Source organism: Maricaulis sp. (assembly GCF_048268525.1).
Lineage (GTDB): Bacteria > Pseudomonadota > Alphaproteobacteria > Caulobacterales > Maricaulaceae > Maricaulis.
In genome coordinates, this window is sequence record NZ_JBLWVH010000006.1 from 1 (window position 1) to 108,081 (window position 108,081).

Here is a 108,081-nt window from a genome sequence, read left to right on the forward strand (position 1 = left end):
TCCCGTCCGGACCGACCGCGACGTCCTGAATCCCGCCCCGGCGGCCGCAGCCCTGACGCGCGCCCCGGGGGCCGACGCCCCGACGCCCTGACAGGCGTCGCCCTGACGCCCGCGGCCCCGGCGGAAACCGTCCGGATACGCGCCGGCCTGACCGTCGTCGCCCCGACGTCCGTGGACCCGGCTCTCACCGACCTGGCGGCCGGCATGACTGGCGGCAATGGCGTGACCGCGACGATCGTCGCGACCGCCGGCGCTGGGAGCGGGCGCAACGGCGCTACAATTTCTATCGCGACCAACGCCGGCACCAGGCCCAGCGCCGCTGGATCCGCCACATGAACCATGGCTGGTCGAACTCGCGCTATTACGGCAGCTGGGGACCGTCGAGCCGCTGGCGCTACAACACGCGCTATTACGACTATGGCTATTCCAACCGCCAGTTCGCCTATTATGACGGCATCTGCCGCTACAATAACAATGGCGACGGCGCCGTGGTCGGAGCCCTGCTGGGCGCCATCATCGGTGGTGCCGCGGCTGGCGATGACAATGTCGGTGCGGGCATCCTGCTCGGCGCGGGCTTCGGCGCCGCCCTGGGCAGCTCGGTCAGCCGTTTCGATGATTGTGACCGCGCCCAGTATCACTACGCGATGAACTATGCCTTCGAGTACGGCGAGCCCTATTACTGGGGCAATCCCTATTCCGGCGTGCGCGGGGCGATCATCATCCGCGAGACCTATTACAATGCCGGCGTCGAATGTCGCTGGGGTGATGCCGAGATCTACATGCCCGACGGCACCTATAATTACGACCGTGTGCGCATGTGCCGGGACGCCTATGGCGACTGGCAGGTCTCGCAATACCAGTAGGCCACTGGCCGAAAGACCGGTGACCCTGTGTGCGTGGGGTCACAAAGGAGAAAGGCCGATCCAGCCGGGTCGGCCTTTTTCTTGCGTATTGTTCATTGTGCCGTTCATGTGCGGCTCATCGACGGCGCGCTAGACCTTGGATCAACACCGGCGATATCCGTCGGGCAGCCCCAAGTCGGAGGTAGAGATGAAACTGCTGACCCCCACGCTTCTCGCCGCAACGGCACTGAGTGTCGCCCTGCCGTCCATGGCCCAGGCCCAGAGCTATCAGGCCCAGAATTATCAGGACTGCGAGTCCGAACGCCAGGGCCGTCAGGTCGCCGGCGCCATCATCGGTGGCCTGCTCGGCGCCGTGATCGGCAATGAACTCGCCGATGACAGCAATAATAACCGCCACAGCCGCGACAGCCATTTTCGTCGCGGTGGACGCGGTGGACATGGCAGCTGGGGCCGCGGTCGTGGCAATCGCTATCAACACCGTGATCGCGGCAATGCCGAGGAAGTCGGCACCATTGCCGGCGCCGGTGTCGGCGCGGTGATCGGGGCCGGCATCGCCGGTGGCGGCGACTGCAACACAGCGCCGGCCAGCCCGCAAAACCCCTATCCGGGCAAGCCAGGCGGCTATTACGACAACAGCGCCTACAACCAGAATGACGCCTACTATGACGACCAGTATCAGGCCGGCTATGACGACAGCGCCTATTACGACGACAGTTACGGCTCGTCCGGCGAGTTGCTGGGTGGCGCCGAACGCGCTGACCAGGCCCGCACCTACAATGCCTCGGCCTATGACGGCCAGTCGCAGAGCAGCGCCAACTATCAGGTAAACTCGGCCACCGGTGCCTGTCACTGGTCGCAGACCCGCCGCATGGACGCCTACGGCCAGACGGTCACCGACCAGGTCTATATGTGTCAGGGCAGCGACGGCATCTGGCGCCCGGCCGACACCTACGGTCAGTAGGTAGCCGCGCCCCCGACAACACGTCACAGGGGATTCAGGTTTGAAGACAACGGCTGGCGGCGATAAGGTATTCCCTGTTGCCGTCGCCGCCTTCGATCGGACTCTCCATGACCGCGTTTACCGAAAAGCCTTCCAGGCCTTCTAAGCCTGCCCGTACGGCCGCGACCGCGTCATCGCGAGCGTTTTCGCTTTTCACCAGACCGCCCTTGCCGATCAAGGCCTTGCCGACCTCGAACTGGGGTTTGATGAGCGCGATCAAATCGCTCGTCGCGGCACTCAGCGCCAGGGGCCGGGCGATGACCTTGAGCAGCGAGATGAAGCTGGCATCGCAGACCACCAGCGAGGGCGGCTCGGAAAACATCTCCGCCGCCAATGACCTGGCATCGGTCGCCTCCAGCGAGGTGACCCGCCGGTCGGCCTGAAGCGAGGCGTGCAGCTGGCCCCGCCCGACATCCACCGCATAGACATGCCGCGCCCCGCGCGACAGCAGGACTTCCGTAAAACCACCCGTCGATGATCCGACATCGAGGCAGACCCGGTCCGCCGGATCCACACCAAACCCGTCCAACCCCGCCACCAGTTTGAGCGCCGCCCGCGACACCCAGGGATGCGCCGCCTCGGCCACGATCTGCGCCCCGTCCGCGATCTTCTGCGACGGCTTGGACACCTTGATCCCGTTCACCGACACCTTCCCCGCCGCAATCGCCGCCTGCGCCCGCGCGCGTGTGTCGAAATGACCGTGTTCGACGAGATAGAGGTCTGCACGCATGGGCGGGGTCCGGTTGGGGTTGGTTGGGAGGCCAGTTTAGCGAGGGCCGCGAGGTGGACCAGTTTGCGCTGCATGAAAGAGAGCCTTCCCCTTGATGGGGAAGGTGGGCCGGCGCGTTGCGCCGGGTCGGATGGGGTGAAACGCGTAGCGTTCCGTCCCCGACCGCCCATCACCCACTCCGTCTGGCCGCTACGCGCCCAGCCACCTCGCCCATCAAGGGCGAGGACCTTGTCTCCTCCCCCTTCCCGGTTTGCCAAGCCCGCTGTCTGTGCTATCGCCTCGCGCACCGCTGCGGCGTGGCCCTTTGCCGGGCAGCGCTGATCACACCACGCGTTTCCACCCTTTGCTGCCTGGCGCAGCCAGACACCGCGCTGACCGCGTCCACAAGCCGGGATGCCCGCGCGAACGAACGGATATCATCATGCGACTGCCCAGCCTCGACCCGGCCATGTTTGACCAGATCCGCCGCACCTGGTTTTTCAACCTGCGTGGTGATGTGCTGGCCGGCATTGTGGTGGCGCTGGCGCTGATCCCGGAAGCGATCGCCTTTTCCATCATCGCCGGGGTCGATCCGCGGGTTGGCCTGTATGCCAGTTTCTCCATCGCGGTGATCATCGCCTTCACCGGCGGTCGTCCGGGCATGATCAGCGCGGCGACTGCGGCGACGGCCGTGCTGATGGTCACCCTGGTGCGCGAGCACGGGCTGCAATACCTGCTCGCCGCGACCGTGGTCGCCGGCCTGCTGCAGATCGGCGCCGGTTTCCTCAAGCTGGGCGACCTGATGCGCTTTGTCTCGCGCTCGGTGATCACCGGCTTCGTCAACGCGCTGGCGATCCTGATCTTCATGGCGCAATTGCCGGAACTGACCAATGTCAGCGCCTTCACCTATGTGCTGGTCGCTGCCGGCCTGGTGATCATTTACGGCTTCCCCTACATCACCAAGGCCATCCCCTCGCCGCTGGTCTGCATCATCGTGCTGACCAGCCTGGCGCTCTTCTTTGGCTGGGACAATGTCCGCACGGTCGGCGACATGGGCGAGCTGCCGACCACCCTGCCGGTCTTCCTGATCCCCGACATCCCGTTCAATCTCGAGACCTTGATGATCATCCTGCCCTACTCGGCCGCCGTTGCCGCCGTCGGTCTGCTGGAATCGCTGATGACGGCCCAGATCGTCGATGATCTCACCGACACGCCCAGCGACCGCAATCGCGAATGTATCGGTCAGGGCGTTGCCAACACCGTGACCGGTTTCTTCGGCGGCATGGCCGGTTGCGCCATGATCGGCCAGTCAGTGATCAATGTGAAATCCGGTGGACGCGGTCGCCTGTCTGCGCTGACCGCCGGCTCGGTGCTGCTGTTCATGATCCTGGTGCTGGGTGACCTGGTCGCGCAAATCCCGATGCCGGCCCTGGTGGCGATCATGATCATGGTCTCGGTCGGCACCTTCTCGTGGAGTTCGATCCGCAATCTGCGGGAGCATCCCAAGAGTTCCAGTTTTGTCATGATCGCGACCGTGATCGGCGTCGTCGCCACCCACAACCTGGCCATTGGCGTCGGTGTCGGTGTCCTGCTCAGCGGCCTGTTCTTCGCCTGGCGGATCTCCCGCGCCTTTTCGGTCACCAGCGAGGTGTCGACTGACGGACGGACCCGCACCTATCGCGTCGATGGCCAGCTCTTTTACGCCTCGACCGAGGACTTCCTGCGTGCCTTCGACTTCAAGGATGCGGTCGACACCGTGATCATTGACCTGGGACAGGCGCATGTCTGGGATCTGTCCAGCGTCGCCGCGGTCGACATGGCCGTGCTGAAATTCCGTCGCGAAGGCGCCGAGGTCCAGCTGCTGGGCATGAACGAGGCCAGCAAGACGCTGGTCGACCGTCTGGGCATTCACGACACGCCCGGCGCACTCGACAAGCTGATGGGCCATTAGGAGCGATTGCCATGACCAAACTCATCCTTCTCGTCGACGGTTCGGCCTATGGCGAAAGCGTCTGTGATCATGCCGCCTGGGTCGCCGCGACCATGGGCGCCGAGATCGAGCTGCTGCATGTACTCGGCCGCCGCGACACGCAGAGCCTGCCGACCAACCTGTCCGGCTCGCTGGGCTTTGGCGCCAAGCACGACCTGCTGGACAAGCTCGCTGCCCATGACGAGGAACGCGCCAAGCTGGTCAAGGAACGCGGCCGCGCCATTCTCGATGCGGCGGCCTCCTATCTCACCGACAAGGGCGTGTCCGAGATCTCCCTTCGCCTGCGTCATGGCGATCTGGTCGAGGCGCTGCAACAGGTGGAAGGCGAGGCCGACCTGATCCTGATCGGCAAGCGCGGCGAGGCTGCCGACTTTGCGGCGGAGCATCTCGGTTCCAACCTGGAACGCATTGTCCGCGCCGCCCACAAGCCGGTCATGGTCGCCTCGCGCAAATACGCCCCGGTGACACGGGCGCTGATTGCCTTTGACGGCGGCGCCAGTGCACGCAAGGCCGTCAGCCACATCGCCGGCGGCCAGCTCTTCAAGGGCATCCCGCTACACCTGCTGACGGTCGGCAAGGACGACGCCAGCCGCGTCGACGGCCTGGAAGCCGCCGCCGAGGACCTGCGCGCGGCCGGCCACACCGTTACCACCGCCATCCGCGCCGGCGACCCGGACAAGGTGATTGTCGACTATGTCGAGGACGAAGCCATCTCGCTCCTGGTCATGGGCGCCTACGGCCATTCGCGCATGCGCAATCTGGTGATCGGCTCGACCACCACCGACATGATCCGCAACTGCCACGTGCCGGTAATGCTGTTCCGGTGACGCTGTTCCGGTAGAGACGTTTGTCATCCCCGTCGGATGTCCGGCGAAAGCCGGACGCAGTACGGGCAACTGTTTTGATCAGGCCTGGAATGGGCGTTGGTCGCGGATGATAGCGTTGAGGGTTATGAGGAGTTTTCGGGCGACGGCGATGAGGGCGAGTTTTTTGGGTTTTCCGGCGTCGAGCAGGCGCTGGTAGACGCGTTTCATCCGGGCATTGAAGCGGCTTGCGATCAGGGCGGCCATGTAGAGCGCGCGCCTGACACGGGATCGTCCGCCCTGGATCCGCCTTTGCCCGCGCACGGTTCCACTGTCGCGGTTATAGGGTGCGAGCCCGGCCAGCGCCGCGATGGCACCGGGTCTGCGGCGTCCCAGTTCGGGCATCAAGGCCAGCACGGTGTGTGTGGTCTGGATACCAACGCCGGGCACGCTGAGCAGGAGTTCGGCCTCGCCGCGCAGGGTGTCGCTTTGCGCGATCTGCCGGGCGATCTCGTCATCCATGGCGGCGATGGCTGTGTCGAGCCAGTCCAGATGGGATTGCAGGCTTTCGTGCACGATAGCATCGGCGTTCTGGCTCTCTTTCAGCCTTGTTCGCTCACAGGCGCGCTGGGCGACGAGCTGGTCGCGACGCCGGCCCAGTTCAACCAGGCGCTCGCGATCCGGCTCGGACCGGGCTTGCGGCGTAGGCGCAAGACGTGAGCCGATCTCGGCCAGAAGCGCCGCGTCGATCCGGTCGGTCTTGGCCAGCTGCCCGGTGGCTTGGGCATAGCGTCGCGCCTGAACCGGGTTGATACGGCTATAGACAAGCCCGGCCGCCTCGAGGGCGTCGCGCAAGACCCGGTCATACTCACCTGTGGCCTCGAAGACGATCAGGCGCGCGGGTGTCACGCTCGCACTCCAGTGCGTGACGGCTTGCGGCGTGTTGGCGATACGGGCAAAGCCCGCGGAAGGGTCAAAAATGTCCAAAAAGGCATTGGACACGTCGATCCCGATGCTCGATGGGTATATGGTCATGAGGTCTGTCCCTGTGATGCGACGTCCGCTGTGAACGGCGTCGTGCAACTGTTCAGACTAAACGCTGGGTACGCGCGAAGGGGCCAAACCCGCTCACGGCTTGCCAAGGCAGCCAGGGACCTAACGGCCTCCTTCGCGCAACCATCTTACACCATCGCAAAACACAGGGACCTAGCTGCCTGCAACATATAGGTCCCGGACTTGCGCCCCGCCTGCGCGGGGCGTCCATCCGGGATGACAAAATATGGGCCGTAAAAGCAAAGCGCGCCGGCGCACACCCCGCCTTACATCACTTGCCGGGAGACAGCCGTATCCGGTTCTTGAGCTCAAGGGGAATCCCGCGAAGCGGCGCCTGCGGCGCCCTTGACCTCAAGAACCGGATACGGCCCGCTGGCTGACAAGTGATGTATGGGTTGATGGGCGCGGCGCGCGGGACAATTGGTGTGTGTCCCTATTTTCCTCCGGTGACGCTGTTCAGATTGAGAGGTCTGTCATCCCCGTTGGATGTCCGGCGAAGGCCGGACGCAAGACGGGGACCTCACTGACGGCAACATACAGGTCCCGGACTTTCGCCCCGCTATCGTGTAACAGTTCCACACACTTCCAAAGACATTCCTATCGGCACTTTGCGCAGCATTTTTAGGCAGGCAAGTTGGCCGTGGCCTCCCGGTTCGAAAGATTTCGCATAACTGTTCCGCGAAAACTTGTTTTTCCCTCATTCATATTTTGTGTATATGTTGTGTATGGGACGAAGAGATGCCAAGGGCCAATATCAATGGTCCGGCCCGGTGAAAGGGAGTTGTCAGATGAGCGGCTTTTTTGTTGCGTTCGTCCATGAGGGCGACGCTGGTAATTATGGAGTGTCCTTCCCGGATGCGCCGGGCGCTATCGCCGTTGGTGGTAGCGTTGGAGAGGCCCTGGAGGCGAGCCGCAAGGCCCTGCGATCCCACATGAACGCTATGGAGGATGAGGGTTTTGCTGTGCCAGTCGCTCGCGAGATTGATGAGGTCCTGGCTGATCCCGAATTCGACGAGGATCGTGCCGAGGCGCTGCTCGTGGCGTCAGTCGCTCCGGCCCCGAAAGTAGGCAAAAGCGTTCGGATCAATATCAGTGTTGATGAGTTTGTTCTGGAACGGATCGACACGGCGGCTGAAAAGTCTGGTCTGACCCGTTCGAAGTTCTTGGTCGAGGGCGCGTTGCGCTACGCTTGAGAGCTAAGCAAACGTTTGCGTAGACGATCGGCCCCGGCGCTGCCGGGGCTTTTTTTTCGCGAAGTGGGGGCGCGGGGCGGGAGGGCTATGCGTCGCCTAATTGCCTTTATACATTGTGTATTCGCCGTCACAGGGCACTCAACAAAAATCGGTGCGAAATCGGTGAGAGGCACCTATTTCACACGTTCAACCGCCTCTACCCAGCAATCAACGCCGCCGCGACGCGCTCCGCAGCCGCATCGTCCTTGCCCATGGCTTCCAGCGCCTTGGCGGCGATGTGGCGGGCGTTGAGGCCGGCGGTTTCGTACATGTCGAAGGGGGCTTCCTGGTCCTGGAAGACATCCGGAAGGGTCAGGGTGCGGACGCGCAGACCGCGATCAAGAGCGCCCTTGTCGGCCAGCATGTGCAGGACGAAGGCGCCAAATCCGCCGACCGCGCCCTCTTCCACCGTGATCAGGACTTCGTGCTCACGCGCCAGGCGCAGGATGAGCTCCTCGTCCAGCGGCTTGGCGAAGCGGGCATCGGCGACGGTGGTCGAGAAACCCTGGGCGGCCAGCGCGTCGGCGGCCTTGAGGCTTTCCTCGAGACGGGTACCGAGAGACAGGATGGCGATGCGCGAGCCTTCGCGGACGATGCGGCCCTTGCCGATCTCCAGCGCCTCGATCACGTCCGGAATGTCCACCCCGGTGCCATTGCCACGCGGATAGCGGAAGGCCGACGGGGTGTCGTCGATCAGCGCCGCGGTTTTCACCATGCGCGAGAGTTCCAGCTCGTCGGCGGCGGCCATCACGACCATGCCTGGCAGGGCACCGAGATAGCCAAGATCGAAACTGCCGGCATGGGTGGCGCCATCGGCACCGACCAGACCGGCCCGGTCGATGGCAAAGCGGACGGGCAGTTTCTGGATCGCCACATCGTGCACGACCTGGTCATAGCCGCGCTGCAGGAAGGTCGAATAGATCGCCGCGAAGGGTTTCATGCCGTCGGCGGCGAGGCCGGCGGCGAAAGTGACAGCGTGCTGTTCGGCAATGCCGACATCGAACATGCGGTCAGGGAAGCGCTGACCGAACAGGTCCAGACCGGTGCCGCCCGGCATGGCCGCCGTGACACCGACAACGCGGCTGTCGGCCTCGGCTTCGCGGATCAGCTGCTGGGCGAAAACCTTGGTATAGGACGGCGCCGCGGCCTTGGATTTTTGTTGCTCGCCGGTGATGACGTTGAACTTGGCGACGCCATGATACTTGTCGTCAGCGGCCTCGGCGGGGGCATAGCCCTTGCCCTTCTGGGTCACGACATGGATCAGGACCGGACCGTTGTCGCCGTCGCGCACATTGCGCAGGACCGGGACCAGCTGGTCGAGATCATGGCCGTCGATCGGGCCGACATAGCGAAAGCCCATCTCCTCGAACAGCGTGCCACCCATGGCCATGCCGCGCATGTATTCCTCGGCCCGGCGCGCCGCCTCCTCGACCCGAAGCGCCTTGGCGACGCCCTTGCCGAGCTTGCGGATGGAACGATAACCCTGCGAGGAGACCAGGCGGGCGAAATAATGGCTCATCGCGCCGACCGGCGGGGCGATCGACATGTCATTATCGTTGAGGATGACAATCAGCCGGCCACCGATATGGCCGGCATTGTTCATCGCCTCATAGGCCATGCCTGCCGACATCGAGCCATCGCCGATGACCGCGATCACATTGCGGTCCTCTTCCTTGAGGTCGCGGCCGACGGCAAAGCCGAGCGCGGCCGAGATCGAGGTCGAAGCGTGGGCGGCACCGAACGGGTCGTACTCGCTCTCCGAACGCTTGGTGAAGCCGGACAGGCCGCCGGCCTGGCGCAGGGTGCGGATGCGGTCGCGGCGACCGGTCAGGATCTTGTGCGGATAGCACTGGTGGCCGACATCCCAGATCAGCGTGTCGGTCGGCGTGTCGAAAACATGGTGCAGGGCGGTCGTCAGCTCGACTACGCCGAGGCCGGCGCCCAGATGTCCGCCGGTGACGGAGACCGCGTCGATGGTCTCGGCCCGCACTTCATCGGCCAGCGTCTTGAGCCGGTCGAGCGGCAGATTCTTGAGATCTGCCGGTGTGTTGACGGTGTCGAGGATCGGGGTTTTCGGTGCCATTGGCATGCGGCCTTTCACGAGCGCCGCGCGAGGATGAAATCGACGGCCTCTCTCAAAACATCTGCCCGCGCACCAAAAGGATCAAGGTGTTCCTTGGCCTGTGCGGCCAAGTGCCGCGAACGGTCACGCGCGCCCTCAATGCCCAGAATGGTGACAAAGGTGGCTTTTCCTTGACCGGCATCCTTGCCGACCGCCTTGCCCGCTTCATCCTCATCGCCCGTGGCATCCAGGAGATCATCGGTGATCTGATAGGCCAAGCCGAGATCGTGGGCAAACCCTTCCAGCGCCCGGCGTACAGGATCGTCGACATCCTTGAGGATGGTGGCGGCTTCCACGGCGTAGGAAATCAGCGCCCCGGTCTTCATCCGGTGCATGCGGGTGACGACGGAAATGTCGAACTGCTCGGTCTCGGCGCGGATATCGATCATCTGCCCGCCCACCATGCCATAGGGTCCGGACGCACGGGACAAGCGCTCGACCAGACGGGCCCGGACACTGCCGCGCTGATGGGTGTCGGGATGGGCGAGGATCTCGTAGGCGATCGACTGCAGGCCGTCGCCGGCGAGGACCGCGGTCGCCTCGTCATAGGCCTTGTGGACAGTCGGACGACCACGCCGCATGTCGTCATCATCCATACAGGGCAGGTCATCATGGATGAGTGAATAGGCGTGGACGCATTCCAGCGCGCAGGCGGCCCGCAGGGCACCGCGCTCGTCGGCATGGACGAGATGACCGGCCTCGATGGTCAGGAACGGGCGCAGGCGCTTGCCCGGCCCCAGGGCCGCATAGCGCATGGCGGAGTTGAGGTGGGCTTCCGGCCCTTCGGCGCGCGGCAGCAATGCATCAAGCGCGACCGTCACGCGGTCGGCATGCTCATTGAGTCGCTGTTCGAAATTCTCCATCGGCCCTGCCTGTCCTGTCCTCTGCGTCGCGTCATCCGGGACGCGAGCCCGCTGCCGCGCCTAGTGCAGCCGCGAGCCATCCGGCACCGTCTGGTCCGGGGCCATCAGCACGATCTCTCCCTTGCCATCAGAAACACCGAGAGTCAGCACTTCTGAGCGCATCGGGCCGATCTGGCGCGGCGGAAAATTCACCACCGCCAGCACCTGCCGGCCGATCAGGGCGTCGGGTGAGTAGTGTGTCGTGATCTGGGCCGAGGATTTTTTCGTCCCCAGATCGCCGCCGAAATCGATCCACAACCGGATCGCCGGCTTGCGGGCCTCGGGAAAGTCTTCGGCCCGCACCACGGTTCCGACCCGGATATCCAGCTTGAGAAAATCCTCGATCGACGCGAGGCCGGACGGGTCGTCCGTCATGCCGGATCGAGCCCGGCGGGTTCGGTTGCCGGCTGGCCATCCTCGCCGCGAACGATCTTCTCGACCTTCAGCTCGGCGCTTTTCAGCTTGCTGTCACAATAGGCCCGAAGCGCGGCGCCGCGCTCATAGATCTCGATCGAGCGCTCCAGTTCGACCTCGCCGGATTCCAGCTGGCGCACGATGCCTTCGAGTTCGGCCAGCGCCGCCTCGAAGCTCAGGGTCGCAATGTCGGCATGCGCTTCGGCGGCCATGATCTCTCTCCGTATCCGGTTCGTGACGATCCCGGTCAGGCCCGGTCACGATCACAATTCGCGGTCACCATAGGAACCCGGCGGCAGGGCCGCAATCGGTGCGTCAGTCGCCGCGATACTCATAGCGGCGCCAGGACCAGTAACTGTCTCCGCCATCGCGGACACAGACCCAGCCGGCGGCCTTGAGGTGCGGCCGCATCATGCGGTTGAACCAACCATGGGCGCAGCACACGACCGGTCCGCTCCCGGCAGCCTCGATCAGCCGGGCGACTGCGCGGGCAGCGCGCGCATCCGCCTCGACGCGGCTTTCCCGGCCGCGCGACTGGCCCAGCCACCAGGTACAGCGGGCAAACACGCCCCAGGTCTTGGCCATGAAGCGACCGGGCCATGGCGGCGGCGGCAGCTCGGCCTCGACGAAATCGTCCTCGATCACCAGCTCACGACCCGGCGCCACCGCCTGGGCGGTCTCGATGGCCCGGCGAAGGGTCGAGGCAAAGATGGTCCGGGCGTCGGCAGCCTGAGCCTTCAAAGGCTCTGGCGCGACCTGCCCCTCGACCAGCGGTGCCGGTTGATAGGTGTTGTCCCACCAGTCCTCATAGCCGCGCCAATCCATCATCGCCTCGCGATTGGCGAGCGGCTGGCCGTGGCGGGCGATGGTGATGTAGCCGCGCCGCGCGGCGCCGGTGGTGTCAATCTCGGTCATGCAATGTCACGGTCACGCGCGGGGGCCAGCGCGGGGCAAGCTCGGCAGCCGGCACGCCCCTTCGCAGCCTGGCACAATTCGGATCTCACGCCTGTGACAGCGCGTCGACAAATGCCGCCGCCGACCGCCCCAGCGCGGGACAGTCGTAGCCACCCTCCAGCACGGAAACAAGACGGGAAGCGCCAAATTCTCGGGCAATGCCAGCCAGCTGAGCGGCGGCCCAGGCATAGTCATTGCTGCGCAGGCCCCAGCCGCCGACCGGATCGTCCGCATGCGCATCAAATCCGGCCGAGACCAGAACCAGTTGCGGGCGCGCCTGGCGCAGGGCTGGCAGGACCTGTTCCTCGAACCGCTGCCGCCATTGCGGACCGGTCACGCCATCGGGCATCGGGCAATTGAGGACATTGCCATTAATGCCGGTCTCGCCCTCCCCGCCCGTCCCCGGATAGAGCGGCGCCTGGTGCAGTGAGGCGAAAAACACCCGCGCCTCGCTCTCGGCCAGGCATTGCGTGCCATTGCCGTGATGGACGTCGATATCGACAATGGCGACCGAGGTCAGGTCATGCACCTCCAGCGCGTGGGCGGCGGCAATGGCGATGGTGTTGAACAGGCAAAATCCCATCGGACGGTCAGGCTCGGCGTGGTGGCCGGGCGGGCGGGCCAGCACGAAAGCCGCGCCTCCGGCCTCGTCCGCGATCACCTGGTCGACTGCCGCGACCGCAGCGCCGACCGCGCCCAGAGCGGCCGTGACCGAGCGATCACAGACCAGCGTGTCCGGGTCGAGCGCCACCCACTGGCCGTCCGGCGCATCGGCACAGGCGGTCAGGACCCGGTCGACATGGGCGGCACTGTGAAAGCGCGCCACATCGGTCATCACACCGGCCGGCGCCTCGCGCCAGTCGCAGCCCGGCAGGGCCAGCAATGCCTCACGCACGGCCTCATAGCGACCGACATGTTCGGGATGACCGGGCGGGACGGCGTGGAGCCGGCTGGCGGGACTGTCGAAGATCGTGGTTTTCATGGCCGCCAGTGTGCGGTGATCACGCTGCGCTGGCCAGTCCCGACACTGCCTGCCTGGCCCATAAATTCAAGCCGCAACGGTGGGCGCGCCCGGACGGGCCGCGCTTGGCAGGAGCACGACGTCTTCCATGAACTGGCTGTAGTCACACAGGATTTCCTCACCCGGATGAATGTCACGGCGGGCCTCGCCATTGCCGTCGGCGCGAAAGTCGATATTCGGCTCGGCGGCATGGTTGAGAAAGCGGGCATGGTCGCCATCGAGCAGATAGCCGTTGAGACTGCGGTCGAAATAGGCGTAGCGCCGCATGTATTGGCGATAGATGTGCGGGCGCTCGGCCAGCTGGGCCTCGGTCAGGATCAGGTCGACAGCCGGGTCGAGCACCCAGACCAGTGTGCCGGCGGGGATGGATTGGGCGGCGAAGACTCCAAGCCCCTCCAAAGGGCTGGGAGCCAGGTAGGTGTCCACGAGAAGCATGAATGGGTCACTCCGGCCGGCCGCGTCGACGGCTGGCGAAGGATCAGCGGCAGCTCATCATCTGAGCCCGGCCGCAGAGTGCGACGCTCCAACTCCCATATTGGCGAATTCTGGAAAAGCGCAAGCGGGATTTTCGTGCCGCAATGCGGCCCGCAGTTGCCGGTCAGAAACCGTAGGGCGAGCCACCCTGGATCCAGGCTATGGCAAAGCCGATGGCCACGCCGGCTATCACCACCACACTGATCCAACCACCCCCTGATCGCGTCCGCATTGCTCCGCCCCTCTCTGTCCTGTTTTGACAAGGCCGACGCTAATGGTGAATCGGATTCATACAATGCCAAAGTTGTGTTGTGCGACAAGGGCTTACACAGGGTGTGACGACCATCACACCCTGTGCAGGGCCGTCGTCAGGGAGCAGTGGCTCCCTCAATGGCGCCGGAGGATTTGCCCCACCAGTGCCGGGTGTTGATCCCTGCGAAGAGCAACCAGAACGCCACAACCCATTCAAACAGGGCGCCCGGAATGAAGAACAACATGACGTGCTCCCTCACGGACGGGAAGAGGATGATCACACCGGCCAGCGTTCCGATCATGAAATAGGTGAACATGCCCCAGGCCGCGAGCCAGCGCGGGATGAAGCGCGCCCGAAAAAACAGGGCAAAATAGAGGACACCGCCAACGGCCATCGGGATCAGCAGCAAATAGATCGTCGACCCGTAGACGTCGCGCAGGAGCGTCACGAGCGCCGACCGCTCCTCACCGGAGAAGCCGGGACTCAGATCGGGATTCACGACCGCGGCAAACGCGGCATATTTGAAGACGATGAAGGTTGCGCCCATGGCGCCTTCGATCAGCCGGCAAAAAGCACCGACCAGGGCCGTGCCCTGGCTCACCGACCTCAGCACGGCATACATGGCGGCGGCAGACACGACGACGAAGATATACATGACCATCTCGGCCAGAAATCCGGTCCGGAACAGGAATTCGTCGCGCTCGAGCGGCGCTTCGCCGCTCAGAAGCGTACTCAGCCCGGGTAGCGGTCCAAAGGTGATGTACACCCCCGCGAGGGTGTAGATGAGATAGGACAAACCAGCCAGCCGTGCCATGCGGCGCGCTGATTGTTCAGAGTGTTGAATTGCAGACATGGCGTGAGCGTCTCCGTCGACCAAGCAGTGAACCAGGCCGGTGCGGTCACCGGCCCCCCGGTCATGCGGGAGGTAGGCCTGCCTGTCGTCCGAATGGGGCCATTCGGACATCGACGCGTGTCAGTGGAGGGCGTTTTCCAGGTCTCGCGGCCCGGCGCTGCGCACCTCGGCCCGATACTGGCTCGGCGGTGCGCCGACATGTTTCTTGAACGCCACGTTGAAGGTCGAACGGGAGTTGAACCCGACCTCGAGGGCAACTTCCAGCGTATTGAGCTCGGTCTCGCTCAAGAGCCGCTTGGCCTCGTCAGCCCGGTGGCTGTTCACAAAGTCAAAGAAATTGACGCCGAGATGCTGGGACAGCGTCTCGGAGATATGGTTCTTGGTGACGCCGGTGATGTCGGACAGCTTGCGCAGCGACAGATCGCTGTCGGCGTAAAGCTTGTCGGCCTCCAGCGCGCCGACCAGCTTGGCGGCGGTCCGGCTCATGCGCTGTTCGGTCAGGATCGGGCGTCTGGCTGACGGATCGGCTGTGCGGGCCTTGTCCTTGGCCTTCCGCTCCAACGGCAGTTCGGGCTGGTGCACACCGAGATAGGCAAAGGCCGCGATGGCAAGGGTTTCCGTGAAGGCCAGGGCAATATTGAAGGCCGGGATGGACGTACCGGTGACCCACAGGACCTGCTTGATGGCGAAAAACGTCCAGGCGCCGGCGAATACCAGCAGGATGGTACGCAGCCAGTCGAGGGATTTGCGTTCGACATTCGCAAACTCTTCCAACATGCGCCGCCTGTGACGCACCTGCAGCCTCAGCGCGGCGACGAGGTAGCAACCGGTGAAGGCCAGGAAGATGACCAGCGACGCAGTGCAGGTGTAGAGCGCGATCCGGAAGTGGTCGGGATTTCGGGTCGCCGGGTCGGCCAGGGCGAGCTTCTGTTCGGCGCTCAGGCTGGCGAAGGGCAGGGTCGCGACAAGGACCAGCACCGGGCCGAGCAGCACCAGCCAGTCAAAGCCGCCAAAACGCGGCTTATCCGTCGACATCAGGGCACGGGCGAAGAAATAGACCGCCGGCCCCAGCACCATCTTGACCGCCAGGTCTGCCCCGACCAGATGCGGCGCATAGCGATAGGCGCCCGTGACAATGACCAGCTGCCCTAGCACATGTGCCAGGAGCGCGATCAGCGCCAGGCAGAAATACAAGGACCGGTCGCCCCGCTGACCACGATTGGTCAGCGCCATGACCAGTGCAAAGCCGATCGATCCGGCGGCGATGGCGTAGGCCATTGTCAGAAAAGTGTCGGTCATCGCATCCGTTTTCCGCCAAATCGGGGCCCGGAGCAATGACCGGGGATTTGTCGCAAGCCCGACTCAGTGCGCCGCCGGGATCGCCATGATCTTCACGCCGGGAGGCGCGGCCGGCTCTTCCGGGACGAAGAAGTCGGGCAGGAGTTCAATCGACGGGTCGTAGGAATACTGGTCGAGATCGCGCTCGCCCTCATCCCACAGAAAGCTGTCATCAATGATGAAATTGCCGGTGAACTCGGCCGCCGGCTTGTTGAGCACGGCATAGGCGGTGTCAGCGAGAATCTCCGGCTTGCGGCAACTCTTCATCGCCTCTTCACCGGCCAAAACGTTGGAGATGGCAGCGGTGGCGACGGCGGTCCGCGGCCAGATCGCATTGGCGCCGATCTTGCCCTTGAACTCTTCGCCCCAACCCAGGATGCACAGGCTCATCTGGTATTTTGCCGAGGTATAGGCGACGTGCGGGCCGAACCACATCCCGCGCATGTCGAGCGGCGGGGCCAGGGCGATGATGTGCGGGTTTTCCGCCTTCATCAGATGCGGCAGGCATTTCTGCGTGGTCAGGAAAGTCCCGCGACCATTGACCTGATGCATCAGGTCATAGCGCTTCATCGGCACATCTCCGGTGCCGCGCGGATAGATGGCCGAGGCGTTGTTGATGACCGCGTCGATACCACCAAAGCGCTCGACCCCGGCCTCAACCGCGGCTTCGACCTGGGCTTCGTCGCGGATGTCACACTTGACCGCGAGCGCCTGTCCGCCCGCATTCTCGATGGCCGTGGCCGCCGTGTGGATTGTGCCTTCAAGGCGCGGATCAACCGTGTCGGACTTGGCCGCGATGATGATATTGGCGCCATCACGGGCGCAGCGCTCGCCAATGGCCAGACCGATACCGCGCGATGCGCCGGTGATGAAGATCGTCTTTCCCTTGAGGCTCATGCGCCCTCTCCCCGATTGAGTGATTTGGGGAGAGACTAGAGCGGTGCCGGAGCCTGCGCCAGACTAGTTGCTGACACGGCCCAGAATGCGCGCCAGCGGGATCATGCCGGGACCACCGCGCGCTCGACTGTCACGCGACATGTCGCGATTGTCGCCAAGCACGAAGACATGGCCCTCCGGCACGGTGACCGGCCAGGTCTGGTCCAGAAACCCATCATCATTCAGCTCGAAAATCTCGTGTGAGGCGCCGCCGGGAAGCGTTTCGCGATATCGGGTCACCTGTTGTGGCCCGCCCCGGGTGACGAGCATCTCCGGGCCGAGTGCGTCACGTTGGACATAATCGCCATTGATGACAAGGCGTCCGCCATCATAGGCGGCTTCGTCACCTGCCACGGTAACCACGCGGCTGACAATCGTCTGTGCCGGGCTCTGTGTCGTGTCCAGGAAAACGATGATATCACCCCGCCGCGGCGCCGGTCCGGCGACCAGCCTGTTCGGATCAAGCCGGGTACCGACCAGCGGCAGGCTGACCGTACTGTAGCCATAGGCCAGCTTGTTGACGATGAAACGCTGTCCGGGCTCGACGGCCGGCATCATGCTCATCGCTTGCATGGAAAACAGGGCCAGGCTGGAGAACAGGCCAATACCGACCAGTCCGCCCAGCCCGATGACCCAGCGCCACATGGCCTAGAGCCCGCCCCAGACCCGACCGGTCGGGCAGTGCAGGCCCTGTTCGCGGCGGCAGCGTTCCAGAGTGAACAACACCGTCTCGGCCCGGCCGACGACATTCTCCAGCGGTACGAAGCCCGGCCCGCCCGGGGCCCGGCTGTCGCTGGAGGCGTCCCGATTGTCGCCCATCACGAAAACGGTTCCCGGTCGCACCGTGACCGGCCCGAAATCGTCGAGGGGATCAACATCGTTCTGCTCATAGATCGGATGATCGCGATCACCCGGCAGGATCTCGGTATAATGACTTACCGTCACCGGCTGGCCGTTACGGTCTTCACGATAGGTGCGAATGTCTTCCAGCATGCGCGGGGCGACCTCGCCATTGATGTAGAGACGGCCTTCGCGCACTTCGATCACGTCGCCGGCCACACCGGTAACGCGCTTGATCAGATTGCGCGGCGGGGTCTGGTTCTCGTCGCGGAACACCACGACATCACCGCGTCGCGGTTGCGACCAGGCGATGCGTCCGTCCCAGCTGTCAGGCAGGACATAGCCCAGCCCCAGCGGCAGCGAATGGACGGAATAGCCATAGGCCCATTTCGACACCAGCACCCGATCGCCGACTTCCAGCGAGGGCTGCATGCTTTCAGAGGGGATGTGGAAGGCGGCAAAGCCGAAGGTCACAAGACCCAGCCACACCGCCACAACACCGCCGATGAACCGGACGGTTTCCATGATTTCATCGGCCGCACGGCCGGCAAGACGCTTCATCAGGGGACTCATTTCAGTTTGACTGCCGTTCCGTAGGCGAGGATTTCCGCCGCGCCTTCCATGACCGATGAGGTGGTCAGGCGGACAGAGATGATGGCGTCGGCGCCGAGCTCTTCGGCATGTTTGGCCATGCGATCGAGCGCCTGCTCGCGCGATTCCGAGAGAAGATTGGTATATTCGGGGACTTCGCCGCCCACCAGATTGCGCAATCCGGCGATGAAATCGCGGCCGAAAAAACGGGCCCGCACGACATTGCCGCGTGCCAGGCCGACCACCTGGTCAATCTCGCGACCCGGAACGGTCTCACCCATGGTGACGATCAGGCTCATGTCTCTTCCCCTTCCAGGACAGGTCCATCCGACTGGCCCCGCCAATAGATCAATGCCACGCCCAGTGCCGGGCATCCGGTCGCCGCCAGCCACCAGAAACTGGCCGGATAGGGCAGATGCCATCCGGTCAGCAATCCGATTGCCATCAGGACCAGAAAGGCCAGCAGGCCTCCCAGCAACAAGACCGGGATCAAGATATCGAGCATTCTGCCTAACATGGGCTGAACAGGACCTGACCTGACTAACACGACACTTCGATACGTCGAATTCGCGCCATAACCAAGAAGCCCGCCTGCCCATGACGGTATTTTAAGCTGGCAGCGTGGCACGCGGGACGCAGGGGATTGCGCCTGACGGCTTCCCGCTTGGACCGCCGCTCCCGGTCTGGCAGGTTGGCCGACAAGGAGATTTGCATCATGTCAGAGACGATCATCGAACCCGGCAGCAGCCACGCTTCAGACCGCGACGACAAGCTGTTCGCCGGGCTGAACTATGTCCTGTTCCTGATCGGCAACATCATCGGCATTTCCAGCATCCTGGCGGTGATCATCGCCTATGCTCGCCGCGAGCGGGCGCCGCACTGGCTGCAATCGCACTACACCTATCAGATCAAGTCATTCTGGACGGCAGTGCTGGGCATCATCGTCTGCACCTTCATGATCATGACCGTGATCCTGCTGCCTTTCGGGTTTATTGGCCTGGCCCTGATCTGGCTGTGGGTCCTCGTCCGCGGCGTGGTCGGCCTGGTCCGCCTGCTCGACGGCCGCGGCCACCCGGACGCCGACGCGATGTGGGTTTGAAACCCTGATCAAGCTAGTCATCCCCGCTGCATGTCCGGCGAAGGTCGGACGCAAGGCGGGGGCAAGCGCTACTTTTCTCAGCCGTGCCTCTACCGCCTCCGCAATTCAAACCCGTTTTTCCCGGCCGCAGCCCCGCAAAAGCGGGGCGGAGAGCCGGGACCGACTGGCCTGTCTGGCAAGCAATGAGTCTCCCGTCGGTCCCGGATGGCGCGGCGCGCCTCCGGGAAAAATGTAGGGGGATGGAAGGCGATTTTTCTCTCCACCATGCAGGGAGGAAAAGATACGCTCCTAAAGCCCGAACCCGACCTCGTCGATCATGTCGGCGCCCATGGTGATGTCGTCGACACGTGAGGGGGCCAGGGTCATCACGGCTTCGGCGTAGAAATTGGCCAGGGCGATGCGCTGGGCGGCGAAGGCCGGGTCGCCGACATTTTCCTTCTGGCGGCGACGGGCCGAGACGGCACCGACACAAAGCAGCCATCCGCCGACCGTTTCACCGGCCAGGGTCAGGAAGGGCGTGGCACCCGCCAGGCGGTCCTTCATGTCGGCTTCGGCCAGCCAGTCGGCCGCCTCCTGCAGGGCTTCCAGACTGTCACGCAGGCGTTCGCCCAGCGGCGGAAGGTCGGGATGCGACGACGTCAGGCAACTCTCGATGGTCTGGTCGATATCGGCATAGAGCTCGTCAAAGGCGGCGCCATCGGCCATGGAGAGCTTGCGGCCGACCAGGTCGATGGCCTGGATCGCATTGGTGCCTTCATAGATCGGGGTGATGCGGGCATCGCGCAGGTGCTGGGCGGCGCCGGTCTCCTCGATGAAACCCATGCCGCCATGGACCTGGATATTGGCCGAGGCGACCTCGACACCGATATCGGTCGACCAGGCCTTGGCAATCGGCGTGAGGAGCTCTTCGCGGCGCTTGGCAGCAGCCTTTTCCTCGTCCTCATCGCCATGATAGGCGAGGTCTGCGGCCACGGCGCAGGACACGCAAATGGCGCGGGCCGCGGCGATCTTGGCCTTCATCAGCGACAGGGTCCGCTTGATGTCGGGATGATGAATGATGGCGTGCGGCGCCGGGCCTTCGGCGTCGATGGCACGCCCCTGCTTGCGGTCGGCCGCATAGGCCAGTGCCTGCTGGTAGGCGCGCTCGGCAATGCCGACGCCCTGGACACCGACATTGAGACGGGCCGAGTTCATCATCGTGAACATGCAGCGCATGCCGGCATTCTCGCCGCCGATCAGCCAGCCCGTCGCGCCGGCATATTCCATGGTGCAGGTCGGCGAGCCGTGAATGCCCATCTTGTGCTCGAGCCCGATCGCCTTGAGTGAATTGGACGACCCGTCAGGCAGGACTTTCGGGACGATGAAGAGCGAGATGCCCTTGGTACCGTCCGGCGATCCCGGCGTGCGCGCCAGCACCAGGTGGATGATGTTCTCGGCGCAGTCGTGGTCGCCCCAGGTGATGAAGATTTTCTGCCCCGAGATCGCCCAGCTGCCATCGGCATTGGGCTCGGCCTTGGTCCGCAGCGCGCCGACATCGGACCCGGCCGACGGCTCGGTCAAATTCATCGTGCCCGACCACTCGCCGGTGATCAGCTTGGGCAGATACATCGCCTTTTGCTCATCCGTGCCGTGCTCGACCAGCGCCTCGATCGCGCCATAGGTCAGCATCGGCCCGAGACCGAAGGACAGGTTGGCGCCCTGGATCATCTCAAGCACCGTCACGCCGAGGGCACGGGGCAGTCCCATCCCGCCATTGTCGGTCGAGAATTGCAGGCCCTGCCAGCCACCTTCGACGAATTGCGCATAGGCCTGCGGGAAGCCGGTCGGCGTGGTCACCTTGTCATCGGCCAGCTTGCAATGCTCGGCGTCGCCGACCTTGTTGAGCGGCGCAAGCACGTTCTCGGCCAGCTTGGCTGCTTCGTCCAGGATCGCAGCCGTCAGGTCCGAGGAGAAATCCGGAAAGGCGCCGGTCGCCTTCAGGCCTTCAACAGCAGCCACTTCTTCCAGTGTGAAACGCATCTCATCGAGCGGGGCGCGATAGGACATGACCAACCTCCTTGTGACTGCCTGTTCGGCATTTCTTGTGCGGGAGCGAACATAGCGTCTCGCCCGCATGAAGCGAATCCGGAAACAGTGAATTGCCCATCCCGGCGCAGGGTGTGGCTTTAACGCGACGGCCATCAGCGTCATATGAGGTATGATGACACGCCTGCCCCGCCTCCTGACCCCGATGGCCTGCCTGTTTCTGGCGGCCTGCCTGACGCCGACGACTGACCCACAGCGCCTGCCCGCCGGGCAATGGTCGCTCGACCCGGCCCATGCGAGCATCACCTGGCAGGTCCGGCACATGGGGCTGAGCTGGTATACGGGCCGCTTTGACGAATTCGACGCGACGCTGGACTTTGATCCGGCTGTGCCGGGCATGGCCCGGATGACGGCGATCATCGACGCCGCCTCCATCTCGACAGGTGATCCGGACTTCGACGCCGTACTGGCCACCGACTGGCTCAACGCCGACCGGCAGCCGCAGATCGTCTTCCGCACGACGCAGATCAACGTGACGGGTGAGGCCACCGGCCAGGTCACGGGTGAGCTGACCCTGAACGGGGTCACCAATCCGGTCACGCTCGATGTGACCTTCAATGGCGGGCTGTCCAATTGGCTCGAAGGCCGACCGGCCATGGGCTTCAGTGCCGACGGAACCCTTGACCGCAATGCGTTCAATGTCGGCAATTTGCCACACAGCATTGTCGGCCCGACTGTGCGTATCCTGATCGAAGCCGAATTCCTGAGAAAGGATGACTGAGATGAGCACCACCACGCGCTATACCGGCGTCGCCATCGCCCTGCACTGGATCATCGCCGCCATGTTGATCGGCATGGTCTTCTACGCTTGGCACATGGAAGATCTCAAACACGCCCTGTTTGCCGGCGAGGACGTGACGCTGGGCGAAGTCCAGTTCGCCTATAACGCCCACAAGACGACCGGGCTGTTGATCCTGTTCCTGTCGCTGGCCCGCCTCGCCTGGCGGCTCACCCATCCGGGACCGGGCCTGCCCGACGGCATGACGAGCTGGGAACGACTGGCCGCGACCGGGACCCATTGGGCTTTCTACGCCATCATGATCGGCATGCCGCTGGGCGGTCTGATCGCTGCCTCGGCCGCCGAACCGCCGACCCTGTTGTTCAACAATCCCGATCTCGTCCTGCCGAAACTGCCGGTGCCGCAGACCGAAGGCTTCCAGGACTTTTCCGGCAGCGTGCACGGTGCTGGCGGCTGGGCGATTTTCGTGCTGACCGGCCTGCATGTGGCCGCCGCCCTTAAGCACCAGTTCATCGACAAGGATGGATTGATGGCCCGAATGATCCCCTTCCTGAAAGGATAGCCCCAATGTTGCGTACGCCCCTGATGGCCCTGACAGCCCTCGCCGCTTTGACCGTTCCGGCCCAGGCCCAGGACTGGTCCGTCGACCATGACGCCTCGTCGGTCGGGTTCGAGACCACCGTGTCCGGCGGCGCGGTATCCGGCGCGTTCGACAGCTGGAGCGCCGAGATCACGCTCGATCCGGCCAATCTCGAAACAGCCCGTATCGAGGCCAGTGTGACGACGGCCAGTGGCTCGACCGGCAATCGCCAGATGGATGACAGCATGTTGTCCAATGCCGGCCTCAACCCGACCGATTTCGAGACGGCGCGCTTTGTCTCAGACGATATCCGCGCCACGGATGACGGCTATGAAGCCCATGGCGTCATGACCATACGCGGTACCGATCGTGAACTGGTGATGCCCTTCACGCTCGACATAGCCGACGGCCGCGCCGTCGCCGATGCCAGCTTCGTCATCGCCCGCACCGAGTTTGGCGTGGGTGGATCGAGCTGGGGCTCGGCCGCTGCGGAAGTGACCCTGCAGCTCCACATCGAGGCCGATGCGGCGAACTGACTTGCGGCTTGGGCTTGCATGACAGGCGAGTTGGGGAGTAGCTCATCGCCATGAGCGCCCCCACGCAACCTGCCTTGAGCAAACCCGCCCCGATCAAGCCGGCCAGCGATCCGGCCGTGATCGAGGAGGCGGCCGCCATCCTCAAGGCCGGCGGCCTCGTCGCCATGCCGACCGAGACCGTCTATGGCCTCGCTGCCGATGCCGGCAATGCCGACGCTGTCGCGCGCCTCTATGCCGCCAAGGGGCGCCCGCGCTTCAACCCGCTGATCGCCCATGTCGCCGGCCCCAACATGGCCTGGCGACTGGCCGGCTGGCCCGATCTGGCCGATCAGCTGGCCGAGACCTTCTGGCCCGGCCCGCTGACCCTGGTCCTGCCCAAGCGCCCGGACGCGCCGATCGCCGACATTGCCAATGCCGGTCTCGACTCAATCGCGCTGCGCGCGCCGCGCCATACCGCCGCCCAGGCCCTGATCCGGGCCTTTGATGGCCCGCTGGTCGCCCCCAGCGCCAACCCGTCCGGTGCCGTCAGCCCGACCACTGCCGCCCATGTCGCGGAAGGCCTCGGCGACCGGATCGACCTCATCCTCGATGGCGGCCCCTGTCCGGTGGGACTGGAATCAACCGTCATCGCCCTCCTGGGCGGCACGCCGACCCTGTTGCGGCCGGGCGGTCTGGCCCGTCGCCAGGTCGAGGCCATTACCGGACGGCTGGCCGATGCCGGCGATGGCGAGGCCCTGCTCGCTCCCGGCATGATGAAAAGCCACTACGCACCCAACGCGGCCATGCGACTGAATGCCGACGCGGCGCAGCCCGGTGAGGTCCTGCTCGGCTTCGGCGCCATCGCCGGGGACCTCAACCTGTCTGCCGCCGGTGATCTGGCCGAGGCCGCAACCGGCCTGTTCGCGGCGCTGCGATCACTCGACGCCCGCGGCGCCAAGCGAATTGCGGTTGCGCCTATTCCCGATGAGGGCTTGGGTGAAGCCATCAATGACCGGCTGCAGCGCGCCGCCGCGCCAAAAGACGACCTGATCTGATCCATCGACCAACCGGACCTGCCCGCCATGCCTGTTACCGAAACCGTCACCGAAAACCCGACACCCGCCGCCCGCGCCCTGCCCGACAGCCTCACCGCCCAGCTCAAGCAGGTCCTCGGTCCCAAGGGCTGGTCGCAGGACGCGCATGAACTGGCCCCGCACATCGCCGATTGGCGTGGCCGCTATCAGGGCGCGACGCCGATCCTCCTCAAGCCGGCCAATACCGAAGAGGTCGCCGCCTGTGTCCGCCTGTGCCACGAGGCCGGGATCGCTATCACACCGCAGGGCGGCAACACCTCCCTGTGCGGCGCTGCGACACCCATGGGCGAGGTCCTGCTGACCCTCAAGCGGATGACCGGCGTGCGCGAAGTCGATGTCGACAACGACTCCATGACCGTCGAGGCCGGTTGCGTGCTGGAGAACCTGCAAACACTCGCCGCCGACAACGACCGTCTCTTCCCGCTATCTTTGGGCTCACAAGGCTCGGCGATGATCGGCGGCCTGATCTCGACCAATGCCGGCGGTGTGCATGTGCTGCGCTATGGCATGACCCGCGAGCTGGTGCTGGGCCTCGAGGCCGTGCTGCCCGACGGCACGATCTGGTCCGGGCTGACGGGCCTCAGGAAGGACAATACCGGTTATGATCTCAAGCAATTGCTGATCGGCGCCGAAGGCACGCTGGGCATCATCACCGCGGCCACGCTGAAACTCTTCCCGCGCCCCTCGCGCCTGGAAGTCGCCTTTTGCGGCCTCGACAGTGTCGACGACGCCGTCAAATTTCTCGGCCTCGCCAAACAGGTCTCCGGCGGTGCCGTCACCGCTTTCGAGATCATGCCGCGCATGGCGCTGGACATGGTGCTTGAACATGTCCCCGGCACCCGCGATCCGCTGACCGGCGCGCATGCCTGGTATGTCGTGTGTGAAATGAGTTTCGGCCGTGCCGAGGGCGCGCGCGAAACCCTGGAACAGGCGCTGGGACAGGGCTTTGAAGCCGGTCTGATCGCCGACGCCGCCATCGCCGAGAATGACAGCCAGATCCATGATTTCTGGCGCCTGCGCGAAACCATCGCCGAGGCCGAACGGGCGCATGGCAAAGCCGTCAAGCACGACATCTCCATCCCGGTCTCGAAAATGCCCGCCTTCATGGCCAAGGCAACCAAGGCCGTCGAATCCGCTTTCCCCGGCGCCCTCGTCATCGCCTTCGGCCATGTCGGCGACGGCAATGTCCACTTCAACGTCGCCGCCCGCGAGACCGGCGCCGACGATGATTTCATCGCCCAGGCCGCCCCGCTCTCGCGCCTGGTCTACGACCTCGTCGACAGCTTCGGCGGCTCGATCTCGGCCGAGCACGGTATCGGCATATTGAAACGCGCCGAACTGGCCAGCCGCAAACCGGTTGATGTCGCTGTGATGCGCGCCATCAAGACGGCGCTGGACCCGAAGGGGATCATGAATCCGCGGGTCTTGCTGTAGCGAATGCTTGGGGCTGGCCCTACGGGGATCGGTCGAGCCGCCGGTTGTTCGGCCATGACGCCGGCGTTCCTGCGCAGGGCGGTCCATAGATCGCTTGTCAGCCAGCAGGCCGTATCCGCTTCTTCAGCTCAAGGGTGAAGCCGCGCAGCGGCCGCGTCGCGGCCCTTGACCTGAAGAAGCGGATACGGCGATCTCTCGGCAAGCGAATTATGGATGAGTGTGCGCCAGGCGCGGAGGGTAAGGGAGACGAATGGTGCCTAGCCCGATTATTCATCAGCCACTGCCCGACAGCCGCTCCAGATAATCCCGTCCGAAATCAACCTTCAGCGCCGCCCAGAGCGGCAGATGGTCAGACATCTGATGGGTCCGCCAATAGGTCTTGTAATAGAGTGATTTATTGCCGCGCGGCTTGCCGGACGAGGTGGTGCCATAGGCGTCACCCATGTCGGGAATATAGGTCGCCTCATCCTCCGGGCGGTAGACATGGTCATAGAAGTTGAAAGCCCCGGACGCCAGGATCTGGTCCTTGCGCAGGTTTGGCGTCATGAAGGCCATCTGGTCGAAAAAGCGCTCTTTCTTGCCGACATTGGTGACCTGCTGCAGGCCTTCGGGAATGACGAAGCCGGCTTCGGTCAGGGCCTCGAAGGTGACATCGCCGGGATCAAAAATGTTGAAATCTCCCAGCAGGATCAGATTTTCGGCCCAGGCATGATCTTCCTTGGCGCGCGCCGCCATGGACCGGGCGATCGCCCTGATTTCCGCCTCGCGCTTGGGATCATCAGCCTTGCTCTGCCCGTAGACGATATGGACCGTCGACAGCATGAATTTGAACCAGCCGGTTTCGAAGCCGACCAGATAGGGCGTCCGCGCCAATTGTTTTGACGACGTATAGACCAGCTTGCGGTTTTCATCGCGCGTTTCGATCGGCGGCATCACGACCTCGCCGGCCAGACCGCCAAAGCGCACCTTGCGACTGTCATAGAGGAAGGCCATGCGCTCCTTATTGCCCTCCGAGCCGCCGGTGACATCGGTCACCAGGTATTTCCACCAACGCCCGAGCAGCTGGCGCAGTTTTTCCAGGGGCGCGGTATCGCGGCGGACCTCCTGGATAGCGACCAGATCGAAGCGTGAAATGATCTCGGCGATATAGTGATAGGGCTCCACCCCGCGCAGCCCGTAGGCGGCACTGTCGAACTCGCGGATATTCCAGGTCGCCAGCAATAGCGTGTCATCGACTGTCTTTGGGGGGATATCCCCGGTCAGCGCATCACCCAGCCGGACCAGATTGGCCGCCACCCGGCGCTGGACCGGATCTGACCGGTCGAGATCATAAAAGAAGGACATGCCGGTCTCCTTTGTGTCGCCACTGCAGGGTACAACCAAAGCGGGCGCACCACCACTGGCAACGCGCCCGGTCGGGCCCTATCTTTACGACCAAGGAGATTGCCCATGCTGATTCTGCTCTCGCCCGCCAAGAACATGAATTTCGATGCCGTCGGGCGCGACCTGCCGGCGACGACGCCGGACCTGATCGACGAGACGCGGATCCTGTCGAAGACGACGCGTCAGCTGACGGCGCCCAAGATCAAGGCGATGATGAAGGTCAATGATGATCTCGCCCGCCTCAATCGCGAACGCTTCCAGGCCTTCGACGCCGACCAGCCGGGTGTGAAACAGGCCGCCTTCGCCTTCAATGGCGAGGTCTACCGCGGCCTTGAGGCACACACGCTCTCGGCCGAGGATCTCGACTGGGCGCAAAGCCATCTGCGCATCCTCTCGGGCATGTATGGCGCCCTGAAACCGCTCGACGCCATCCACCCCTATCGCCTGGAAATGGGCCGCAAGCTGCACACGCGGCGCGGCGAAAGCCTGTATGATTTCTGGGGCGACAGGATCGCCAGGGAACTCAACAGCCTGCAGGCCGATGACGCCGAGCCGGTCATCCTCAACCTGGCGTCCAACGAGTATTTCAAGGCCGTCGACAGGAAGGCGCTGAAGGGCCGTGTGGTCACCGCCACCTTCAAGGAAGAAAAAGACGGCCAGCTGCGCGCCCTCATGGTCTTCGCCAAAAAGGCCCGCGGCATGATGGCCCGCTGGGCCATCGAAAACCGCATCACCGACCCGGCCGAGCTGGTGAAGTTCGACCTCGGCGGCTACCGGTTTGAGGCGGAGGGTTCGAGCGAAGGGGATTTGCTGTTCACCCGGCCGCAGCCGGCAGCGGCCGGGAAGAAGGCGGCTTAGCGGGCTATTCCACGCGCCTGCAAGATATGATACAACCCAAGGGCCGCTGGGGACGGGGCTAGCCGTCCCCTTTGGCCGCCCTTTAGGCGAGAGAGAGCCGGATCAACAGGGTCCACCCGCCGATCCGTCTTCTCCTCACCCAAAGGACGAGAGAGAGTTTCGGCAACCGAAACATATCTCCCTCCTTGGATTGCGCCGGCCCTGGTGGCCGGCGTTTTCATATTGGCATGCATACAACTTACAAGTGTTCCGAATATTAGCGCACCTAAACCGTCATCCCACGGTGAGCGCACAGCGGGCATCCGGGGGCCCTCGGCTAGCCGACGGGGCTTACGATCACCAGCTTCCCCGTTTCACCCGGCGGCCCCAGCGCTGAGGTCCCCCGGATCGCGGCGCGCCGCGACCGTGGGATGACGGTGGATGGAGGGCGTTCTCATGGGGAAGAAAGCACCACACCCTTGACCTCCCCGCCCCCTTCCCGTCTCTTGCGGCGAGCGCAAACTTGATAGGTGGTTCATGTCTTCCATTCGCACTGATCTCACGGGCCAGGTGGCCATTGTTACCGGCTCGACGAGCGGGATTGGCGCGGCGATGGCCGAGGCTCTGGCGGCAAATGGCTGTCACATCATTCTCAACGGGCTGGGTGACGCGGCGGAGATCGAGAGCCTGCGAGCCAAGATCGCGGCGGAACATGGTGTCGAGGTGCGCTACCATCCGGCCAACATGCTCAAGCCGGACGAGATTGCCGACATGGTCGCCTCGGCGGAGCGTGAATTCGGGCGGCTGGACATATTGCTGTCCAATGCCGGCATCCAGCATGTCTCGCCGGTCGAGGATTTCCCGGCTGACAAGTGGGACGCCATCATCGCCATCAATCTGACCTCGGTCTTCCATGCCGCGAAAGCCGCGATCCCGGTCATGAAGCGTCAGGGAAAGGGCCGGATCGTCAATCTCGCCTCGGCGCACGGGCTGGTCGCCTCACCGTTCAAGTCGGCCTATGTGGCGGCCAAGCATGGCGTGATGGGGTTCACCAAGACGCTGGGTCTGGAGCTGGCCGAGGATGGCATCACCTGCAATGCGATCTGCCCGGGTTATGTGAAGACGCCGCTGGTGGAAAACCAGATCGCCGACACGGCCAAGGCGCGCGGGATCACCGAGGATGAAGTCGTGCGCGATGTCATGCTGGCGGCGCAGCCGACCAAGAAATTCGTCACCTATGAGCAGCTCGCCGGCGCTTTGCTCTATCTTGTCTCCGACGCCGGGGCCAATATGAATGGCTCCTGGATCAGCGTAGACGGCGGATGGACAGCCAAGTGAACGATAACGAAGCCATTCTCAAGATTGACTATAACGAGATACCGGTCACCGACATGGAGGCCGCGAAGGCCTTTTATGCCGGCGCTTTCGGCTGGAGCTTCATCGATTTCGGACCAACCTATGCCGCTTTCGAGAATGCCGGTCTGGACGGGGGCCTGCGCCTCGAGGACAAGGCCTGGCCGACCGGCTGCCTGATCATCCTCAAGGCCAAGGACATCCTGGCCGCCGAAGTGCGGGTCGAAGAGGCCGGCGGAACAATCATCAAACGCGAAGACTTTCCCGGTGGTCGCCGTTTCCATTTCACCGATCCCAGCGGCAATGAGCTGGCCCTCTGGTCACCCAATGGCAAATATGATCCCGCCGCTGCCATGGACGCCGCCAACGATCCGGACGAATGAGCACGGACGAGGGTGACGCCCCGCGCCGCCAGCCTGTGCCCGGCGCCGGCATGGTTGTGTTTCGCGGCGATGAGGTGCTGCTGATCAAGCGCGGCAAACCGCCCTATGAGGGACAATGGTCGCTGCCCGGCGGCAAGATCGAATATGGCGAAACTGCCGCCGAAGCCGCCTCACGCGAACTGGCCGAGGAAACCGGCACCACGGCGCGCATTGTCGGCCTGATCGATGTCATCGACAGTATCGGCCTGCGCGAAGCGGGACAGCCGGGCGACTGGCACTATTTGCTGGTCGATTTTGCCGGCGTCTGGACGGGCGGCGAACCGGTCGCGGCGGATGATGTTACCGAGGCCGCCTTCCTCCCCTATGACGAGGCCATCGCGCGGACCCAATGGGACCGGACCCGCGATGTGATCGGGCGGGCCCGCGAGATCGTCGCCGCCTTGAGCGCGCCACAATCCGTGCCATGATGCGCGCCATGCGCGCGCTCATCTCCCTGTCTGTACTGGTGACCCTTCTGGCGGCTCCGGCCGTGGCCCAGAAGCCGCGCAGCTTTGCCCGCCCGGAACCGGTTGCTGTGGCGGAGACCAGCGAAGCCGCCCGTATCCAGCCCGGCCAGGACGACGCCATCAGTGACGAGATCCGCGAGGAACTCGATCTCGAACGCACCCTGCCCTATCTGGCCTATACGCTGGGCGAACTGCATTATCTGGCCTTTGCCTGCGGCGGTCCGGACGACCAGCAATGGCGCGAACAGATGGTCGAACTTCTGGCCATGGAGGCCGCCGATGATCGCCGCTGGCGCGATCGTCTGATCGAGGGTTTCAATGATGGCTATCGCGCCCAGCAACGCTATCGCACGCGCTGCGGTCTGGAAGCCGACGCCGAACGCCGTGCGCTGGCCCACCGGGGCCGGGACCTGTCGGAAATGATGCGCGCGGCCTATTTCGACTAAGCGTCGGCCAGCATCGGCCACAGGCCGCCTCACCACCTTGTTCGTCTGCCAGGACTGTTCCAGCGTCTCACGTCACTGGGCGATGTAGCGGACCGCACTGCGCTGACCGTGCATGTCACCTTGACTACTCTCGATGTAACGCGTAGGTAACATCACATCAATCATCGAGGGAGACGATCATGGCAGACATCAACAAGCTGATCCGACAGCGCGACCGGACCCTGGGTCTGGCAGCCCTCTCCTTTTTGCTGTGGCAGGGCGCCCAGCTGGCCCAGGACATTGCTCTCGAGCTGGGCTGGAGCGACGCACCGCAGAACCTGTTCATCCTGATCCCCCTGCTGGTCGGCGCGATCGGCTGGGCGGCGGCATCCGTCCTGTTTCTCCTCTATGCCAGCAAGGTCAGCCGCACCAGGACCCAGTCAGTGATCCAGGACGAGCTGTTCTGCCACAACCAGCGCATCGCCATCCGCACCGGCTTCATGGTGCTGATCGGGGCCATTTCGCTGTTGCTGGCGGCTGATCTTCTCATCGATTTCTCGGCCACGATCGCCATTCGGGCGTTGCTCATCATCGGTATTTTCACGCCGCTGGCGACCTTCGTCCTGCTGGGTCGCGGCGACGACGGCGATGAGGAGGAGGCGGCGTGAGCCCCTCCGCCCTCGGCAACCGGCTGAAGGAGATGCGGGCCCGCCATGGTCTGACCCAGGCCCAGCTGGCCGAAGCGGTCGGGGTCACGCGCAAGTCGATCAACACCGTGGAAAACCGCGTCTTCATCCCTTCAACCGTGCTGGCCCTGAAGCTGGCCGCCGCGCTGAAAGTCAGTGTCGAGGAGCTGTTCTACCTGGATGATGACCGAGCCTGATGAAGGGCGATCCTGCCGGTCGCGGGATTGGCTCCACACCCGTCCCGTTCCCAATGTCATGAACTCGCGTTAAGGATGGGGCGCGGGATGCATGAGGGGACAAGATGTCGGATCGCAGGTCACAACTGGAATCATTGAGTATCGATCGCGATGATGGCGACAGCTCCGGCGGTGGTGTGTCGATAGTCACCACGCTGGTAATCGCCCTGTTCTTCGCCGCAGTTTCGGCTGGTGCGACCTGGTATTTCACCCGCAGCGCCGCGCCTGAACCGCAACCGGTTGCCGCCGTCGAGACGCCCGCTCCCGCCGAAGTCCCGGCCGAAACCGCTGCCACGCCGGCCCGCGCCGCGCCGCGCAGCTCCGGCCTCGTGGCCACCGGCTATGTCGTCGCCCGCCGACAGGCGACCGTGTCGGCCGAGATCACCGGCCGGATCTCCGAGCTGCTGGTCGAGGAAGGCGCCCGCGTCGAGGAAGGCCAGGTACTGGCCCGCCTTGACGACACGCGCGCCCGCATCCAGCTCGAGCTGTTGCTTGCCCAGCGCAATGCCGCTTCGGCCCGCCCGCATGCACTGATTGCCCAGCTGGCCGAAGCCCAGCGGGTGCTGGAACGGGCGACCACCCTGGCCGAACGCGATATCGGCTCACAGGCCGCGGTCACCGCCGCCCGCACACAATTTGAAAGCCTGACCGCCCAGATCGAAGCGTCGCGCGCCGACTATCAGGCCGTCGCCGCCCAGGTCCGCGCCCAGGAGGACCTGATCGACCGCCACATCGTGCGCGCGCCCTTCGCCGGCATTGTCATCGCCAAGAACGCCCAGGTCGGCGAAATCCTGTCTCCGGCCTCGGCCGGTGGCGGCTTCACGCGAACCGGTGTCGCCACGCTGGTGGACATGGAATCGCTGGAGATCGAGGTCGATGTGAACGAGGGCCAGATCGGCCGGGTCACGCCGGGCCAGCGGGTCGAAGCCCGCCTCGACGCCTATCCGGACTGGCGCATCCCGGCCCATGTCGAGGCCATCATCCCGACCGCCGACCGCGCCCGCGCCACAATCACCGTCCGCGTCGCCTTTGACGAGCGCGACGGCCGCATCCTTCCGGACATGGCGTCACGCGTCATTTTCGTCGAGTAGAAGCACTTTGATTTACAAAGCAGCTGATTTGCTGCACGCTTGAACGAACCTGCCGACGCCCAAGTCAACGCCCAACAGGCGCGAGTCGGCCAGCCTGAACGAGGAACTGCCGATGACATCGCTCTACACCCTCACCGACCTGTCCAAACGCTACACCCGGGGCAAGGAGTCGATCACCATCTTCGAAGAGCTGACCATGTCGATCCCGCAGGGTGACTTCATGGCCATCATGGGTCCGTCCGGCTCGGGCAAGACGACCCTTCTCAACCTTCTGGGCGGCATTGACCGGCCCTCCTCCGGCTCGGTGGACTGCGAAGGCGTGCGGGTCGACAAGCTGTCGGAGGGCAAGCTGGCCAAGTGGCGCTCGCAGAATGTCGGCTTCATCTTCCAGTTCTACAATCTCATGCCGACGCTGACCGCGGCGCAGAATGTCGAACTGCCCCTTCTGCTCACCAGCCTGTCCGGCAAGGCGCGCAAGGAACGCGTCGCCACGGCGCTGGACATTGTCGGCCTGGCCGATCGGAAGGGGCACCGGCCGCGTCAGCTCTCCGGCGGTCAGCAACAGCGCGTCGCCATCGCCCGCGCGATTGTCGCCGACCCGAAAGTCCTGCTCTGCGACGAGCCGACCGGTGACCTCGACCGCAAATCGGCCGATGAGATCCTGGAAACCCTGCAACTGCTCAACAAGGAACTCGGCAAGACCATCGTCATGGTCACGCACGACCCCTCAGCGGCCAAATATGCCCGCCGCGAACTGCATCTCGACAAGGGCCGCTTTGTCGAACAGGCGCAGGAGCCGGCCCAATGAATGATCTCACGCTGATCCGGAAGAATCTCTTCCGCAAAAAGCTGAGGGCGATCCTGCTGACCCTGTCGATCCTGATCGCCTTTTTGATCTTCGGAGTCCTGGGCGCCTTCTATTCTGTCTGGACTTCTGGCGGCGCGCTGGCTGCCGACAATCGCCTTGTCACCGTCAACCGGATCAACTTCACGGTCTCCATGCCCTTCGCCTACTGGACCCGTGTTTCTGCCATCGAAGGGGTCGACAATGTCGCCCACGCCAGCTGGTTCGGCGGCTATTTCCAGGAGCAGACGCAACAGGTCCAGACCTTTGCCGTCGACCCGGAGACCTATCTGGCGGCCTACCCGGAACTGACCATGCCGGCCGAACAGCGGCAGGCCTTCCTGGACACGCGGGATTGCCTGCTGGTCGGAGCTGACCTGGCAGGCCAGTATGGCTGGTCGGTCGGTGACACCATCCCGCTCCTCTCCAATATCTGGCAGAAGACCGATGGAACGGCGAGCTGGACCTTCAATATCTGCGCCATTTTCGACGCCGAAGACGACAAGGTTCCCGCGAACTACGCCCTGTTCCACTACGACTATTACAACGAGGCCCTGGCCTTCAACACAGACCAGGTCGGCTGGCTGATCATCAATACGACGGACGCATCCCTGAACGACCAGGTCTCGCGCGCCGTCGATGACATGTTCGCCAACTCGCCGTCCGAAACCGAAACGACAACCGAGGCCGCCTTCAACGAGGCCTTCGCCAACCAGTTCGGCAATATCGCCCTGATCCTGCTATTCGTGGTCGGCTCGGCCTTCACCACCATCCTGATCATTGTCGGCTTCACCATGGTGACCGCAATCAATGAGCGGACCGGCGAAATCGCCGTGATGAAAACACTCGGCTTCCCGGCTCCGCGCATCTTCCGCATGGTGCTGGCGGAATCCGTCATGCTCAGCCTGGTCGGCGGCCTGCTCGGCCTTGGCCTGGCCAATCTGATGATCACCGGTGTTGCCGACGCCGCAGCAGCCTTCCTGCCCGGCCTCGCCCTGTCTGCCCCGGTATTCTGGGTCGGCGTCGGTCTGGCTGTCCTGCTGGGTCTGCTCACCGGGATTGTTCCCGCCATCAATGCACAGCGGGTGAAAATTATCACCGCGCTCGGCAAGCAATAGGAGAGCGTCATGCTGAAGCAAATTGGCGCCGTCACCGTGCTGAACCTGCGCTCCATCCCCCAGCGGGCCGGACTGTCGCTGGCGACCATTGTCTCGATTGCCCTGGTTACCGGTGTGCTGCTCGGTTTCCTCGCGATGTCGAATGGTTTCAGGGCCACGCTGCAGGGTACCGGATCGGAGAGTGTCGCGGTCATGCTGCGGGCCGGGTCGCAAGCCGAACTCAACTCGGGCCTCGCCTCCAGCCAGGTCCGCCTGGTCGAGGAAGCGCCCGGTGTCGCCCGCGATGCCGATGGTGTACCGCTGGTTTCCGGCGAGCTCTTCGTCATCGTTGATGGCATCAAGCGGTCCTCGCAGACCGAGGCCAACCTGCCCCTGCGCGGCGTCGGCGAACAGGCGCTGCGCCTGCGTCAGGGCTTTGAGATGGTGGAAGGCCGCATGTTCGAGACGGGCACCAATGAACTGGTGGTCGGCGAAGCCGTGCTGCGGGAGTTCTCCGGTTTCGATCTCGGCGAGACGATCCGCCTTGGCCCCAATGAATGGGTCATCGTGGGTATCTTCTCGACCGGTGGCTCGGTCTTCGACAGCGAAATCTGGGCCGATATCGCGGGCATCCAGAACCTCTATAATCGCGGCACCGGCGTCCAGTCGATCCGCGCCCGCCTGACCTCACCCGAGGCCATTGAAGAGCTGCGCGCCTTTGAGGAGAACGAGCCGCGCCTCAATCTCGACATCCAGAGCGAGACCGACTTTTTCGCCGGTCAGGCCGGCGGCACGGCGGTGCTGATCGAATTCATCGGCTGGCCGCTGGCGATCGTGATGGCCATCGGTGCTCTCGCCGGGGCGTGGAACACCATGTATTCCTCGGTCGATACCCGCATGCGCGAGATCGCCACCCTGCGCGCAATCGGCTTTTCCGGCTTTGCCGCTGCCGTCGGCACGATGGTTGAATCGCTCGTCCTGGCCGCCATCGGCGGGCTGGTCGGCGCCGGCGCAGTCTATCTCCTGTTCAACGGAATATCCGCGTCGACACTGGGATCAGGCTTCACCCAGGTAGTGTTCTCCTTTGCCGTGACCGGCGGCTCGGTGATCGCCGGCATGGTGATGGCCATCATCATCGGCTTCCTCGGCGGCCTCGTCCCGGCCATCCGCTCGGCCTATGTGCCGCTGCTGACGGTTCACAGGAGCGAGTAGGATCTCTTTCCTCCCCGGCCCGCCGGGAAGGGGGACCGCATGGCGGTGGAGGGGAGCCGCGCAAATGCGCGGCTGATACTCAGATTATCGCGAACGCCCCCGGCGCGCTGCGCCGGCCCCTTCGACCCGATGCTGCGCATCGGCCCACTTCCCCAACAATGTCGGGGAAGAAAACCTATCCGTACCAGTCATCTTCCGCCGCGCGGAGTTTTTCCTCGTCCTTGTGGGGCGGCAGGATTTCCATCTTCACATGGCGGCGACGATTGGTGGAGATGACGAAGAAGCGCTTGTCGGGATAATCCAGTTTCGCCTCGAGCATGGCCGAGGTGATCAGGTCGACATTTTTCAGATCATCATCCGACATGCCGAAGGAGTGCGGCAGGTCGCGACCATATTGTTCCAGGCCCTGCTCGACACACTGACGGATGGCGCGGCGCTTGAGACCGGCTGTGGTCAGGTGCGGACCCAGCTCCTCGCGGATTTCCGGGTTGGAGCAGGGATAGACGGCGAGATAGTTCGGCTCTTCGGGCAGGTGCCCGGCATCGACGATCAGCTTCAGTGCCGCCTTGATGATCTCGCGCGAATGCTGGCGCGCCGTGACGATGGCCACCGGGCGTCGCTTGAGCACCGCGTATTTGAAAATCTCCCAGGACGGGCCGCGCCAATTGGCGCTGTCGAGCGCCCGTTTGACGTCGCGCAGCAGGTATTCCTCGCCATTACGGTCCTTGCCGTCGGCGAATTCGCGATAGGCGCGAGCCGGCGGGTCGGCCCAGTCTTCCCACAGGCCGGGCACGCCGAGATAGGCCTTGATGTCCTCATACTCGTGCTGGCGCATGGCCCGCTCCTCACCGGTCATGGTGTTGAGCAGATGGATACGGGTCGGCAAATGGAGAATGTTTTCGTCGATATCGAAGAAATAGAAGCTCTGGCGTTCCACGGGCAGTCCTTGTGCGGCGTCGGCAGGCGACAGGCGCCACCGGATGCCCGCCCGCTTACAGACCCGGGCGGCGCAACTCAATAGGCGGCGTAGGATTTCTCTTCGACGATGTTGGAGCCCAACAGGAGATTGATCTCCTTTTTCAACGCCGCGCGCTTGTCATTGGTGACATAGACGGCGCGGGCCAGACGGATGAATTCCGGACCGAAATCACCGGCCCGCTCACAATCGCGGATGTCATCCTCGATCACCCAGAGCTCTTCATTGACCGCCTGCAGCGCGGCGTCGAGACGGGTCAGCTCGTCACTGGCCGGCACGTCTTTCGCCAACGTCTCGTTGAGAATGCCCAGCTCGGTGCGGACATTTTTCAGCTTGGCCTCGTCCTCGATGCGTTCGGACTTGATGCGCAGGATGGTGATCTTGTCGATCAGCTCGCCCGGGGCGATGGCGGTGAGGATGGTCGTGGTCATGTCGTTAGCCCTTCTGGCGCGTGGGGTCGTTGAAATCTGGCGGGATTGTCGTGACTTGGCGCCCAATAATCCAGCGTTTCATCATCAGTCCTGGCCGCAAAGCTCAGCGCTCGGGCGGCGTCCAGTCGCTGCCATCGGTTTTGCGCCGGGCCAGCCGCAGGGCCAGACCGAGGGCGGCACCGACCCCTATGGCCACGGTCAGGTCGACAAAAACGGTCAGCAGCAGGGTGATGAGCAGCAGGACCCGATCACCGACCGGCGCCCGCAAATACTCTGGCCAGCGATGCGGTTCACTCATATTCCAGGCCGTGACCATCAACAGGGCGGCCAGCGCCGGCATGGCCAGATAGCCGGCCGCCGGTGCCGCGAACAACATGATCACCAAGAGGGCCAGCGCGTGTACCAGGCCGGCCACCGGCGTCTGGCCGCCGGCGCGGATATTGGTCGCGGTCCGGGCTATCGCACCGGTCGCCGGCAGGCCGCCGAAAAAGGCCGAGCCGATATTGGCGATGCCCTGGGCTGTCAGCTCGGCATTGGGCCGGTGTTTGCCGTCAATCATCCGGTCGGCCACCATCGCCGAGAGCAGGGACTCAACCCCGGCCAGGAAGGCGATGATGATGGCCGAGGGCAAAAGCTCGACGATGCGGTCGAACGAGATGTCCGGCAGGGACGGCATGGGCAGTCCGGTCGGCAAGTCCCCGAAACGGGACTGGATGGTGTCGACGGGCAGGTTCAAGGCGACGACCAGCGCCGAAGCGGCGGCCAGTCCGACGATCAGGCCGGGAAAGCGCGGTGCCAACCGCCGCAGGACCAGGATGCAGATCAGCGCCACCACGGCCACGCCGAGGGCGGACAGGTTGAGCGTGTCGGTCGCGCCCGCCAGCATCGGCACGGTCTCGATGAAATCGGCCGGCAGATGATCGAGCCGGAGACCGAAAAAGTCCTTGATCTGACTGGTGGCGATAATGATGGCGATGCCGATAGTGAAGCCATTGACTACCGCTTCGGGGACATGGGCAATCAGCCGCCCGGCCCGGAAATAGCCGGCCACGATCAGGATCAGCCCGGCCATCAGCGTCGCCAGAACCAGACCGTCATAGCCGTGCTCGGCAATGATCGAGAAGACCACAACGATAAACGCGCCGGTCGGCCCGCCGATCTGGACGCGACTGCCACCAAAGGCCGAGATCAGGAAACCGGCAACCACTGCCGTGACCAGCCCGGTCGACGGGTCGGCCCCCGAGGCGATCGCAATCGCCAGGCTCAAGGGCAGCGCGACCATGGCGACGGTCAGACCGGCCAGCAAGTCGGCCATGAACTGACCGGCATCATAGGATTGCAGGGTTGTCAGTATCTTGGGCAGGCGCATGCGGCCCTGTTACCACCCGCCCGCCGGCTTCGCCACTGCGCCACAGCGCCGCAAGCGATCAGTCGTGTGGCAGGGCTTCCATGAAGCGCACCGGCTTGCCCTTGCCCTCGGCCACAAGCTCGCCATCGCGCATCACCGAGCGGCCGCGAATGATCGTGCCAACCGGCCAGCCGGTGACCGACATGACGTCAAACGGCGTCCAGCCGGATTTCGACGCCGACCAGGCATCGGTGATGGTCTCGGTCCGCTTCATGTCGACCAGGGTGAAATCGGCATCCCAACCGACTGCCATGCGGCCCTTGCCGGCAATGCCGAAAATGCGCTGGGCGCCAGCCGAGGTCAGGTCGACAAAGCGTTCAATGGTGAGCCGGCCGGCGTTTACGTGGTCGAGCATGACCGGGACCAGCGTCTGCACGCCGGGCATGCCGGACGGGCTTTGCGGATAGGGTTTGGCTTTTTCCTCCAGCGTGTGCGGCGCGTGGTCCGATCCGATCACGTCGACAATGCCGCGCTGGATGCCGCGCCACAGGCCGGCCCGATGGCGGGCGTCGCGCATGGGCGGGTTCATCTGGGCCCGGCCCTTGATGCGCTCATAAATCTCCGGACCTTCCAGGGTGAGATGCTGGGGCGTCGCCTCGACCGAGGCGATGTCGCGATGCTCGGCCAGGAAATCCATTTCCTCGGCGGTGGAGATATGCAGGACATGGATGCGCTTGCCGGTCTTGCGGGCGAGGCGGACCAGGCGCTTGGTCGACATGATGGCGGCCTCGGCATCGCGCACATGCGGATGGCTGGTCCAGTCGCCCTCAACGGCCAGTTCGCGACGCTCGGCGAGGCGGTATTCGTCTTCGGAATGGAAGGCCGCGCGGCGCTTGATCGCGCGCAGGACGCGTTCCACGCCCTCATCATCCGCCACCAGCAGCGAGCCGGTCGAGGCGCCCATGAAGACTTTCACACCGCAACAGCCGAGCATGCGCTCCATTTCGGGCAATATGTCGGCATTTTCATTGGTCGCGCCGGCGTAGAAGGCGTGGTCGCAATGCATGCGGTTTTGCGCCCGGGCCAGCTTGTCGGTCAGCATGTCCGGCACGGTGGTGGTGGGATTGGTGTTCGGCATTTCGAACACCGCCGTGACGCCGCCCATCACCGCACACAGCGAGCCCGATTGCAGATCTTCCTTCCACTCCATCCCCGGCTCGCGGAAATGGACCTGGGTGTCGATTACACCCGGCAGGACCATCAGGCCGGAACAGTCGACCACCTCGCCGGCCGAGGCCTGCGACAGGTCGCCGATCGCCGCGGTCTTGCCGTCAGTGATGCCGATATCGGCATGGCCGCGCCCGTCATGATTGACGATCTCGCCGCCCTTGAGGATCACATCGAATGTCTGGCTCATGATCTTGTAGTCCTCTCGTAAAGCGCCTTGGCGGCATCATACACGCTATCGACGCTCAGGTCCGCCAGCAGGCTGGTCGAGGCCTTGCGACGGTCGTCATGGGCGCTGTCGATTTCCTCGAAGGTCGCCGGGCCGCGCACCGCATCGGTATGCGCGCCCCAGGGCGCATAGCAGCGATCATCGGACGGGCCGAACAGGCCCAGCGTCGGAGCCCCCACAGCCGCCGACATGTGCATCAGCCCGCTATCATTGCCGACATAGAGGCGGCAGCGTTCCAGGCAGGCGGCGGTCTCGGGCAGGCCGAGGCCCAGAAGGTCGATGAACTCGATCTCCGGCAGAGCGTCGAAAATAGGCTGGGCATAGAGCTCGTCACCCGGCCCCCCCAGCATCACCACCGGCGCGCCCGGCATCACCCCGTCCGGCCCGGTGAAGCGGAGGATGAATTCGGCAAACTTCTCCGCCGGCCAGACCTTGAAGATCCACGAGGCTGACGGGCAGATCGCCAGATAGGGCCCCTTTCCCGGCACGCGTGTCGCCGCTTCGGCGCGCACGGCGTCGGACAGGTGGAGCTTGGGGTCAGGCGCCGGGGCGAGCTTCAGCACGCTGGCGGCTTCCCCAACCTTGGGCACCGGAACGGCGCTCTGCTGGAGGATGCGGCGCTCCCTGGCGCGCAGGAACCAGGCGGTACCGGAACAGCGCAGATCGACGACCAGATCCCATTTCACATCAACGGTTTCGCGCCACAAATCCCACCAGTGCATCCCGGCCTTCTTCTTGCGCATCACGATGATGCGCTCGAGCCGCGGCGTCTCGGTGAACAGGGAGGCCGCCAGCGGGCCGCAGGCAATCGTGAAATGCGCCTCGGGGCGGGTACGCACGAGATGGTCGAGCACGCCGGAATTGATGATGGCGTCACCGATCCGGGTCGATGTGATGAAGAGGACGCGTTGCATGGGGACCGCAGATAGCGCGACGCGAAGGGCTTGGCCAGAGACGGACGCAATGCCATATCGGAGCCATGAACCAGCCCGCCTCCCTGCCCTTCGCCCTGCCCGACCGCCAGATCATCTCGGTCGCCGGCCCCGATGCCCGCGACCTGCTGCAACGCCTGATCACCGCCGATGTGCTGACATTGTCGGCCGGCACTTGTCGGCCCGGCGCCCTGCTGACCCCGCAGGGCAAGATCCTGGTCGATTTCATGATGTTTGCCGACGGCGACACGGTCTGGCTGGACGTTCCGGCAAGTGCGGCCGACGGCCTTTTGAAGCGGCTGACAATGTTCAAACTGCGGGCCAGGGCCGAGATCGTCCTCAACACCGATATCCTCGCCCTGTGGTCGACCACGCCCTTCCCGGGCAGTTGTGAGGACCCGCGCCTGGGCGGACGGGTCCATCGCGGTCTGGGCGAGGCGGCCAGCGAAACGCGCGCCATCGACATGATCGAGATCGAGGCCGGCATCCCGGCCTTCGGCCGCGATTATGGCGAGGCGGATGTCTTCCCCACCGACGTCAATCTGGACGCATTCGGCGGTGTCGGCTGGAAGAAGGGCTGTTTCATCGGCCAGGAAGTCGTCTCCCGCATGAAACGCCGCGGCACCATCCGCAAGCGGTCCCTGCCCGCCACATTCGCCGCCGAAGCTCCGCCGCCCGGCACCGCCGTCATGGCCGGACCGACCACGGTCGGCGCGATTTCCTCGGCCAGCGGACACCACGCCGTCATCCTCGCCCGCCTCGACCGCCTGCGCGCCGCCGAGCATTATTGCGAAGCCGATGGCCAGGAAGCCAATATCGTCGTTCCGGACGAGTTCTGGGCCGATCTGGAAGCCGCGCCGAAGGTCTAAATCTGGCGGAACAGGCCCTTCCCCAGACCCCGGGTCAGGTCGCGCCGGGGCGCAGCGACAATCCAGCGGGTCTCGTCCGGGCGAGGACCTGAATGCGCGCCTGCACTGTCCTGCCGCAGCCATGGAAGGGCGGCAGAACGGGTCTGTACTCAGGCTCCCGAATAAACCCTTAGATAGCGCCGGAACCCCGTCTATCTATAAGTATAATTTCAACAATTCGACCGACATTAACCTTTCGTTAGCCAGCCCGGACGCTAGTGGTTTCAAATAAATACAGACACTTAACGCAAGGTGGCATCCATGTTCGGTTCTACTCGCAGAGACTCGTCAAATTCCGAGGCCATCATGTCGGCCCTGGACACATCGATGGCCATCATCGAATTCCGGCCCGACGGCCACATCCTGACGGCCAACCGGAATTTCCTGGCCCTGACCGGATACCGACTGGACGAGATCAAGGGCCAGCATCACCGCATCTTCGTGGCGCCGGACGAGACGGCGCGCCCCGCCTACCAGGCATTCTGGGACAAGCTGGCCGCCGGTGAATACGTCTCGGACGAGTTCAAGCGCTTCGGCAAGGACGGCTCCGAGGTCTGGATTCGCGCCACCTATAATCCGGTTTTCGCGGCTGACGGGTCAGTGCGCAAGGTAATCAAGTTCGCAACCGATGTGACCGACGAAAAGACGCGCCACTTTATCCAGCAAGGCAAGTTGGAAGCGATCGGCCGGACCCAGGCAGTCATCGACTTCGAGTTGGACGGCACAATCATCAGCGCCAATCCCGCCTTCCTGTCGACGATGGGCTATGAAGAGTCCGAAATCATCGGCCAGAAACACGCCATGTTTGTCGAACCCCAGACACGGGAGAGCGACGAGTATCGCGCCCTGTGGGCCAAGCTGAATGCCGGCGAGTTCGTCTCCGACCAGTTTCGCCGTGTCGGCAAGGGCGGCAAGACGATCTGGATCCTGGGCAGCTACAATCCGATCTTCGATCCGACCGGCAAGATCCTGAGAGTGGTAAAGTTCGCCACCGACATCACCGCCGATGTCGAACGCCGCCAGATGCGCGAAAGCGCCATGCAGGAGGTCGAACGCGACATCACCGGCATCGCCGCCAGTGTGACACAGTCAACCAGTCGATCGACCGAGATGTCGGCAACCAGCCAGCAGGCCAGCATGGGCGTGCAGGAAATCGCTGCCGGTATCGAGGAGTTGGCCGCTGCCGCCAGCGAGATCACCCAGCAATTGGGCCGCGTCACCGAAGTCACCGCCAATGCGGTGGAAACTGCGCGTGTGACCAATGAGATCATCAGTGGCCTGTCGGAAAGTGCCAAGTCCATCGGCGATGTGGTCGCCCTGATCAACGGCATTTCGGAACAAACCAACCTGCTCGCCCTCAACGCCACCATTGAAGCGGCCCGGGCCGGTGAAGCCGGCAAGGGCTTCGCTGTTGTCGCCTCGGAGGTCAAGGAACTGGCCAATCAGGCAGCGTCGGCGACCGGCAAGATCTCGGACCAGATCGAGACCATGCGCAACTCGACCGCCCAAGCGGTCAGCGCTATCGACCAGATCAGCACCACAATCAGCGAGATCGATGAGGTCACCACCTCGGTCGCCGGGGCCACCGAAGAGCAGACGTCGGTGACATCTGAGTTGTCAGCGAGCATGCAGCATGTCGCGTCCGGGGTCGCCTCGATCAATGACGGGATCGCCGAATTCGCCGAGACCAGCCGTTCCATCGACAGCGCGACCCGCAATCTCCAGACCGCCGCCTCGGCGCTGGTCTGATACCGGGGAAAACACGGAGCTGGCCCCTGAGCTCCCACCGCCAGCAACGCTAGCCAGCCGTCGGCGTAACAAGCTCGGGAATGCGTTCCCGCAGGAAGCCTGCAAGAGCTTCGACTGCGGGCGGCAGGCCTCTCCGGGAGGGCATGACGAGGCTGAGCCGGGCATCCCCTGCGGTCCAGTCCGGTAGCAACGGCACAAGCCGGCCTGCGTCAACGAGGTCGCGGCAGACATAGTCCGGCAGCGCGACAATCCCCAGCCCGTCGGCCGCCGCGTGTTTCAGGGTGACCATGTCATCGCTGCAAAGCCGTGGCTCGAACGGAATTGTGATCTGGGGCTCTTGCTTGCTGCTGAGCGTCCAATGCCCGACTTCCGGGCGCCAGCCCAGCTTCAACCCGACATGCCCCGCAAGCGCCTCCGGCCGAGACGGGGTGCCAGTCTGCTCCAGATAGGCGTGCCCCGCGAACAAGCGCCATGTCACCGTGGCAAGGCGGCTTTGAACCAGGCTTGAATCCGGCAGCGGATCGATATGGCCCCGGATCGCCATGTCAAATCCGGACTCGACAAGGCCGACCGTTCGATTGGTGACCTGCTGGATGATACGAACCTTTGGATTGTCCGACAGGAAGTCCGCGACAGCTTCGCACAGGGCGAATTGGGCGACGCCGACAGAGCACGACAGACGCACCGTGCCGGACAGCGTATTCGCCTGACGGCGAACGGCCGATTCAGCGGCCTCGATTTCATCCAGGGCCATCCGCGCGTGTCGATAGAAGGCTTCGCCGGCATCGGTGACAATAAACTGGCGGGAGGTTCGCTGGATCAATCGCGTGCCCAGACGGTCCTCCAGCTGTTGCACATGCCGGCTCAGCCTCGACTTCGGAACATTGAGCGCCCGCCCGGCCGGGGCAAACCCGCGCTTCTCCACGACGTGGACGAAATAGTAGTAGTCATTCAGATCCATGATCCGGGCCCTTCTTCGTTCCGATTATAGAACGATTGTTTCCATTATTGCCACTTTTTGTCGGCATCGTTCCGCTGATATCTCCATTTGCAACAGATGGAGACCAACATGCCAACACAAGCCTTGGATAATGACGAGCGGATCGGACTCGACATTTCCCGACCCGTACGTGGGCGCCCACTTGTCATCGGTGACGGATTTGAGGCCCTTAGCTTCAAGCAGGATCGCTTCGACGGGCTGATGGATCCGCTGGTCATGGTGGATCATTTCGTGATGACCGAGCCGACCTTCGGCGCTCACCCCCATGCCGGCATGTCTGCGGTGTCAATTCTGTTCGAGGACAGTGAAGGACAATTCCACAATCGCGATTCGCTCGGGAATGATTTCGAGATCGCGCCCGGGGACCTCTACTGGCTCAAGGCAGGCCGGGGTGCGGTCCATGACGAGGCGCCAAGACCGGGGGCCAGGATCCATGCCTTGCAGGTCTTCGTGAACCTGCCTGCCAAGCACAAGGCGGACGCGCCGGCCTCTCTTCATGTTCCTGCCGCCGAAATGCCGGTGATCACCGGCGACAGGCACCGTGTACGTGTGGTGCTGGGGCAGAGCGATGGTGTCATCGGGGCATCCTCGCCGGCGCTGCCCCTGACGATCCTCGACATCCACCTGCAAGCTGGCGGGGCGTTCACGCAACACGGCAAGACACGGCAGGCGTCATGGCTGCTGGTGGTTGATGGTAAGGCGCGCCTCCAGGCGGGCGAGACCTGGGCCATCCTGGACAAGGGCACCGCCATCGCGCTTCGAAGCCATGCCGATGCACCCTCGGTACGCGTTCAAAGTGACGCCGGTGCGCATCTCGTTCTTCTGCAAGGCGAGCCTGTGCGCGAGACCTTCGTGCAACAGGGCCCATTCGTGATGAGCACCGCCAAGGAAATCGAGGCCGTGCAGGCGGCCTACGCGGCCGGCCAGCTTGGCGCCATCGACTGAAATCCCACCCTGCCAATTTCGGCACTTTCAACGGCTTCAACCAAAAGGAGAACGCCATGACCCATATCCTGAACCCTGAACCCCTCACGGCGGAGAATGCCGCGCTTGTACTGGTCGACCATCAGGTCGGTCTGATGACGGGCGTCCGCGACTACTCCGTCGCCGAGCTCAAACACAATGTGGTGGGTCTCGCGAAAGCCGCCAAGGCTCTCGGATTACCGATCATTACCACCACGACTTCGGCGGATACGCTCTGGGGCCCGGCCTTTCCCGAGCTGACAGCGGCGCTGCCAGACCAGGATTTCATTGATCGCACCACGGTCAATGCATGGGATGATCCCCGTGTCGAAGCCGCGATCCGGGCGACCGGCCGCAAGAAACTCATCTTTGCAGGCGTTTCACTCGAGGTTTGCGCAGCATTTCCCGCCATGCGAGCCGTGCGCGAAGGGTTCGAAGCCTATGTCGCCGTTGATGCCAGCGGGACGTTCAACATGACCAAACGAGAGACGGGGCTCATGCGCCTCGTGCAAAGCGGCGTCGTGGTGGCGGACGGTGCCAGCCTGATGGTCGAGATCCTGGCCGACAACGCCGCGTCGCAAGCCGGTCAGGTCTATCAAGGTCTCGACATGGACTGGGCGAATCTCGTCGGTCAGGTCCGCGCAAGTTCAGCCGCGTAAGGCCCAATCCGACTGTCACAACGGCTCGACGTGGTGGGTATTCAATGTGCCTGCCCGCCACGTCTGCTTCTCCCCGCCATGGAGTTTCCAATGACCCAATCCTCCCCGGTTGGCCAGGCGCCACCCCGCCATAAAGTCGCGTTTCTCACTTTCGTCGGTCTACTGACGCCGGTGTATTTCATTCCAGAGGCGCTTTTCCGGCTTCTGCCAGGCGAAAAACTGCTTGTGACGATCCTCGCCGTCGCCCTCATCGTCCCTTTGATGATGTATGCAATCATGCCCGTTCTCATGCGTGTCTTCGACGGCTGGATGAAACGGTAGCGCCGTCGGCCCGGCAGGACGGCCGCCTCCTGCCACAACGCTGGCAACAATCCCTGAGAATGCGGCTTGGCAGGCTGGTCCGAACAGGCTGCACTGGTTCGGATCATCGAAGGACCCATCCATGAACCAGCGCTGCGCCTGGGTGAATACGCCCGATCCGATCTATGCCGCCTATCACGACACCGAATGGGGCGTGCCGGAGTATGACAGCCGCGCCTTGTGGGAAAAGCTGATGCTGGACGGTTTCCAGGCCGGCCTCGCCTGGATCACGATCCTGCGCAAGCGCGACACGATGCGCCTCGCCTTTGACGAATTCGACCCCGATCGGATCGCTGCCTATACCGATGCCGATCGCGAACGCCTGCTGGCCGATCCCGGTATCATCCGCTCGAAATCCAAGATCGACGCTGCCATCGGCAATGCGAAAGCCTATATCGCCATGCGCGAAAACGGCGAGGATTTCGCGGATTATCTCTGGGCCTTTGTCGGCGGCGAGCCGATCCAGAACAGCTATGCCAGCCTGTCAGACGTGCCGACAAAGACGGCGCTGTCAGAGACGATCTCGAAAGACCTCAAGAAGCGCGGCTTCAAGTTTGTCGGGCCGACGATTGTCTACGCCTTCATGGAAGCGGTCGGCATGGTCAATGATCATGAAACCGGATGCCCCCGGCATGACGCGGTGAAAGCGTTGGTGCGGTAGGAAATCACCCTCATTTTCCCGGACGAAGACCCGGGAAAAATGGTGAGTGAATGGGCGCCCGCGCACACCCCACCTTAAATCCCTTGCCGAGAGAAAGCCGTATCCGCTTCTGGAGCTCAAGGGTGAAACCGCGAAGCGGCGGCTGCGCCGCCCTTGACCTCAAGAAGCGGATACGGCCTGCTGGCTGACAAGAGGTTTAAGGATTGCTCCGCGCCAGGCGCTTGAACGACAGCCCCTTGCCCACACGCCCCCAACCGCTAAACTCCCCCCATGCGCCGGCTGGGGAGCCCGCATTGGAGCGTGTCATGCGTATCATCCTGATTTGTCTGCCTGCCAGCCTTCTCACCGGCTGCGCCTGGCTGAGCGAAGGTCGAGACCCCAATCTGCCCTCTGCTGCCGAGATGGGGGCCGGCGAGTGCCGTCCCGCCGGTCCGCACGACCCTGCCGCGCCCGGTGAATGGGTCTGCGATGACGGCGATGGCGATGTCGAAATGCGCCCGCGTCACCGCGTCGAAAACCCGCAATAATGGCGTAAAACTCCCTACCCGGCCGCCAGCGCCTTGGCGTGATGGCGCAGATGATCCTCGATGAAGCTGGCGATGAACCAGTAGGAATGGTCATAGCCGGGATGGCGGCGGACGGTTACGGACTGGCCGGCCTCCCTGCAGGCCGCCTCGAACAGCTCCGGGCGCAATTGCCCGTCGAGGAATTGATCGGCCTCGCCCTGGTCGATCAGGATCATCTGGTCGGTCGGCTGCCGTTTGACCAGCTCGCAGGCATCATGTTCGCCCCAGGCGGGGCATTCATCACCGAGATAGGCCGCAAACGCCTTTTGTCCCCAAGGGACTTTCGTCGGTGCCACGATAGGGGCGAAGGCAGAGACCGAGGCAAAGCGGCCGGGCAGGCGGAAATTGAGCGTCAGCGCGCCATGGCCACCCATGGAATGACCCATGATGCCCTGACGCTCCAGATCGGCAGGAAACTGCGAGCCGATCAGGGCTGGCAATTCATGGGCGATATAGGTTTCCATCGAAAAATGCGGCGTCCAGGGCTGTTCGGTGGCATCGAGATAGAAGCCGGCGCCCTGCCCCAGATCATATCCCTCATCATCGGCCACATCCTCGCCGCGCGGTGAGGTGTCGGGCGCGACCACCATCAGGCCGAGCTCGCTGGCGACGCGCTGGAGGCCGGATTTCTCCATCACATTCGACCAGTTGCAGGTCAGACCCGACAGGAACCAGACGACCGGCACCGGACCCTTTTTGGCCTGGGGCGGCGTATAGACCGCAAAACGCATCGGCCCGTTGCAGGCCTCGCTGCCATGGTCATGGACGGACAAGGTGCCGCCAAAGGAAGTCCAGCTGGAGATGGGGGTGATGGGGGTGAGGGTCACGGGGATGGCTCCGGATTGATGGGAATGTCGCCGAGATAGACGCTTCTCCAGCGATTGTCCCCGGCGATACACGCCAGAAGTCGCTTGTCAGCCGTCAGCAGATCATGGCCGAGCCGGCGCGCGAGGCTGAGATAGAAACAGTCATAGGCGGGATGGTCGAGCTCGACGGCCAAGGCCGCCGCCTCCGACGCCAACTCGACCATCGGCGTCAGGCGTACCAGGCGCGGAAGGCGGTTGACCGCGGCTCCGCAGTCCGCTGCGGACAGGTCGCCGCGGCGAGCATATTTGCACAGGGCGTTGGATTGCTCGGCGACGATAAGGCTGGGCGCGTGGAAGTCAAAACGGTCCAGCGTCGCGACAGCCTGCTCGGTCAGAACATCGTTGACGAACCACTTCACCACAACCGACGCATCGACGACGACGGGTTTCACCGGTCCCGGTCCTCACGAATAATGTCAGTCGCATCCTTGAAAGCCGGTCGTGAGCGTTCGCGCATACCCTTGGCAAAATCGACAAAGCCTTCGCGGTCTGCCAACGCCGTTTCGGCCAGCACCTCGCGCAGGAATTGCTCCAACGACTTATCGTCCCGCGCCGCCATGCGCTTGAGATTGGCGACGACCGCGTCGTCGAGATTGCGAATGATGACCTGGCCCATCGGCGCCTCCTGATAGCGCGATGATATCATGATGGGGCGAGGTGGTGAATGGATGGAGTTTGGAACCTCATCCATCGCGCGAGCGAGCTCCCAACACTCCGTCATCCCACGGTTACCGCGCTCATCCTGCCGCGCCACCTGGCGCGCAAGGAACCATAGTTCGCTTGTCAGCCAGCGAACTCTCGGCAAGCGGTTTATGGCGGGGTGTGCGCCGGGGCGCGAATGGCGAAACGTCAAGTTTGTCATCCCTGATGGACGCCCGGCGAAGGCCGGGCGAAAGTCAGGGACCTATATGATTGCCGCCACATAGGTCCCGGATCTGCGTCCCGCTTTCGCGGGACATCCGTCCGGGATGACAACGGTGTGGGTGAGTAAGGCTAATACTCCACCACAGCCCGGATGCTCTCGCCGGCATGCATCAGGTCAAACCCCTTGTTGATGTCTTCCAGCTTGAGCTTGTGGGTGATCAGGCTGTCGATATCGATGCGGCCTTCCATGTACATGTCGACGATCTTGGGCACGTCGGTGCGGCCCCTGGCGCCGCCGAAGGCGGAGCCGCGCCAGACGCGGCCGGTGACCAGCTGGAAGGGGCGGGTCTGGATCTCGGCACCGGCGGGAGCGACGCCGATGATGATGCTCTCGCCCCAGCCCTTGTGGCAGCATTCCAGTGCCGCGCGCATAACCTCGACATTGCCGATGCATTCAAAGGAATAATCCGCCCCGCCGCCGGTCAGCTCGACCAGATGGCCGACCAGGTCCTTGTGGTCCTTGGGATTGACGAAATCGGTCATGCCGAACTGGCGGGCGATGGCCTGTTTGGCCGGGTTCATGTCGACGCCGACGATCTGTTTCGCGCCGATCAGTTTGAGGCCCTGGATGACATTGAGACCGATCCCGCCCAGGCCGAAGACAACAGCGGTGGAATTGGGCTCGACCTTGGCGGTAAACATGACCGCGCCAATGCCGGTCGTCACGCCGCAGCCGATATAGCAAATCTTGTCGAAGGGCGCGTCCTGGCGGACCTTGGCGAGCGAGACCTCCGGCAGGACGGTGAAGTTCGAGAAGGTCGAACAGCCCATATAGTGCAGGATTTTCTCGCCCTTGTAGGAAAAGCGCGAGGTGCCGTCCGGCATCACGCCCTGGCCTTGGGTCGCGCGGACTTTCTGGCACAGATTGGTCTTGGGATTGAGGCAGTATTCGCACTCCCGGCACTCGGCCGTGTAGAGCGGAATGACATGATCGCCGACCTTGAGGTCTTTCACGCCCGGCCCGACCTCGCGGACAATGCCGGCGCCCTCATGGCCCAGAATGGCCGGGAAGGCGCCTTCCGGATCGGCACCGGAGCGGGTGAATTCATCGGTGTGACAGATCCCGGTCGCCTTGATCTCGACCAGGACCTCGCCGGCCTTCGGGCCTTCCAGGTCTACTTCGACAATCTCCAGCGGCTTGCCCGCTTCAAAGGCGACGGCGGCGCGTGTCTTCATGGATCAATCTCCCCGAACCAATGGCTTGAAACCAAGGTCTCGCATTGCTCTGCCCCGGCGTCAAAGCCTCGCGTGACAGGCATGCGCAGCTGTGCAGGTGACGGGCCTTGGTGCAGCCACTAAGTTGCGCGCCCTGACATACCCGTTTCGGAGTGAAGTATATGAGCGCGGTAATCCGGTCGACCGGCCTTTGGACGCCAGACGAGTCCATCTCCAACGACGAACTCGTGGCCTGCTACAACGCCTATGTTGAGCACTTCAACGCCGAGCATGCCGACGCCATCGAGCGCGGCGCGGTCGAGGCGAAAAACCCGTCCTCCTCCGGCTTCATCGAGAAAGCCTCGGGCATCAAGTCGCGCTATACGATCGACAAGAAAGGCGTGCTGGACATTGCCCGCATGCGCCCGCGCGCCGAACCGCGCCCCAATGAAGCGCTGTCGCTGATGGCCGAAGCCGGTGTCGCCGCTGCCAAGGAAGCGCTGGAAGCGGCAGGCCGCGACGCCGCCGATGTTGACGCCGTAATCTGCTCGGCCACCTCGATGCAACGCACCTACCCTTCGATGGCGATCGAGATCCAGGACGCGCTGGGCATTGAAGGCTTCGGCTTTGACATGACCGTCGCCTGCTCCTCGGGAACCTTCGGCATCATCAATGCGGTCAACATGATCGAGACCGGCATGGCCAAGTCGGTCCTCGTCGTGACGCCGGAGATCACCACCCCGCAGCTCAATTTCCGCGATCGCGACAGCCATTTCATCTTCGGTGATGTCGCCGTGGCCATGCTGATCGAGCATGAGGACGTCGCCGGTGGCGAGGGCTGGAAGATCATCGGCCGCAATCTGATGACCAAGTTCTCCAACAATATCCGCTCGAATTTCGGCTTCCTGAACGCGTCGGAAGAGCCCGCGCCGGAGTTTGAGGATCGCTATTTCGTGCAAGAGGGCCGCAAGGTCTTCAAGGAAGTCTGCCCGATGGTCGCCGAGATGATCCTCACCGACATGGGCAATTTCGGTCTCGAGCCGGCCGACATGAAACGCCTCTGGCTGCACCAGGCCAATATCAACATGAACATGATGGTGGCCAAGAAGGTCCTCGGCCGCGAATTCACCGAGGAAGAGGCACCGATCATTCTCGACGAGTTCGCCAATACCGCCGGTGCCGGCTCCCTGGTCGCCTTCCACCGCCACCATGACGGTTTCGAAGCCGGCGAGAAGGGGCTGATCTGCTCCTTCGGGGCGGGCTATTCGGCCGGTACGGTGTTCGTCGAGAAGCTCTAGCGGCGACCGCTCAGGGCCAGGGCCAGTCTGAACACCGAGAAACTGACGCCCGTCACCGCGCTGGCGACGAGCAGGATCGTCATGTCCGGCTGGTAGAGATAAAAGGTCGCCAGCGGTGCGCCGAAGAGTTTCGGCATGAGGTCCACAAAGACCCAGGCCATGGCCAGGGTGGAGAACACCGGGAAGACCAGGCTGAACCAGCCGGCAATGCCGGATTTGGCTCGCAGACCGGCCCGCCCCATCCAAGCCAGCACGATCCCCGCAACGAAGAGGACGGGCAGGACCAGCACCATCACATAGAGGCTCTGCGTCCCGAGATGCGGGCCGGCGCTTTCAGGCGTTTCTCCAAGCGCAAATGCGCTCATGCCTGCCAGAATGTCGCCGGTCACGCCAAATCCCATGCCGCTATTGGCATTCACGAGCACCACCCCGCCCCTTTGCTGCGAGCGTGACAGGATGGCCAGGGTCTCGACCCCGGGGGTGAGCCCGGTGTGGTAGGCGGCATCAGCCTCGGCATCGATGAACCAGCCAAACCCGTAAAACGGTGAGGCGGCGCTGGCCGGACGCATCATCATCACCTTGTGGTCCGCGGTGATCAGGTCATCCTCGCCATTGGTCATCATCGCCAGATACAGAGCCATGTCGGCTGCGCTGGCGACGATACCGCCTGCCGGTGCCATGCCGCCTGACGCCCCGCCCTGCACGGGAACCGGGCGCCGGGCGCCAAACCAGGGTGTATGGCCGATTGCCATGCTGTCACCGGCCGCGCGCCCGCCGACAGAACTGTCATCCATGCCGAGCGGGGCGAGGATTTCGGTTTCGACATAGGCGGCAAAGTCACGCTCGCTGACCGCTTCAATCACCGCACCGAGGATCAGGTAATTGGCGTTGGAATACTGCCAGGCTGTGCCGGCTTCCCGGGCCGGCGAGGTCTCGGCCAGCTGGCTCACATTCCCGGCGAGCGTATTGTCCTGGTCGGCCCGACCGGTCTGGAAACTGTTTCCCTGCACGGTGGACCAGCCACTGGTATGGCTCAGCAATTGCCGGATCGTGACCGCCCCACCGGGCTGGCCGGCGAAGCCTTCGAGATAGTCCGCAACAGCATTGTCCAGATCGACCTCGCCCGCTTCCACCAGCTGCATGATGGCGAGCGCGGTGAAGCTTTTGGAGACCGAGCCCAGCGCGAAGGGTGTGTCACTGCTGACAGGCAGGCCACTGCCCGCGATGCGCTCGCCGCGCGACCCCACACGCAGATCGCCATTGTCGAGGATCGCCCAGGCCAGACCGGGCGCGGATGCGGCCGGCATGGCTTCGTCCAGATACGCATCAATCGCCAAGGATTGGGTATTCGCCTGCGCCAGAGCGGGCATGGTCAGGCCGGACATGACCAACAACGAAAACAGAAGTCGTACCAGATAGCGCCGCATGTCTTGCCCCCGTCCTGTCCCAGTCCTGTCCCCGTCCTGTCCCGCCAACACGCGTGCTCGCGCCTATGCACGGTCCCTGCCTCGCGGTTCGTGGTCCAGAAATATCAGGCATCAACAGCCACCACCAGCGGTCGCTGCGAAACAGGTCAGGCGGCGTGCTCGACGCACAGCAGGTTGCCGTCCTCGACGGTCAGGCCTTCCTGCAGCAGATTGCAGAAACCACCCTGACCCTCCTCGCGACCCGGCCTGTGATGGCGACAGGTGTGGCAGACACCGAAGGGGCGCCCATTCCGCTCCCGGATCAACCTGTCGAGAAGCTCGCCCAGCCCTGCGTCGAGACCGCGACGGCTGTCTTCCTTCAGGGCATCCATATGCGATGATATCCGCAGCAGGGGGTCATCCTTCAACACAGCCCGCGCTTGTGACGAGAGATCCAGTGTGACGCGGCGCCGGTCGGTCGCATCGGCGTGTTTGACCACAAACCCCTTGGCTTCCAGCGCGTTGATCGTCTGCGACACGGTCCCCTTGGTCAGGTTGAGATAGCTGGTCACGGCCGAGGGCGATCGGGAAAACCGGTTGGCGGCGGCCAGATAACGCACGACATCCCACTGCACCGGCTTCAGCCCGTGGGCATGAGCCTCGTTGTGGATCAGGCGGCTCAGCCGCTCGAGCAGGCGAGCGGAATGTGTGGGTGTCATCATGCCCTCACTGTATCGACTCAATACTACCCTTGCAATCGCCGGCGTGCCCGCCTAGATACGAAACCGTATCGACTCGATACTATTTTCTGTCAGGAGACTCCCATGCCGCATATTCCCCCCTTCGACCCCGCCAACGCCACCGGCGAACGCAAAGAGCTGATGGATGCCGTGCGCAGCCAGTTCGGCGCGGTGATCAACATGTTCGGAACCGTGGCCCATTCGCCGGCGGCCCTGAAGTCAATGCTGGGCAGTTTCGGCGCTCTCGGGACCGGTCGCATCGGTGCCCGGCTGGGTGAGCAGATCGCTGTTGCCATCGCCAACCGCAATGGCTGTGAATACTGCCTGTCAGCCCACACGGTCTTGGGCAAAAACGCGGGTTTGACGGCCGCGCAGATGGACGACGCCCGCAAGGGGCGGGCCGATGACGCTCGCACCCAGGCAGCGCTCGATTTCGCCCTCGCCGTCGTGGAGCAACGCGGGCATGTCGATCCGTCGGCGCTGGCTGAATTGCGCGCCGCCGGCTTCGATGACGAAGAGATTGTCGAGATCGTCGCTCACATCGCGCTCAACCTGTTCACCAACTACGTCAATGTCGTGTTCGACGTGGAAGTCGACTTCCCCAGCGTCAAACCCGTCAGCGCCAGCTAGGCCAGCCGGCCCGCCGGCTCCGGCTGGCGGGCCGCCCTTCAAGAGCGAAAATCATGAACCTGAAAAAAGCCCCGGAACTCATCACGACCGAATCGGTCAATGGCGGTGACGTGCCGCCCTCACTGGCAAGCCTCTCGGGACGCGTCATCCTGCTCGAATGCTTTCAGATGCTGTGCCCGGGCTGTGTTTCACATGCCCTGCCGCAAGCCCGGCGGGCCGACCTCGCCTTTCGCAAACAAGGGCTAGTCGTGCTCGGCCTGCACAGCGTGTTCGAGCACCACGAAGCCCAGGGACATCGCGCCGCGCTGGCTGCCTTCATGCATGAAAACCGGATCACCTTCCCGGTCGGCATCGATGCCCCGGCCACGTCCGGAATTATCCCGCAGACCATGACCCGCTATGGCATGCAGGGCACCCCGACCAGCATTCTGATCGACGCCGGCGGACATGTTCGGCTGCAACGCTTCGGGTCCATCACCGACCTGGAACTCGGTGCTGCAATCGGCAGCCTGCTGAACGAGGCCGGCCAACCCGGCGCATCGACCAAACCCTGACAGCTTCTGTCACCCCGCCGCGCCATCCTGCCTTTCAACACAGGAGAGACATCATGCGGCGCCATTCGATATTCGAATATGCATCCAATACCCTCGACGCAGTCGTCTGGGTCGGTTTCGTCGTCGTGCTGAGCGGGCTGTAGCCCGCACACACAGGCAAATACACGCCATACAATTTTGAAAACCTAGATAAAAAGAGGCCCGGCCCGCCAACCCCTGCGAACAGGGGCGACGGGCCGGGCCAAGTATACGTCACAGGCCGGGGAGGACAGGCCAGGACGAAAGATGTGTGTCGGCTAAGGGTTAGCCGCCAAATTCAACCAACGGACTCACCGTGCAGCGTGGTGTCGAGGCCGGAAATCTCGCCTTCCTCGTCGACGCGCATGGGCATGATCTTGGATTGCACGAAAAGTATGACAGTTGTGACCACGCCGCAGTAGATCGCGGCGGCCAATGCCCCCCAGGTCTGGGTCCAGACCTGCATCACATTGCCCTCGAAGGCGCCCGCCGTGCCGCCGATCGCTTCGGAGGCAAAGACACCGGTCAGGATGGCGCCGACAAGCCCGCCCACACCGTGCAGGCCGAAAGCGTCGAGCGTGTCGTCGACCTTGAGCACCTTCTTCAGCGCGGTGACGCCCCAATAGGCCCCGAAGGCGCCGCCGGCCCCGATGATGAAGGCCGACCAGGTCGGCACGAAGCCGGCCGCAGGCGTGATGGCGACGAGGCCGGCAATGGCACCGGATGCGGCGCCAAGGACACTGGCCTTGCCGCGCAGGATCCACTCCAGGCCGATCCAGACCAGCACCGCACTGGCGGCCGCAATCTGCGTGGTGACGAAAGCATGCGCCGCAGCGCCATCGGCGGCCAGCGCCGAGCCGCCATTGAAGCCGAACCAGCCGACCCACAGCAGGCCCGCACCGATCACGGTCAGGACCAGATTGTCGGGCGCCAGGTTGGAGCCGGGATAGCCCTTGCGGGGGCCGAGGAATTTGGCCAGCACCAGTCCGGCCACACCGGCATTGATATGCACGACCGCACCGCCGGCAAAGTCGAGCACGCCGGCCTCGCCAAGGAAGCCGCCACCCCACACCCAGTGACAGATCGGGGCATAGACCAGGATCAGCCAGGCGGCGCCAAAGACCATGAAGGCCGAGAATTTGATCCGCTCGACCGCCGCACCGGCAATGATCGCGACGGTGATGATGGCAAAGGTGAGTTGGAACATCAGGAAGAGGTTTTCCGGCAAGTCACCGGACATCGTGTCGGGCATGATCCCGGACAGGCCAAGCCGTCCGAGGCCACCGACGAAACCATTGGCCACGCCGCCATCGGAGAAAGCCAGGGAATAGCCGACCAGCGCCCACAAGACGGTCACGACCGCAGCCGCTCCGAGGCTTTGCATCAGGGTGGACAGGACATTCTTGCGTCGGACCATGCCGCCGTAGAACAGCGCCAGTCCGGGCAATGTCATCAACAGGACGAGGGCGGTGGATGTCAGGATCCAGGCGTTATTGCCACTATCCATGGGGCTCTCCCGAAACAGCGCGTGTTGTTTGTTGCGATTGCGAAGAGCTAGGCCGGGGAATCGCCGGGAGTCGACTTTGCAGCGATGATTTGCCGTGATTGTCAGCAGCGCGCCGCGAAATTGTGCACGCCTGCCCGTTTTCGAGGCGGTCGCGCATCATCCTTGCAATGTCAGCGTGGATTGATCGATGGCGATCATGCTTTAGGCTGGTCACATCAAGGACAAGAACAGAGTCCAACGCCGTGAAAAACAGCCTCATCCGATCGACGGGATACTGGGTCCCCGACAATGTCATCACGAATGACGAGCTCGTCGCCAGCTACAATGCCTGGGCGACCCGCTTCAACACCGAGCACGCGGCCGCCATCGCCAGCGGCGAAGCCGAGGAAGTCCCGCTCTCCTCCAGCGAGTTCATCAAGGGCGCCTCCGGCATCGAACGCCGGCATGTCTATGAGAAAAGCGGAATTCTCGACATCGACGCGATGACTCCCCGGATTCCGCCGCGCGGTATTGACGAGGTGTCGACACAGGCCGAATTCGCCCTCAAATCGGTTCGCATCGCGCTGGACAAGGCCGGTTATGACGGCTCGGACATTGACGGCGTCATCGTCGCCTCCTCGGCCCAGCAACGCAATTTCCCGGCTGTCGCCTGCGAAATCCAGGAGGCCATAGGGTCGACCGGTTTCTCCTTCGACATGACCATGGCCTGCGCTTCAGCGCTGTATGGCCTGCATTTGGCCAATGGCATGATCAGGTCCGGCCAGGCCAGACGCATCCTCGTCTGCTCACCGGAAATGATGACCTGCATCAATGTTCATTCGCGGCGCGAGGTGCATTTCATTTTCGGTGACGCGTCGGCGGCAATGATTGTCGAGGCCGATGACGGCAAGTCGGGTGGCTGGGACGTGATCGGCACCCATGCCGAGAACAAGTGGTCCTCGGCCCTGCGCTCGGATTATGGCTTCATCAATATCGCCGAACGCACCGTTGATCCCGATTTCGCGCCGCATCTCGACCAGGACGGTCACCGTGTTTTCAAGGATGTGGTCGGCTTTGCCCCGCAAGTGGCCCGCCGGATGATGGAACAGATCGAGCTCGCCCCGGCAGACGTGCGCCGCACCTGGCTGCACCAGGCCAATATCCGCATGGTCGACATGATCGCCAAACGCATCCTCGAGCGCGACCGCACCGAGGACAATGCGCCGGCCATCCTGCACGAATACGGCAACACCTCCTCGTCCTCGGTGGTGATGAATTTCGAGATGCACTCCGACGACATGGCCGTCGGCGACACCGGCGTGATGTGCGCCTTTGGTGCCGGCTATGGTGTCGGCGCTGCTGCCGTGAGGAAACGCGCATGAAAACCTGGCTCAGCCTGATTTCGATCGCCGCCCTGGCGGCTTGTTCACCCGCTGTCGATGACGACATTTCGACGCCGGACACGACGGCGCCTGATACGCAGGCTGATACAGTCGAGACCAGTGAGGAAGAGGCCAGTGAGGAAGAGGCTGCTGCGCCTCCGGGCACGGACATCCATCTGTTCGCCCTCGACTGGTCCGGCGAAGCGCCCGTGCTCGGTGCATCGCTGGGCGGGATCACGCGGCCCGGCTATGACAATCAGCCCTTCTTTACCCCTGATGGGGGCCTCCTCTACACGGCCGACGATGAGACCGGTGAAACCGATATCTGGCGACTCGACCTGGCCAGCGGCGAAACCACGCCTGTGACGCAGACGCCGGGCGAGAGCGAGTATTCGCCGCGCATCGCGCCGGATGGCCGTCTCAGCTATATCTTCCAGCCACCGGGCGGCTATGCCGGCAACGCCTATCTGGCCAATCCCGACAATACCGACCGCCAGCCCGCCGAAGCGCTGGCTCCGGTCGGCTATTACGGTTTTTCCGGTGACATGAGTGCCGTCGCGGTCTTCCACCTCGGCGAGCCGATGACGCTGCAGCTGATCGACCGCACGACAACGCCCGAGACCGTCACCCATATCGCCGACAATCCTGGCCGCAGCTTCTTCCGCGCCGGTCGCGGCCCGGCAATCTATGTCACCCTGGCCGACGACGCTGGTATCCACACGGTGCACGCGCTCAACACCCAGACCGGCGAATTGCGCGAAATGTTCGCCCTGCCCGGCACCAGCCAGGATTTCGCGGTGGCCGTCCTGCCGGACGACCGCATCACCTTCATCGCCGTCCATGACAACCGCCTCGTCTGGCGGGCCTGGGGTGGTTGGGAGCCGATTGGCGCCATTGACTGGCTGACCGGCGTCACCCGCCTGGCCATCAGCCCGGACCTGTCGACGCTGGCGATCGTGGCGGAGGAGTAGGCGAAAACAGGTAGTTTATCCCCGCCGCGCACGCCCTTTCCTTCTCCCTTGGGAGAAGGTGTCCGCAGGCCGGATGAGGGGGATTCCTTCTGCACTCACAGGGGCTTACCCCTCACCCTGGCCCTCTCCCAAGGGAGAGGGAAAGCGGCTCGCCGCACAAAATCCGGAAAACTTATCCCCACCCCCTCCACCCCGGGCGATAATACCCGTGGTTTTCGGGATGGGAGGCACGGGCCCTGTCACTTGTGCCCGGAAACGAGCGGAGCCTGTCCGCGTGTCGGGGATGACATCCCGATGCTCCGGCAGGGCGTGCGACCGGGTCGCGGGGCACTAGACGACCGACCCCATCTACCTGGCGCATTGGAATCGGGGGCGAGAGCGTCCGGGAAAACTCCGCAAGCGGGATGCCGAGGACACCACGGACACCGCAGCCCAGCCACACGGACACCCCGGTGCCCGCCGGCATCCCGCTTCCTCCCACCTCCGCCGCAATCGCGTGCGGAGACGAGACGCCGTGGACGCAACCGAGGGAGATACACCAAACCCGGCGCCGCGCGCAGGGCGACCCTTGAAGCGCTTGTCAGCCAGCAGGCCGCATCCGCTTCTTCAGCTCAAGGGTGAAACCGCAACGCGGCGCGTACGCGCCCTTGACCTGAAGAAGCGGATACGGCGACGTCTCGGCAAGCGGTTTACGGTGGAGTTTGCGTGGTGCGCGGGGGTAGAAGGGCGCTAGTGAAAACGGCACGTGTCCCCGTTTATTCGAGGAACAGGCGCAACGCCGCTCACGGCTTTTGTGGCGGGGACTTTGGTCCCTCGAGCGCCTGCAGCTCGGCCTCAAGCTGGTCACGCTGGCCCCGCATGGCCTCGATTTGCCGGTTCTCTTCCTCAATGCGCCGGTTTTCTGCGCGGATCCTGGCATTCTCCGCCTCGATCGCCGGGTTCGGCCGGGACGCGCTGCCTCCGGACCGGCCCTGACCGGCCGGATCGGCCGTCGGCCCGCCATCACGATCCGTGACGCCGCTGCCCGCCAGCCCTTGCGGCCCGCCCGTACGCCCACCACGACCTCGTCCTACCGGGTCGGCGGCGCTGCCGGTATCGGAATCGGTCACGCCCGCTCCGCGGCCCCGCCCGACCGGATCGGCCCGGGCCCCGGTGTCAGAATCCGTTACGGCAGCCTGGGTGAGGCGGCCATTTGCGGCAGACGCGCTTCCGACGACGAGCGTGGACCCGACGACACCCCCGACAACCTGTTCCAGGAAAGATCGACGGCTGACCGGTGTCTTGCGGGCCATAGCGGCCTCCTTGCCTTGGCGTCCCGGCAAGGTTAGGCGCGAACCTCGGGGCCAGCAAGACACGCCGCCTGAACGGCGAGGTCGAGCACCATGTCGCTCAAGCGTCGCGAGACCCCATGCAGGGGATGATCAATCGAGGGCGCCACCGGGAAAGGCCGGGACGCCGTCGTTGACGCTCTCAAAGAGAGGGACCAGACAAGCCGAACACATGACGAGGCAGTCCCGACGGATGAAACACCTCTAGCTCGCCTGGAGGATCTGACGCATCACATCGTACACATTCTTGCGCCGCGAGGCGCCGACCCAAATGCCGCCAAGGAAAAAGGCGAATATCGCAATGGTGGCCAGCCAGCCAAACAGGTCGACACTGTCAAAAGCCCAGGCAATCGCCATGGCGATCGGAATGCCCAGAAAAAGCCCGGCGAAAAAGCCCACAACAACCCAGTTCAAGAGTGCGCCGCCCCGTTTCCGGACCGCACGTTCATACGCTCTTTGAAACTCTGTGGGGCCAACGGCGGCCAGTGGATCATCGGGGTCGGTTCGCTGCAAACGTTCGTGCATCGCCATCGCGTCCATCAAAGAGTCGCGATTTCTCTGGGCAAGAAAAAAGGCAGGAATTGACATGACAAGAAAGAAAAGTACGACACCCCAAAGCATTGCTATCCCCTCTGGTGATCCATGCCGCCTTATGTAATCGCTGGGCTCAAGTCGATGTCAAGCTAGCGACGCCTTCGACAATCGACACATCCATACGTCCTATCTTGGTGTCGCTGAGCCGCTACGAATGGGCTTCGGATGACCGGCTTGGGCAGGGATTCAAGCGACGCATGGGTGCCCTCAAGCCATCTGGCGCCCTTAAGCCAAGGCGCATGGAAGCACCCCTTCGGCATCGCCCGGTGCCAGCACGCCCCTATGGATTGAATGGCACTGCCAGGGCTCTGCCTCATCGACAAGCCGAAGAAGGGCTGCGAGCATCGACTCGTCAACGCAGACCCCGACGTTCGCCAAGCCCTGGGTGATGCGGGCGCTAAGCCGCCACAGCCTCGGTCACGCGATAGGTCAAATCATCGCCATCGGCTTCGTGGATGGTGAGGTATTCGCCGACCCGCATCATGTGATCGCCGAGCCGGAAGACCGGCTCGTCGGGGCCCTCATCCTCTTCGTCATAGCGGAAGAACCAGTGCGACCCGCGGTGGCTGAGCCAGCCATCGGCCTTGTCATCGGGGTCGGGCGAAAAGCGGTCGACCGTGCAGGCCGCCTTGTTAGCGCGCCAGAGTTCGAGATCCAGCTTGCCGTCCTTGTCCAGCGGCGCCACCACGACATAGCCGTGCGCATCATCGCCCTCGGGGAAACCGGCCTTGGGGTTGCGGCCGAGCCGCAGGACCACACGTGTCAGACTCATGTTTTATCTCCCTCATTTTGATAGGGACATTTCGCGCCCTATTTACGCCCGGGTCAATCAAAAGCGGTGCGGCATGGCGGCACAGCAGCTGTGAACAAGGCGATGGCGGGATTGGTCCCGGCGGCGCTTCTCTGCTATCTCCCCTGCCCGCAAGATGCTGACGAGATGGATGACATGCCCGCTGCTGCCAAGACGACCAAAGCCAAAGAAGCCCCGCGTGCCTGGCAGCGGATGATTTCCGGACGGCGACTGGACCTGCTGGATCCGTCGCCGTTTGACGTCGAGATCGAGGACATTGCCCACGGCCTGGCGCGGGTGGCGCGCTGGAACGGGCAGACCGCCGGCGATCACGCCTTCTCGGTCGCCGAGCACTCGGTGGTGGTGCTGGAGATTCTCGAATTTCTCTATCCCGGCATCGAGGACAAATGGCGCGTCGCGGCCCTGCTGCATGATGCTTCGGAATACGTCATCGGTGACATGATCAGCCCGTTCAAGGCGGCGCTGGGCGTCAATTACCGCGAGTTCGAGGACCGGCTCGAGGCGGCGATCCAGCTGCGCTTCGGCCTGCCGGCGAAACTGCCGGCCGAGGTCAAACGCAAGATCAAGCGGGCCGATGTGATCTGTGCCTATTTCGAGGCCACCCAGATCGCCGGTTTCAGCCATGGCGAATCCGTGAAATTCTTCGGTCGTCCCCCGGCCGGACTGGAGATCGCCATCAAGCCGCTGCCCGTCAAACAGGCCCAGATCCTGTTCCTGGATCGCTTCGAGACCGTGTTGGCGGCCTTCGAGGCTGGCCGGAAGTGACAACAGGCCTCGCCCTCTCCGTCGGCCTCAATGCGGTCATCCTGGCGGTCGATGGTGATGTGCCGCAAGTCCTGATCGTACCGCAGCCGGGCGGCGGTGAAGCCCTGCCCTTCGGTCCCTTCGACCCGACCGAGCACCGCACGCTTGAGATCGGGCTGAGGCGCTGGGTCGACGAGCAGGCCCGCTTCCAGCTCGGCTATGTCGAACAGCTCTACACGTTCGGCGATCGTGGGCGCGAGGCGCCGGTCGCGGCGATGACCGGCTCGGAAGACGACCGCATCATCTCGATCGGCTATCTGGCGCTGACGCCCAATGTCTCCGATCCGCCCGAAGGCGGCGGCCAGTGGCGGGGCTGGTATCGCTTCTTCCCGTGGGAAGACTGGCGCGACGGTCGTCCCGACATCATCGACAGCCAGATCCTGCCGCGCCTGTCGGCCTGGGCGGACGAAGCTGGCGGACCGGGTCGCCGCGCCTCCTGTCATGACCGGATCAAACAGTGTTTCGGCCTCAATCCCGGCGGCTGGCAGGAAGGCCGGGCGCTGGATCGCTATGAACTGCTCTACGAAGCCGGCCTGGTCGAGGAAGCAGCCCGTGACGGCCAGACCGAGCCGAATCTGGTGGCGCCGGGCCTGGGACAGGCGATGGCGTCGGACCATCGCCGCATCCTGGCCACCGCCATTTCCCGCCTGCGCGGCAAGATCAAATACCGCCCGGTGGTGTTCGAGCTGATGGACGAAGTCTTCACCCTGTCGGCGCTGCAACAGGTGGTCGAAGCGGTCGTCGGCTATCGCCTGCACAAGCAGAATTTCCGCCGCGCCCTGGACCGCACCGGTTTCGTTGATGGCACCGGCAAGGTGGAAAGCGCCACCGGTGGCCGGCCAGCCGAGCTGTTCCGCTATCGCCGCGAAGCGCTCGCCGGCCTGCCCTCGCTGGGCCTGTCGACGCCGCGCTTGCGTGACGGCTGAGCGACCATGCCGGGCCGCGACACACATAACGCCGCGCTGCGTCCCTTTGAGTACACACCGCCGCCCGTCGGGCCGTTGCCGGTCCTCCATCGCGACGACCACATCCTGGTCATCGACAAGCCGTCCGGCCTGCTCACCGTGCCCGGCAACCGGCCGGAACGGGCGGATTGTCTGGAGGCGCGGGCCCGGGACGACTTCCCGACAGCTCGCATCATCCACCGGCTCGACATGGACACATCCGGCGTCATCGTGCTGGCGCTGACGGCGCACGCCCAGGCGCATATCGGCAAACAGTTCGAAAAACGGATGACGTCCAAATCCTATATCGCGATCGTCCAGGGTGAGATGGCCGGGACCACCGGGCGCGTTGACCAGCCCATCATCACCGACTGGCCCAACCGTCCACGCCAGATGATCTGTCATGAGCGGGGCCGCAATGCCGTGACCGACTGGGAGGTTCTGGAGATCACCGACGGTGTCACCCGGGTCCGCCTCAGCCCGCTGACCGGACGCAGTCACCAGCTGCGCGTCCACATGCTGCATCTGGGCCATCCAATCCTGGGCGACAATCTCTACGCGCCACCCGAGGCACTGGCCGCCAGCGACCGCCTGTGCCTGCACGCGCAGCAACTGGGATTTCGCCATCCCGATGGCGGTGCCCCGGTCAGCTTTGACAGCCCGGCGCCCTTCTGATCCCCAGACCCGATATTGCCGGAATGATTGCGCTGTTGTATTTGACCATCACAGATTGGTTATCGTGTTGTTGGGGGACAACGTGTCCGAGCGTTTGAGTTTTTCCGATTTTGCGCGCGCAGGCTGCTTGTGCACCGCGGTCGCGCTCGCCCTCCTGGCCATCAAATACTCGATCTTCGGATGGATGGGAGCGGCGGCGGCCCTCCTTCTCATGGTGGCCTTGTTCTGTGCCGGCCAGCGGCGCGTCCGTTGGCGCCTGATTGTTCCGGCCCTTGCCCTTGGCGCAGTTGGCTATAGCGCGGCGTCGGCAACCGTTTCCACCAGCTTGCTCTGAGACCTTGCGCAATGCTCACTGTGAGCATATATCTGCGTCACGGTTAAGCTCATTTCGAGCATAAGCCGCGTTTGCAGGTGATGGCCCTCCAGCCATCGCCTCTTTTCAGACCCTGGATATGCTCGATTTGAGCAAAAGTGAGGGAAAAATGGACCGGATGAACTTTGACGGCACGCTTGTGGCCTTTGATCAGGATCGGCCCGAACTGGCGTATACCGATGAGGTAAAAGCCGCGACGGACCATCTCTACGAGAAGGTCAGCCATGTCGTGACGCCGATGGAGTGGCCGGCCAAGGCCCCGCTCATCCACGCCATCAACCAGATGAAAAAGGAAAAGAACGCGGTCATCCTGGCGCACAACTACATGACAGCGGATATATTCCACTGCGTCGGCGATCTGATGGGCGACAGCCTCGCCCTCGCCCGCATGGCGGCAGAAAGCGAAGCCGATATCATCGTCCAGGCCGGCGTCCACTTCATGGCCGAAACCGCCAAGGTCCTGGCCCCGGAAAAGACCGTCCTCATCCCCGATACCCGCGCCGGCTGCTCGCTGGCGAGTTCGATCACGGGCGAGGATGTGCGCCGCATCAAGGCCGCCTATCCCGGCGTGCCGGTCGTCACCTATGTTAACACGTCCGCCGATGTGAAAGCCGAGTGCGATATCTGCTGCACCAGCTCCAACGCCGTCCAGGTGGTCGAGAGCCTGGGCAGTGACACCGTCATCCTCCTGCCCGACCAGTATCTGGCCAAGAATGTCGCTGCCCAGACCGATATCCGGATCCTGACCTGGGCCGGCGCCTGCGAAGTGCATGAGAAGTTCACGGCGCAGGACATCGAGGACCTGCGCGATGCGCATCCCGGCGTGGTCATCATCACCCACCCGGAAAGCCCGCTGGAGGTTGTCCAGGCAGCCGATTTCGCCGGTTCGACTGCCGCCATGGCCGACTGGGCCAAGGGGTCGGGCGCCAAGAAGGCCGTCCTCCTCACCGAATGCTCGATGAGCGACAATGTCGCCGCCGATGTCCCCGAGGTCGAATTCATCCGCCCGTGCAATCTCTGCCCGCACATGAAGCGGATCACGCTGGAAAACATCTATGACTGCTTGCGTCTGGAACAGCATGAAGTCACCGTCCCCGACGCCGTCATCGAAGGCGCCCGCGCCTCCGTCCAGGCCATGCTCGACCTGCCTAAGCCGGCCAAGCCAGCCAGCTTTGACCCGACCAAGCCGGAAAAGCGTGTGGATCTGGTGGCGATTTAGGAGCGATGACCCATCCCACCCTCATCTGCGGCGCTGGCATTGCCGGGCTCTGGGCAGCTCTCAAGCTCGCGCCGCGACCGGTGGTCCTGCTGACCGGCGCACCGCTGGGTGAAGGCGCCGCGTCCGGTTGGGCGCAGGGCGGGGTGTCTGCGGCCCTGGCGGCGGATGACAGTGCTGAGCTGCATGCGCGCGACACGGTCGCAGCGGGGGCCGGGCTGGTTGACCGCGAGGCCGCGCTCGCCCTGGCCGAAGGCGCGGCGGCGGAAGTTGCGGAACTGGCGGAACTTGGCGCGCCGTTTGAGCGCGAGGGCGCGGACTGGTCGCTGTCCCGCGAAGCGGCGCATTCGCGACCCCGGGTCGCCCGGGTGAAGGGCGATGGCGCCGGCGCGGCGATCATGGCGACGCTGATCGAGGCGGTTCGCGCCGCCGATCACATCGAGATCCGTGATGGCTGGAGAGCGGTCTCCCTGCTGGGTGACGCGAACGCCTGCAGGGGTGCCATTGCGCAAGGCCCGGATGGCCAGATTCAATCCATCGGGGCTGACACCACCCTGCTCGCCATGGGCGGGGCGGGCGGGCTGTTCGCGCTGACCACCACGCCGGCGATCGCGCAAGGCCAGGCCATGGCCATGGCGGCGCGGCTGGGCGCGGTGATCCGTGACCCGGAATTCGTGCAATTCCATCCAACGGCGCTCAATGCCGGCCTCGATCCGGCGCCCCTGTGCACCGAAGCCCTGCGCGGTGAAGGCGCGATCCTGGTCGACAAGACCGGTCACCGCTTCATGAAAGCCATCCACGACGATGCCGAACTGGCGCCACGCGATGTCGTCGCCCGCGCCGTGCATCGCCAGAACGCGTCGGGAAAAGGCGCCTTCCTCGATTGCCGCGAGGCGGTGGGCGAGGCCTTCCCGGCGCGCTTCCCGGCGGTCTTCGCCGCCTGCCAGCGCGCCGGGATTGATCCGCGTTTGGAGCCGATCCCGGTCGCCCCGACGGCGCATTATCACATGGGCGGTGTTGCCACCGATATAGACGGACAAACCTCAATCCCCGGCCTGTTCGCGATCGGCGAATGCGCCGCGACCGGCTTACATGGCGCCAATCGTCTGGCGTCAAACTCGTTGGCCGAAGGTCTGGTGTCAGCCGCGCGGTTTGCGCGTATTGCCCCTCCCCTGCCTGCGGTGGAGGTGGCGGGCGGCAGCCCGACGGAGGGGGGCTTGGCCATGGCGGACTCCCCCCCATCGACCTCGCTGCGCTCGCCCACTTCCCCCGCAAGCGGGGGAAGCTCCAGCTTGCCACCCCTCGCCCTGATGCGTCTGCGCCAGGCCATGTCGCGCCATTGCGGGGTGGAGCGTTGCGAAGCCGGATTGTCCGAGTTGGCGGCGCTGATCGATGCGATGCGGTCCGAGCATGGCGAGGCGGATGCGCTGATCGCGGCGCGCTTCATCGTGACGGGCGCACTGAACCGGCGTGAAAGCCGGGGTGGTCATTTCCGCAGTGATTGCCCACAAACACTCAAGGGGGCGCGCCACAGCGCGCTGCGCCTCAACGATCTTGCCGCACCGGAGCTGGCGCCTGCCGCGCTCACCGGCCCGGCCGAATAGGACGACCGACATGCCGATCATGCCCCTGCCCCGCCATGTGGTGAACGACGCCGTGGCCCGCGCTATTGCCGAGGACCAGGGCGGTCGCGGTGATGTCACTTCGCTGGCCTGCATTCCGGCCAAGGCCGAGGCGAAATTCTACGTCAATGCGCGCGAGGCTGGCGTGGTCTGCGGCTTCCAGCCGGCGTTGGCGGCAATCTGGCAATGTGATCCCGAAGCCCTGGTCAGTCCGCAAATGGAAGACGGCGATACGGTGAAACCCGGCGATGTGCTGATCTCGGTGACCGGACGCGCCCGCGGCCTCTTGTCCGCCGAACGCATCCTGCTGAATTTCATGGGCCGGATGAGCGGGGTTGCGACCTTCACGCGGGCTTATGTCGATGCGGTCAAGGGCACAGGCGCCCGGATCGCCCACACCCGCAAGACCACGCCCGGTTTCCGCGCCTTCGAGCTGCAGGCCGTCCAGGCTGGCGGCGGTGCGCTGCACCGGTTTGGCCTGGATGACGCCATCCTGATCAAGGACAATCATGTCGCCGTCTGTGGCGGCGTGCGTCAGGCGGTCGAGGCGGCCCGAACCAGCGCCGGTCACATGACGCGCATCGCCGTCGAAGTGGACCGGCTGGACCAGCTCGACGCCGCCATCGAAGCTGGCGCTGAAAGCGTGCTGCTCGACAATTTCTCTCTGGATGACCTGCGCGCCGCCGTCGCGGCTGCCAAGGGCAAGGTCACGCTGGAAGCCTCCGGCGGGGTCCATCTGGACACGGTGCGCGGCATAGCCGAAACCGGGGTCGACGTGATCTCGGTCGGGGCGCTGACCCATTCGGCCCCGAATTTCGACATAGGGCTCGACGAAGCCTAGCCGGTGGCGCTGCCGCCATCTTGAGGGAGAAACAGGCATGTTCAATCACATCATGGTCGGGGCGAGCGATATCGAGCGCTCGAAGCGCTTTTACGACGCCGTGCTCGGCGCATTGGGCGCTGGCGAGCCGGTCCGCAATGAGTCGCCGACCGGTCATGTCCGCTATTTCTACCTGCATGATGGTAATGCCTTTTGCATCACCCAGCCGATCAATGACGAACCGGCCACGGCCTCCAATGGCGCGACGATCGGCTTCAAATGCGCCTCGCCGGAACAAGTAGTCGAGTTTCACGACGTGGCCGTCGCCAATGGCGGCACCTCGGTCGAGGACGCGCCCGGGCCGCGCTCCAGCAATATGGGCACGCTGCACCTCTCCTACGTGCTTGACCCGGACGGCCACAAACTGTGCGGTATTCACCGTCCGGGCTGAGGCGGCGCAGGGCGGGATCGGGCCTGGCAATGGCGCGTTCGGGAGACATCCTGCGCCCCAGCGATTTGCCCTGGTTGATCCGCTGTGACGCGGGTAAGCGCCCGGCGCCGCTTTTCAGGGCGCCTATCCCCCGCCCTACCCACACCATCCGTCATCCTGACGGACGTCAGGACCCAGTTTCGCAGGTCGGGTTTTGCCAGGCTTGGCAATGACTTCGCGTCGCAAACTGGGTCCCGATTGTCATCGGGATGACGGTGGTTCCGAGATTTCCAATACCTTTGTCATCCCGTACACCCCGGCGCCACGCGCGGGGCCATCCATAGATCGCTTGTCAGCCAGCAGGCCGTATCCGGGTCTTCAGCTCAAGGGTGAAACCGCGGAGCGGCGCCTGCAGCGCCCTTGACCTGAAGGCCCGGATACGGCGGTCTCTCGGCAAGCGGTTTATGGTGGGGTTTGCGCCTGCGCGCAGGGGATGAACGGGATTAATTGCGTCAGCTCCGGCATCTAGCCGGCAAGCTGATCGACCAGGTCTGTCAGCTCGCCCCTTGCCCGACTCGGAGCCTCCAGCTGACCAGGCCTTGAAAAGGGCGAGAGCTCGAAGCAATTGGCGACGCTGTTGAACCAGACGGCGTGATTGCCCTGCACCGCGACCACCCAGACAGCGAAATCAAACCCGGTCTCGACCGGCGCACGCCAGGTTTCCGGTTCGATCATCACGCCTTCCCAGAACCGCCATTGCGCATCTGAAAGCCGGCCTTCCGCCATGATGAGGAGACCGCGCAGCTGGGCGGCCGTGACCAGGCTCATGGGGTCAGGATGACGGAACCGGCCTCACCCTTGGCGGCAATCTCGTCCTCGCTGAGGCCACAGATTTCATGCGGGAAGACCAGCCAGTCATCGCTCTCATGCACGTAAAAGTCCGGGGTCAGCTCGGTCGTGTTGCGCAGGGGCTTGTAATAGACGGTGGCGATGCGGGCATCGGACGGGAAGTTGCGCCGGCACTTGGCCCGCAGCACCTGCAGGACAGCGGCGATCGAGCGGCCACTGTCATAGACATCATCCACAATCAGCAGACGGTCTTCGGAATTGAGGGTGTCGACCAGATAGCCTTCGCCATAGACCCGGACATTGCGGTCCTGCTGGCCGATCCCGGTATAGGAGGCGGTGCGGATGGCGATATGGTCGGTCTCGACCCCGCGATGGGCGAGATATTCCTGCACGGCGATACCCACCGGAGCCCCGCCGCGCCAGACGCCAACAATATGGGTCGGGCGGAAACCGCTATCGAGAATCGCCCGGGCCAAGCGAAAACTGTCTGCCAGCAAGGCGTTGGCCGAGATATAGTGCTTGGTATCACTCATGGATCAGAGCCTTGCCCGCATTGTCGTCGCAGCTCAGGCATTTGCCAGGCCCGCGACGCATCCTAGTCTGGCCGCCAATCGACCGGGGAGAACGATCATGCACAGCGACCACACCCTGCCCAAGGGGCAGCTGCATACGATGTTCGTCGACAGCGAGGCGATTGCCAATAACCGGCTCGGTGAACCCTTGCGGCGGCGGATCGATGTCTATGTGCCGGACGGGCATGACGGGAGCGGCCTGCCGCTGCTGGTCGATCTGGTCGGCTTTACCGGCTCGGGGCTGGGTCATGTGGCATGGAAGAATTTCGGCGAGAACGTGCCCGAGCGGGCCGACCGGCTGATCGCCTCAGGCGTCATGAAGCCGGCCGTGATCGCCTTCCCTGACTGCTTCACACGGCTGGGCGGCAACCAGTATGTGAACTCGGCGGCGATGGGCAATTGGGACGACTTTCTGGTGGAAGAAATGCTGCCGGCCGTCGAAACCCGTTTCGGCTGCGGTGGCACCGGTCATCGCGGTGTGTTCGGCAAATCCTCCGGCGGCTATGGCGCCATCATGCACGCCATGATCCATCCCGATATCTGGGCCGGCGCGGTGTGCCACTCCGGCGATATGGGTTTTGAACTCTCCTTTGCCTCGGACTTCGCTCACACCCTGCGCCGCATCAACAAGCATGGCGGCACCATCCAGAGCTTCATGGAAGCCTTCGAAGCGGCCCCGAAAGTCTCCGGCGACGACCTGCACGCGCTGATGACGCTGGCGATGGGCGCCACCTATGACCCCGACCCGCGCGGCTATCTGGGCATGAGCCTGCCGGTCACCATGGACACCTGCGAAATCATTCCGGAACGCTGGGCGGAATGGATGAAATGGGATCCGCTGGACATGGTCGAGCGCCATGGCGAAGGCCTCAAACAACTCAAGGCGCTGATGATCGATTGCGGCGATATCGACCAGTACAACCTGCTCTACGGGGCCCGCCGCATGACCCGCAAGCTGACCGAGCTCGGCGTCGAGCACCGCTACGAGGAATTCCCTGACACCCACTCCTCGATCGATTACCGGATGGACGTGTCACTGCCCTTCCTGGCGGAACGATTGTCCCGCTAGGCTCAGGCCTTCGCCTTCGGGGCCACGATCTCCGGCTTGCCGCTGACGGCGCGGGTGAAACCGGTCGCCACAACGGCGATCAGGAGGCGGGCAATGATGGTAAAGAACAGCAGCACGATCTTGTCGTCCGAGACGGCGAAGCGGACACCGGCACGCCAGCGACCACCGATCGGCAGGCGGGCCAGCTGATCCTCGACCCAGTCTGCGGCATCCAGCAGGCTGTGCAGCACGTCTTCTGCGGCGATCGAAATCACCGCCAGCATGATGATCGCGACGACAAAGGACAGGAAGAGCGTCGCCATCATCGAAGACACCTGGCTGATCAGCCCCGGTTCCTTGACCTTGTAGCGATCATTGCCGCCGGTCAGCGCGGTGTAGGTGCCACCGACAAGGGCCAGCAGGATGCGGGCGATGACCGTGAAGATCAGCAGCACGATCTTGTCGTCACTGGCGAACAGGCGGACGAAATTATTGTACCGCGCTTCCAACGGGATGGAGGCGATGAGATCCTCGATCAGGTCGGCGCCGTCCTGCACCCAGCTGAGCCAGTCCGCGGCGTAGAACCACAGCAAAACCAGCATGACCATGGCCATGACCATCGACACGAAAAGCGTCGCGGAAATCTTGGACAGACGCGCAATCAACATGATCTTCCCCTCGCCATCGCCCTGGTTCGGCGTGCTCTGGACGGAATGTTAGCCCGAAAGCCCGGTGCCGTCGCCTGCGGTCGCGTAAGGCGCGAAACTGCCGGGGTGACAGTCGCGCATCACGACCGTCACCCCGGACCGTTCCGTTTGGCATGTCCGGTGACTACCCGGCGATGATCTGGACCGTCAGCGCGCTGCCATCGTCGGACCAGCCATTGGTGACCCAGCTCTCGCCGGCGGCGAGACCCTCATTCCACGGACCACAGTTTTCACTGGGTCCAGTCTCGGTCACGACCTGGATGCACAGCTGGCTGTCATAGGTCCATGTGCCAGTCAGGCCACGGCTGTCGCTATAGCTGCCATCGGCATTGAACCAGGCGTCAAAGGACTGCTCTCCGGCGGTCACACGCACGGCATGTCCGAACGCATTGCTCATGCCTTCGGCGAGGGCCGGTGACGCCAGCAGTGTACAGGCCAGACCGGCCACAAGAAGGTGTTTCATGAATATTCCCCGAATTGCGGATCACGCAGATCCGACTTCGCCCCCCGGCTGAACCGGACGCTAGCAAACTCGCCTGTTCGGGGAAACCGGAATTCGGTCAGATGTCGTCCGGATCGTCGTGATTGTCGCCCTCGGTCGACGGGACCTCGACGATCTGGACCCAATACTCGCCGATCGAATTGACGACGCGCATCAGACGATCCAGCGAGATCGGCTTGACGATATAGGACGACGCGCCCAGCCCGTAGCTGGACAGGATGTCATCCTCGTCCTTGGACGTGGTCAGCACAATGATCGGAATGTGACGCAGCTCGGCATCAGCCTTGATTTCCTCAAGCGCCTCACGGCCATCCTTCAGGGGCATGTTGAGATCAAGCAGGATAATGCCCGGAAACGGCGATCCGGCCAGATCGGCATAGGCCCCGCGCCGTTTGAGGTAGTCGACCAGCTGTTCGCCATTCTCGAGAAAATCGAGCGGGTTGCGCAGCCGCACTTCCTCACACGCTTCCTTGAACAGCAGCCGGTCATCCGGGTCGTCGTCGACCATCAGGATGGTGAAAAGCCGATTTTCGTCGCTCATATGACAGCCTCAACCCGGTTAGTGCATTGCTTTGGGATCGTCTTGATACAAACTCGCCTTTTGGCGCGGCAAGATCAAGGTGAAGGTCGCGCCAATTCCGGATTCTCCATCCGCCGTCAGCTGTCCACCGTGCCGTCGGGCGATCTTGCGCGCAATGGCAAGGCCGATACCGGTGCCGGGATAGGCATCGCGGGCATGCAGGCGGACCAGCGGTGCGAAGATACGCTCGCTGTTGGCAGGATCGAACCCTATGCCATTGTCAGCAAACCGAATTTCGACACTCCCGTCCGGCCGGACTTCGCCATCGACCGTCATTTCCAGCGGTCGTTCGCTGTCCGCATACTGGATCGCATTTTCGAGAAGGATCCGGCACAGGGTCCTGAATTGCGCCCGGTTCGCCCGGACTTCGGCCATTTCCGCCAGACCAACCCGGCCGCCACAGGCCTCCAGGTCGGCGGCGAGGTCGCCGAGGACATTGTCCAGCTCGGCCCGGGCGGAAAAGGCTTCCGTCACCAGCACACTGTCATTGATGCGGCTGTGCACAGTCAGCTCGTCCAGCAAGCCCTGCATGCGCTCGGCGGCATCGGTCATGCGCTCGGCATACCGGTCCTGCCGGGCGTCGGGCGCCGGTCCCAGGCTTTCGCGCAATCTTTCTCCGAAGGTGATGATCTTGCGCAAGGGCTCGCGCAGGTCGTGCCGGGCGGCAACGGCGAACAGGTCGAGATCATCCAGACGCATTTCCAGCGCCCGGGCCGAGCGTCGATGCCGGGCCGACCTGCGGATTGCCTCCGCGGCGATCGCGACCAAGCCGACCGCGGCCATCGCGCCAAGGCCGAGCAGGACGAGTTCGGGCATTTGCGGGCCCGGCGAGGACAGGAGCGGCAGGACCAGGACAAGGCCGAGCATGCCGGCGGCAATACCGATCCCGATCGGCGCAAATCGCAGGAATGCACGATCAGGGTCGCTCATGACGGGTCCTGGGCCAAAGTCTGCACTACATCACACTGCCCTGCCGCACAGGCAGTAGCAGTGTGAAGACCGCGCCGGAATCCGGCTCACCCCAAGCGGTCAACTCGCCGGCATGCCGTTCAGCGATCTTGCGACAGGTCGCCAGTCCAACCCCGGTGCCGTCAAACTCGTCGCGCCCGTGCAGACGCTCGAACATGCCGAAAATCCGTTCCGCGTGGCGGGGCTCGAAGCCGACGCCGTTATCGGCCACGGCAATGCGCGCCATGGCACCGTTTTCGCCCACTTCGACACTGCCTTCGATGGAGATCGAGGGCTGGACGCCAGGTCGGCGGAATTTCAGGGCATTGGCCAGCAGGTTCAGGAAGAGCTGGTGCATCTGCCCCGGGTCCGCCTCGATCGCCGGCAGGTCGCTGACCCGGATCTTGGCGTCCTCGGCATTGATCCGGGGTTCGAGATCGGACAGGACATCGGCGACGACAGCCGCCAGGTCGACGGCCAGGAAATTGGTGGTTTTCGAATTCACCCGCGAATAGCTCAACAGGTCATCGATCAGGCGCCGCATCCGGGTCGACGCATCAACCATGCGCTCCAGATAATGCCGCCCGGTCTCGTCCAGCGCGTCATAGCACTTGTTGTTCAGGCGCTCACCGAAGGCCTGGATCTTGCGCAGCGGTTCCTGCAGGTCATGCGAAGCCGCATAGGCGAACTCCTGCAATTCCGAGTTTGACCGCTTCAGCTCCTGGGCATAGCGACGGAGCGCCAGCTCGTCGCGCTTGCGATTGGTGACATCGCGGAATGTCACGACCGCGCCGATCGACTTGTCTTCCGGATCAATCGGCGAGGAGGCCGACTCGATCGGGATGGGTTGGCCACTCTTGGTCCAGAACACATCTCCGTCGGGCGACTCCGCCGGTACGCCAGCACAATGGATCGGGCACTCCTCGCGCGGGTAGAGGGAGCCATCGCGGCGCGAGTGATGCACGATTGCATGCATGTTCTTGCCGATCAGCTCGTCCTCGCTATAGCCGAGCATCGAGCAGGCACGCGGATTGATGAAGGTGATCACACCGTCACCATCAATGCCGTAAATCCCTTCCGCCGCTGTCATCAGGATCTGCGACAGGCGCTGGTTGGCCTCGTGTGTCGCCTGGGCCCGTCGGCGGGTGATCGAGCGGTGGGCGCTGAACAGCACTGCCAGCAGGATGAAGGACAGGGCCATCGCGACCGCAAACACCCGCAGCACAGCCCGCGCCTGATTGGCGCCAGCCATGGCCTCGGCCAACTCCACTTCGGTGATGATGCCGAAATCGCGGGCCGGGTCCCAATCCCACGCGCCCATGACCAGAACACCGCGCACATCACGATAGCCTTGCAGGTTGTGCCCCTGCCCGTCTCTCGTCACGCCCTGCGCCGCGACAGTCAGCGGCCAGTCCGCGTAGGGGCGGGCCGGAATCCCGCCCATCGTGACATCGACGCCGGGATCGCGAACCTCGATATGCAGGATCGACGGATGTCCGGCGACCAGCAGGTCGGCCTCGACCAGCTCTTCCCCGTAGCGCGTCTCGGTGAGCAGGCGACCGTCACGATCGATGGCGAAGGTCTCGCCGGACACGCCGGTCCGCCCGACACGGAACGTCGCGGTGTATTCCGACAACGGATCGATCCGCAGCGCGAGATATCCCAGCAGCTCGCCACCTTCACGAATGGCCGCCACGGAATACATGAGGATTTCTTCGGCGACCGCATTTTCGGTCGAATCGGTAATGTCCATCAGATCGACGATATGTGGACGGGTCAGCACCACACCGGCCGACGCCAGCCGGTCCATATTGACCAGATCGAGCACCAGTGACGGCTGCCCGAGATCGGAATCGCGCATCGAGGCCAGTGTCGTCCCGTTGGGTGCGATCACGATGAACCCGCGATAGCCATATTCGGTCAGCCAGGGCCCAAGTGTGTCACGCAACCATTCCTGCTCGGGAGAGGCCATCAAAGATGCGGGAACCGGTGAGCTGGACAGCCCCTCCAGGGCCGACCGCAAACGACCGTTCTCCGCCCAGACCCGGGCGTCATTCTCCCGCGACTGCGCCCACAATTCAAAACGTTGCCGCGTGTTCCGCAACACGGTTTCCAATGTCCGCAAATTGGTTTCGCGGGCTGAGGACATCAATCGTCCCTCGCCGGCCATGACAGCGAGGGCAACGATGAAAATACATGTGACAGCCACCAAGCCTGGCAGGACCTGCCCCACCCAGCCATCGGTATCGGTCAGGCGTTGAAGCGCCGATCTCGGCTCGTCATCGCCCGTCGAGGTCCGAAGATAGGTATCGCCACCTGACGTCGTGTTCATTCGAATCGGTCCGGATAGAGGCCCCTGGTGCCATTATCGTAGTGATTTTGCCGCACTTGTCCCCATTTGAAGCCACATACGGGGCAAAATTTGGCCGAAGCGCGTCAGCTGGCGTTCAGATCGGACCGCCTAGTGTCGTCAGCGTGCGCCCCGCGGTGTACCGGACTGACCGGCCCGATTCCCCTCGCTTCGTGTCAGCCAGATCCGGTACACCGCAACTTTCCGGATCGCGGGGCTACCAGGTGTCGGCAATCCCGGCCTCACCCAGGAATTCCGCGATCCGGGCGCGGGTCGCGGCTGTGGTGTCGGGCGGCAGAGCTGCCGGATCGAACCAGCCAGTCTCGGCGATTTCGCCGACCGCATCGCTCTTGCACGCTTCCCAATCCCGGACCACGCAAACCACGACATGATCGCCGCGAAACCGTTTGTGGTTGGCATGGATCCCCTGGACCACTTCGGCGCCGCGGATCGCGACGCCTGCCTCGTCCCGCAATTCATGGGTCAGCGCATCGCGAACGCTTTCCCCTCGCTCGACGCCGCCGCCGGGCAGATGCCAGCCGCCAACATAGGTGTGACGGACCAGCACGATGTGTCCGTCGGCCCTGACAACAATGCCGCGGACGCCCAGCGTCATGCCGCGGGACTGACGCCAGAAAGCCTGCATGAAAGGCCGCACAATCGGCTCGATGCGCTGTCGCCAGTTCATGCCGCAACACCCGCTAGCCAGTACCGCGTCGGCGGGTTATGTACGGGGCCAATACACGCCGTTTTGGGGAAGTTTCTCATGTACGCTCTGATCGCTATTGGCCTTGTGGCCGGCATTTTCGGCCTGCTCAACCTCATCGAATACCGCCGCCTCGACTAGTCCGCGAACCGACGGTCCGCCAAGACATGGCAGCTCCTGCTTATATCGCGCTGATTCTGGTCGGCATCATCTTCCTGCTGTTTGGCGGGGATTTGCTGGTCCGTGGCGGCGCCGCACTGGCCCGCCTGTGGCGCCTGCCGCCGCTGCTGGTCGGTCTGACCATCATTGCCTTTGGCACGTCGGCCCCCGAACTGGTCGTCTCGGTCCAGTCGGCCCTGTCCGGTGCACCGGGACTGGCGCTTGGCAATATCGTCGGCTCCAATATTGCCAACTTCCTGCTGATCCTCGGCCTGCCGGCGATGTTCGGGGCGATCGCGACGACCACGCCCGGCGTGCGCCGCAATGCCATCTTCGCGCTCGGTGCGGCGATCATCATGATCGCCTTCAGCTGGGACCGCAGCATTTCGGCGACCGAGGGCTACGTCCTGTTCGGACTGATCATCGGCTATATCGCCCTGCTGGCCTTCCTGGCCCGCGGCAAGACCGATGATCCGTCCATCGCCGAACTGACGGACCTGGAACACATGGACGGCCTGCCCAAATCCCTGCCGACCATTCTCGGTTCGCTGCTGATTGGTCTGGTGGGACTTCCCATCGGTGCGCAGATGATCGTCACCGGCGGTACGGCCGCTGCCGCTGATCTTGGCGTCGATGACGCCATCATCGGCCTGACCGCGGTTGCCTTCGGCACCTCGCTGCCGGAGCTGGCCACCGTCGTCATGGCATCGGTCCGGCGCCAGGCCGATCTGGCCATCGGCAATGTGCTGGGATCGAACATCTTCAACGTCTTCGCCGTTGGCGGCGCGACCGGGATCGCGGCCTCGATGGCCGGCACCGAGTTGCCCGTCCCCGAGGCCTTCTTCGGGCTCGACTTCTGGGTGATGCTGGGCGCAAGCGTCGTCATCGCCGGCATCATCCTGGCCAAGCAGCCGATCAGCCGTCTCCTCGGCGCCGGGCTGTTTGCCGGTTATGTCGGCTATATCGTCGTGCTCGCCCGGTCGGTGCTGGGCGGTTAGCCGGCCTCTCGCAGCCTAGGCTGTCACTTTGAGTTTCAGCGCGCTGTCACTGGACACAGGACCGTCGTCAGCGGCCGTCGCCGACGGCACGGGCGGCGCCTTTGCCTCACGCTCGATCTGCGTGTCGATCATCCGGATACGGGCATCCACATAGCCGAGAACAGAGGCCGGACACGGCGACTTGGCATTCAACCCCAACGCTTCGACTGCCTCCGACAGGTAGATCGGACGACTGTGAGACCACTCACCCGATGCCAGAAAGCGGGCCACGTCCGGTTTTTTGCCGCTGCGGGTGTGGTTGGGATGGATGATCTTTTCCGCGTGATCGACCGCAAAGCTGTCGAATTTGTCGGCTTCGTACATCGCGACCAGGAAGTTCGGCGGAATGGCAGGCAGTTTCTCGTCGCTCCGCAGAGCTTGAAGATTGCGATTTGAAATACCGCCATGCTGCGTATCAATCGGTCCCAGGCAAGCGGTTGGGCCCATGACGATCTTTTCCGCCGCCAACGCGATCTTCGTGCCCCCCGACATCGCAATATACGGGACATAGGCCACTTTTGGCCCCTCATAGGCATTGACTGCCGAGGCGATCAGCTGGGCGGCAAGCGAGTAGCCGCCGAAGGTATGGAGAATGATGACAAGGGTCGGCAGCTTTTTCTGGCTCTTGAGGGCCATCAAAGGGTGCAGGCTCTGCTGGGCCTGGATGGCCTGTTCGTGAGTGATGAAGCGCGGCGCGTCGCGATCCTCCCACTGGTCGCCCAGATCACACACCAGATCGATGATGACCGCACCATTGCGATGGGATTTGCGGATGTCGCGGCGGAACGACGCCAGGTCCTTTTCGGCTTGCTGATAGGTTCGCTGGCGGGCGCGACGAGTCTTGTCGAGGACATCGGTCGGCAGCGTCCGGGTGCGTCGCATGGCGACCACCACCGCAATGGCGATCGCCGTGATCACCACCGCCACGGCCGCCACCCCCATTGCCACCAGTTCAGTCGTGTTGAATTCCGTCATCTCATCCCCCTTGCGCGCCGCAGCGCTATCCGCCCCCGAACCATTGATGCCTGTCGCCGAGATAGATCAGGTATCCCCCCATCGCCGACACCGTCATCAACAAGGTGCCGGTTGCCGGAATGGCGCGTCCGAAACGACCGTTGAACACGATGTAGAACAGCGTCGCGATGAGCTTCATCAGGATGAGAAGAACCAGTCCGAGCAGATACATCAGGGTCGGAATGAAGGCGGTGTGCATGACCCAGAAATAGGGTCCGAATTCGGCTCCTTCGCCGTTCGGCGCCAGCCCGATCAGGACCCGGAAGGCTTCCGCGGCACTGACCTGGAATTCTGACCCGAACAACCCGACATAGAGGCTCAGAAATGCGAGGCCTGCAGCGATCCCGATATCGACAATGATGGCCCCGAACACCTTCAACGAAGCGATCACATCGGACGATCCGCGCCGAAAGGCCCCGCGTGTCGCAAATTGCAGCACACGAATTGTCAGCATGAGTGTGAGGCCGTCGAATACCGCATTGAACACGACCAGTTGCGGGGTCTGGGGCAATGGGGCCGTCGGCTCGAGCAGGCTTCCCAGTGCCAAAGCCGAAAAGGTCAAGGCAAGAGACAGACATATCCCGAGAAGGAAAAGGAAGACGGACGCCTGGTTGAGCGGATCGGTGCTGCCGTCCTGATCTGACAACTCATTGCTGGACAGGATTTGCGTCGTCGGGATGAGTGTTTGCAGGAACAGGAACATGAAGAGCAGGATCGGGATCATCAACACGATGATCTGCAGCGCATCCGTGATCGGCACATCGAACACCCCCGCCACGAGCGGGAGGTAACTCTGCCACCACAACCATGCGAGCGCCCCCACCACCATCGAGGTCACGACGAAAACGCGGAAGGTCCCGGCCCGACTGCTCGCCACCAGTGTCGTGACATCGCCGAGTTCTTCCTGGCGCTTCTCCGCAAGTTCGATGCGCACCTGGGTGTCCTGCGCCCGGCGCTGCAGCGTCCGCTGCTCCATGTCGATGAAGCGTCGACCATCCTCATCCAGGTCGGATCGAGCGGCAAATTCATTCGCCCGCTGCTGCCGCCGTTCCAGGAATTCGAGGTGCCGGGCAAACTCGCCATGGCGGGCATCCAGCCTGACACGCTCGATCAACCGATGAAGATTTTGCGCAAAGAACCGGTTCAAGAAGAGTGCGAGAACTCCCAGGCAGACGATCACGATCAACGGGACCATGCGATTCCACACGCCCTCGCTTCCATAGCCGATCCGGAAAATCAGGTAGCCCGTGCCAAATACGCTTGCCACGATCCAGGCGATGCTCTGGACATTGCGGGCACGCGCCGCCGTGCCCTCCGATGCATTGCGTGTGGAATTAATGAAATTCTGCACCGCGGTGACAGGGATCCGCAACAGCGACTCGGCGCTCGCGTCAGCCCAGCGGATTTCAATCCTGTCGGCCGCTGCCAACCGCGGCATGGCCATACCGACCAAGGTCAGAACGCCGCCAATCACTCCCATGATGGCGAGAAAATAGGTGAACAAGTCGATCATGGGCCCCCCCGAACCGTCCGATCGCCGGCCCGATGACCGACTGCTATCCAAAAAGGTTAACGCCCGGCTGCACGCATGGCCAGCTGATAATACCTGTCGTTGCGCTTTTTGTTCAAGCAATTGAATTTATTGGCGACCTGGACGGACTCACCACGCCGTCAATGCCGGCCTAGTCATCCAGTCGCGGTGCCGGTGCAATGATCAGGCGGCGCAGGAATGCCCGGTCTGACCAGTCCTGCTCTCGCGTCGCCCGGTCATCGATGACGCCGCGCGTCATCCGCACGACCACCAGATCCATATCCGGAATGATGTAAAGACGCTGGCCCCCGGCCCCCGCCGCGACGGCGACGAATGGACGGGACCAGCCACCCGCCTTCGGGTCGATCAGCCACCAGCCGAGCCCGTATCCGGGATTGGCAGTTCCGGGCTCGAACATCGCCGCCCAGACCCCCTCATCGCCCAACACGACATCGCCGAAGCGACCCTGAGCCAGCACGGCCTGGCCAAAACGCCCCCAGTCCAGCGCGGACATCCGCGCGCCTTCCGACATGGCCGGCTGTCCATCGACCGCCCGCCAGGCGTCGATCCCGATCCCCAGCGGACGCAGGAAGCGTCGCAAAAGATAGTCGGCCGGAGTCGGGTCAAGATCGTTGGCGGCGAGTTGCCGTCGCAGCACCTCCCCCAGCACTTCGAAATGGGCAGCACCATATCGGAACCGCTCACCCGGCTCGAAATCCTGCCGGGTGGCAATGGCCCGCTGATAGCTGGGCAGGCGCCGGTTTCGAGCGTTCACCGCCAGACCACTCGACTGGTCGAGCAGATGGCGGATCGTGACCGCAGACCGGTCCGGGTCGCCGGCCCACTCCTCCAGCACATCCGAAACCGGTTGATCCAGTTCCAGCAAGCCGTCCTGGACGGCCAGGGCGACCATCACAGGCGCAAAGCTCTTGGTCCCGCTGGCCAGCCACCAGCTGTCTTCGGGGTCAACTCCGCGATCATAGCGCTCGCACACCAGGGCGCCGTGATGGATGACAAGGAAAGCGACGCCGCGCGCGGCCACATGATGGGTCCACCCGGCTTCACAATCGACTTCCAGGCGCGATTGCGCTGCGGCCTGCGGCAAGGCGAGCAAGGTGATGGTGAACAGTGCGGCCAGGTGGGCCGACCAGTGGCGGATCGACATCGACAGACACTCCCTCCAGCCCGAGCCGGACCAATCTGCCTGATCCGGACCGCGGTGCCAGCCTGGCGCCGGTCACTTGGCTGTGAGGTCGCCGTGTGCCGGAATGTCAGCCAAAGACGCGGCGCAGGATCGATGTGGTCCGGTTGACGGGATCGCTGCGGATCGCCCGCTCCTCCTCGCCGACATAGTGGAACACACCGGCCATGGCACGGCGCGAGGCGTCGTCAGTCACCTGGTCGCGCAGGGACCGGCCGTCCGACCGGCTGCGCATCAACCGACCCAGAAAGCCGCCCTGATTGCCCAGTCTTTCCTCGATCGGCAGCAGCGTCCGATAGGCCCCGGACGCCTCGAGCGTGTCGGCCATGCGGGGGCGGATGAGAGAGTAAAGCGCGTCCGATGTCCGGCGTTCCAGATAGTCGGTGGCCGAGCGGTCACCGCCGCGGACAATCCCGATCGCATCGTCCAGTGTAATCGAGCGGACCGCATCGACGAAAATCGTCTGTACCGCCGGCATGGCGGCTTCGGCTGCGCGATTGAGCTGGCGCTCAAGATCATCGAGCTCTCGCGACAGCCCGACCCGGCGCAACATCCGCTGAACATCGCGAACCCGTGATGGCAGCGGAATGCGCACTTGCGGGTCGCCGAAGAATCCGTCGGTCCGGCCCAGTCTCGACGTTGCGAGACGCGCCGCCTGGCTCAGCGCCGCCCGGACGCCCTCGCCGGCCTGGCGTTCATTCAGCCGGAATTGCCTCGCCAGAGCGGGCGACGGAGCCAATAGGAGGAGTGAGCCAAGGCCCAGGACAAGGGAACGACGGTGCATGTGAATCTCCTGACAAGGCGAAGGAGTGTTGCACATGGATGCGCGAGCGAACACTTTGTCGGCGAGGGGGAACTGAACATCGCTGCATCCCCGCGACAAACATGGTCCGGATCGCTAGTCTGCGCGCCATATTCCAAGGGGGAACACAATGTCAGCACCGAGAACCGACCGTCTGGTCTCGATCGACGCACTGCGCGGCATCGCCGTGCTGGGCATCCTGATGATGAATGTACAGGGCTTCGCGATGACGCCCTTCGCATACGACAATCCAACCATGCAGATGGACCTGACCGGCGCCAACATGGATGTCTGGGCCTTTGCCCACACCTTCTTCGCCTTCAAGTTCATCACCATCTTCTCGACCTTGTTCGGCGCCGGCATCATCCTGATGGCGGGCGATGGCGAGGACACCGGCAAGCATTACCCGCGCATGCTGTGGCTGCTCGCGATCGGGGCGGTGCACGCCTACCTGCTGTGGTGGGGCGATATCCTGGTCCATTACGCCCTGCTCGGCATGCTGGCCGTGAAGGCCCGCCGCATGTCAGCGACCAAGCTGACCTGGTACGGCCTCGGGCTTATCGTCCTCTCGGCGCCTTTGATGGTCGGTGGCAACTATCTCGGCGCCATGTTCGCGACGCCGGAGTCCGCTGCCCAGGAAGCCGAAATGATGGCCGGCCTGATGGACGGCATGATCAGTGCCTATCAGACCGGCTATATTGATCGCCTGCCCTGGAATGCCGGATTTGCCGTCTTCGGCCAGATCTTCAGCATCATCGGGCTGGGTCCGCGCACCATGGGTCTGATGTTCATCGGCATGGCCCTGTTCAAGAGCGGCTTCCTGTCTGCCAGCTGGGGCTATGTCCGCTACGGCGTGCTGGCCGCGGTCTCCCTGGCTGCCGGCTGGTGGCTCTGCCACACCTCGACCGTCCTGATGGTGGACGGCGAGTTCAGCGCGCAGGCCATGGCCGATGGCAATGCGCTGATGTATGTCGGCAGCCTCACCCTGGCCTTCGGTTATGCCTCGACCGTGATGCTGATCGCCAAGATCGGGATCTTCAGCCTGATCGTGAAACTGTTCGCGGCGACCGGCCGGATGGCCTTCACCAACTATCTGACCCAGACGCTGATCATGACCTTCATCTTCGTCGGCACGCCAGGCCTTGGCCTGTTCGGCACCGTCGAACGGGTCGATCAGTTCAACATGGTCCTGATGGTCTGGGCGGTGCAGCTGGTCTGGTCGCCGATCTGGCTCCACTTCTTCCGCTTCGGCCCGCTGGAATGGCTGTGGCGCTCACTCACCTATGGTGGGTTCCAGCCGCTGCTGAAAGGCAAGCCTGTCGAGGCGGCGGGGTAAACCTCGCGCACTTCAGCCCTGTCAGCCCTGATGGACGCCCCGCTCAATAGGGGCGTTCATCAGGCAGGAGCTCCCGGGCCTTGGCCAGGTCTCCGACCTCGACATGAGAGTAGATCGTCGCCGCCAAACTCGTGACATCAGTGATCCGGATGATCCATTCATCCACATAGCGGCGCACGGCTTCGCCACACAATCCAATCTGGATCGCCCTGTGGGCGAGAGGCTGGTGGTGAAGGTCGCGCTCCGGATCCCACTGGATTCTAACGGGTGAAGCCGCCTTCAGCCTGGCCCAATCCTCCGGACTCATCGACGGGTCCGGGTGGCTGGGACAGCTATGCTCCAACGCCCACCCAAACCCTTCCCGACTGATGTCGATGGCGAGAATTCGATTCTGACCGGCATCCTTGAAGCCCCAACCGGCGCGATACATCATCCACAGGAAAGAGGGCTTGATCCAGGTCATCCGATCCATCTTGAAGGGCGGTGAGACAAATGTCCCCGCAGCCAAAGCCGCGTCGGCGATCGTGTCACTGTAAGCTTGGTATACCCGGATTGTCTGCTCGTCATGGACGGCGCGAATCTGCTTCTCGGGAATGTCATTCATCGGACGACAAGCGAACCTCTCTGGGCGCGGGTCCGGAGCGGGATACTCATCACGCTATCACATGAATGGCCGGGAAGGCACGGGGCGATGGCAAGGTGACAGCCTGCCACCGCCGCACTAGCGTCCACTTGAAAGACGTTGAAAAAGGGTTGGCCAATGAGAGTGTTTGTACTTGCGCTGTGCGCATTCCTGATCCTGCCGCACGCAGCCGAAGCGTTCCAGGACGAGATCGTGGTAACCGGATCGCGGATCGCCCGCCCGGAAGCGCGGCGCAACCGCGAAGCCCAGACTGTCCCCCATGTCCATGTCGTTCGCCGGGCCGACAATTTCCTCGTCACGGTCGAAATCCTGTCCGACACGCGCGAGCAGGACCCGCGCCGCGAAGAAGTTCGGGCAACCCTGCAAGCCATGCTCGAACAGGCCGAGCGGTCACCGGGCATCACGGTCTCGATGATGGGCGACGGTTTGGTCGATCTCGACCCCGACATGATCGGACAAGTTGCCATCACCGAGCATCCGCGCCGCGAAGATGTGTCCACGGTCACGCTTTATCTGAAGACACCGGTCGGCGAGTCGGACGACTTCGACGATGCCGACAATCGCGTCGCGGCCTTTGTCGAAAGCCTGCAAGGCACTGGACGCGCCAGTGTCCACCCTTCGCCATCCTACAGCCTGACCCTGACTGGCGGCGCCGACCAGTATCGCAATGATGTGGTGCGCGCGATCGCCAATGATGTCCGCTTCCTGCGCACGACCTTCGGCAGTGACTATGAAATCAATGTCGCGACCAACCTGCAGGAACGCGTCCGCCTGACCCAGACCGGCCCGCTGGAACTGTCAATCTTCCTGCCCTATACGGCCGCGATCATGCTGAAACAGGACGATTGAGGCGCGGCGTCCAGACCTCCAGCAGGTGACGGACAAAAGCCCGGCGCACGGGTGACTCGGTCCGGGAACCGGGCCAGACCGCGTGCAGGTCGATGGGGGGCACCTGCCAGCCTGGAGCCGCTTCAACAAGTGCGCCGGATGCCAAATGGGCGGCGACCAGATGGGTTGGCGGGGTCGCCAGGCCCATCCCGGCCAGGGCCAGCTCGATCATCGCGTCGATACTGCCGACCTCGGCCGCCGTCGCGGTCGGCAGTTCCACTGTCTCCCCATCCGGCGACAGAAGGGGACGGCGCGCCGACATGCTCGCCAAGCGGACCCAGGGCCGCCGGGCCATACCATCTGCGTCAGGGCTTGTTGCATCTGCCTGCAAGAGCTGCGGTGCACAGACCAGACTTCGTTCGATCTGGCCGATCCGCCGGATCTTCATGGCGCTATCGGCGAATTGTCCGGCGCGGATGGCCAGATCGAAGCGACCGGCGATCAGATCAGCCGCCACGTCCGAGACGTCGAGCCGAATGGTGATGTCGCGATGGGTCCGCGTGAAGGCCGCGACCGCCTCGCCGAAACCGGCACCGATCACCGCCGAGGTACAGGTGACCGAGAGCTGGCCGCGCAGCACGCCGGTGCGCGACCCCGCCAGCTGGATCGCTCCGTCGGCGGCTGCGAGCATTGCCTCGGCCTGCTGCCCCAGCGCTTCACCCAGCGGGGTCGGTGACAGACGTCGGGTCGAACGGTTCAGGAGCGGCGCGCCAACCGCCGCCTCCAGCGCGCTGACATGATAGCTGACCGTCGAGGGCGCCATGCCCAGCTGGTCGGCAGCGGCGCGAAACGAACCGGTCCGCAGCACCATGCCAAAGGTGGCGAGGGATTTGAGATGCTCAAGCATTCATCAGATTTTTCGCACAATGAAATTCAATTGAACAGACTAATCAATTATCCAGGCAACGGCTACCTCCTCGAAAAAGGAGACTGCAATGGGAAACCTGCTGGCCATGAGCGCGTTTGCGCTGACCATGTCGATCTCGCCGGGACCGGTGAACATGATGACGCTGTCCGCCGGACTGCATCACGGGCCGGTGCGCGCCCTGCCCTTTGTGGTTGGCTCGACCGCCGGTTTTACAGCCTTGCTCGTGAGTGTGGGGCTCGCCGCCAATCTGGTGGCGACGCTGGGCAGCTACTGGATGCAGGCCCTTTCGGTGATCGGCGCCGCCGTCATCATCTGGTTCGGTATCAGGATCGCCCTCGCGCCAACCGGTCTTGCGGAAACCGACAAGCCGGACATTCCCCGGGCCTGGCAGGGCGCCCTGATGCAATGGGTCAACCCCAAGGCCTGGGCGGCCTGCCTGGCCGCGGTCTCGCTGTTTGAGCTGGCTGGGCCCAGCCGCGAACTGGCCGTTTTCGCCAGCTTGTACTTCGCGCTTTGCCTGATCGGGGTCGGCAGCTGGGCGGTGCTCGGCGGCAGCATCCGCCGCTTCCTGGCCAACCCTGTCCGCATGCGCATCTTCAACATCGCGGTCGGTGGAACCTTGGTGGTGTTGGCGCTGGGCCTGGCGGTGGATAGCCTGGTCTGACGTCGCCCGCGATCGCGCACGTTTTCCCAATACATTCTGAACGTGAGCGCGCGACGCGCAGACTGGTCCATACAGCCCTTGTCAGCCAGCAGGCCGTATCCGGTTTTCCAGCTCAAGGGTAAACCGCGAAGCGGCCGCCATGCGGCCCTTGACCTGGAAAACCGGATGCGGCGACATCTCGGCAAGGAGTGTATGGGTGGGTGTGCGCAAATGCGCGGCAGGGTCATGGAATAGTGCGAGTTGCACCTTCCACCTCGGCGTCGGCATGGAAATAATTGGCGGCTGCCGCCTTGTATTCCAGCACAAATTGGCAATCTTTGTCAGATTATGCCATGCTTTCGGAGGACTGGAGCTGCCGATGGCCACGATGAACATCTCCTTGCCCGACGCCATGAAGCTCTGGGTCGAAGCCCAGAGCGCTGACGGTCGCTACAGCAATGCCAGCGATTATGTGCGCGACCTGATCCGGCGCGACCAGGACCGGCGCATCCGCATCGCCCATATGCAAGGCCTGGTCGACGAGGCGAGCGAGAGCGGCGTCACCGAGCGCAGCATGGCGGACATCCGGGCCGCGGCCCGATCGCAGCTACGCGTCGCGGAAGACTAAGGCTGTCGATGGACTATGCGATCAGCCGGGCTGCGGAAGCCGACCTGATCGCGCTCTATCGGGAGGGGGCGGACCGCTTTGGCCCCGACCAGGCGGATCGCTATCATGCCAGCCTGCAAACCGCGTTCGAGTTTCTAGCCCGGCATCCGCAAGCTGCCCGGGAGCGCTCCGAGATATCGCCCCCTGTTCGCTGCCATCCGCACGGTTCCCACCTTATCCTCTACCGCGCCGACACAGCCGGCCAAGTTCTCATCCTGAGGGTGCGCCATGGCCGGGAGGACTGGGAAAGCGAAGACGGCTAGGGAACAGGCATAATTGGCGACGCGTTAATTGCACCTGTCGCAGATTCCCGCCGCTAAACCTTCCGCCGAAACCGCGTCAGTCCCACCGCCGCCGCGTCCGCATAGGCATCGACCTTGCGTGTCGTGACCTGGGCGGCGGAGACGACGGCGGGTTCAAGGGCGATATCCAGGACCGTCCCGCACAGGGTTTCCTGGAGGTCGAACTGGCGGGTTTCCAGTGCCTTGATGCCGTGCAGGATATAGTCGTAGTCGACCACGGTGGCGATATCATCCGACCCGCACCATTCCTTGGACACCAGGGTGATGACGTCGATCAGGACGCGTTGTTTGACGCCGCGCTCATAATCATGGATGCCGATCTCGACATCCAGCTTCACGCCTTCCAGCCGGTAGATGAAGACATCCTCGCCGGAGGCGCTGGCGAGGGCGTTCTCGATCACATTGTCCAGTCTCATGAGGCGTCGTCCTGCGGCGGATTGGCAGCATACATGACATCGCGATTGCGGGCATCGAGATGCTGGCCACCATCAATAGTGATGGTCTCACCCGTCATCGAGGGCGTCGCAAGGATGAAGCGCACCGCACGGATGATGTCGTCAGACGTCGAGCCGCCGCGCATCGGGTTCATCGAATGGGCGCGCTGGAACTCGTCCGCCGACTGACCGCCCGATGGCAGGGTGATGCCCGGCGCGATCGCATTGACCCGCACCGTTGGCGCCAGCGCCATGGCCATGGTCGTGGTGGCCCCAAGGAGTGCGTATTTGGACAGGGTGTAGGCAAAGAAATCCGGATTGAGGTTGAACAGTTTCTGGTCGAGCAGATTGATCACACAGCCGGAGGCCCGCCCGGTGTGCCCTGTCGCCATCGCCTTGGCCAGCAGGACTGGCGCGGCCGTATTGATGCGCCAGTGATCCTCCAGCGATTGCGGGGTGACGTCTTCCGGCCGGTCCATCTCGAAGATCGAGGCGGAGTTGATCAACACGTCGACACGCCCCACATCCGCCAGGAAAGCTTCGACAGCACCGGTATCGGCGAGGTCAAACTGAACGGCCCGGGCCGAGCCTCCTGCCGCAACGATGTCAGCAGCAACGGCCTGTGCGTCGCCCGCCGAAGCATTGTAATGAACGACCACATGCCAGCCATCCGCACCCAGGGCGCTGGCGATTTTGGCACCCAGGCGCTTGCCGCCGCCGGTTACGAGCGCAATCCTGTCCGACATGTCTTCGCAAACTCCTCAATCCGGTGAGATAGATGACGCTTCCGCCGCGCCGGCGCAATCTCTGGCGGGTGCGAAACTCATCGCCGACTACGTTCGCAACCTGCCGCCCAAGCCGGGCGTCTATCGCATGTTCGGCGAGGATGGCGCGGTCCTGTATGTCGGCAAGGCCCGAAACCTGAAGAACCGGGTCTCCAACTATGCCAATGGGCGCGGCCATTCCAACCGCATCGCCCTGATGATCGGCCTGACCCGCAAGATGGAGTTCGTAGTCACCCAGACCGAGACCGAAGCCCTGCTGCTGGAAGCCAATCTCATCAAGTCTCTGAAGCCGCGCTTCAACATCCTTCTGCGCGACGACAAGAGCTTCCCCTATATCCTGATCCGCAAGGACCACCCCGCCGCCCAGCTGACCAAGCATCGCGGCGCGCGCAAGGCCAAAGGCGATTATTTCGGTCCCTTCGCCTCGGTCGGAGCGGTCAACCAGACTCTCAACACGCTGCAAAAGGCCTTCCTGGTCCGCACCTGCAGCGACAGCGTTTATGAGGGCCGCTCACGCGCCTGCATGCTGCACCAGATCAAGCGCTGCGCCGGCCCCTGTGTCGATCTGATCGAGCCCGCCGCCTATGACGAGCTGGTCGGCCAGGCCACCGATTTCCTGCGCGGACGCTCCAATGCCCTGCGCGAAGACCTGCAGACCCGCATGGCACAAGCGTCCGAAGCGATGGACTTCGAGACCGCCGCCAAACTGCGCGATCGCATCCGCGCCATTGCTGCGGTCACCACCGACCAGGGCATCAATCCGGAGGGCGTCGAGGAGGCCGACGTCGTCGCTGTGCACACCGATGGCGGCAAGTCCTGCGTCCAGGTCTTCTTCTTCCGGGCCGGCCAGAACTGGGGCAACCAGTCCTTCTTCCCGCGCCATGACATGGAGGCCGAACCGGCCGAGGTCCTCGCCGCCTTCATCGCCCAATTCTATGACGACAAGCCGGCGCCGGCGCTGATCCTGCTATCGCACGAGATCGAGGAAGCCGAGCTGCTGGGCGAAGCGCTGAGCCTTCGTACCGAACGCAAGGTCTCCCTGCACACGCCGCAACGCGGCGAAAAGCGCAAGCTGGTCGAGCGCACCCTGACCAATGCCCGCGAAGCCCTCGCCCGGCGGATGGCCGAAAGCGCCTCGCAGACCCAGCTTCTGAAAGGCGTGCAGCGAGTCTTTGACCTGCCTGACCTGCCCCAGCGGATCGAGGTCTATGACAACTCGCACATCCAGGGCACCAACGCGCTCGGCGCGATGATTGTCGCCGGGCCCGAGGGCTTCGAGAAGAACCATTATCGTCGCTTCAACATGAAGGGCGATGACGCCGCTACCAATGATGATTTCGCGATGATGAAGGCGATGCTCAAGCGTCGTTTCTCGCGCCTGCTGAAAGAGCGCGATGACGGCGCCCCGGTGCCCGATCTGGTGCTGATCGATGGCGGCAAGGGGCAATTGTCCTCCGTGATGGAGATCGCCGAGGAGCTGGGCATTAGCGACGAGACCGGCATCACCATCGCCGCCATCGCCAAGGGGCCGGAACGCGATGCCGGCCGGGAAGCCTTCTACCTGCCCGGCAAGCCGCCCTTCAAACTGCCGATGAAGGACCCGGTGCTCTACTATCTCCAGCGCCTGCGCGACGAGGCCCACCGCTTCGCCATTGGCGGCCACCGGGCCAAGCGCAAGAAGCAGATGACCGACAATCCGCTCGACGGGATTGACGGGATCGGTCCGTCACGAAAGAAGGCGCTGCTGGCCCATTTCGGCTCGGCCAAGGCCGTGCGCAATGCGGCGCTGGCCGACCTCGAAGCGGTTGACGGCATCTCCAAAGCCATGGCCAAAAAGATCCATGACTGGTTCCAGAAATGACGAAACACCCACGATGAACACCACGACGAACACCTCGATGAACACGCCGATGAACACCGGCTTTGCCGTCTTCCGTCTCGTCCTGTGCCTGACCGGCCCTGTCGCTATCTGGCTGTCCTGGCGCTGGACCAGCACGGCTGACGGACTCGCCCCTTTTGATGGCTTTGTAACCGCATCGCGTGCTCTCGCCGGCTTTGGCGCGACGGCCTTTGTGGTTGCCAGTGTGATCGCCCTGATGCGGATCAGCGGCGACAGGCTTGTCTCCCGCCTCGCCCGTGCGGCCCATTCCAGCAGCTGGCTGGTCCTCTACCTCCTCATTATCGGCCCGAGCGCCTATCTGATCGCACCCGTGCTCGCGATCATGGCGACGCTTGTGCACGACCTCCTGCGCCCCTCGACCGGTGACGCCCTGTCAGCCAGCGCGCGCCCGATGGCGCTGATCGGGCAGGCCCTCGCCCTGACCGCCAGCGGCCTGCCCTTGCTGGCGGCTCCCTTGGGCTGGATCAGCAGCGACATCGCACTCTACGCCTGGATATCACTCCTGTGGCTCGCCGCCGCCTTCACACTGCATCGCTTTTTGCCGCGCTCCATGCAGGGCCAAGGATAGGCCGGGATTGGGAGTGGCGGGACCCGCTGCGCCCTGTATGATCCGCCCATCTGATCCAGCCGCCCTGAACCCGCAGAGCCGAGACGCCCTTGCCCCCTCACCTTCCGGACGATCCGACCGCATCGCCCCTGGCCGGCATCCGCGCCCTGCTGTTCGATCTCGACGGCACCGTGACCCGCGATGGGCGCCTGCCGGCAGCCAGCCTCGCAGCCCTGGAGGCCCTTCGCCAAGGCGGCGTTCTGACCATCGCCGTCACCGGACGACCGGCCGGCTGGTGCGACCTGATTGCCCGTTGGTGGCCGGTCGATGCGGTCGTCGGCGAGAATGGCGCACTGACCCTGATGCTGCAGCCTGACGGGTCCATGCAGCGCGACGACGTCGCCGCTGTCGGTCCCGACGACCGGGCCCGTCTGGAACACCTGATGCAATCCGCCTGCGACGCCGTGTCGGGCACCGCCCCGGCCCAGGACAATGACTGGCGCTGCTGCGATGTCGCACTCGACTTCGCCGAAGCCGTGCCCCCGCTTGCGCTGGCCGAGGCCGAACGGGCGGCGGCGATATTCCGCGAGGGCGGCGCCACGGCCAAGATCAGCTCGATCCATGTCAATGCCTGGTTCGGTGACCACAACAAGCGCAGCACCAGCGTCCGCCTGCTCGAACAAGCCTTCGGGCTGGCCCCGGCGGCCCAACGTGACCAGGTCGTTTTCGTCGGCGACTCGCCCAATGACGAACCCATGTTCGCGCACTTCCCACTCAGTGTCGGTGTCGCCGGCCTGGCCCGCTTCGCTGACCAGGTCACCCATTGGCCGAGCTGGCTGACAAAGGCCGATGAGGCGGACGGTTTCCTCGAACTGGTGGCGGCCATCCGCGCCGCAAAGGGAGGCGCATGATGCGCGATCTGATGACCCTGCCCAATGCGCTCACGGCGCTGCGTGTCCTGCTGGTCCCGGCCCTTTTTCTGGCCCTCGGGCAAGGCGGCACAACGGCGCTGGCCTTTGCCCTGGCGATCGCCATCCTGGCCGAGGTGACCGATCTCGCTGATGGCTGGGTCGCCCGCACCTTCAACATGCAGTCGGAATTCGGCGCCGCCTTCGATCCGCTCGCCGACAGCCTCTATCGCAGCGGCGCCTTCCTGGCCTTGGCTGCGGCCGGGCTGATCCCGGTCTGGGCAGTGCTGATCTTTGTCTGGCGGGACGTTGTGGTGGCCTATGTCCGGATCGGCCTGACCAAGTCTGGCCGCAGTGTTGGTGCGCGCCTGTCGGGCAAGCTGAAAGCCATCGTCCAGGGCGTGGCGATCATCGCCCTCATCCTGGCAGCCCTGCTGACCGGAAACGCGGAAAGCACGATGTTGACACGGTCGGCCGACACCCTCTTCTGGCTGGCGGCACTGGTCACGGTCTGGTCGGGCATGGACTATGTCCTGGCCCTGCGCCCGGCCTCCGACAAAGCGCCTTGAGCCTGCCTGCGCAGCGGTTCATGATCACGGCTCGCAATCCGGCAGGACTTCATGGCCCAGACGCACGGTGATGACGCGCATATTCTCGTCGTCGATGATGACGACCGCATCCGCAACCTGCTCAAGCGTTTCCTGCAGGAACGTGGCTTTCGGGTTTCCACCGCGCCCAATGCCGACAAGGCCCTGTCGACCCTGAACTCCCTCGCCTTCGACCTTCTGGTTCTGGACGTGATGATGCCGGGCATGAACGGGTTCGAGTTGACCGAAGCCGTCCGCAAGCGCGGCGAGACACCGATCCTCCTGCTGACCGCCCGCGGCGATGCCGAAGACCGGATCAAGGGCCTGTCCCTGGGTGCGGATGACTATCTGCCCAAGCCTTTCGAGCCGGAAGAACTGGTGCTGCGCATCAATGCCATCCTGCGCCGCGCCAAACCGGCCCAAGCCGCCATCCAGCGCGTCATCTTCGGTCCGTGGAGCTTTGACATTGCCCGCGAGAGCCTGGCCAGGGACGGCGAACCGGTCCGCCTCACAGGTGGCGAAGCCGCTTTGTTGGGCGCCCTCGCGGCGTCTGCCGGCCAAACTGTCTCGCGCCTGACCCTGTCGGAACGGACCGGTGGCGGCGAACGGGCGGTCGATGTCCAGGTCACGCGCCTTCGCCGCAAGCTGGAGAGCGACCCCAAGGAACCAATGCACCTGCAAACAGTCCGCGGCGAAGGCTATCGCCTGCTGGCTGATCCCGTGTTCGAGGACTGACCCGCCGTGTCTGTTTTCAAACGCTTTTTGCCCAAGGGCCTGTTCGCGCGGACGCTGCTGATCATCGTCCTGCCGGTCGGCCTGATGCAGGTCGCCGTCGCCTGGTCCTTCTTCGAGGAACACTGGGAGACAGTGACCAGCCGCCTCTCAGAAGGGGTCGCCGGCGAGATCGCCATGGCAACCCAGCTCTACGAGCAGGAAGGCGGCGAGACCCCGGCCTTCCAGCGTCATATCGAGGCAGCACTGGGCACCACCCGCCTGTCGATCGATTTCCGGCCCGACGACACCCTGCCGACCTCGCGGCGCTCCTCCTTCTTCCGCACGCTCGACATCACCTTGCGTGAGGCCTTGTCACAGCAGCTCGACAACCCGGTCTGGTTCGATACCACGCGCTATCCCAGCTATGTCGATGTACGGGTGCAGGTCGAAGGTGGCGTGTTGCGCTTCATCACCCCGCGCGACCGGGTGTTTGCCACGACCGGCCATATCTTCCTGTTGTGGATCATCGGCGCGACGACGCTGCTGACAGCCGTCTCGGTCGTCTTCATCCGCAACCAGGTCAAACCGATCCGCCGCCTCGCCGACGCCGCCGAGCAATTCGGCCGAGGTCAGGATGTTGCCCATTTCCGTCCTGCCGGGGCCACCGAGGTGCGCCAGGCCGCCCATGCCTTCCTGGAAATGCGCGCCCGCCTCAAACGCCATCTCGAACAGCGTACCGCGCTTCTGGCCGGGGTCAGCCATGACCTGCGCACCCCGCTGACCCGTCTCAAGCTGCAGCTCGCCCTGATGCCGCAGACCGACGAGACCGCCGATGCGCGGCGTGATCTCGACGAGATGGAAGCCATGCTGGACGAGTATCTCGACTTTGCCCGCGGCGATGGCAGCGAGGAAACCCAGCGCATCGACCTGATCGGGCTGACCCGCGACGTGGTCGAGGATGCCCGCCGTCATGGCGGCGATATCCGGTTCGCGACAGAAGGCGAACTCGATGCCGAATTGCGCCCCGGCGCCATCCGCCGGGCGATCGCCAACCTGATCAGCAATGCCACCAGCTTTGGCGAAGTGGTCGCGGTCGCGGTTGAGCCCAATGGCACGCGGATCGAGATTCGGGTCGAGGATGACGGCCCCGGCATCCCGGAAGACCAGTATGACGAGGCCCTCAAGCCCTTCAACCGCCTCGATGAAAGCCGCAACCAGAACCGCAAGGGCGTCGGCCTCGGCCTCGCCCTCGCCCGCGACGTCGCCCGCGGCCATGGCGGGGATATCAAGCTGGGGAAATCAGAGCTGGGTGGCTTGCTGGCGGTGATCAGCCTGCCGCAATAGGTGCCTTCCAGCTATCATCTACACCCCTGGTCGGACCGACCGTGAACTTGCCCGCACCGACGCATTGGCATATATTGCCAATACTTGGAGATACCCAAAAATGGCCACCAAGAACGTCGTTTTGACTGACTCGCAAACTGATCTTGTCGACCGCCTCGTCGCGACCGGGCGCTACCAGAATGCCTCTGAAGCACTCCGCGCCGGCTTGCGGCTGCTGGAAAGAGAGGAAGTCGAACTCAGTGAGATCCGCCAGCGCCTACAACGCGGCCTCGACCAGTATCGAGCGGGTGAGTTCGCAGAGGGTTCGGGAGAAGATGCCATTCGCCGGGCTTTTGCCGCTGCCCGGGATTGAAACATGAGCCGCGACTGGCGCCTCACTCCAGTGGCCGAGCAATCACTTCGCGAAATTGCTCGATGGACCATCGAGACATTCGGTCAAAATCAAGCGACTGCATACATGAGTGACCTGATTGCTCGGTGCTCGGAGCTGGCCAATGGCCAGGCATCCGAGCAGAGGTGCAACCAACTCGTGGACTCCGCCATGCCGGAAGACATGTGCTTTTCGCGTTGCGGCCAACATTTCATTGTTTTCATTCGCGAAAATGATCTCGTCACAATAATCGAGATTTTGCATGCCCGTTCGAATCTACCCGCCAGGTTGAATAACCTTGCCGGAAAATGACCAGACAAATGTCGGCAATTCCCTAGCGCTTGCCCGGGTCCTGGCCCATCTGGCGTGAGCGGCGCTCGGCGGCCGCCACAGCCTGACGCACCAGCTCCGGCAGACCGCCCCCGGCACCCATCAACACGTCGACGGCCGCCTGGGTGGTGCCATTCGGGGAGGTCACCGCACGGCGCAATTCCTGCGGTGACTTGCCGGACTTGGCCAGCAGCGCCCCGGCGCCGATGATGGTTTCACGGGCCAGCTTGTCGGCCAGATCGCGCGGCAGGCCTTCAGCGAAAGCCGCACCAGCGAGGGCTTCGGCGAGCAGGAAGACATAGGCCGGCCCCGATCCGGAGACCGCGGTGACGGCGCCGATCATGCGCTCGTCAGCCACCCATTCGACCGTCCCAGCCCCCTTGAGGAGGCGGGTGACGGATTTTTCCAACGCTTCGCCGGCATCATTGGCGACACAGACCGTCATACCGGCACCCACGGCCGCGGCCGTATTGGGCATGGCGCGGATCAGGGCGCGCTCGCCCAGGGCCATGGTCATCCGGTTGAGGGTGACACCCGCCATCACCGAGATCACGCCGGTCTCCGCCGGGAGCAGATCGGCAATGGCGGCTGCGGCCGGTTCGAAGGCCTGTGGCTTGAGGGCGAACACCGCCAGTTCCAGACCGGCCGCCGCCTGGGCAGTCAGCTCGGGCAGGACCGTGACGCCACCCTTGGCACCAAGATCCTGCACGGCTTCACCAGGATGCGGATCTATGATGAGCAAGTCTTCCGCAGTGACGGGGCCACGCTTGGTGCGCAACCAGCCGGCCGCAAGGGCGCCGCCCATATTGCCGCCGCCAATGAGTGCAATCCGAAAGTTTTGTGCCATGGCCGGGGTCAGGCCTCGCCAGCTGTTTCGAACATGGCTGCGGCGGCAGCTTCTTCGACACCCTTGCCGCCCCAGATCAGGAAATGGAAGGCCGGGTAGAAACGCTCACCCGCCTCACGGGCGGCCGAGATCATCGCTGCGGCCTGCGACGGAGAAACGGCTTCGCCATTGGGCAGCGACAGGGCGTGGCGATAGACGATCGAGCCGTCCTCGGCCCAGATGTCGAAATGGCCCATCCAGAGCTTCTCATTGAGGCGCACCACCAGCTGACAGACATCGCCGAGGCGGTTGGTGGGGGCCTTCAGGTCGAGGCTGCCGCAAATGTGCAGCGCTTCCAGTTCCGGACGCCAGGCGAACCAGATCTGGTGGTCGCGCCACTCACCGCTGGCGGTCAGGTGGATTTCACCATTCTCGTCACGGTCATAGGGGTATTGTTCGCCGATCACCGCCTGTTCGACCGCGTCGAGCGGGTCGGTCACAGTCGGTGAGAATTCGTCTGACAGCAGGTCCATCGAAGTGGCTCCTTCGTCTGCGCGGCGACTCACACCGTGCAATCACGGTATGTCTGCGCCGCGGCAGGCGCAATAAAAAGCGCGTTGTGCGCGTGATTTCGGGATCAGGCCTTGCTGGTCTTGGCCTTGCTGGCCGGGGCTTTCGCCCGGCTCGTCGTTTTCGGCTTGGCCGCGGCGGCTTTTTCCAGCGCGTCGAGGCGCTTTGTCAGCGCGGCAACCTCGTCCTGCGAGGCATCAAGCGCTGCTTTGACGGCGTCGAACTCCTCACGCGTGACCAGATCCATTTCAGCGACCATGCGGTCAGCGCGGGCACGGAACACCGTGCGCGCCTCTTCGCCCATCGCCTGTGCCGCGCCAAAGGCGTCGGTCATCAGATCAGCAAAATCATTCAGAAGCGGGTTGCGCGTTTGCATCAAAGAAAGCCATTAGTGGGTTCAACATCGCCTATATGCGGCTCTGGCCCGAAAAGCGCAACGCGCTGTTCCGTCACAGCTGCACCTCGCCGAGCCAGGAACCGAGTATATCATGGAATACTGCCCGCCAAGCTTTGACCTGATCGACCCCGTCCTGTTCTCGATCGGACCCGACGGTTTCGACTTCGGCAGCCAGGAGCGGGTCTGGTTCGCCCTGCGCTGGTATGCGCTGGCCTATATCGCCGGTCTGATGCTGGGCTGGCGCTACATGGTCTCGCTGTCGCGGCGCCCCGGATTGTGGGCTCCCGCCGGTACCAAGAAGCCGAAAGCGCCCTTCACCGAGCCGCAGGTCGATGATCTCCTGATCTGGGCGACCCTCGGCGTGATCGGCGGCGGCCGGCTGGGCTTTGTCCTCTTCTACATGCCGGACATGATCTGGGAGCGGCCGCTGGATATCGTGCTAGGCATTACCGATGGCGGCATGTCCTTCCATGGTGGCCTGATCGGCGTGTCGCTGGCGCTGTGGTGGTTTGCCCGCGGTCAGAAGCTGGACCTGATGCGGATCGGCGATGCTGCCGCGGTGGTCACGCCGATCGGCCTGTTCTTCGGCCGGCTGGCCAACTTCATCAATGGCGAACTGTGGGGACGTCCGACGGATGTGCCCTGGGCCATGCGCTTCGCCCATGATCCGGAGTGCGCCCTGCGCCATCCCAGCCAGCTCTACGAAGCCGCGCTGGAGGGCGTCGCCCTGTTCGCCATCATCAACATTGCGACCTGGAAGTTCCGCTCGCTGGAGAAACCGGGTCTCAATGCCGGTCTCTTCCTCTTGTTCTACGGCCTGTTCCGCACCTCGCTGGAAACCGTGCGCGAGCCGGACCTCTACATGCCGGAAGCCCTGCGCGGCTACATCACCATGGGCATGCTGCTGTCGATCCCGATGATCCTGGCCGGCGCCTGGCTGATCCATCGCGCCCTCAAGACGGACACGCCTGCCAAACCATGATTGCCGACACGCTTCGCGACCGTATCCGTTCGGGCGGGCCGATCTCGATCGCCGCCTTCATGACCGAAGCCCTGTTCGATCCGCGTCACGGTTTCTATGCCACCAAGGACCCGATCGGGGCCGGGGCGGACTTCATCACTGCGCCGGAGATCAGCCAGATGTTCGGCGAGCTGATTGGCCTGGTCGCTGCCCAGACCTGGCTCGACATGGGCCGCCCGGACGGTTTCAAGCTGATCGAGATGGGCCCGGGCCGCGGCACCATGATGAGCGACGCGCTGCGTGCCGCCCGCACGGTCCCCGGCTTCATGGATGCCACCGAAATAGTGCTGATCGAAGCCAGCGCCGCCCTCAAGGCGGTGCAGGCGCAGACGCTGGGCCCCAGCGGTGCGCAAATTCGCTGGATCGACCGGCTCGACGCGGTCGCACCCGGCCCGTCCTTCATTGTCGGCAATGAATTCCTCGACTGTCTGCCGGTGCGCCAGGCCCTGCGCCACAAGGGCGAGTGGCACGAGCGGCTGGTTGGGCTGGCGCCAACGGACAAGAGCGCAGGCAAGAGCGCGGGAGAGAGCGAATTCGTCTTCGTGCTCGGCCCACCGCTGGGACAGGACGCAGATCTGGTTCCGGCCCGCCTGCAGGATGCCGACGACGGCGCGCTGGTCGAGCTGCGACCGGGGGACCGGCAAGTGGTCGACCAGCTGGCGGAGCGCTTCTCGGACCAGCCCGGGCGCGCCCTTTTCATCGACTATGGTCCCGCGACCAGCGAGATCGGCGACACGCTGCAGGCGATCCGCGCTCATAAGAAACAACCGCCGCTGCAAGAACCCGGCACCGCCGACCTGACCGCTCGTGTGGACTTCGAATCCCTAATACAGGCAGGACGTTCGGCAGGGCTGACATCGCATGGACCGCAAACCCAGGGCCGGTGGCTGACCGAGTTGGGTCTGGAGGCCCGCGCCGCCGTCCTGAGTCAGTCCCAACCCGGCAAGCGTTCCGAAATCGCGAGGCAAATCTGGCGCTTGACCGATACCGAGCAGATGGGCGAACTGTTCAAGCTTGTCTGCCTGGACAGTGCCGATTTGCCACCACCGCCAGGTTTTTCCGCAGGCTGATCATTTCGGCTTCATTCACCGGCGGCCCGGTGCTAAGCAGCCCGCGTTTCCAAAGACGCGTTTCCAACGACTCGGGGGTCGAAACGATGAAGCTGATGTCGGGCACCGCCAATCCGGACCTGTCCCGGTCCATCGCTGACTATCTCGACGCGCCGCTGACGGCCAGTCACATCGAACGATTCGCCGATGGCGAGATCTTCGTCCGGATCGACGAGAATGTGCGCGGCGAGGATGTCTTCGTTCTGCAATCGACCTCGCGTCCCGCCAACGATCACCTGATGGAACTCCTGATCTGCATCGACGCGCTGGTCCGCGCCAGCGCGCGGCGGATCACCGCGGTCATCCCCTATTTCGGCTATGCCCGGCAGGACCGCAAAACCGGGGGCCGCACCCCGATCTCCGCCAAGCTGGTGGCCAACCTGATTGCCAAGGCCGGCGCCGACCGCGTCCTGACCGTCGACCTGCACGCCGGCCAGATCCAGGGCTTCTTCGACATTCCGACCGACAACCTCTTCGCCACCAAGGTGATGGAGGCGGATATCCGTCGCCATTACGAGACCGACAATTTGCTGATCGTGTCACCCGATGTCGGCGGTGTGGTGCGGGCCCGCGCGCTGGCCAAACTGCTCGATGCCGAGATCGCCATTGTCGACAAGCGGCGGCCGAAGGCGGGCGTCGCCGAGGTGATGAACATCATCGGTGAAGTCGAAGGCCGGCGCTGCATCCTGTTTGACGACATGTGCGACAGTGGCGGCACGCTGGTGAACGCCGCCGACGCCTTGCTGGAAAAAGGCGCCGTCGAGGTGTCCGCCTACGTTACCCACGGCGTGCTGTCCAAGGACGCCCAGGGTCGGGTCGACAAGTCGCGGCTGCGCGAACTGGTGGTCACCGACTCGATCGTGCCGCCGCCGGGCTCGACCGAAACCCCGAAAGTCCGCCGCCTGTCAGTGGCGCCTCTGCTCGGCGAAGCGATTCGTCGGATCGCCAATGACGAGTCGGTGTCGAAACTGTTCGACTAGACCGAGACAGATTGACACCAACACGTCTGCCGTGTTGGCCTTCCCGTCTGAACTTGGGGGAAAACATGCGTCTTGTCGGTGTCCTTGTTGTCGGTCTGTGCGCGTCTGCCTGCGCCAGCCAGGAGCTGGTCCATTTCGGCGGAACCCTCAATCCGGCCGAACCGCCTGGTGAAACCGTGCGCTGTTACGGCGCCCGAGAGCACATGACCATTATCGACAGACCGGCTCCGGATTTCCCCGAAGAACTCGCCTACTTCATGTATATCAGCCAGAGCCCGGCTCCGCGCGAAATTCTGATGCGTTTCGATATCGATGCCGACGGGACCACAAAAAACATCCGCTATGGCGGTGATGTCGCCGATCTGGATCACGGCGCGACGCGCGACGCAGTCTCGCCGGCAGCGAGGGCAATCGCGACCTGGCGCTATGCCTGGAATGAAACCGCCCCGGCCCGATATGCGGCGGGATGCGAGACCCGCTTCGACTTTGCGATGCGTGGCTGAGCAAGACAGGGCTGCCAATCGCTGACTCTTCCCGTGCAGTGCTGTTGCGTGGGGCGTTTCTATCGGCTATAGCCCGCCGCTCGAAATAACACTGTAGGCATGACGCCTGGATAGATCGCCGCCCGCACTCAATCTGCTGGAGGCGGCGTTTGCATTTAAGGATCTGGACCGATGAGCTCCAACATCGTTCTCACCGTTGACGTTCGTGAAGGCACCGGCAAGGGCGCGGCTCGCGCTGCCCGTCGGGAAGACCTCGTCCCGGGCATCGTTTATGGCGGCAAGCTGGACCCGGTTTCGGTCACCCTGCGCGGCAATGAAATCCGCAAGGCTCTGCTGGGCGGTCACTTCCTGTCCAACATGATCGAGATCGATCACAAGGGTAAGCGCCAGACGGTCATCGCCCGGGACATCCAGTTCCACCCGGTGTCCGACAAGGCCATGCATATCGACCTGTATCGCGTCGACGAAGACACCAAGATCAACGTCAACGTGACCGTGAACTTCGTCAATGAAGACGCCTGCCCGGCCCTGAAGCGCGGCGGCGTACTCAACATCGTGCGTCACGATGTCGAGCTGCTTTGCCCGGCCGGCTCCATTCCGGAATCGGTCGAAGCCGACCTGACCGGCCTGGACATTGGCGATTCGCTGCACATCTCGGCAATCAAGCTGCCGAAGGGCGTGGTCCCGACCATCACCGACCGTGACTTCACCGTCGCGACCCTGCAGGGCTCGCGCGCAGTTCTCACGGACGCTGAAGAAGAGACGGATGAGACCCCGGAAGAGCCGGAAGCCATCCGCCAGAAGGGCGACGAGGAATAGTCCTCACCGCCTTTCAGCACTGGTATTGAGATCAGCGAGGCCACACCATGGCTTCGCTGATTTCGTATCCGGCCAAAGTTTGAGATGGCCGTGTTTGGGAAAGCCCGCGTGATGAAAATCCTGGCCGGCCTTGGCAATTACGAAGCGAAATACCTGCGCAACCGGCACAATGTCGGCTTCATGGCGCTGGACATCATCGCCCATGCCTGGAGCGCCGGTCCCTGGCGCAAACGCTTCCAGGGCCTGGCCAGTGAGGTCACCATCGGCTCCAACAAGCTGCTCCTGCTCAAGCCGACCACCTTCTACAACAATGCCGGCCATTCGGTCGGGGCCGCGGCCGCCTTCTACCGGGTCAAGCCACAGGACATCATCGTCTTCCATGACGAGCTCGACCTGGCGCCGGGCAAGTTCCGTATGAAAATGGGTGGCGGCGCGGCCGGAAATAACGGCATCAAGTCGATCACCAGCCAGCTCGGCCCGGACTTCCGCCGCGCCCGCATCGGCATCGGCCATCCCGGAGACCGCAATCGCGTCACCGGCTATGTCCTGTCCGACTTCGCCAAGGCTGAGGAAGACTGGCTGATCGACCTGCTCGACGCCATCGCCGGCAGCCTCGACCTGCTGGCGGCCGATGATTACGACGCCTTCCAGACGCGCGTGACTCACAAGGCGCCCGCGCCGGAAGTGGTGAAGCGGGGTCCGCCGGAGGATTGAGCCAGAGTCCCGACATTTGTCATCCCTGATGGACGCCTCGCGAAGGCGGGGCGAAAGTCAGGGACCTAGCTGGTAGCGACCACATGGGTCCCTGTCCTGCGTCCGGCCTTCGCCGGACATCCGACAGGGATGACAAGATGACCCCGGCCCACTGACACGACGGTCGACCCCGCGCGGCATTCTTCTTATAACGCGCGCTCGAACCATTGAGGATATTTCGCCATGGGTTTCAAATGCGGCATCGTTGGCCTGCCGAATGTTGGCAAGTCCACCCTGTTCAACGCCCTGACCCAGACGGCAGCGGCGCAGGCGGCAAATTATCCCTTCTGCACGATCGAGCCGAATGTCGGTGATGTCGCCGTGCCCGAGCCGCGCCTGGCCAAGCTGGCCGAGGTCGCCGGATCCAAGGAAATACTGCCGGCGCGGATGAATTTCGTCGACATTGCCGGCCTCGTCGAGGGCGCATCAAAGGGTGAAGGCCTGGGCAACCAGTTCCTCGCCACCATCCGCGAGACCGACGCCATCGCCTATGTGCTGCGCTGTTTCGACGATGACGACATCACCCATGTGAACAACAGGATCGACCCGCTCGCCGACCTCGAAACCGTCGAGACCGAGCTGATGCTGGCCGATCTGGAAAGCCTGGAAAAGCGCAAGTCCGGCCTCGAGAAGAAAGCCAAGTCCGGCGACAAGGAGGCCAAGGCCACCCTCGTCCTGATCGACATTGCCCTGGCCCAGCTCAATGACGGCAAGCCGGCCCGCTTTGCCGATGTGCCCAAGGATGACCGCAAGGCCTGGCGCAACCTGCAGCTCCTGACCACCAAGCCGGTCCTGTTCATCGCCAATGTCGATGAGGCCAGCGCCGGCACCGGCAATGCCTATTCCGAGATCGTGATGAAGCGGGCCGAGGAAGAAGGCGCCGAGGCCGTCGTCATCTCGGCCAAGATCGAGAGCGAGCTGGCCCTCCTGGAAAACGAGGAGCGCGACGAATACATGGAAGCGATCGGCCTGGAAGAACCCGGCCTCGACCGTCTTATCCACACCGGCTACTCGCTGCTCGGCCTGCAGACCTATTTCACTGCCGGCCCGAAAGAAGCCCGTGCCTGGACGATTCGCGAAGGCTGGACCGCGCCGCAAGCCGCCGGCGTCATCCATGGTGATTTCGAAAAGGGCTTCATCCGCGCCGAAACCATCGCCTTCGATGATTATGTCACCTGCGGCGGCGAAGCGCCGGCCAAGGAAGCGGGCAAGATGCGCGCGGAAGGCAAGGACTACATCGTCAAGGATGGCGATGTGCTGCACTTCCGCTTCAACGTCTAGGGAGCTGTGAGCCTTTCCTCCCCATTCCATGGGGAGGTGGATCGCCCGTCAGGGCGAGACGGAGGGGCCGCCGCAGGCGGAGTTCCACGCTCATCCTCGCTGCGCTCGGCCCCATCGACCCGAGGCTGCGCCTCGGCCCACTTCCCCACGACGTGGGGAAGAAAAGAACTGCCCCCTGCGCCAGCGCGCCGCATTGCGGCACGGGCCGCACCGTCCTACATCGCCGACATGTCTTCACCGATCCAAGTCCGCGTCACACAAGCCCGCCAGGCCGCCCGCACCGAAGCGGCGGAGATGGGGATTACGCAGGATCTCATCTGCGACCTTGTCGAGACCTTCTACGGGCATATCCGCGAGGACGAGATGCTCGGTCCGGTCTTCGCTCGTGCGATTCCCGGTGAGTGGGGTCCGCATCTGGCCACGATGAAGTCCTTCTGGTCGGCGATCATCTTCCATGATGGCGGCTATGCCGGACGGCCGATGCCGGCGCATGTGAAGCTGAAATCCCAGATCTCGCCGGCGCATTTCGAGCGTTGGCTGGGCCTGTTCGCGGCGACCCTCGACGAGATCGGTGCGACACCGGCGGCCAAGGCCGTCTTCCTCGAGCGCGCCAACCGGATCGCGGCCAGCTTCCAGGCCCACCTCTTCTACGATCCGTACGAAAACACCTGACAGCCGTTTCAACTTCGGGGTTGAATTTTACTCGCTCAGGTCGCATCTGATCGACTTGGTATGGACCCATGCCAGATCTCCGGAGCCGTTCATGACCCAGCCCCAAAACGCGACCGGCACAACCATGCCGGTCTCGATCACGGAACTCGTTGCGCTGCTGGTCGCCATGACGGCGGTCGTCGCTCTGGCTATCGACATGATGTTGCCGGCGCTGGACGACATCGCCGGTGATCTGGGCGTGCGGTCGGAGAATGACCAGCAATTCGTGATCGGCGTCTATCTGACCGGCTTCGGCTTTGCCCAGCTGTTTTACGGCCCGCTGTCAGACCGGTTCGGCCGCAAGATCGTCATCCAGTGCGCGCTGGCCTTCTTCATTCTCACCAGCCTTGTCTGCACCCTGACCCCGACCTTCGACATGCTGCTGGTCGCCCGCTTCTTCCAGGGCGCCGCCGCTGCCGCCTGCCGGGTGATCGCAACGGCGATCGCGCGCGACCTGACATCGGGCCGGCGCATGGCCGAAATCATGTCGATGGTGATGACCGCCTTCATGGCGGTGCCGGTCCTGGCCCCGATGTTGGGGCAGGCAATCCTGACCTTTGCTCCCTGGCGCTGGATCTTCGCCTTCCTGGTTCTGTTCAGCTTCGGCCTGATGGTCTGGTTGCAGGTCCGCCTGCCGGAAACCCTGCACCCGCAATTTCGCGTCCCCTTGCGCGTCAAACCGCTACTGGCGGCGTTCAGGGAGACGTTCAGCCACCGTTTGATGCTGGGTTATACCCTGGCCGGCGCGCCCTTCTTCGGCGGGCTGTATGGCTTTCTGGGCAGTTCCCAGCAGATCTTCGTCGGCCATTTCGGCCTTTCCGACGACGCATTCCCCTTTGCCTTTGCCGCCATCGCCGGCGGGATCGGCCTGTCCAGTTATGCCAATTCGCGGCTGGTGATGCGGCTGGGCCAGCGACGCCTGTCGCACGGGGCACTGATCGCCTTCACCGTGATCTCGGCCATTCATGCCGTGGTGCTTGCGACCGGGGTCGACAACTTCATCCTCTTCCTGGTCCTGCTCTCGGCCGCCATGGCCTTCCTCGGCCTGATTGCCGCGAATTTCTCGGCACTGGCGCTCGAGCCGGTCGGCCACATCGCGGGGACTGCCTCGGCGGTCTATGGCTTCGTTACCGGCGTTGTTGGCGCAGCCATCGGCGCCTATGTCGGCCAGCTCTATGACGGCACCGCCACCCCGCTGATCGTCAGCCAGGCCCTGATGGCCGGCACTGCCCTGGCCATCGTGTTCTGGACCGAGCGCGGCAAGCTGTTCCAGACCGGCGAGGACTAGGGGACGGGCAGTGCTACGCTCGTCCACGCACCACCTTTGTCATCCCTGATGGACGCCCTGCGAAGGCAGGGCGAAAGTCAGGGACCTATATGTTGGAAACATGTTGGTCCCCGCCTTGCGTCCGGCCTGCGCCGGACGTCCAGCGGGGATGACAAAGGTTGGGTGTGCAAGGCCCCTCCTGGGACGAAACATCCCCTCTGGCCCCTCTCCCCAATCCATCCCATCATGCCGCAAAGCCTGAGGGGATATGCCTTGCCGTACGACACCATCAAATACGCCGTCGAAGACCAGGTCGCGACGATCACGCTGAACCGGCCGCACCGGCTCAATGCCTTCACTTATGAGATGGGTGACGAGATCATCGCCGCGCTCGATCTGGCCGACGCCGACGATGATGTGAAAGCCATCATCTTCACCGGCGAGAGCCCGGCCTTTTGCGCCGGCGCGGACCTGTCGACCGGGGCCGAGACCTTCAACATGATCGCTCAGGCACAGGAAAGTGGTGAGTTTGACGAGACCGATCCGAAATGGCGCGACAAGGGCGGCCTGCTCAATTTGCGCATCTGGAACACGCTGAAACCGGTCATCGGTGCCATCAATGGTGCCGCCGTCGGCATCGGCGCGACGATGATCCTGCCGATGGATATCCGCCTCGCCTCGATGGAGGCCAAATTCGCCTACCCCTTCGCCAAGCGCGGCATTGTCTGGGATGGCTGTGCGAGCTGGTTCCTGCCGCGCGTCGTCGGTATCTCGACTGCCATGGATTGGGGCCTGACCGGGCGCACCTTCTCGGCGGCTGAAGCCTTCGAGGCCGGGCTGGTCGCCCGGGTGGTACCGGCCGAGGACCTGATGGCCGAAGCCCGCGAGCGGGCCCGCATGATTGCCGAGCGCTGTGCCCCGGTCTCGGTCGCCATGATGCGGCGCATGGCCTGGCGCATGCAGGGCGCAGCCCATCCGATGGAGGCGCACCGGGTCGAGAGCCTGGGCATTTTGCACGCCGGCATGGGCGACGACGCCAAGGAGGGTGTGATGTCCTTCCTGGAAAAGCGCGCCCCCGACTTTCCGATGAAAGTGTCGAGCGACCTGCCGCCCTGGCACCCCTGGTGGGACGCCGCCGAAGACGAATACTGTTAAACTCCCGCTTTGGGTGATAATCTCCGCGCCAAAGCCCGGAGGTTGCAATGAGCGAACACGTCCTGTTGATCCATGGGTGGAGCGCGACCGACAAGTCGATGGCCAAGGTCGGCACGCTGCTGACCGCGCACGGCTATCAGACCCGGGACGTCTATCTGGGCGGCTATCCGTCGATGGATGATGATGTCCGCATCGAGGACTCCGGCCGCCGCCTGCACACGGTGATTGCCGACCTGCAGGCCGAGGGTAGCCTGCCGGCGAAATTCCATGTCGTCGTGCACTCGACCGGAGCGCTCGTCGCGCGCTGGTGGATGGCCGAATTCTATCCGCGCGGCGGTGCCCCGGTGGTCAATTTCCTGATGCTGGCCCCGGCCAATTTCGGCTCACCTCTCGCGACCATCGGCAAATCGACAC

At 63.8% G+C, this 108,081-nt stretch carries 122 protein-coding genes and 2 pseudogenes (1 of these 124 only partly in view); 70 read left to right on the forward strand and 54 right to left on the reverse strand.

What is annotated here, in order from left to right; translation table 11 throughout:
• The 3 genes and pseudogenes from ACN0X9_RS04680 to ACN0X9_RS04690 all read left to right on the forward strand — a co-directional run.
• Positions 1-336, forward strand: a pseudogene (locus ACN0X9_RS04680) (hypothetical protein); the annotation flags it as partial.
• Positions 333-863 (forward strand): hypothetical protein, encoded by a 531-nt coding sequence (locus ACN0X9_RS04685; protein WP_417486457.1) that lies wholly within the window; start codon positions 333-335, stop codon positions 861-863. The pseudogene ACN0X9_RS04680 and the gene ACN0X9_RS04685, both read left to right, overlap by 4 nt.
• Before the next feature lie 187 nt (positions 864-1,050).
• On the forward strand, positions 1,051-1,824 hold the full coding sequence (locus ACN0X9_RS04690; RefSeq protein WP_417486458.1) for a hypothetical protein: 774 nt from the start codon (positions 1,051-1,053) through the stop codon (positions 1,822-1,824).
• Positions 1,825-1,858: 34 nt separating this feature from the next.
• On the opposite strand, the gene ACN0X9_RS04695 is transcribed toward ACN0X9_RS04690, so the two are convergent.
• Positions 1,859-2,593 carry a TlyA family RNA methyltransferase gene (locus ACN0X9_RS04695; protein WP_417486459.1) on the reverse strand — a complete coding sequence of 245 codons (735 nt, stop codon included), beginning with the start codon at positions 2,591-2,593 and terminating at the stop codon, positions 1,859-1,861.
• Positions 2,594-3,041: 448 nt separating this feature from the next.
• Here ACN0X9_RS04695 and ACN0X9_RS04700 point away from each other — a divergent pair, with 448 nt between their 5' ends.
• Both ACN0X9_RS04700 and ACN0X9_RS04705 read left to right on the forward strand, forming a co-directional pair.
• Complete coding sequence (locus ACN0X9_RS04700) at positions 3,042-4,523, forward strand: SulP family inorganic anion transporter (RefSeq protein ID WP_417486599.1); 1,482 nt, start codon at positions 3,042-3,044, stop codon at positions 4,521-4,523.
• Positions 4,524-4,534: 11 nt separating this feature from the next.
• Positions 4,535-5,389, forward strand: coding sequence for a universal stress protein (locus ACN0X9_RS04705; protein ID WP_417486460.1), 855 nt, complete (start codon positions 4,535-4,537; stop codon positions 5,387-5,389).
• Between the two features lie 78 nt (positions 5,390-5,467).
• Here ACN0X9_RS04705 and ACN0X9_RS04710 read toward each other — a convergent pair whose 3' ends face one another.
• Positions 5,468-6,400 (reverse strand): IS110 family transposase, encoded by a 933-nt coding sequence (locus ACN0X9_RS04710; protein WP_417486461.1) that lies wholly within the window; start codon positions 6,398-6,400, stop codon positions 5,468-5,470.
• Positions 6,401-6,984: 584 nt separating this feature from the next.
• On the opposite strand from ACN0X9_RS04710, the pseudogene ACN0X9_RS04715 reads away from it, so the two are divergent.
• Both ACN0X9_RS04715 and ACN0X9_RS04720 read left to right on the forward strand, forming a co-directional pair.
• Positions 6,985-7,089 (forward strand): annotated as a pseudogene (locus tag ACN0X9_RS04715) (type II toxin-antitoxin system HicA family toxin); the annotation flags it as partial.
• 117 nt (positions 7,090-7,206) lie between these two features.
• Positions 7,207-7,611, forward strand: a complete 405-nt coding sequence (locus ACN0X9_RS04720; protein ID WP_417486462.1) for a type II toxin-antitoxin system HicB family antitoxin — start codon at positions 7,207-7,209, stop codon at positions 7,609-7,611.
• Between the two features lie 196 nt (positions 7,612-7,807).
• Here ACN0X9_RS04720 and dxs read toward each other — a convergent pair whose 3' ends face one another.
• The 14 genes from dxs to ACN0X9_RS04790 form a co-directional block, all read right to left on the reverse strand.
• Positions 7,808-9,733, reverse strand: coding sequence for a 1-deoxy-D-xylulose-5-phosphate synthase (gene dxs, locus ACN0X9_RS04725; protein ID WP_417486463.1), 1,926 nt, complete (start codon positions 9,731-9,733; stop codon positions 7,808-7,810).
• Positions 9,734-9,747: 14 nt separating this feature from the next.
• Positions 9,748-10,635: a polyprenyl synthetase family protein gene (locus tag ACN0X9_RS04730; RefSeq protein ID WP_417486464.1), complete on the reverse strand. Its 888-nt coding sequence runs from the start codon at positions 10,633-10,635 to the stop codon at positions 9,748-9,750.
• Positions 10,636-10,695: 60 nt separating this feature from the next.
• The gene (locus ACN0X9_RS04735) at positions 10,696-11,049 is read right to left on the reverse strand and encodes a tRNA-binding protein (RefSeq protein ID WP_417486465.1); all 354 of its coding nucleotides are present in this window, start codon (positions 11,047-11,049) and stop codon (positions 10,696-10,698) included.
• Positions 11,046-11,300 (reverse strand): exodeoxyribonuclease VII small subunit, encoded by a 255-nt coding sequence (locus tag ACN0X9_RS04740; protein ID WP_417486466.1) that lies wholly within the window; start codon positions 11,298-11,300, stop codon positions 11,046-11,048. Before ACN0X9_RS04740 ends, ACN0X9_RS04735 begins: the two co-directional genes overlap by 4 nt.
• Before the next feature lie 103 nt (positions 11,301-11,403).
• Positions 11,404-12,003: a histidine phosphatase family protein gene (locus ACN0X9_RS04745; RefSeq protein ID WP_417486467.1), complete on the reverse strand. Its 600-nt coding sequence runs from the start codon at positions 12,001-12,003 to the stop codon at positions 11,404-11,406.
• 85 nt (positions 12,004-12,088) lie between these two features.
• Positions 12,089-13,024: a histone deacetylase family protein gene (locus ACN0X9_RS04750; protein WP_417486468.1), complete on the reverse strand. Its 936-nt coding sequence runs from the start codon at positions 13,022-13,024 to the stop codon at positions 12,089-12,091.
• Between the two features lie 66 nt (positions 13,025-13,090).
• Positions 13,091-13,498, reverse strand: coding sequence for an SET domain-containing protein (locus tag ACN0X9_RS04755; RefSeq protein WP_417486469.1), 408 nt, complete (start codon positions 13,496-13,498; stop codon positions 13,091-13,093).
• Positions 13,499-13,905: 407 nt separating this feature from the next.
• Complete coding sequence (locus ACN0X9_RS04760; RefSeq protein WP_417486470.1) at positions 13,906-14,643, reverse strand: DUF4386 domain-containing protein; 738 nt, start codon at positions 14,641-14,643, stop codon at positions 13,906-13,908.
• 120 nt (positions 14,644-14,763) lie between these two features.
• A complete protein-coding gene (locus tag ACN0X9_RS04765) occupies positions 14,764-15,942 on the reverse strand; it encodes a helix-turn-helix domain-containing protein (protein WP_417486471.1) in 1,179 nt (392 codons plus the stop codon).
• A 63-nt stretch (positions 15,943-16,005) separates the two neighbouring features.
• Positions 16,006-16,878 (reverse strand): SDR family oxidoreductase, encoded by an 873-nt coding sequence (locus tag ACN0X9_RS04770; RefSeq protein ID WP_417486472.1) that lies wholly within the window; start codon positions 16,876-16,878, stop codon positions 16,006-16,008.
• Positions 16,879-16,941: 63 nt separating this feature from the next.
• Positions 16,942-17,562, reverse strand: coding sequence for a signal peptidase I (gene lepB, locus ACN0X9_RS04775; RefSeq protein ID WP_417486473.1), 621 nt, complete (start codon positions 17,560-17,562; stop codon positions 16,942-16,944).
• Between the two features lie 3 nt (positions 17,563-17,565).
• On the reverse strand, positions 17,566-18,318 hold the full coding sequence (gene lepB / locus ACN0X9_RS04780; RefSeq protein WP_417486474.1) for a signal peptidase I: 753 nt from the start codon (positions 18,316-18,318) through the stop codon (positions 17,566-17,568).
• Between the two features lie 8 nt (positions 18,319-18,326).
• The gene (locus ACN0X9_RS04785) at positions 18,327-18,647 is read right to left on the reverse strand and encodes a YbjQ family protein (protein ID WP_323762509.1); all 321 of its coding nucleotides are present in this window, start codon (positions 18,645-18,647) and stop codon (positions 18,327-18,329) included.
• The gene (locus ACN0X9_RS04790; RefSeq protein ID WP_417486475.1) at positions 18,644-18,853 is read right to left on the reverse strand and encodes a hypothetical protein; all 210 of its coding nucleotides are present in this window, start codon (positions 18,851-18,853) and stop codon (positions 18,644-18,646) included. The genes ACN0X9_RS04785 and ACN0X9_RS04790 overlap by 4 nt, the downstream gene beginning before the upstream one ends.
• Positions 18,854-19,063: 210 nt before the next feature.
• Between ACN0X9_RS04790 and ACN0X9_RS04795 the strand changes: the two genes are divergently transcribed.
• Positions 19,064-19,447, forward strand: a complete 384-nt coding sequence (locus ACN0X9_RS04795) for a hypothetical protein (RefSeq protein ID WP_417486476.1) — start codon at positions 19,064-19,066, stop codon at positions 19,445-19,447.
• A 288-nt stretch (positions 19,448-19,735) separates the two neighbouring features.
• Here ACN0X9_RS04795 and ACN0X9_RS04800 read toward each other — a convergent pair whose 3' ends face one another.
• Entirely contained in the window at positions 19,736-21,493 is a 1,758-nt protein-coding gene (locus ACN0X9_RS04800; protein ID WP_417486477.1) for an acyl-CoA dehydrogenase, read from the reverse strand.
• Positions 21,494-21,647: 154 nt separating this feature from the next.
• Here ACN0X9_RS04800 and ACN0X9_RS04805 point away from each other — a divergent pair, with 154 nt between their 5' ends.
• The 5 genes from ACN0X9_RS04805 to ACN0X9_RS04825 are packed head-to-tail and all read left to right on the forward strand — an operon-like array spanning position 21,648 to position 25,894.
• Positions 21,648-22,253 carry a YceI family protein gene (locus ACN0X9_RS04805; RefSeq protein WP_417486478.1) on the forward strand — a complete coding sequence of 202 codons (606 nt, stop codon included), beginning with the start codon at positions 21,648-21,650 and terminating at the stop codon, positions 22,251-22,253.
• Position 22,254: 1 nt separating this feature from the next.
• Positions 22,255-22,833: a cytochrome b gene (locus tag ACN0X9_RS04810; RefSeq protein WP_417486479.1), complete on the forward strand. Its 579-nt coding sequence runs from the start codon at positions 22,255-22,257 to the stop codon at positions 22,831-22,833.
• A 5-nt stretch (positions 22,834-22,838) separates the two neighbouring features.
• Entirely contained in the window at positions 22,839-23,387 is a 549-nt protein-coding gene (locus tag ACN0X9_RS04815) for a YceI family protein (protein ID WP_417486480.1), read from the forward strand.
• Between the two features lie 50 nt (positions 23,388-23,437).
• Entirely contained in the window at positions 23,438-24,421 is a 984-nt protein-coding gene (locus tag ACN0X9_RS04820; protein WP_417486481.1) for an L-threonylcarbamoyladenylate synthase, read from the forward strand.
• Between the two features lie 27 nt (positions 24,422-24,448).
• Positions 24,449-25,894 (forward strand): FAD-binding oxidoreductase, encoded by a 1,446-nt coding sequence (locus ACN0X9_RS04825; RefSeq protein WP_417486482.1) that lies wholly within the window; start codon positions 24,449-24,451, stop codon positions 25,892-25,894.
• Between the two features lie 273 nt (positions 25,895-26,167).
• Here the strand turns inward: ACN0X9_RS04825 and ACN0X9_RS04830 are convergent, their stop codons facing one another.
• Positions 26,168-27,238, reverse strand: a complete 1,071-nt coding sequence (locus ACN0X9_RS04830; RefSeq protein WP_417486483.1) for an endonuclease/exonuclease/phosphatase family protein — start codon at positions 27,236-27,238, stop codon at positions 26,168-26,170.
• Positions 27,239-27,343: 105 nt separating this feature from the next.
• Here ACN0X9_RS04830 and yaaA point away from each other — a divergent pair, with 105 nt between their 5' ends.
• The 11 genes from yaaA (at position 27,344) to ACN0X9_RS04885 (ending at position 35,947) form a co-directional block, all read left to right on the forward strand.
• On the forward strand, positions 27,344-28,135 hold the full coding sequence (gene yaaA, locus ACN0X9_RS04835; RefSeq protein WP_417486484.1) for a peroxide stress protein YaaA: 792 nt from the start codon (positions 27,344-27,346) through the stop codon (positions 28,133-28,135).
• A 516-nt stretch (positions 28,136-28,651) separates the two neighbouring features.
• Positions 28,652-29,452: a 3-hydroxybutyrate dehydrogenase gene (locus tag ACN0X9_RS04840; RefSeq protein ID WP_417486485.1), complete on the forward strand. Its 801-nt coding sequence runs from the start codon at positions 28,652-28,654 to the stop codon at positions 29,450-29,452.
• Between the two features lie 53 nt (positions 29,453-29,505).
• A complete protein-coding gene (locus tag ACN0X9_RS04845; RefSeq protein ID WP_417486600.1) occupies positions 29,506-29,850 on the forward strand; it encodes a VOC family protein in 345 nt (114 codons plus the stop codon).
• The gene (locus tag ACN0X9_RS04850) at positions 29,847-30,317 is read left to right on the forward strand and encodes an NUDIX hydrolase (RefSeq protein WP_417486486.1); all 471 of its coding nucleotides are present in this window, start codon (positions 29,847-29,849) and stop codon (positions 30,315-30,317) included. Before ACN0X9_RS04845 ends, ACN0X9_RS04850 begins: the two co-directional genes overlap by 4 nt.
• An 8-nt stretch (positions 30,318-30,325) precedes the next feature.
• Positions 30,326-30,802 carry a TIGR02301 family protein gene (locus tag ACN0X9_RS04855; RefSeq protein WP_417486487.1) on the forward strand — a complete coding sequence of 159 codons (477 nt, stop codon included), beginning with the start codon at positions 30,326-30,328 and terminating at the stop codon, positions 30,800-30,802.
• A 179-nt stretch (positions 30,803-30,981) separates the two neighbouring features.
• Positions 30,982-31,449 (forward strand): hypothetical protein, encoded by a 468-nt coding sequence (locus ACN0X9_RS04860; RefSeq protein ID WP_417486488.1) that lies wholly within the window; start codon positions 30,982-30,984, stop codon positions 31,447-31,449.
• Complete coding sequence (locus ACN0X9_RS04865) at positions 31,446-31,664, forward strand: helix-turn-helix transcriptional regulator (protein ID WP_417486489.1); 219 nt, start codon at positions 31,446-31,448, stop codon at positions 31,662-31,664. The genes ACN0X9_RS04860 and ACN0X9_RS04865 overlap by 4 nt, the downstream gene beginning before the upstream one ends.
• A 104-nt stretch (positions 31,665-31,768) precedes the next feature.
• Positions 31,769-32,794, forward strand: coding sequence for an efflux RND transporter periplasmic adaptor subunit (locus ACN0X9_RS04870; protein WP_417486490.1), 1,026 nt, complete (start codon positions 31,769-31,771; stop codon positions 32,792-32,794).
• Positions 32,795-32,906: 112 nt separating this feature from the next.
• Positions 32,907-33,602, forward strand: coding sequence for an ABC transporter ATP-binding protein (locus ACN0X9_RS04875; RefSeq protein WP_417486491.1), 696 nt, complete (start codon positions 32,907-32,909; stop codon positions 33,600-33,602).
• Positions 33,599-34,756, forward strand: coding sequence for an ABC transporter permease (locus tag ACN0X9_RS04880; RefSeq protein ID WP_417486492.1), 1,158 nt, complete (start codon positions 33,599-33,601; stop codon positions 34,754-34,756). The genes ACN0X9_RS04875 and ACN0X9_RS04880 overlap by 4 nt, the downstream gene beginning before the upstream one ends.
• Positions 34,757-34,765: 9 nt before the next feature.
• Complete coding sequence (locus ACN0X9_RS04885; RefSeq protein WP_417486493.1) at positions 34,766-35,947, forward strand: ABC transporter permease; 1,182 nt, start codon at positions 34,766-34,768, stop codon at positions 35,945-35,947.
• A gap of 175 nt (positions 35,948-36,122) precedes the next feature.
• Here ACN0X9_RS04885 and ACN0X9_RS04890 read toward each other — a convergent pair whose 3' ends face one another.
• The 5 genes from ACN0X9_RS04890 to ACN0X9_RS04910 form a co-directional block, all read right to left on the reverse strand.
• Positions 36,123-36,884 (reverse strand): hypothetical protein, encoded by a 762-nt coding sequence (locus ACN0X9_RS04890; protein ID WP_417486494.1) that lies wholly within the window; start codon positions 36,882-36,884, stop codon positions 36,123-36,125.
• 77 nt (positions 36,885-36,961) lie between these two features.
• Complete coding sequence (locus ACN0X9_RS04895; protein ID WP_417486495.1) at positions 36,962-37,354, reverse strand: DUF6165 family protein; 393 nt, start codon at positions 37,352-37,354, stop codon at positions 36,962-36,964.
• Between the two features lie 103 nt (positions 37,355-37,457).
• Positions 37,458-38,723 (reverse strand): SulP family inorganic anion transporter, encoded by a 1,266-nt coding sequence (locus ACN0X9_RS04900; protein ID WP_417486496.1) that lies wholly within the window; start codon positions 38,721-38,723, stop codon positions 37,458-37,460.
• A gap of 58 nt (positions 38,724-38,781) precedes the next feature.
• Entirely contained in the window at positions 38,782-40,119 is a 1,338-nt protein-coding gene (locus tag ACN0X9_RS04905; protein ID WP_417486497.1) for a dihydroorotase, read from the reverse strand.
• Positions 40,116-41,072, reverse strand: coding sequence for a glycosyltransferase family 9 protein (locus tag ACN0X9_RS04910; RefSeq protein ID WP_417486498.1), 957 nt, complete (start codon positions 41,070-41,072; stop codon positions 40,116-40,118). Before ACN0X9_RS04910 ends, ACN0X9_RS04905 begins: the two co-directional genes overlap by 4 nt.
• Before the next feature lie 65 nt (positions 41,073-41,137).
• On the opposite strand from ACN0X9_RS04910, the gene ACN0X9_RS04915 reads away from it, so the two are divergent.
• Complete coding sequence (locus ACN0X9_RS04915; RefSeq protein ID WP_417486499.1) at positions 41,138-41,959, forward strand: YgfZ/GcvT domain-containing protein; 822 nt, start codon at positions 41,138-41,140, stop codon at positions 41,957-41,959.
• Between the two features lie 300 nt (positions 41,960-42,259).
• Positions 42,260-43,747, forward strand: coding sequence for a methyl-accepting chemotaxis protein (locus ACN0X9_RS04920; protein WP_417486500.1), 1,488 nt, complete (start codon positions 42,260-42,262; stop codon positions 43,745-43,747).
• 49 nt (positions 43,748-43,796) lie between these two features.
• Here the strand turns inward: ACN0X9_RS04920 and ACN0X9_RS04925 are convergent, their stop codons facing one another.
• Positions 43,797-44,708, reverse strand: a complete 912-nt coding sequence (locus tag ACN0X9_RS04925; RefSeq protein WP_417486501.1) for a LysR substrate-binding domain-containing protein — start codon at positions 44,706-44,708, stop codon at positions 43,797-43,799.
• 108 nt (positions 44,709-44,816) lie between these two features.
• On the opposite strand from ACN0X9_RS04925, the gene ACN0X9_RS04930 reads away from it, so the two are divergent.
• From ACN0X9_RS04930 to ACN0X9_RS04950, 5 genes are all read left to right on the forward strand, one after another.
• Positions 44,817-45,692, forward strand: coding sequence for a pirin family protein (locus ACN0X9_RS04930; protein ID WP_417486502.1), 876 nt, complete (start codon positions 44,817-44,819; stop codon positions 45,690-45,692).
• 56 nt (positions 45,693-45,748) lie between these two features.
• Positions 45,749-46,369 carry an isochorismatase family protein gene (locus ACN0X9_RS04935; RefSeq protein ID WP_417486503.1) on the forward strand — a complete coding sequence of 207 codons (621 nt, stop codon included), beginning with the start codon at positions 45,749-45,751 and terminating at the stop codon, positions 46,367-46,369.
• A gap of 90 nt (positions 46,370-46,459) precedes the next feature.
• The gene (locus tag ACN0X9_RS04940) at positions 46,460-46,690 is read left to right on the forward strand and encodes a hypothetical protein (RefSeq protein ID WP_417486504.1); all 231 of its coding nucleotides are present in this window, start codon (positions 46,460-46,462) and stop codon (positions 46,688-46,690) included.
• 121 nt (positions 46,691-46,811) lie between these two features.
• On the forward strand, positions 46,812-47,390 hold the full coding sequence (locus ACN0X9_RS04945) for a DNA-3-methyladenine glycosylase I (protein WP_417486505.1): 579 nt from the start codon (positions 46,812-46,814) through the stop codon (positions 47,388-47,390).
• A 305-nt stretch (positions 47,391-47,695) separates the two neighbouring features.
• Positions 47,696-47,917, forward strand: coding sequence for a hypothetical protein (locus ACN0X9_RS04950; RefSeq protein WP_417486506.1), 222 nt, complete (start codon positions 47,696-47,698; stop codon positions 47,915-47,917).
• Positions 47,918-47,931: 14 nt separating this feature from the next.
• Here ACN0X9_RS04950 and fghA read toward each other — a convergent pair whose 3' ends face one another.
• The 4 genes from fghA to ACN0X9_RS04970 all read right to left on the reverse strand — a co-directional run bounded on the left by fghA (position 47,932) and on the right by ACN0X9_RS04970 (position 50,922).
• Complete coding sequence (gene fghA, locus ACN0X9_RS04955; RefSeq protein ID WP_417486507.1) at positions 47,932-48,783, reverse strand: S-formylglutathione hydrolase; 852 nt, start codon at positions 48,781-48,783, stop codon at positions 47,932-47,934.
• Positions 48,780-49,214, reverse strand: coding sequence for a type II toxin-antitoxin system VapC family toxin (locus ACN0X9_RS04960; protein ID WP_417486508.1), 435 nt, complete (start codon positions 49,212-49,214; stop codon positions 48,780-48,782). The genes fghA and ACN0X9_RS04960 overlap by 4 nt, the downstream gene beginning before the upstream one ends.
• Complete coding sequence (locus ACN0X9_RS04965; RefSeq protein WP_417486509.1) at positions 49,211-49,438, reverse strand: FitA-like ribbon-helix-helix domain-containing protein; 228 nt, start codon at positions 49,436-49,438, stop codon at positions 49,211-49,213. Before ACN0X9_RS04965 ends, ACN0X9_RS04960 begins: the two co-directional genes overlap by 4 nt.
• Before the next feature lie 377 nt (positions 49,439-49,815).
• Positions 49,816-50,922 carry an S-(hydroxymethyl)glutathione dehydrogenase/class III alcohol dehydrogenase gene (locus ACN0X9_RS04970; RefSeq protein WP_417486510.1) on the reverse strand — a complete coding sequence of 369 codons (1,107 nt, stop codon included), beginning with the start codon at positions 50,920-50,922 and terminating at the stop codon, positions 49,816-49,818.
• Between the two features lie 161 nt (positions 50,923-51,083).
• On the opposite strand from ACN0X9_RS04970, the gene ACN0X9_RS04975 reads away from it, so the two are divergent.
• A complete protein-coding gene (locus ACN0X9_RS04975) occupies positions 51,084-52,199 on the forward strand; it encodes a beta-ketoacyl-ACP synthase III (RefSeq protein WP_417486511.1) in 1,116 nt (371 codons plus the stop codon).
• Here ACN0X9_RS04975 and ACN0X9_RS04980 read toward each other — a convergent pair.
• Both ACN0X9_RS04980 and ACN0X9_RS04985 read right to left on the reverse strand, forming a co-directional pair.
• The gene (locus ACN0X9_RS04980; protein WP_417486512.1) at positions 52,196-53,626 is read right to left on the reverse strand and encodes a serine hydrolase domain-containing protein; all 1,431 of its coding nucleotides are present in this window, start codon (positions 53,624-53,626) and stop codon (positions 52,196-52,198) included. The genes ACN0X9_RS04975 and ACN0X9_RS04980 overlap by 4 nt on opposite strands.
• A 146-nt stretch (positions 53,627-53,772) precedes the next feature.
• Positions 53,773-54,327, reverse strand: a complete 555-nt coding sequence (locus ACN0X9_RS04985) for a MarR family winged helix-turn-helix transcriptional regulator (RefSeq protein ID WP_417486513.1) — start codon at positions 54,325-54,327, stop codon at positions 53,773-53,775.
• A gap of 102 nt (positions 54,328-54,429) precedes the next feature.
• Between ACN0X9_RS04985 and ACN0X9_RS04990 the strand changes: the two genes are divergently transcribed.
• Both ACN0X9_RS04990 and ACN0X9_RS04995 read left to right on the forward strand, forming a co-directional pair.
• Complete coding sequence (locus ACN0X9_RS04990) at positions 54,430-54,975, forward strand: carboxymuconolactone decarboxylase family protein (RefSeq protein ID WP_417486514.1); 546 nt, start codon at positions 54,430-54,432, stop codon at positions 54,973-54,975.
• Between the two features lie 53 nt (positions 54,976-55,028).
• Positions 55,029-55,529, forward strand: a complete 501-nt coding sequence (locus ACN0X9_RS04995; protein ID WP_417486515.1) for a peroxiredoxin family protein — start codon at positions 55,029-55,031, stop codon at positions 55,527-55,529.
• A gap of 316 nt (positions 55,530-55,845) precedes the next feature.
• On the opposite strand, the gene ACN0X9_RS05000 is transcribed toward ACN0X9_RS04995, so the two are convergent.
• Positions 55,846-57,054 carry an ammonium transporter gene (locus ACN0X9_RS05000; RefSeq protein ID WP_417486516.1) on the reverse strand — a complete coding sequence of 403 codons (1,209 nt, stop codon included), beginning with the start codon at positions 57,052-57,054 and terminating at the stop codon, positions 55,846-55,848.
• Between the two features lie 242 nt (positions 57,055-57,296).
• On the opposite strand from ACN0X9_RS05000, the gene ACN0X9_RS05005 reads away from it, so the two are divergent.
• Together ACN0X9_RS05005 and ACN0X9_RS05010 are read left to right on the forward strand one after the other, a co-directional pair.
• Complete coding sequence (locus ACN0X9_RS05005; RefSeq protein ID WP_417486517.1) at positions 57,297-58,415, forward strand: beta-ketoacyl-ACP synthase III; 1,119 nt, start codon at positions 57,297-57,299, stop codon at positions 58,413-58,415.
• Complete coding sequence (locus ACN0X9_RS05010) at positions 58,412-59,386, forward strand: TolB family protein (RefSeq protein ID WP_417486518.1); 975 nt, start codon at positions 58,412-58,414, stop codon at positions 59,384-59,386. Before ACN0X9_RS05005 ends, ACN0X9_RS05010 begins: the two co-directional genes overlap by 4 nt.
• A gap of 782 nt (positions 59,387-60,168) precedes the next feature.
• On the opposite strand, the gene ACN0X9_RS05015 is transcribed toward ACN0X9_RS05010, so the two are convergent.
• From ACN0X9_RS05015 to ACN0X9_RS05025, 3 genes are all read right to left on the reverse strand, one after another.
• Positions 60,169-60,678, reverse strand: a complete 510-nt coding sequence (locus tag ACN0X9_RS05015) for a hypothetical protein (protein WP_417486519.1) — start codon at positions 60,676-60,678, stop codon at positions 60,169-60,171.
• A gap of 240 nt (positions 60,679-60,918) precedes the next feature.
• Positions 60,919-61,335, reverse strand: a complete 417-nt coding sequence (locus ACN0X9_RS05020) for a hypothetical protein (RefSeq protein WP_417486520.1) — start codon at positions 61,333-61,335, stop codon at positions 60,919-60,921.
• Positions 61,336-61,705: 370 nt separating this feature from the next.
• Positions 61,706-62,080: a hypothetical protein gene (locus ACN0X9_RS05025; protein WP_417486521.1), complete on the reverse strand. Its 375-nt coding sequence runs from the start codon at positions 62,078-62,080 to the stop codon at positions 61,706-61,708.
• A 174-nt stretch (positions 62,081-62,254) separates the two neighbouring features.
• Here ACN0X9_RS05025 and ACN0X9_RS05030 point away from each other — a divergent pair, with 174 nt between their 5' ends.
• The 8 genes from ACN0X9_RS05030 (at position 62,255) to ACN0X9_RS05065 (ending at position 69,024) form a co-directional block, all read left to right on the forward strand.
• Positions 62,255-62,884, forward strand: a complete 630-nt coding sequence (locus tag ACN0X9_RS05030) for a YfbR-like 5'-deoxynucleotidase (protein ID WP_417486601.1) — start codon at positions 62,255-62,257, stop codon at positions 62,882-62,884.
• Positions 62,881-63,849 carry an NUDIX hydrolase gene (locus ACN0X9_RS05035; RefSeq protein WP_417486522.1) on the forward strand — a complete coding sequence of 323 codons (969 nt, stop codon included), beginning with the start codon at positions 62,881-62,883 and terminating at the stop codon, positions 63,847-63,849. The genes ACN0X9_RS05030 and ACN0X9_RS05035 overlap by 4 nt, the downstream gene beginning before the upstream one ends.
• 6 nt (positions 63,850-63,855) lie before the next feature.
• A complete protein-coding gene (locus ACN0X9_RS05040; RefSeq protein WP_417486523.1) occupies positions 63,856-64,542 on the forward strand; it encodes an RluA family pseudouridine synthase in 687 nt (228 codons plus the stop codon).
• Positions 64,543-64,624: 82 nt separating this feature from the next.
• On the forward strand, positions 64,625-64,876 hold the full coding sequence (locus ACN0X9_RS05045) for a hypothetical protein (RefSeq protein ID WP_417486524.1): 252 nt from the start codon (positions 64,625-64,627) through the stop codon (positions 64,874-64,876).
• Between the two features lie 118 nt (positions 64,877-64,994).
• Complete coding sequence (gene nadA / locus ACN0X9_RS05050; RefSeq protein ID WP_417486525.1) at positions 64,995-66,134, forward strand: quinolinate synthase NadA; 1,140 nt, start codon at positions 64,995-64,997, stop codon at positions 66,132-66,134.
• A gap of 5 nt (positions 66,135-66,139) precedes the next feature.
• On the forward strand, positions 66,140-67,735 hold the full coding sequence (locus ACN0X9_RS05055; RefSeq protein WP_417486526.1) for an L-aspartate oxidase: 1,596 nt from the start codon (positions 66,140-66,142) through the stop codon (positions 67,733-67,735).
• A gap of 10 nt (positions 67,736-67,745) precedes the next feature.
• Positions 67,746-68,594: a carboxylating nicotinate-nucleotide diphosphorylase gene (gene nadC / locus ACN0X9_RS05060; protein WP_417486527.1), complete on the forward strand. Its 849-nt coding sequence runs from the start codon at positions 67,746-67,748 to the stop codon at positions 68,592-68,594.
• A gap of 37 nt (positions 68,595-68,631) precedes the next feature.
• Positions 68,632-69,024, forward strand: a complete 393-nt coding sequence (locus ACN0X9_RS05065) for a VOC family protein (protein WP_417486528.1) — start codon at positions 68,632-68,634, stop codon at positions 69,022-69,024.
• Positions 69,025-69,528: 504 nt separating this feature from the next.
• Here ACN0X9_RS05065 and ACN0X9_RS05070 read toward each other — a convergent pair.
• A complete protein-coding gene (locus ACN0X9_RS05070; protein ID WP_417486529.1) occupies positions 69,529-69,831 on the reverse strand; it encodes a hypothetical protein in 303 nt (100 codons plus the stop codon).
• Entirely contained in the window at positions 69,828-70,385 is a 558-nt protein-coding gene (locus tag ACN0X9_RS05075) for a phosphoribosyltransferase (RefSeq protein WP_417486530.1), read from the reverse strand. The genes ACN0X9_RS05070 and ACN0X9_RS05075 overlap by 4 nt, the downstream gene beginning before the upstream one ends.
• 97 nt (positions 70,386-70,482) lie before the next feature.
• On the opposite strand from ACN0X9_RS05075, the gene ACN0X9_RS05080 reads away from it, so the two are divergent.
• The gene (locus tag ACN0X9_RS05080) at positions 70,483-71,493 is read left to right on the forward strand and encodes an alpha/beta hydrolase (protein ID WP_417486531.1); all 1,011 of its coding nucleotides are present in this window, start codon (positions 70,483-70,485) and stop codon (positions 71,491-71,493) included.
• A gap of 2 nt (positions 71,494-71,495) precedes the next feature.
• On the opposite strand, the gene ACN0X9_RS05085 is transcribed toward ACN0X9_RS05080, so the two are convergent.
• The 6 genes from ACN0X9_RS05085 to ACN0X9_RS05110 form a co-directional block, all read right to left on the reverse strand.
• Positions 71,496-72,140 carry a hypothetical protein gene (locus ACN0X9_RS05085; protein WP_417486532.1) on the reverse strand — a complete coding sequence of 215 codons (645 nt, stop codon included), beginning with the start codon at positions 72,138-72,140 and terminating at the stop codon, positions 71,496-71,498.
• A gap of 163 nt (positions 72,141-72,303) precedes the next feature.
• Entirely contained in the window at positions 72,304-72,642 is a 339-nt protein-coding gene (locus ACN0X9_RS05090; protein WP_417486533.1) for a hypothetical protein, read from the reverse strand.
• Between the two features lie 97 nt (positions 72,643-72,739).
• Entirely contained in the window at positions 72,740-73,222 is a 483-nt protein-coding gene (locus ACN0X9_RS05095; RefSeq protein WP_417486534.1) for a response regulator, read from the reverse strand.
• Between the two features lie 18 nt (positions 73,223-73,240).
• Positions 73,241-74,191: a sensor histidine kinase gene (locus ACN0X9_RS05100; protein WP_417486535.1), complete on the reverse strand. Its 951-nt coding sequence runs from the start codon at positions 74,189-74,191 to the stop codon at positions 73,241-73,243.
• 25 nt (positions 74,192-74,216) lie between these two features.
• Complete coding sequence (locus tag ACN0X9_RS05105; RefSeq protein WP_417486536.1) at positions 74,217-76,541, reverse strand: ATP-binding protein; 2,325 nt, start codon at positions 76,539-76,541, stop codon at positions 74,217-74,219.
• 235 nt (positions 76,542-76,776) lie between these two features.
• Positions 76,777-77,247, reverse strand: coding sequence for an NUDIX domain-containing protein (locus tag ACN0X9_RS05110; protein WP_417486537.1), 471 nt, complete (start codon positions 77,245-77,247; stop codon positions 76,777-76,779).
• Between the two features lie 185 nt (positions 77,248-77,432).
• Between ACN0X9_RS05110 and ACN0X9_RS05115 the strand changes: the two genes are divergently transcribed.
• A complete protein-coding gene (locus ACN0X9_RS05115; RefSeq protein ID WP_417486538.1) occupies positions 77,433-78,422 on the forward strand; it encodes a calcium/sodium antiporter in 990 nt (329 codons plus the stop codon).
• Between the two features lie 15 nt (positions 78,423-78,437).
• On the opposite strand, the gene ACN0X9_RS05120 is transcribed toward ACN0X9_RS05115, so the two are convergent.
• The 4 genes from ACN0X9_RS05120 to ACN0X9_RS05135 all read right to left on the reverse strand — a co-directional run bounded on the left by ACN0X9_RS05120 (position 78,438) and on the right by ACN0X9_RS05135 (position 82,991).
• On the reverse strand, positions 78,438-79,436 hold the full coding sequence (locus tag ACN0X9_RS05120) for an SDH family Clp fold serine proteinase (protein ID WP_417486539.1): 999 nt from the start codon (positions 79,434-79,436) through the stop codon (positions 78,438-78,440).
• A gap of 25 nt (positions 79,437-79,461) precedes the next feature.
• Complete coding sequence (locus tag ACN0X9_RS05125) at positions 79,462-80,988, reverse strand: hypothetical protein (protein ID WP_417486540.1); 1,527 nt, start codon at positions 80,986-80,988, stop codon at positions 79,462-79,464.
• 169 nt (positions 80,989-81,157) lie between these two features.
• A complete protein-coding gene (locus ACN0X9_RS05130; RefSeq protein WP_417486541.1) occupies positions 81,158-82,171 on the reverse strand; it encodes a serine hydrolase domain-containing protein in 1,014 nt (337 codons plus the stop codon).
• Between the two features lie 106 nt (positions 82,172-82,277).
• On the reverse strand, positions 82,278-82,991 hold the full coding sequence (locus ACN0X9_RS05135) for a DUF4197 domain-containing protein (RefSeq protein ID WP_417486542.1): 714 nt from the start codon (positions 82,989-82,991) through the stop codon (positions 82,278-82,280).
• 148 nt (positions 82,992-83,139) lie between these two features.
• On the opposite strand from ACN0X9_RS05135, the gene ACN0X9_RS05140 reads away from it, so the two are divergent.
• Positions 83,140-84,345: a DUF418 domain-containing protein gene (locus tag ACN0X9_RS05140; RefSeq protein ID WP_417486543.1), complete on the forward strand. Its 1,206-nt coding sequence runs from the start codon at positions 83,140-83,142 to the stop codon at positions 84,343-84,345.
• A gap of 43 nt (positions 84,346-84,388) precedes the next feature.
• Here the strand turns inward: ACN0X9_RS05140 and ACN0X9_RS05145 are convergent, their stop codons facing one another.
• Entirely contained in the window at positions 84,389-84,949 is a 561-nt protein-coding gene (locus ACN0X9_RS05145; protein WP_417486544.1) for a DUF4291 domain-containing protein, read from the reverse strand.
• A 156-nt stretch (positions 84,950-85,105) separates the two neighbouring features.
• Here ACN0X9_RS05145 and ACN0X9_RS05150 point away from each other — a divergent pair, with 156 nt between their 5' ends.
• Complete coding sequence (locus ACN0X9_RS05150; RefSeq protein WP_417486545.1) at positions 85,106-85,837, forward strand: hypothetical protein; 732 nt, start codon at positions 85,106-85,108, stop codon at positions 85,835-85,837.
• On the opposite strand, the gene ACN0X9_RS05155 is transcribed toward ACN0X9_RS05150, so the two are convergent.
• Positions 85,815-86,723, reverse strand: a complete 909-nt coding sequence (locus tag ACN0X9_RS05155; RefSeq protein ID WP_417486546.1) for a LysR family transcriptional regulator — start codon at positions 86,721-86,723, stop codon at positions 85,815-85,817. The genes ACN0X9_RS05150 and ACN0X9_RS05155 overlap by 23 nt on opposite strands.
• A gap of 88 nt (positions 86,724-86,811) precedes the next feature.
• Between ACN0X9_RS05155 and ACN0X9_RS05160 the strand changes: the two genes are divergently transcribed.
• Positions 86,812-87,408 (forward strand): LysE family translocator, encoded by a 597-nt coding sequence (locus tag ACN0X9_RS05160; RefSeq protein ID WP_417486547.1) that lies wholly within the window; start codon positions 86,812-86,814, stop codon positions 87,406-87,408.
• An 81-nt stretch (positions 87,409-87,489) separates the two neighbouring features.
• Here ACN0X9_RS05160 and ACN0X9_RS05165 read toward each other — a convergent pair whose 3' ends face one another.
• Complete coding sequence (locus ACN0X9_RS05165) at positions 87,490-87,783, reverse strand: hypothetical protein (RefSeq protein ID WP_417486548.1); 294 nt, start codon at positions 87,781-87,783, stop codon at positions 87,490-87,492.
• Here ACN0X9_RS05165 and ACN0X9_RS05170 point away from each other — a divergent pair.
• Positions 87,767-88,015, forward strand: a complete 249-nt coding sequence (locus ACN0X9_RS05170) for a type II toxin-antitoxin system ParD family antitoxin (protein WP_417486549.1) — start codon at positions 87,767-87,769, stop codon at positions 88,013-88,015. The two genes, ACN0X9_RS05165 and ACN0X9_RS05170, sit on opposite strands and share 17 nt — an antisense overlap.
• 8 nt (positions 88,016-88,023) lie before the next feature.
• Complete coding sequence (locus ACN0X9_RS05175) at positions 88,024-88,317, forward strand: type II toxin-antitoxin system RelE/ParE family toxin (protein ID WP_417486550.1); 294 nt, start codon at positions 88,024-88,026, stop codon at positions 88,315-88,317.
• Between the two features lie 53 nt (positions 88,318-88,370).
• Here the strand turns inward: ACN0X9_RS05175 and ACN0X9_RS05180 are convergent, their stop codons facing one another.
• Both ACN0X9_RS05180 and ACN0X9_RS05185 read right to left on the reverse strand, forming a co-directional pair.
• Positions 88,371-88,772 carry a dihydroneopterin aldolase gene (locus ACN0X9_RS05180; protein ID WP_417486551.1) on the reverse strand — a complete coding sequence of 134 codons (402 nt, stop codon included), beginning with the start codon at positions 88,770-88,772 and terminating at the stop codon, positions 88,371-88,373.
• On the reverse strand, positions 88,769-89,536 hold the full coding sequence (locus ACN0X9_RS05185) for an SDR family oxidoreductase (RefSeq protein WP_417486552.1): 768 nt from the start codon (positions 89,534-89,536) through the stop codon (positions 88,769-88,771). The genes ACN0X9_RS05180 and ACN0X9_RS05185 overlap by 4 nt, the downstream gene beginning before the upstream one ends.
• Between ACN0X9_RS05185 and uvrC the strand changes: the two genes are divergently transcribed.
• The 8 genes from uvrC to ACN0X9_RS05225 all read left to right on the forward strand — a co-directional run bounded on the left by uvrC (position 89,535) and on the right by ACN0X9_RS05225 (position 96,257).
• Entirely contained in the window at positions 89,535-91,436 is a 1,902-nt protein-coding gene (uvrC, locus tag ACN0X9_RS05190) for an excinuclease ABC subunit UvrC (protein WP_417486553.1), read from the forward strand. The genes ACN0X9_RS05185 and uvrC overlap by 2 nt on opposite strands.
• A 13-nt stretch (positions 91,437-91,449) precedes the next feature.
• Positions 91,450-92,043, forward strand: coding sequence for a hypothetical protein (locus ACN0X9_RS05195; protein WP_417486554.1), 594 nt, complete (start codon positions 91,450-91,452; stop codon positions 92,041-92,043).
• A gap of 89 nt (positions 92,044-92,132) precedes the next feature.
• Positions 92,133-92,933, forward strand: a complete 801-nt coding sequence (locus tag ACN0X9_RS05200; RefSeq protein WP_417486555.1) for an HAD-IIB family hydrolase — start codon at positions 92,133-92,135, stop codon at positions 92,931-92,933.
• Positions 92,930-93,499 (forward strand): CDP-diacylglycerol--glycerol-3-phosphate 3-phosphatidyltransferase, encoded by a 570-nt coding sequence (gene pgsA / locus ACN0X9_RS05205; RefSeq protein WP_417486556.1) that lies wholly within the window; start codon positions 92,930-92,932, stop codon positions 93,497-93,499. The genes ACN0X9_RS05200 and pgsA overlap by 4 nt, the downstream gene beginning before the upstream one ends.
• Before the next feature lie 51 nt (positions 93,500-93,550).
• The gene (locus ACN0X9_RS05210) at positions 93,551-94,252 is read left to right on the forward strand and encodes a response regulator (protein WP_417486557.1); all 702 of its coding nucleotides are present in this window, start codon (positions 93,551-93,553) and stop codon (positions 94,250-94,252) included.
• Positions 94,253-94,258: 6 nt separating this feature from the next.
• On the forward strand, positions 94,259-95,575 hold the full coding sequence (locus tag ACN0X9_RS05215) for an ATP-binding protein (protein ID WP_417486558.1): 1,317 nt from the start codon (positions 94,259-94,261) through the stop codon (positions 95,573-95,575).
• 100 nt (positions 95,576-95,675) lie between these two features.
• Positions 95,676-95,927: a type II toxin-antitoxin system ParD family antitoxin gene (locus ACN0X9_RS05220; protein WP_417486559.1), complete on the forward strand. Its 252-nt coding sequence runs from the start codon at positions 95,676-95,678 to the stop codon at positions 95,925-95,927.
• 3 nt (positions 95,928-95,930) lie between these two features.
• Positions 95,931-96,257, forward strand: a complete 327-nt coding sequence (locus tag ACN0X9_RS05225) for a type II toxin-antitoxin system RelE/ParE family toxin (protein ID WP_417486560.1) — start codon at positions 95,931-95,933, stop codon at positions 96,255-96,257.
• Between the two features lie 22 nt (positions 96,258-96,279).
• On the opposite strand, the gene proC is transcribed toward ACN0X9_RS05225, so the two are convergent.
• The 3 genes from proC to ACN0X9_RS05240 form a co-directional block, all read right to left on the reverse strand.
• Positions 96,280-97,122, reverse strand: a complete 843-nt coding sequence (gene proC, locus ACN0X9_RS05230) for a pyrroline-5-carboxylate reductase (protein ID WP_417486561.1) — start codon at positions 97,120-97,122, stop codon at positions 96,280-96,282.
• An 8-nt stretch (positions 97,123-97,130) separates the two neighbouring features.
• Positions 97,131-97,634: a YbjN domain-containing protein gene (locus ACN0X9_RS05235; protein WP_417486562.1), complete on the reverse strand. Its 504-nt coding sequence runs from the start codon at positions 97,632-97,634 to the stop codon at positions 97,131-97,133.
• A 104-nt stretch (positions 97,635-97,738) separates the two neighbouring features.
• Positions 97,739-98,047 (reverse strand): accessory factor UbiK family protein, encoded by a 309-nt coding sequence (locus ACN0X9_RS05240; RefSeq protein ID WP_417486563.1) that lies wholly within the window; start codon positions 98,045-98,047, stop codon positions 97,739-97,741.
• Positions 98,048-98,159: 112 nt separating this feature from the next.
• Between ACN0X9_RS05240 and lgt the strand changes: the two genes are divergently transcribed.
• The 11 genes from lgt to ACN0X9_RS05295 form a co-directional block, all read left to right on the forward strand.
• Positions 98,160-99,050: a prolipoprotein diacylglyceryl transferase gene (gene lgt, locus ACN0X9_RS05245; protein ID WP_417486564.1), complete on the forward strand. Its 891-nt coding sequence runs from the start codon at positions 98,160-98,162 to the stop codon at positions 99,048-99,050.
• Positions 99,047-100,159, forward strand: a complete 1,113-nt coding sequence (locus ACN0X9_RS05250) for a class I SAM-dependent methyltransferase (RefSeq protein ID WP_417486565.1) — start codon at positions 99,047-99,049, stop codon at positions 100,157-100,159. The genes lgt and ACN0X9_RS05250 overlap by 4 nt, the downstream gene beginning before the upstream one ends.
• Before the next feature lie 86 nt (positions 100,160-100,245).
• Positions 100,246-101,178 carry a ribose-phosphate pyrophosphokinase gene (locus ACN0X9_RS05255; RefSeq protein ID WP_417486566.1) on the forward strand — a complete coding sequence of 311 codons (933 nt, stop codon included), beginning with the start codon at positions 100,246-100,248 and terminating at the stop codon, positions 101,176-101,178.
• A gap of 65 nt (positions 101,179-101,243) precedes the next feature.
• Positions 101,244-101,681 carry a hypothetical protein gene (locus tag ACN0X9_RS05260; RefSeq protein ID WP_417486567.1) on the forward strand — a complete coding sequence of 146 codons (438 nt, stop codon included), beginning with the start codon at positions 101,244-101,246 and terminating at the stop codon, positions 101,679-101,681.
• 171 nt (positions 101,682-101,852) lie between these two features.
• Positions 101,853-102,500, forward strand: a complete 648-nt coding sequence (locus tag ACN0X9_RS05265; RefSeq protein ID WP_417486568.1) for a 50S ribosomal protein L25/general stress protein Ctc — start codon at positions 101,853-101,855, stop codon at positions 102,498-102,500.
• Positions 102,501-102,611: 111 nt separating this feature from the next.
• On the forward strand, positions 102,612-103,214 hold the full coding sequence (pth, locus tag ACN0X9_RS05270; RefSeq protein ID WP_417486602.1) for an aminoacyl-tRNA hydrolase: 603 nt from the start codon (positions 102,612-102,614) through the stop codon (positions 103,212-103,214).
• A gap of 222 nt (positions 103,215-103,436) precedes the next feature.
• Positions 103,437-104,534, forward strand: a complete 1,098-nt coding sequence (gene ychF / locus ACN0X9_RS05275) for a redox-regulated ATPase YchF (RefSeq protein WP_417486569.1) — start codon at positions 103,437-103,439, stop codon at positions 104,532-104,534.
• 228 nt (positions 104,535-104,762) lie between these two features.
• Positions 104,763-105,206: a group III truncated hemoglobin gene (locus ACN0X9_RS05280; protein WP_417486570.1), complete on the forward strand. Its 444-nt coding sequence runs from the start codon at positions 104,763-104,765 to the stop codon at positions 105,204-105,206.
• Positions 105,207-105,297: 91 nt separating this feature from the next.
• Complete coding sequence (locus tag ACN0X9_RS05285; protein ID WP_417486571.1) at positions 105,298-106,533, forward strand: multidrug effflux MFS transporter; 1,236 nt, start codon at positions 105,298-105,300, stop codon at positions 106,531-106,533.
• 252 nt (positions 106,534-106,785) lie between these two features.
• Complete coding sequence (locus ACN0X9_RS05290; RefSeq protein ID WP_417486572.1) at positions 106,786-107,667, forward strand: enoyl-CoA hydratase-related protein; 882 nt, start codon at positions 106,786-106,788, stop codon at positions 107,665-107,667.
• A 47-nt stretch (positions 107,668-107,714) separates the two neighbouring features.
• Positions 107,715-108,081: the start of an esterase/lipase family protein gene (locus ACN0X9_RS05295; RefSeq protein WP_417486573.1), read on the forward strand. 1,112 nt of this gene lie beyond the right edge of the window; the window shows 367 of its 1,479 coding nt (coding positions 1-367); the start codon lies at positions 107,715-107,717; the stop codon falls past the right edge of the window.

What these genes read in the sequence shown, in the direction of transcription:
- ACN0X9_RS04685 (WP_417486457.1), top strand. Translation starts at nt 333, where the DNA reads ATGAACCATGGCTGGTCGAACTCGCGCTATTACGGCAGCTGGGGACCG.
- ACN0X9_RS04690 (WP_417486458.1), top strand. Translation starts at nt 1,051, where the DNA reads ATGAAACTGCTGACCCCCACGCTTCTCGCCGCAACGGCACTGAGTGTC.
- ACN0X9_RS04695 (WP_417486459.1), bottom strand. Translation starts at nt 2,593, where the DNA reads ATGCGTGCAGACCTCTATCTCGTCGAACACGGTCATTTCGACACACGC.
- ACN0X9_RS04700 (WP_417486599.1), top strand. Translation starts at nt 3,042, where the DNA reads ATGTTTGACCAGATCCGCCGCACCTGGTTTTTCAACCTGCGTGGTGAT.
- ACN0X9_RS04705 (WP_417486460.1), top strand. Translation starts at nt 4,535, where the DNA reads ATGACCAAACTCATCCTTCTCGTCGACGGTTCGGCCTATGGCGAAAGC.
- ACN0X9_RS04710 (WP_417486461.1), bottom strand. Translation starts at nt 6,400, where the DNA reads ATGACCATATACCCATCGAGCATCGGGATCGACGTGTCCAATGCCTTT.
- ACN0X9_RS04720 (WP_417486462.1), top strand. Translation starts at nt 7,207, where the DNA reads ATGAGCGGCTTTTTTGTTGCGTTCGTCCATGAGGGCGACGCTGGTAAT.
- dxs (WP_417486463.1), bottom strand. Translation starts at nt 9,733, where the DNA reads ATGGCACCGAAAACCCCGATCCTCGACACCGTCAACACACCGGCAGAT.
- ACN0X9_RS04730 (WP_417486464.1), bottom strand. Translation starts at nt 10,635, where the DNA reads ATGGAGAATTTCGAACAGCGACTCAATGAGCATGCCGACCGCGTGACG.
- ACN0X9_RS04735 (WP_417486465.1), bottom strand. Translation starts at nt 11,049, where the DNA reads ATGACGGACGACCCGTCCGGCCTCGCGTCGATCGAGGATTTTCTCAAG.
- ACN0X9_RS04740 (WP_417486466.1), bottom strand. Translation starts at nt 11,300, where the DNA reads ATGGCCGCCGAAGCGCATGCCGACATTGCGACCCTGAGCTTCGAGGCG.
- ACN0X9_RS04745 (WP_417486467.1), bottom strand. Translation starts at nt 12,003, where the DNA reads ATGACCGAGATTGACACCACCGGCGCCGCGCGGCGCGGCTACATCACC.
- ACN0X9_RS04750 (WP_417486468.1), bottom strand. Translation starts at nt 13,024, where the DNA reads ATGAAAACCACGATCTTCGACAGTCCCGCCAGCCGGCTCCACGCCGTC.
- ACN0X9_RS04755 (WP_417486469.1), bottom strand. Translation starts at nt 13,498, where the DNA reads ATGCTTCTCGTGGACACCTACCTGGCTCCCAGCCCTTTGGAGGGGCTT.
- ACN0X9_RS04760 (WP_417486470.1), bottom strand. Translation starts at nt 14,643, where the DNA reads ATGTCTGCAATTCAACACTCTGAACAATCAGCGCGCCGCATGGCACGG.
- ACN0X9_RS04765 (WP_417486471.1), bottom strand. Translation starts at nt 15,942, where the DNA reads ATGACCGACACTTTTCTGACAATGGCCTACGCCATCGCCGCCGGATCG.
- ACN0X9_RS04770 (WP_417486472.1), bottom strand. Translation starts at nt 16,878, where the DNA reads ATGAGCCTCAAGGGAAAGACGATCTTCATCACCGGCGCATCGCGCGGT.
- lepB (WP_417486473.1), bottom strand. Translation starts at nt 17,562, where the DNA reads ATGTGGCGCTGGGTCATCGGGCTGGGCGGACTGGTCGGTATTGGCCTG.
- lepB (WP_417486474.1), bottom strand. Translation starts at nt 18,318, where the DNA reads ATGAAGCGTCTTGCCGGCCGTGCGGCCGATGAAATCATGGAAACCGTC.
- ACN0X9_RS04785 (WP_323762509.1), bottom strand. Translation starts at nt 18,647, where the DNA reads ATGAGCCTGATCGTCACCATGGGTGAGACCGTTCCGGGTCGCGAGATT.
- ACN0X9_RS04790 (WP_417486475.1), bottom strand. Translation starts at nt 18,853, where the DNA reads ATGCTCGATATCTTGATCCCGGTCTTGTTGCTGGGAGGCCTGCTGGCC.
- ACN0X9_RS04795 (WP_417486476.1), top strand. Translation starts at nt 19,064, where the DNA reads ATGTCAGAGACGATCATCGAACCCGGCAGCAGCCACGCTTCAGACCGC.
- ACN0X9_RS04800 (WP_417486477.1), bottom strand. Translation starts at nt 21,493, where the DNA reads ATGTCCTATCGCGCCCCGCTCGATGAGATGCGTTTCACACTGGAAGAA.
- ACN0X9_RS04805 (WP_417486478.1), top strand. Translation starts at nt 21,648, where the DNA reads ATGACACGCCTGCCCCGCCTCCTGACCCCGATGGCCTGCCTGTTTCTG.
- ACN0X9_RS04810 (WP_417486479.1), top strand. Translation starts at nt 22,255, where the DNA reads ATGAGCACCACCACGCGCTATACCGGCGTCGCCATCGCCCTGCACTGG.
- ACN0X9_RS04815 (WP_417486480.1), top strand. Translation starts at nt 22,839, where the DNA reads ATGTTGCGTACGCCCCTGATGGCCCTGACAGCCCTCGCCGCTTTGACC.
- ACN0X9_RS04820 (WP_417486481.1), top strand. Translation starts at nt 23,438, where the DNA reads ATGAGCGCCCCCACGCAACCTGCCTTGAGCAAACCCGCCCCGATCAAG.
- ACN0X9_RS04825 (WP_417486482.1), top strand. Translation starts at nt 24,449, where the DNA reads ATGCCTGTTACCGAAACCGTCACCGAAAACCCGACACCCGCCGCCCGC.
- ACN0X9_RS04830 (WP_417486483.1), bottom strand. Translation starts at nt 27,238, where the DNA reads ATGTCCTTCTTTTATGATCTCGACCGGTCAGATCCGGTCCAGCGCCGG.
- yaaA (WP_417486484.1), top strand. Translation starts at nt 27,344, where the DNA reads ATGCTGATTCTGCTCTCGCCCGCCAAGAACATGAATTTCGATGCCGTC.
- ACN0X9_RS04840 (WP_417486485.1), top strand. Translation starts at nt 28,652, where the DNA reads ATGTCTTCCATTCGCACTGATCTCACGGGCCAGGTGGCCATTGTTACC.
- ACN0X9_RS04845 (WP_417486600.1), top strand. Translation starts at nt 29,506, where the DNA reads ATGGAGGCCGCGAAGGCCTTTTATGCCGGCGCTTTCGGCTGGAGCTTC.
- ACN0X9_RS04850 (WP_417486486.1), top strand. Translation starts at nt 29,847, where the DNA reads ATGAGCACGGACGAGGGTGACGCCCCGCGCCGCCAGCCTGTGCCCGGC.
- ACN0X9_RS04855 (WP_417486487.1), top strand. Translation starts at nt 30,326, where the DNA reads ATGCGCGCGCTCATCTCCCTGTCTGTACTGGTGACCCTTCTGGCGGCT.
- ACN0X9_RS04860 (WP_417486488.1), top strand. Translation starts at nt 30,982, where the DNA reads ATGGCAGACATCAACAAGCTGATCCGACAGCGCGACCGGACCCTGGGT.
- ACN0X9_RS04870 (WP_417486490.1), top strand. Translation starts at nt 31,769, where the DNA reads ATGTCGGATCGCAGGTCACAACTGGAATCATTGAGTATCGATCGCGAT.
- ACN0X9_RS04875 (WP_417486491.1), top strand. Translation starts at nt 32,907, where the DNA reads ATGACATCGCTCTACACCCTCACCGACCTGTCCAAACGCTACACCCGG.
- ACN0X9_RS04880 (WP_417486492.1), top strand. Translation starts at nt 33,599, where the DNA reads ATGAATGATCTCACGCTGATCCGGAAGAATCTCTTCCGCAAAAAGCTG.
- ACN0X9_RS04885 (WP_417486493.1), top strand. Translation starts at nt 34,766, where the DNA reads ATGCTGAAGCAAATTGGCGCCGTCACCGTGCTGAACCTGCGCTCCATC.
- ACN0X9_RS04895 (WP_417486495.1), bottom strand. Translation starts at nt 37,354, where the DNA reads ATGACCACGACCATCCTCACCGCCATCGCCCCGGGCGAGCTGATCGAC.
- ACN0X9_RS04900 (WP_417486496.1), bottom strand. Translation starts at nt 38,723, where the DNA reads ATGCGCCTGCCCAAGATACTGACAACCCTGCAATCCTATGATGCCGGT.
- ACN0X9_RS04905 (WP_417486497.1), bottom strand. Translation starts at nt 40,119, where the DNA reads ATGAGCCAGACATTCGATGTGATCCTCAAGGGCGGCGAGATCGTCAAT.
- ACN0X9_RS04910 (WP_417486498.1), bottom strand. Translation starts at nt 41,072, where the DNA reads ATGCAACGCGTCCTCTTCATCACATCGACCCGGATCGGTGACGCCATC.
- ACN0X9_RS04915 (WP_417486499.1), top strand. Translation starts at nt 41,138, where the DNA reads ATGAACCAGCCCGCCTCCCTGCCCTTCGCCCTGCCCGACCGCCAGATC.
- ACN0X9_RS04920 (WP_417486500.1), top strand. Translation starts at nt 42,260, where the DNA reads ATGTTCGGTTCTACTCGCAGAGACTCGTCAAATTCCGAGGCCATCATG.
- ACN0X9_RS04925 (WP_417486501.1), bottom strand. Translation starts at nt 44,708, where the DNA reads ATGGATCTGAATGACTACTACTATTTCGTCCACGTCGTGGAGAAGCGC.
- ACN0X9_RS04930 (WP_417486502.1), top strand. Translation starts at nt 44,817, where the DNA reads ATGCCAACACAAGCCTTGGATAATGACGAGCGGATCGGACTCGACATT.
- ACN0X9_RS04935 (WP_417486503.1), top strand. Translation starts at nt 45,749, where the DNA reads ATGACCCATATCCTGAACCCTGAACCCCTCACGGCGGAGAATGCCGCG.
- ACN0X9_RS04940 (WP_417486504.1), top strand. Translation starts at nt 46,460, where the DNA reads ATGACCCAATCCTCCCCGGTTGGCCAGGCGCCACCCCGCCATAAAGTC.
- ACN0X9_RS04945 (WP_417486505.1), top strand. Translation starts at nt 46,812, where the DNA reads ATGAACCAGCGCTGCGCCTGGGTGAATACGCCCGATCCGATCTATGCC.
- ACN0X9_RS04950 (WP_417486506.1), top strand. Translation starts at nt 47,696, where the DNA reads ATGCGTATCATCCTGATTTGTCTGCCTGCCAGCCTTCTCACCGGCTGC.
- ACN0X9_RS04965 (WP_417486509.1), bottom strand. Translation starts at nt 49,438, where the DNA reads ATGGGCCAGGTCATCATTCGCAATCTCGACGACGCGGTCGTCGCCAAT.
- ACN0X9_RS04970 (WP_417486510.1), bottom strand. Translation starts at nt 50,922, where the DNA reads ATGAAGACACGCGCCGCCGTCGCCTTTGAAGCGGGCAAGCCGCTGGAG.
- ACN0X9_RS04975 (WP_417486511.1), top strand. Translation starts at nt 51,084, where the DNA reads ATGAGCGCGGTAATCCGGTCGACCGGCCTTTGGACGCCAGACGAGTCC.
- ACN0X9_RS04980 (WP_417486512.1), bottom strand. Translation starts at nt 53,626, where the DNA reads ATGCGGCGCTATCTGGTACGACTTCTGTTTTCGTTGTTGGTCATGTCC.
- ACN0X9_RS04985 (WP_417486513.1), bottom strand. Translation starts at nt 54,327, where the DNA reads ATGATGACACCCACACATTCCGCTCGCCTGCTCGAGCGGCTGAGCCGC.
- ACN0X9_RS04990 (WP_417486514.1), top strand. Translation starts at nt 54,430, where the DNA reads ATGCCGCATATTCCCCCCTTCGACCCCGCCAACGCCACCGGCGAACGC.
- ACN0X9_RS04995 (WP_417486515.1), top strand. Translation starts at nt 55,029, where the DNA reads ATGAACCTGAAAAAAGCCCCGGAACTCATCACGACCGAATCGGTCAAT.
- ACN0X9_RS05000 (WP_417486516.1), bottom strand. Translation starts at nt 57,054, where the DNA reads ATGGATAGTGGCAATAACGCCTGGATCCTGACATCCACCGCCCTCGTC.
- ACN0X9_RS05010 (WP_417486518.1), top strand. Translation starts at nt 58,412, where the DNA reads ATGAAAACCTGGCTCAGCCTGATTTCGATCGCCGCCCTGGCGGCTTGT.
- ACN0X9_RS05015 (WP_417486519.1), bottom strand. Translation starts at nt 60,678, where the DNA reads ATGGCCCGCAAGACACCGGTCAGCCGTCGATCTTTCCTGGAACAGGTT.
- ACN0X9_RS05020 (WP_417486520.1), bottom strand. Translation starts at nt 61,335, where the DNA reads ATGCTTTGGGGTGTCGTACTTTTCTTTCTTGTCATGTCAATTCCTGCC.
- ACN0X9_RS05025 (WP_417486521.1), bottom strand. Translation starts at nt 62,080, where the DNA reads ATGAGTCTGACACGTGTGGTCCTGCGGCTCGGCCGCAACCCCAAGGCC.
- ACN0X9_RS05030 (WP_417486601.1), top strand. Translation starts at nt 62,255, where the DNA reads ATGCCCGCTGCTGCCAAGACGACCAAAGCCAAAGAAGCCCCGCGTGCC.
- ACN0X9_RS05040 (WP_417486523.1), top strand. Translation starts at nt 63,856, where the DNA reads ATGCCGGGCCGCGACACACATAACGCCGCGCTGCGTCCCTTTGAGTAC.
- nadA (WP_417486525.1), top strand. Translation starts at nt 64,995, where the DNA reads ATGCTCGATTTGAGCAAAAGTGAGGGAAAAATGGACCGGATGAACTTT.
- ACN0X9_RS05055 (WP_417486526.1), top strand. Translation starts at nt 66,140, where the DNA reads ATGACCCATCCCACCCTCATCTGCGGCGCTGGCATTGCCGGGCTCTGG.
- nadC (WP_417486527.1), top strand. Translation starts at nt 67,746, where the DNA reads ATGCCGATCATGCCCCTGCCCCGCCATGTGGTGAACGACGCCGTGGCC.
- ACN0X9_RS05065 (WP_417486528.1), top strand. Translation starts at nt 68,632, where the DNA reads ATGTTCAATCACATCATGGTCGGGGCGAGCGATATCGAGCGCTCGAAG.
- ACN0X9_RS05070 (WP_417486529.1), bottom strand. Translation starts at nt 69,831, where the DNA reads ATGAGCCTGGTCACGGCCGCCCAGCTGCGCGGTCTCCTCATCATGGCG.
- ACN0X9_RS05075 (WP_417486530.1), bottom strand. Translation starts at nt 70,385, where the DNA reads ATGAGTGATACCAAGCACTATATCTCGGCCAACGCCTTGCTGGCAGAC.
- ACN0X9_RS05080 (WP_417486531.1), top strand. Translation starts at nt 70,483, where the DNA reads ATGCACAGCGACCACACCCTGCCCAAGGGGCAGCTGCATACGATGTTC.
- ACN0X9_RS05085 (WP_417486532.1), bottom strand. Translation starts at nt 72,140, where the DNA reads ATGTTGATTGCGCGTCTGTCCAAGATTTCCGCGACGCTTTTCGTGTCG.
- ACN0X9_RS05090 (WP_417486533.1), bottom strand. Translation starts at nt 72,642, where the DNA reads ATGAAACACCTTCTTGTGGCCGGTCTGGCCTGTACACTGCTGGCGTCA.
- ACN0X9_RS05095 (WP_417486534.1), bottom strand. Translation starts at nt 73,222, where the DNA reads ATGAGCGACGAAAATCGGCTTTTCACCATCCTGATGGTCGACGACGAC.
- ACN0X9_RS05100 (WP_417486535.1), bottom strand. Translation starts at nt 74,191, where the DNA reads ATGAGCGACCCTGATCGTGCATTCCTGCGATTTGCGCCGATCGGGATC.
- ACN0X9_RS05105 (WP_417486536.1), bottom strand. Translation starts at nt 76,541, where the DNA reads ATGAACACGACGTCAGGTGGCGATACCTATCTTCGGACCTCGACGGGC.
- ACN0X9_RS05110 (WP_417486537.1), bottom strand. Translation starts at nt 77,247, where the DNA reads ATGAACTGGCGACAGCGCATCGAGCCGATTGTGCGGCCTTTCATGCAG.
- ACN0X9_RS05115 (WP_417486538.1), top strand. Translation starts at nt 77,433, where the DNA reads ATGGCAGCTCCTGCTTATATCGCGCTGATTCTGGTCGGCATCATCTTC.
- ACN0X9_RS05120 (WP_417486539.1), bottom strand. Translation starts at nt 79,436, where the DNA reads ATGACGGAATTCAACACGACTGAACTGGTGGCAATGGGGGTGGCGGCC.
- ACN0X9_RS05125 (WP_417486540.1), bottom strand. Translation starts at nt 80,988, where the DNA reads ATGATCGACTTGTTCACCTATTTTCTCGCCATCATGGGAGTGATTGGC.
- ACN0X9_RS05130 (WP_417486541.1), bottom strand. Translation starts at nt 82,171, where the DNA reads ATGTCGATCCGCCACTGGTCGGCCCACCTGGCCGCACTGTTCACCATC.
- ACN0X9_RS05135 (WP_417486542.1), bottom strand. Translation starts at nt 82,991, where the DNA reads ATGCACCGTCGTTCCCTTGTCCTGGGCCTTGGCTCACTCCTCCTATTG.
- ACN0X9_RS05140 (WP_417486543.1), top strand. Translation starts at nt 83,140, where the DNA reads ATGTCAGCACCGAGAACCGACCGTCTGGTCTCGATCGACGCACTGCGC.
- ACN0X9_RS05145 (WP_417486544.1), bottom strand. Translation starts at nt 84,949, where the DNA reads ATGAATGACATTCCCGAGAAGCAGATTCGCGCCGTCCATGACGAGCAG.
- ACN0X9_RS05150 (WP_417486545.1), top strand. Translation starts at nt 85,106, where the DNA reads ATGAGAGTGTTTGTACTTGCGCTGTGCGCATTCCTGATCCTGCCGCAC.
- ACN0X9_RS05155 (WP_417486546.1), bottom strand. Translation starts at nt 86,723, where the DNA reads ATGCTTGAGCATCTCAAATCCCTCGCCACCTTTGGCATGGTGCTGCGG.
- ACN0X9_RS05160 (WP_417486547.1), top strand. Translation starts at nt 86,812, where the DNA reads ATGGGAAACCTGCTGGCCATGAGCGCGTTTGCGCTGACCATGTCGATC.
- ACN0X9_RS05170 (WP_417486549.1), top strand. Translation starts at nt 87,767, where the DNA reads ATGGCCACGATGAACATCTCCTTGCCCGACGCCATGAAGCTCTGGGTC.
- ACN0X9_RS05165 (WP_417486548.1), bottom strand. Translation starts at nt 87,783, where the DNA reads ATGTTCATCGTGGCCATCGGCAGCTCCAGTCCTCCGAAAGCATGGCAT.
- ACN0X9_RS05175 (WP_417486550.1), top strand. Translation starts at nt 88,024, where the DNA reads ATGGACTATGCGATCAGCCGGGCTGCGGAAGCCGACCTGATCGCGCTC.
- ACN0X9_RS05180 (WP_417486551.1), bottom strand. Translation starts at nt 88,772, where the DNA reads ATGAGACTGGACAATGTGATCGAGAACGCCCTCGCCAGCGCCTCCGGC.
- uvrC (WP_417486553.1), top strand. Translation starts at nt 89,535, where the DNA reads ATGTCTTCGCAAACTCCTCAATCCGGTGAGATAGATGACGCTTCCGCC.
- ACN0X9_RS05185 (WP_417486552.1), bottom strand. Translation starts at nt 89,536, where the DNA reads ATGTCGGACAGGATTGCGCTCGTAACCGGCGGCGGCAAGCGCCTGGGT.
- ACN0X9_RS05195 (WP_417486554.1), top strand. Translation starts at nt 91,450, where the DNA reads ATGAACACCACGACGAACACCTCGATGAACACGCCGATGAACACCGGC.
- pgsA (WP_417486556.1), top strand. Translation starts at nt 92,930, where the DNA reads ATGATGCGCGATCTGATGACCCTGCCCAATGCGCTCACGGCGCTGCGT.
- ACN0X9_RS05210 (WP_417486557.1), top strand. Translation starts at nt 93,551, where the DNA reads ATGGCCCAGACGCACGGTGATGACGCGCATATTCTCGTCGTCGATGAT.
- ACN0X9_RS05220 (WP_417486559.1), top strand. Translation starts at nt 95,676, where the DNA reads ATGGCCACCAAGAACGTCGTTTTGACTGACTCGCAAACTGATCTTGTC.
- ACN0X9_RS05225 (WP_417486560.1), top strand. Translation starts at nt 95,931, where the DNA reads ATGAGCCGCGACTGGCGCCTCACTCCAGTGGCCGAGCAATCACTTCGC.
- proC (WP_417486561.1), bottom strand. Translation starts at nt 97,122, where the DNA reads ATGGCACAAAACTTTCGGATTGCACTCATTGGCGGCGGCAATATGGGC.
- ACN0X9_RS05235 (WP_417486562.1), bottom strand. Translation starts at nt 97,634, where the DNA reads ATGGACCTGCTGTCAGACGAATTCTCACCGACTGTGACCGACCCGCTC.
- ACN0X9_RS05240 (WP_417486563.1), bottom strand. Translation starts at nt 98,047, where the DNA reads ATGCAAACGCGCAACCCGCTTCTGAATGATTTTGCTGATCTGATGACC.
- lgt (WP_417486564.1), top strand. Translation starts at nt 98,160, where the DNA reads ATGGAATACTGCCCGCCAAGCTTTGACCTGATCGACCCCGTCCTGTTC.
- ACN0X9_RS05250 (WP_417486565.1), top strand. Translation starts at nt 99,047, where the DNA reads ATGATTGCCGACACGCTTCGCGACCGTATCCGTTCGGGCGGGCCGATC.
- ACN0X9_RS05255 (WP_417486566.1), top strand. Translation starts at nt 100,246, where the DNA reads ATGAAGCTGATGTCGGGCACCGCCAATCCGGACCTGTCCCGGTCCATC.
- ACN0X9_RS05260 (WP_417486567.1), top strand. Translation starts at nt 101,244, where the DNA reads ATGCGTCTTGTCGGTGTCCTTGTTGTCGGTCTGTGCGCGTCTGCCTGC.
- ACN0X9_RS05265 (WP_417486568.1), top strand. Translation starts at nt 101,853, where the DNA reads ATGAGCTCCAACATCGTTCTCACCGTTGACGTTCGTGAAGGCACCGGC.
- pth (WP_417486602.1), top strand. Translation starts at nt 102,612, where the DNA reads ATGAAAATCCTGGCCGGCCTTGGCAATTACGAAGCGAAATACCTGCGC.
- ychF (WP_417486569.1), top strand. Translation starts at nt 103,437, where the DNA reads ATGGGTTTCAAATGCGGCATCGTTGGCCTGCCGAATGTTGGCAAGTCC.
- ACN0X9_RS05280 (WP_417486570.1), top strand. Translation starts at nt 104,763, where the DNA reads ATGTCTTCACCGATCCAAGTCCGCGTCACACAAGCCCGCCAGGCCGCC.
- ACN0X9_RS05285 (WP_417486571.1), top strand. Translation starts at nt 105,298, where the DNA reads ATGACCCAGCCCCAAAACGCGACCGGCACAACCATGCCGGTCTCGATC.